This is a genomic window from Streptomyces sp. NPDC088794, assembly GCF_044750545.1.
Lineage (GTDB): Bacteria > Actinomycetota > Actinomycetes > Streptomycetales > Streptomycetaceae > Streptomyces.
This window is the reverse complement of record NZ_JBIVKB010000019.1, coordinates 55,161-168,727: the sequence shown is the minus strand read 5'-3', so window position 1 is coordinate 168,727 and position 113,567 is coordinate 55,161. Positions and strand designations below refer to the sequence as shown.

The 113,567-nt window shown below is 70.5% G+C and carries 102 protein-coding genes, 1 tRNA gene and 1 pseudogene (2 of these 104 cut by a window edge); 40 read left to right on the top strand and 64 right to left on the bottom strand.

Features of this window, described 5'->3' with window-relative positions:
- The 7 genes from ACIP6U_RS40820 to ACIP6U_RS40790 form a co-directional block, all read right to left on the bottom strand.
- Positions 1–43 carry the start of a hypothetical protein gene (locus ACIP6U_RS40820; RefSeq protein ID WP_401727861.1) on the bottom strand. Its footprint begins 872 nt before the window's first position, so 43 of the gene's 915 nt are visible here — the first part of the coding sequence; its start codon is at positions 41–43; the stop codon falls past the left edge of the window.
- 25 nt (positions 44–68) lie between these two features.
- The gene (locus ACIP6U_RS40815; protein ID WP_401727818.1) at positions 69–803 is read right to left on the bottom strand and encodes a class I SAM-dependent methyltransferase; all 735 of its coding nucleotides are present in this window, start codon (positions 801–803) and stop codon (positions 69–71) included.
- A complete protein-coding gene (locus ACIP6U_RS40810; protein WP_401727817.1) occupies positions 800–2,233 on the bottom strand; it encodes a condensation protein in 1,434 nt (477 codons plus the stop codon). The genes ACIP6U_RS40815 and ACIP6U_RS40810 overlap by 4 nt, the downstream gene beginning before the upstream one ends.
- Complete coding sequence (locus tag ACIP6U_RS40805) at positions 2,230–6,969, bottom strand: alpha-(1->3)-arabinofuranosyltransferase family protein (RefSeq protein ID WP_401727816.1); 4,740 nt, start codon at positions 6,967–6,969, stop codon at positions 2,230–2,232. The genes ACIP6U_RS40810 and ACIP6U_RS40805 overlap by 4 nt, the downstream gene beginning before the upstream one ends.
- Complete coding sequence (locus tag ACIP6U_RS40800; protein WP_401727815.1) at positions 6,966–7,766, bottom strand: class I SAM-dependent methyltransferase; 801 nt, start codon at positions 7,764–7,766, stop codon at positions 6,966–6,968. The genes ACIP6U_RS40805 and ACIP6U_RS40800 overlap by 4 nt, the downstream gene beginning before the upstream one ends.
- Positions 7,766–8,926: a glycosyltransferase family 4 protein gene (locus ACIP6U_RS40795; RefSeq protein WP_401727814.1), complete on the bottom strand. Its 1,161-nt coding sequence runs from the start codon at positions 8,924–8,926 to the stop codon at positions 7,766–7,768. Before ACIP6U_RS40795 ends, ACIP6U_RS40800 begins: the two co-directional genes overlap by 1 nt.
- Before the next feature lie 196 nt (positions 8,927–9,122).
- Positions 9,123–10,100: a DUF3068 domain-containing protein gene (locus ACIP6U_RS40790; protein WP_401727813.1), complete on the bottom strand. Its 978-nt coding sequence runs from the start codon at positions 10,098–10,100 to the stop codon at positions 9,123–9,125.
- Positions 10,101–10,264: 164 nt separating this feature from the next.
- On the opposite strand from ACIP6U_RS40790, the gene ACIP6U_RS40785 reads away from it, so the two are divergent.
- Together ACIP6U_RS40785 and ACIP6U_RS40780 are read left to right on the top strand one after the other, a co-directional pair.
- Positions 10,265–10,417, top strand: coding sequence for a hypothetical protein (locus ACIP6U_RS40785; protein ID WP_165951142.1), 153 nt, complete (start codon positions 10,265–10,267; stop codon positions 10,415–10,417).
- A gap of 3 nt (positions 10,418–10,420) precedes the next feature.
- Positions 10,421–11,668 carry a PucR family transcriptional regulator gene (locus tag ACIP6U_RS40780; RefSeq protein WP_401727812.1) on the top strand — a complete coding sequence of 416 codons (1,248 nt, stop codon included), beginning with the start codon at positions 10,421–10,423 and terminating at the stop codon, positions 11,666–11,668.
- Here ACIP6U_RS40780 and ACIP6U_RS40775 read toward each other — a convergent pair.
- Complete coding sequence (locus ACIP6U_RS40775) at positions 11,665–12,723, bottom strand: NAD-dependent epimerase/dehydratase family protein (protein WP_401727811.1); 1,059 nt, start codon at positions 12,721–12,723, stop codon at positions 11,665–11,667. The genes ACIP6U_RS40780 and ACIP6U_RS40775 overlap by 4 nt on opposite strands.
- A 95-nt stretch (positions 12,724–12,818) precedes the next feature.
- Positions 12,819–14,885: a TerD family protein gene (locus ACIP6U_RS40770; protein WP_401727810.1), complete on the bottom strand. Its 2,067-nt coding sequence runs from the start codon at positions 14,883–14,885 to the stop codon at positions 12,819–12,821.
- A 262-nt stretch (positions 14,886–15,147) separates the two neighbouring features.
- Here ACIP6U_RS40770 and ACIP6U_RS40765 point away from each other — a divergent pair, with 262 nt between their 5' ends.
- Positions 15,148–15,921 carry an IclR family transcriptional regulator gene (locus tag ACIP6U_RS40765; RefSeq protein ID WP_401727809.1) on the top strand — a complete coding sequence of 258 codons (774 nt, stop codon included), beginning with the start codon at positions 15,148–15,150 and terminating at the stop codon, positions 15,919–15,921.
- A complete protein-coding gene (locus ACIP6U_RS40760; RefSeq protein WP_401727808.1) occupies positions 15,918–16,790 on the top strand; it encodes an SMP-30/gluconolactonase/LRE family protein in 873 nt (290 codons plus the stop codon). Before ACIP6U_RS40765 ends, ACIP6U_RS40760 begins: the two co-directional genes overlap by 4 nt.
- Positions 16,791–16,830: 40 nt before the next feature.
- Here ACIP6U_RS40760 and ACIP6U_RS40755 read toward each other — a convergent pair whose 3' ends face one another.
- From ACIP6U_RS40755 to ACIP6U_RS40730, 6 genes are all read right to left on the bottom strand, one after another.
- The gene (locus ACIP6U_RS40755; RefSeq protein ID WP_401727807.1) at positions 16,831–18,333 is read right to left on the bottom strand and encodes a pyridine nucleotide-disulfide oxidoreductase; all 1,503 of its coding nucleotides are present in this window, start codon (positions 18,331–18,333) and stop codon (positions 16,831–16,833) included.
- Positions 18,334–18,389: 56 nt separating this feature from the next.
- On the bottom strand, positions 18,390–19,565 hold the full coding sequence (locus ACIP6U_RS40750; RefSeq protein ID WP_401727806.1) for an MAB_1171c family putative transporter: 1,176 nt from the start codon (positions 19,563–19,565) through the stop codon (positions 18,390–18,392).
- Complete coding sequence (locus ACIP6U_RS40745; RefSeq protein ID WP_401727805.1) at positions 19,562–21,394, bottom strand: MAB_1171c family putative transporter; 1,833 nt, start codon at positions 21,392–21,394, stop codon at positions 19,562–19,564. Before ACIP6U_RS40745 ends, ACIP6U_RS40750 begins: the two co-directional genes overlap by 4 nt.
- Positions 21,391–21,855, bottom strand: a complete 465-nt coding sequence (locus ACIP6U_RS40740) for a toxin (protein WP_401727860.1) — start codon at positions 21,853–21,855, stop codon at positions 21,391–21,393. Before ACIP6U_RS40740 ends, ACIP6U_RS40745 begins: the two co-directional genes overlap by 4 nt.
- A 102-nt stretch (positions 21,856–21,957) precedes the next feature.
- Positions 21,958–23,220: a DUF6545 domain-containing protein gene (locus ACIP6U_RS40735; RefSeq protein WP_401727804.1), complete on the bottom strand. Its 1,263-nt coding sequence runs from the start codon at positions 23,218–23,220 to the stop codon at positions 21,958–21,960.
- Positions 23,217–23,882, bottom strand: coding sequence for a toxin-antitoxin system, toxin component family protein (locus tag ACIP6U_RS40730; protein WP_401727803.1), 666 nt, complete (start codon positions 23,880–23,882; stop codon positions 23,217–23,219). The genes ACIP6U_RS40735 and ACIP6U_RS40730 overlap by 4 nt, the downstream gene beginning before the upstream one ends.
- A 246-nt stretch (positions 23,883–24,128) precedes the next feature.
- On the opposite strand from ACIP6U_RS40730, the gene ACIP6U_RS40725 reads away from it, so the two are divergent.
- Complete coding sequence (locus tag ACIP6U_RS40725) at positions 24,129–25,649, top strand: alpha-N-arabinofuranosidase (protein ID WP_401727802.1); 1,521 nt, start codon at positions 24,129–24,131, stop codon at positions 25,647–25,649.
- Here the strand turns inward: ACIP6U_RS40725 and ACIP6U_RS40720 are convergent.
- Complete coding sequence (locus ACIP6U_RS40720) at positions 25,646–26,764, bottom strand: hypothetical protein (protein ID WP_401727801.1); 1,119 nt, start codon at positions 26,762–26,764, stop codon at positions 25,646–25,648. The genes ACIP6U_RS40725 and ACIP6U_RS40720 overlap by 4 nt on opposite strands.
- A 135-nt stretch (positions 26,765–26,899) precedes the next feature.
- Positions 26,900–29,836: a beta-galactosidase gene (locus tag ACIP6U_RS40715; protein ID WP_401727800.1), complete on the bottom strand. Its 2,937-nt coding sequence runs from the start codon at positions 29,834–29,836 to the stop codon at positions 26,900–26,902.
- Positions 29,837–29,914: 78 nt separating this feature from the next.
- Here ACIP6U_RS40715 and ACIP6U_RS40710 point away from each other — a divergent pair, with 78 nt between their 5' ends.
- Entirely contained in the window at positions 29,915–30,373 is a 459-nt protein-coding gene (locus tag ACIP6U_RS40710; protein ID WP_401727799.1) for an RrF2 family transcriptional regulator, read from the top strand.
- A gap of 194 nt (positions 30,374–30,567) precedes the next feature.
- On the opposite strand, the gene ACIP6U_RS40705 is transcribed toward ACIP6U_RS40710, so the two are convergent.
- Entirely contained in the window at positions 30,568–31,413 is an 846-nt protein-coding gene (locus ACIP6U_RS40705) for an intradiol ring-cleavage dioxygenase (protein WP_401727798.1), read from the bottom strand.
- A gap of 264 nt (positions 31,414–31,677) precedes the next feature.
- Here ACIP6U_RS40705 and ACIP6U_RS40700 point away from each other — a divergent pair, with 264 nt between their 5' ends.
- Positions 31,678–32,328 carry a DUF4360 domain-containing protein gene (locus ACIP6U_RS40700; RefSeq protein ID WP_401727797.1) on the top strand — a complete coding sequence of 217 codons (651 nt, stop codon included), beginning with the start codon at positions 31,678–31,680 and terminating at the stop codon, positions 32,326–32,328.
- Between the two features lie 45 nt (positions 32,329–32,373).
- Here ACIP6U_RS40700 and ACIP6U_RS40695 read toward each other — a convergent pair whose 3' ends face one another.
- From ACIP6U_RS40695 to ACIP6U_RS40685, 3 genes are all read right to left on the bottom strand, one after another.
- Complete coding sequence (locus ACIP6U_RS40695; RefSeq protein ID WP_401727796.1) at positions 32,374–33,141, bottom strand: intradiol ring-cleavage dioxygenase; 768 nt, start codon at positions 33,139–33,141, stop codon at positions 32,374–32,376.
- 181 nt (positions 33,142–33,322) lie between these two features.
- On the bottom strand, positions 33,323–33,733 hold the full coding sequence (locus tag ACIP6U_RS40690) for a RidA family protein (protein WP_401727795.1): 411 nt from the start codon (positions 33,731–33,733) through the stop codon (positions 33,323–33,325).
- 54 nt (positions 33,734–33,787) lie between these two features.
- The gene (locus ACIP6U_RS40685) at positions 33,788–34,108 is read right to left on the bottom strand and encodes a DUF6191 domain-containing protein (RefSeq protein ID WP_401727794.1); all 321 of its coding nucleotides are present in this window, start codon (positions 34,106–34,108) and stop codon (positions 33,788–33,790) included.
- Between the two features lie 104 nt (positions 34,109–34,212).
- Here ACIP6U_RS40685 and ACIP6U_RS40680 point away from each other — a divergent pair, with 104 nt between their 5' ends.
- Positions 34,213–37,437 carry an NACHT domain-containing protein gene (locus tag ACIP6U_RS40680; protein ID WP_401727793.1) on the top strand — a complete coding sequence of 1,075 codons (3,225 nt, stop codon included), beginning with the start codon at positions 34,213–34,215 and terminating at the stop codon, positions 37,435–37,437.
- Here ACIP6U_RS40680 and ACIP6U_RS40675 read toward each other — a convergent pair.
- Positions 37,431–37,682 (bottom strand): DUF397 domain-containing protein, encoded by a 252-nt coding sequence (locus ACIP6U_RS40675; protein WP_401727792.1) that lies wholly within the window; start codon positions 37,680–37,682, stop codon positions 37,431–37,433. The two genes, ACIP6U_RS40680 and ACIP6U_RS40675, sit on opposite strands and share 7 nt — an antisense overlap.
- A complete protein-coding gene (locus tag ACIP6U_RS40670) occupies positions 37,679–38,494 on the bottom strand; it encodes a helix-turn-helix domain-containing protein (protein ID WP_401727791.1) in 816 nt (271 codons plus the stop codon). The genes ACIP6U_RS40675 and ACIP6U_RS40670 overlap by 4 nt, the downstream gene beginning before the upstream one ends.
- Before the next feature lie 130 nt (positions 38,495–38,624).
- Here ACIP6U_RS40670 and ACIP6U_RS40665 point away from each other — a divergent pair, with 130 nt between their 5' ends.
- From ACIP6U_RS40665 to ACIP6U_RS40645, 5 genes are all read left to right on the top strand, one after another.
- Complete coding sequence (locus ACIP6U_RS40665; protein WP_401727789.1) at positions 38,625–39,092, top strand: ATP-binding protein; 468 nt, start codon at positions 38,625–38,627, stop codon at positions 39,090–39,092.
- 86 nt (positions 39,093–39,178) lie between these two features.
- Complete coding sequence (locus ACIP6U_RS40660) at positions 39,179–40,654, top strand: amidase (RefSeq protein WP_401727788.1); 1,476 nt, start codon at positions 39,179–39,181, stop codon at positions 40,652–40,654.
- 84 nt (positions 40,655–40,738) lie between these two features.
- A complete protein-coding gene (locus ACIP6U_RS40655) occupies positions 40,739–42,121 on the top strand; it encodes a DUF3500 domain-containing protein (RefSeq protein ID WP_401727787.1) in 1,383 nt (460 codons plus the stop codon).
- Positions 42,122–42,231: 110 nt separating this feature from the next.
- Entirely contained in the window at positions 42,232–43,407 is a 1,176-nt protein-coding gene (locus ACIP6U_RS40650; protein ID WP_401727786.1) for a 4-hydroxybenzoate 3-monooxygenase, read from the top strand.
- A gap of 19 nt (positions 43,408–43,426) precedes the next feature.
- Positions 43,427–44,023, top strand: coding sequence for a hypothetical protein (locus ACIP6U_RS40645; protein ID WP_401727785.1), 597 nt, complete (start codon positions 43,427–43,429; stop codon positions 44,021–44,023).
- Between the two features lie 63 nt (positions 44,024–44,086).
- Here the strand turns inward: ACIP6U_RS40645 and ACIP6U_RS40640 are convergent, their stop codons facing one another.
- The 8 genes from ACIP6U_RS40640 to ACIP6U_RS40605 form a co-directional block, all read right to left on the bottom strand.
- Positions 44,087–45,715, bottom strand: a complete 1,629-nt coding sequence (locus tag ACIP6U_RS40640) for a pyridoxal phosphate-dependent aminotransferase (RefSeq protein ID WP_401727784.1) — start codon at positions 45,713–45,715, stop codon at positions 44,087–44,089.
- 193 nt (positions 45,716–45,908) lie between these two features.
- On the bottom strand, positions 45,909–47,060 hold the full coding sequence (locus ACIP6U_RS40635) for an aldose epimerase family protein (RefSeq protein ID WP_401727783.1): 1,152 nt from the start codon (positions 47,058–47,060) through the stop codon (positions 45,909–45,911).
- A 61-nt stretch (positions 47,061–47,121) separates the two neighbouring features.
- Complete coding sequence (gene mmsB, locus ACIP6U_RS40630; protein WP_401727782.1) at positions 47,122–48,369, bottom strand: multiple monosaccharide ABC transporter permease; 1,248 nt, start codon at positions 48,367–48,369, stop codon at positions 47,122–47,124.
- On the bottom strand, positions 48,366–49,916 hold the full coding sequence (mmsA, locus tag ACIP6U_RS40625) for a multiple monosaccharide ABC transporter ATP-binding protein (protein ID WP_401727781.1): 1,551 nt from the start codon (positions 49,914–49,916) through the stop codon (positions 48,366–48,368). The genes mmsB and mmsA overlap by 4 nt, the downstream gene beginning before the upstream one ends.
- A gap of 77 nt (positions 49,917–49,993) precedes the next feature.
- Entirely contained in the window at positions 49,994–51,100 is a 1,107-nt protein-coding gene (gene chvE, locus ACIP6U_RS40620) for a multiple monosaccharide ABC transporter substrate-binding protein (protein ID WP_401727780.1), read from the bottom strand.
- A gap of 65 nt (positions 51,101–51,165) precedes the next feature.
- Complete coding sequence (locus ACIP6U_RS40615; RefSeq protein WP_401727779.1) at positions 51,166–52,131, bottom strand: hypothetical protein; 966 nt, start codon at positions 52,129–52,131, stop codon at positions 51,166–51,168.
- Between the two features lie 112 nt (positions 52,132–52,243).
- On the bottom strand, positions 52,244–53,248 hold the full coding sequence (locus ACIP6U_RS40610; protein ID WP_401727778.1) for a zinc-binding dehydrogenase: 1,005 nt from the start codon (positions 53,246–53,248) through the stop codon (positions 52,244–52,246).
- Positions 53,245–54,405 carry a mandelate racemase/muconate lactonizing enzyme family protein gene (locus ACIP6U_RS40605; RefSeq protein WP_401727777.1) on the bottom strand — a complete coding sequence of 387 codons (1,161 nt, stop codon included), beginning with the start codon at positions 54,403–54,405 and terminating at the stop codon, positions 53,245–53,247. Before ACIP6U_RS40605 ends, ACIP6U_RS40610 begins: the two co-directional genes overlap by 4 nt.
- Positions 54,406–54,631: 226 nt before the next feature.
- Between ACIP6U_RS40605 and ACIP6U_RS40600 the strand changes: the two genes are divergently transcribed.
- Positions 54,632–55,444: a hypothetical protein gene (locus ACIP6U_RS40600; RefSeq protein ID WP_401727776.1), complete on the top strand. Its 813-nt coding sequence runs from the start codon at positions 54,632–54,634 to the stop codon at positions 55,442–55,444.
- 22 nt (positions 55,445–55,466) lie between these two features.
- Here ACIP6U_RS40600 and ACIP6U_RS40595 read toward each other — a convergent pair whose 3' ends face one another.
- Positions 55,467–55,904 (bottom strand): MarR family winged helix-turn-helix transcriptional regulator, encoded by a 438-nt coding sequence (locus tag ACIP6U_RS40595; protein WP_401727775.1) that lies wholly within the window; start codon positions 55,902–55,904, stop codon positions 55,467–55,469.
- 101 nt (positions 55,905–56,005) lie between these two features.
- Here ACIP6U_RS40595 and ACIP6U_RS40590 point away from each other — a divergent pair, with 101 nt between their 5' ends.
- Positions 56,006–57,004 (top strand): NADP-dependent oxidoreductase, encoded by a 999-nt coding sequence (locus ACIP6U_RS40590; RefSeq protein WP_401727774.1) that lies wholly within the window; start codon positions 56,006–56,008, stop codon positions 57,002–57,004.
- A gap of 90 nt (positions 57,005–57,094) precedes the next feature.
- On the opposite strand, the gene ACIP6U_RS40585 is transcribed toward ACIP6U_RS40590, so the two are convergent.
- Together ACIP6U_RS40585 and ACIP6U_RS40580 are read right to left on the bottom strand one after the other, a co-directional pair.
- Positions 57,095–58,255, bottom strand: coding sequence for a serine hydrolase domain-containing protein (locus tag ACIP6U_RS40585; protein WP_401727773.1), 1,161 nt, complete (start codon positions 58,253–58,255; stop codon positions 57,095–57,097).
- A gap of 15 nt (positions 58,256–58,270) precedes the next feature.
- Positions 58,271–60,844, bottom strand: a complete 2,574-nt coding sequence (locus tag ACIP6U_RS40580) for a M14 family zinc carboxypeptidase (protein WP_401727772.1) — start codon at positions 60,842–60,844, stop codon at positions 58,271–58,273.
- A gap of 181 nt (positions 60,845–61,025) precedes the next feature.
- Between ACIP6U_RS40580 and ACIP6U_RS40575 the strand changes: the two genes are divergently transcribed.
- The 3 genes from ACIP6U_RS40575 (at position 61,026) to ACIP6U_RS40565 (ending at position 62,946) form a co-directional block, all read left to right on the top strand.
- The gene (locus ACIP6U_RS40575) at positions 61,026–61,886 is read left to right on the top strand and encodes a hypothetical protein (RefSeq protein WP_401727771.1); all 861 of its coding nucleotides are present in this window, start codon (positions 61,026–61,028) and stop codon (positions 61,884–61,886) included.
- 61 nt (positions 61,887–61,947) lie between these two features.
- Positions 61,948–62,487 (top strand): DUF1707 domain-containing protein, encoded by a 540-nt coding sequence (locus ACIP6U_RS40570; protein ID WP_401727770.1) that lies wholly within the window; start codon positions 61,948–61,950, stop codon positions 62,485–62,487.
- Between the two features lie 30 nt (positions 62,488–62,517).
- Positions 62,518–62,946, top strand: coding sequence for a VOC family protein (locus ACIP6U_RS40565; protein WP_401727769.1), 429 nt, complete (start codon positions 62,518–62,520; stop codon positions 62,944–62,946).
- Positions 62,947–62,981: 35 nt separating this feature from the next.
- Here ACIP6U_RS40565 and ACIP6U_RS40560 read toward each other — a convergent pair whose 3' ends face one another.
- The gene (locus ACIP6U_RS40560) at positions 62,982–63,614 is read right to left on the bottom strand and encodes a DUF6000 family protein (protein WP_401727768.1); all 633 of its coding nucleotides are present in this window, start codon (positions 63,612–63,614) and stop codon (positions 62,982–62,984) included.
- 107 nt (positions 63,615–63,721) lie between these two features.
- Between ACIP6U_RS40560 and ACIP6U_RS40555 the strand changes: the two genes are divergently transcribed.
- A complete protein-coding gene (locus ACIP6U_RS40555; RefSeq protein ID WP_401727767.1) occupies positions 63,722–64,519 on the top strand; it encodes an EI24 domain-containing protein in 798 nt (265 codons plus the stop codon).
- 3 nt (positions 64,520–64,522) lie between these two features.
- Here ACIP6U_RS40555 and ACIP6U_RS40550 read toward each other — a convergent pair whose 3' ends face one another.
- The 5 genes from ACIP6U_RS40550 to ACIP6U_RS40530 form a co-directional block, all read right to left on the bottom strand.
- On the bottom strand, positions 64,523–65,812 hold the full coding sequence (locus tag ACIP6U_RS40550; protein WP_401727766.1) for a pyroglutamyl peptidase: 1,290 nt from the start codon (positions 65,810–65,812) through the stop codon (positions 64,523–64,525).
- Between the two features lie 128 nt (positions 65,813–65,940).
- Positions 65,941–66,201, bottom strand: a complete 261-nt coding sequence (locus tag ACIP6U_RS40545) for a hypothetical protein (RefSeq protein ID WP_401727765.1) — start codon at positions 66,199–66,201, stop codon at positions 65,941–65,943.
- An 84-nt stretch (positions 66,202–66,285) separates the two neighbouring features.
- Positions 66,286–66,942, bottom strand: coding sequence for a hypothetical protein (locus tag ACIP6U_RS40540; RefSeq protein WP_401727764.1), 657 nt, complete (start codon positions 66,940–66,942; stop codon positions 66,286–66,288).
- Positions 66,939–67,826 (bottom strand): ABC transporter ATP-binding protein, encoded by an 888-nt coding sequence (locus ACIP6U_RS40535; protein ID WP_401727763.1) that lies wholly within the window; start codon positions 67,824–67,826, stop codon positions 66,939–66,941. The genes ACIP6U_RS40540 and ACIP6U_RS40535 overlap by 4 nt, the downstream gene beginning before the upstream one ends.
- A 32-nt stretch (positions 67,827–67,858) precedes the next feature.
- On the bottom strand, positions 67,859–68,827 hold the full coding sequence (locus tag ACIP6U_RS40530; RefSeq protein WP_401727762.1) for a LysR family transcriptional regulator: 969 nt from the start codon (positions 68,825–68,827) through the stop codon (positions 67,859–67,861).
- Between the two features lie 50 nt (positions 68,828–68,877).
- On the opposite strand from ACIP6U_RS40530, the gene ACIP6U_RS40525 reads away from it, so the two are divergent.
- A complete protein-coding gene (locus tag ACIP6U_RS40525) occupies positions 68,878–69,267 on the top strand; it encodes a RidA family protein (protein WP_401727761.1) in 390 nt (129 codons plus the stop codon).
- A gap of 16 nt (positions 69,268–69,283) precedes the next feature.
- Here the strand turns inward: ACIP6U_RS40525 and ACIP6U_RS40520 are convergent, their stop codons facing one another.
- On the bottom strand, positions 69,284–69,892 hold the full coding sequence (locus tag ACIP6U_RS40520; protein ID WP_401727760.1) for a TetR/AcrR family transcriptional regulator: 609 nt from the start codon (positions 69,890–69,892) through the stop codon (positions 69,284–69,286).
- 102 nt (positions 69,893–69,994) lie between these two features.
- On the opposite strand from ACIP6U_RS40520, the gene ACIP6U_RS40515 reads away from it, so the two are divergent.
- Positions 69,995–72,412 carry a beta-glucosidase gene (locus tag ACIP6U_RS40515; protein WP_401727759.1) on the top strand — a complete coding sequence of 806 codons (2,418 nt, stop codon included), beginning with the start codon at positions 69,995–69,997 and terminating at the stop codon, positions 72,410–72,412.
- A 94-nt stretch (positions 72,413–72,506) separates the two neighbouring features.
- On the opposite strand, the gene ACIP6U_RS40510 is transcribed toward ACIP6U_RS40515, so the two are convergent.
- On the bottom strand, positions 72,507–73,490 hold the full coding sequence (locus ACIP6U_RS40510; protein WP_401727758.1) for an aldose epimerase family protein: 984 nt from the start codon (positions 73,488–73,490) through the stop codon (positions 72,507–72,509).
- A gap of 15 nt (positions 73,491–73,505) precedes the next feature.
- Positions 73,506–74,399, bottom strand: coding sequence for an SGNH/GDSL hydrolase family protein (locus ACIP6U_RS40505; RefSeq protein WP_401727757.1), 894 nt, complete (start codon positions 74,397–74,399; stop codon positions 73,506–73,508).
- Between the two features lie 269 nt (positions 74,400–74,668).
- Between ACIP6U_RS40505 and ACIP6U_RS40500 the strand changes: the two genes are divergently transcribed.
- Positions 74,669–75,163 carry a DUF3145 domain-containing protein gene (locus tag ACIP6U_RS40500; RefSeq protein ID WP_401727756.1) on the top strand — a complete coding sequence of 165 codons (495 nt, stop codon included), beginning with the start codon at positions 74,669–74,671 and terminating at the stop codon, positions 75,161–75,163.
- Between the two features lie 94 nt (positions 75,164–75,257).
- Here the strand turns inward: ACIP6U_RS40500 and ACIP6U_RS40495 are convergent, their stop codons facing one another.
- From ACIP6U_RS40495 to fasR, 5 genes are all read right to left on the bottom strand, one after another.
- Complete coding sequence (locus ACIP6U_RS40495; RefSeq protein WP_401727755.1) at positions 75,258–76,553, bottom strand: beta-ketoacyl-[acyl-carrier-protein] synthase family protein; 1,296 nt, start codon at positions 76,551–76,553, stop codon at positions 75,258–75,260.
- A gap of 84 nt (positions 76,554–76,637) precedes the next feature.
- Positions 76,638–76,886, bottom strand: a complete 249-nt coding sequence (locus ACIP6U_RS40490; RefSeq protein ID WP_004001566.1) for an acyl carrier protein — start codon at positions 76,884–76,886, stop codon at positions 76,638–76,640.
- A gap of 82 nt (positions 76,887–76,968) precedes the next feature.
- Complete coding sequence (locus ACIP6U_RS40485; protein WP_401727754.1) at positions 76,969–77,970, bottom strand: ketoacyl-ACP synthase III; 1,002 nt, start codon at positions 77,968–77,970, stop codon at positions 76,969–76,971.
- A gap of 16 nt (positions 77,971–77,986) precedes the next feature.
- Complete coding sequence (locus ACIP6U_RS40480; RefSeq protein ID WP_401727753.1) at positions 77,987–78,901, bottom strand: ACP S-malonyltransferase; 915 nt, start codon at positions 78,899–78,901, stop codon at positions 77,987–77,989.
- Between the two features lie 89 nt (positions 78,902–78,990).
- A complete protein-coding gene (fasR, locus tag ACIP6U_RS40475; RefSeq protein WP_123999600.1) occupies positions 78,991–80,193 on the bottom strand; it encodes a fatty acid biosynthesis transcriptional regulator FasR in 1,203 nt (400 codons plus the stop codon).
- A gap of 61 nt (positions 80,194–80,254) precedes the next feature.
- Between fasR and ACIP6U_RS40470 the strand changes: the two genes are divergently transcribed.
- Positions 80,255–80,920, top strand: coding sequence for a pirin family protein (locus tag ACIP6U_RS40470; protein WP_401727859.1), 666 nt, complete (start codon positions 80,255–80,257; stop codon positions 80,918–80,920).
- 26 nt (positions 80,921–80,946) lie between these two features.
- Here ACIP6U_RS40470 and ACIP6U_RS40465 read toward each other — a convergent pair whose 3' ends face one another.
- Positions 80,947–81,765, bottom strand: coding sequence for a serine hydrolase domain-containing protein (locus tag ACIP6U_RS40465; protein WP_401727752.1), 819 nt, complete (start codon positions 81,763–81,765; stop codon positions 80,947–80,949).
- Between the two features lie 18 nt (positions 81,766–81,783).
- A complete protein-coding gene (locus tag ACIP6U_RS40460) occupies positions 81,784–82,254 on the bottom strand; it encodes a GNAT family N-acetyltransferase (RefSeq protein WP_401727751.1) in 471 nt (156 codons plus the stop codon).
- 96 nt (positions 82,255–82,350) lie between these two features.
- Between ACIP6U_RS40460 and ACIP6U_RS40455 the strand changes: the two genes are divergently transcribed.
- Positions 82,351–82,821 carry a MerR family transcriptional regulator gene (locus tag ACIP6U_RS40455; protein WP_185146173.1) on the top strand — a complete coding sequence of 157 codons (471 nt, stop codon included), beginning with the start codon at positions 82,351–82,353 and terminating at the stop codon, positions 82,819–82,821.
- Complete coding sequence (locus ACIP6U_RS40450) at positions 82,818–83,834, top strand: aldo/keto reductase (RefSeq protein ID WP_401727750.1); 1,017 nt, start codon at positions 82,818–82,820, stop codon at positions 83,832–83,834. Before ACIP6U_RS40455 ends, ACIP6U_RS40450 begins: the two co-directional genes overlap by 4 nt.
- A gap of 64 nt (positions 83,835–83,898) precedes the next feature.
- Here ACIP6U_RS40450 and ACIP6U_RS40445 read toward each other — a convergent pair whose 3' ends face one another.
- The 3 genes from ACIP6U_RS40445 to ACIP6U_RS40435 all read right to left on the bottom strand — a co-directional run bounded on the left by ACIP6U_RS40445 (position 83,899) and on the right by ACIP6U_RS40435 (position 86,763).
- Complete coding sequence (locus tag ACIP6U_RS40445) at positions 83,899–84,759, bottom strand: DUF4429 domain-containing protein (protein WP_401727749.1); 861 nt, start codon at positions 84,757–84,759, stop codon at positions 83,899–83,901.
- 57 nt (positions 84,760–84,816) lie between these two features.
- Positions 84,817–86,034, bottom strand: a complete 1,218-nt coding sequence (locus ACIP6U_RS40440) for an alpha/beta hydrolase (protein ID WP_401727748.1) — start codon at positions 86,032–86,034, stop codon at positions 84,817–84,819.
- 102 nt (positions 86,035–86,136) lie between these two features.
- Positions 86,137–86,763, bottom strand: coding sequence for a TetR family transcriptional regulator (locus ACIP6U_RS40435; RefSeq protein WP_401727747.1), 627 nt, complete (start codon positions 86,761–86,763; stop codon positions 86,137–86,139).
- A gap of 197 nt (positions 86,764–86,960) precedes the next feature.
- On the opposite strand from ACIP6U_RS40435, the gene ACIP6U_RS40430 reads away from it, so the two are divergent.
- Complete coding sequence (locus tag ACIP6U_RS40430) at positions 86,961–88,448, top strand: MFS transporter (RefSeq protein ID WP_401727858.1); 1,488 nt, start codon at positions 86,961–86,963, stop codon at positions 88,446–88,448.
- 263 nt (positions 88,449–88,711) lie between these two features.
- Positions 88,712–88,993, top strand: coding sequence for a small hydrophobic protein (locus ACIP6U_RS40425; protein WP_401727746.1), 282 nt, complete (start codon positions 88,712–88,714; stop codon positions 88,991–88,993).
- 33 nt (positions 88,994–89,026) lie between these two features.
- On the opposite strand, the gene ACIP6U_RS40420 is transcribed toward ACIP6U_RS40425, so the two are convergent.
- Together ACIP6U_RS40420 and aceE are read right to left on the bottom strand one after the other, a co-directional pair.
- Complete coding sequence (locus ACIP6U_RS40420; protein WP_401727745.1) at positions 89,027–89,785, bottom strand: potassium channel family protein; 759 nt, start codon at positions 89,783–89,785, stop codon at positions 89,027–89,029.
- A gap of 68 nt (positions 89,786–89,853) precedes the next feature.
- Positions 89,854–92,601 carry a pyruvate dehydrogenase (acetyl-transferring), homodimeric type gene (gene aceE, locus ACIP6U_RS40415; RefSeq protein WP_401727744.1) on the bottom strand — a complete coding sequence of 916 codons (2,748 nt, stop codon included), beginning with the start codon at positions 92,599–92,601 and terminating at the stop codon, positions 89,854–89,856.
- A gap of 354 nt (positions 92,602–92,955) precedes the next feature.
- On the opposite strand from aceE, the gene ACIP6U_RS40410 reads away from it, so the two are divergent.
- The 6 genes from ACIP6U_RS40410 to ACIP6U_RS40385 all read left to right on the top strand — a co-directional run bounded on the left by ACIP6U_RS40410 (position 92,956) and on the right by ACIP6U_RS40385 (position 97,511).
- On the top strand, positions 92,956–93,387 hold the full coding sequence (locus ACIP6U_RS40410; RefSeq protein ID WP_123999590.1) for a DUF3052 domain-containing protein: 432 nt from the start codon (positions 92,956–92,958) through the stop codon (positions 93,385–93,387).
- A 110-nt stretch (positions 93,388–93,497) separates the two neighbouring features.
- Positions 93,498–93,956 (top strand): peroxiredoxin, encoded by a 459-nt coding sequence (locus tag ACIP6U_RS40405; protein ID WP_401727743.1) that lies wholly within the window; start codon positions 93,498–93,500, stop codon positions 93,954–93,956.
- A gap of 112 nt (positions 93,957–94,068) precedes the next feature.
- Complete coding sequence (locus ACIP6U_RS40400; protein ID WP_019060360.1) at positions 94,069–94,644, top strand: TerD family protein; 576 nt, start codon at positions 94,069–94,071, stop codon at positions 94,642–94,644.
- 118 nt (positions 94,645–94,762) lie between these two features.
- Positions 94,763–95,338 carry a TerD family protein gene (locus ACIP6U_RS40395; RefSeq protein ID WP_123999588.1) on the top strand — a complete coding sequence of 192 codons (576 nt, stop codon included), beginning with the start codon at positions 94,763–94,765 and terminating at the stop codon, positions 95,336–95,338.
- Positions 95,339–95,512: 174 nt separating this feature from the next.
- The gene (locus ACIP6U_RS40390) at positions 95,513–96,661 is read left to right on the top strand and encodes a DUF475 domain-containing protein (protein WP_401727742.1); all 1,149 of its coding nucleotides are present in this window, start codon (positions 95,513–95,515) and stop codon (positions 96,659–96,661) included.
- 112 nt (positions 96,662–96,773) lie between these two features.
- Positions 96,774–97,511, top strand: coding sequence for a Tellurium resistance (locus ACIP6U_RS40385; protein WP_401727741.1), 738 nt, complete (start codon positions 96,774–96,776; stop codon positions 97,509–97,511).
- Positions 97,512–97,561: 50 nt separating this feature from the next.
- On the opposite strand, the gene ACIP6U_RS40380 is transcribed toward ACIP6U_RS40385, so the two are convergent.
- Positions 97,562–98,389: a TerD family protein gene (locus tag ACIP6U_RS40380; RefSeq protein WP_401727740.1), complete on the bottom strand. Its 828-nt coding sequence runs from the start codon at positions 98,387–98,389 to the stop codon at positions 97,562–97,564.
- A gap of 186 nt (positions 98,390–98,575) precedes the next feature.
- Here ACIP6U_RS40380 and ACIP6U_RS40375 point away from each other — a divergent pair, with 186 nt between their 5' ends.
- The 3 genes from ACIP6U_RS40375 to ACIP6U_RS40365 are packed head-to-tail and all read left to right on the top strand — an operon-like array spanning position 98,576 to position 103,241.
- Positions 98,576–99,742 carry an HpcH/HpaI aldolase/citrate lyase family protein gene (locus ACIP6U_RS40375; protein ID WP_401727739.1) on the top strand — a complete coding sequence of 389 codons (1,167 nt, stop codon included), beginning with the start codon at positions 98,576–98,578 and terminating at the stop codon, positions 99,740–99,742.
- A 53-nt stretch (positions 99,743–99,795) separates the two neighbouring features.
- Positions 99,796–102,429, top strand: coding sequence for a phosphoribosyltransferase (locus tag ACIP6U_RS40370; RefSeq protein WP_401727738.1), 2,634 nt, complete (start codon positions 99,796–99,798; stop codon positions 102,427–102,429).
- The gene (locus ACIP6U_RS40365) at positions 102,429–103,241 is read left to right on the top strand and encodes an HAD family hydrolase (protein WP_401727737.1); all 813 of its coding nucleotides are present in this window, start codon (positions 102,429–102,431) and stop codon (positions 103,239–103,241) included. The genes ACIP6U_RS40370 and ACIP6U_RS40365 overlap by 1 nt, the downstream gene beginning before the upstream one ends.
- Positions 103,242–103,268: 27 nt before the next feature.
- On the opposite strand, the gene ACIP6U_RS40360 is transcribed toward ACIP6U_RS40365, so the two are convergent.
- The 3 genes from ACIP6U_RS40360 to ACIP6U_RS40350 all read right to left on the bottom strand — a co-directional run bounded on the left by ACIP6U_RS40360 (position 103,269) and on the right by ACIP6U_RS40350 (position 105,811).
- Positions 103,269–103,490: a zinc ribbon domain-containing protein gene (locus tag ACIP6U_RS40360; protein ID WP_401727736.1), complete on the bottom strand. Its 222-nt coding sequence runs from the start codon at positions 103,488–103,490 to the stop codon at positions 103,269–103,271.
- 112 nt (positions 103,491–103,602) lie between these two features.
- Entirely contained in the window at positions 103,603–104,952 is a 1,350-nt protein-coding gene (locus tag ACIP6U_RS40355) for a hypothetical protein (protein WP_401727735.1), read from the bottom strand.
- Positions 104,953–105,040: 88 nt separating this feature from the next.
- A complete protein-coding gene (locus tag ACIP6U_RS40350; RefSeq protein WP_401727734.1) occupies positions 105,041–105,811 on the bottom strand; it encodes a DUF4097 family beta strand repeat-containing protein in 771 nt (256 codons plus the stop codon).
- Positions 105,812–105,980: 169 nt separating this feature from the next.
- Here ACIP6U_RS40350 and ACIP6U_RS40345 point away from each other — a divergent pair, with 169 nt between their 5' ends.
- Both ACIP6U_RS40345 and ACIP6U_RS40340 read left to right on the top strand, forming a co-directional pair.
- Positions 105,981–107,651, top strand: coding sequence for an IS200/IS605 family accessory protein TnpB-related protein (locus ACIP6U_RS40345; RefSeq protein ID WP_401727733.1), 1,671 nt, complete (start codon positions 105,981–105,983; stop codon positions 107,649–107,651).
- 51 nt (positions 107,652–107,702) lie between these two features.
- Positions 107,703–107,774: transfer RNA gene (locus ACIP6U_RS40340), tRNA-Val, on the top strand.
- Positions 107,775–107,856: 82 nt separating this feature from the next.
- Here ACIP6U_RS40340 and ACIP6U_RS40335 read toward each other — a convergent pair.
- Positions 107,857–108,210 (bottom strand): hypothetical protein, encoded by a 354-nt coding sequence (locus ACIP6U_RS40335; protein ID WP_401727732.1) that lies wholly within the window; start codon positions 108,208–108,210, stop codon positions 107,857–107,859.
- A gap of 213 nt (positions 108,211–108,423) precedes the next feature.
- On the opposite strand from ACIP6U_RS40335, the gene ACIP6U_RS40330 reads away from it, so the two are divergent.
- Positions 108,424–108,915, top strand: coding sequence for a hypothetical protein (locus ACIP6U_RS40330; protein ID WP_401727731.1), 492 nt, complete (start codon positions 108,424–108,426; stop codon positions 108,913–108,915).
- Between the two features lie 65 nt (positions 108,916–108,980).
- Here ACIP6U_RS40330 and ACIP6U_RS40325 read toward each other — a convergent pair whose 3' ends face one another.
- Positions 108,981–109,865, bottom strand: a complete 885-nt coding sequence (locus ACIP6U_RS40325) for an alpha/beta hydrolase (protein WP_401727730.1) — start codon at positions 109,863–109,865, stop codon at positions 108,981–108,983.
- Positions 109,866–109,990: 125 nt separating this feature from the next.
- On the opposite strand from ACIP6U_RS40325, the gene ACIP6U_RS40320 reads away from it, so the two are divergent.
- Positions 109,991–110,599 (top strand): TetR/AcrR family transcriptional regulator, encoded by a 609-nt coding sequence (locus ACIP6U_RS40320; RefSeq protein ID WP_401727729.1) that lies wholly within the window; start codon positions 109,991–109,993, stop codon positions 110,597–110,599.
- A 526-nt stretch (positions 110,600–111,125) separates the two neighbouring features.
- On the opposite strand, the gene ACIP6U_RS40315 is transcribed toward ACIP6U_RS40320, so the two are convergent.
- The 3 genes and pseudogenes from ACIP6U_RS40315 to ACIP6U_RS40305 all read right to left on the bottom strand — a co-directional run.
- Positions 111,126–111,890 carry an SDR family NAD(P)-dependent oxidoreductase gene (locus ACIP6U_RS40315; protein WP_401727728.1) on the bottom strand — a complete coding sequence of 255 codons (765 nt, stop codon included), beginning with the start codon at positions 111,888–111,890 and terminating at the stop codon, positions 111,126–111,128.
- 96 nt (positions 111,891–111,986) lie between these two features.
- Positions 111,987–113,243: pseudogene (locus ACIP6U_RS40310) on the bottom strand (MFS transporter).
- A gap of 188 nt (positions 113,244–113,431) precedes the next feature.
- Positions 113,432–113,567: the 3' portion of a TetR/AcrR family transcriptional regulator gene (locus tag ACIP6U_RS40305; RefSeq protein ID WP_401727727.1), read on the bottom strand. Its footprint extends 515 nt past the window's final position; only the last 136 of its 651 coding nucleotides appear in the window; the start codon falls outside the window, past its right edge — the gene reads right to left on this strand; the stop codon is at positions 113,432–113,434.

The following is a 113,567-nucleotide window of genomic DNA, read 5'->3' as shown; positions in this document are numbered from 1 at the left end:
ATCCGAGACTGTAGAGAAGGTTCGCCAGCAGGGCCGCGGCCACTCCCACCCACATCGGCCACGCCCCCTTACGTCTTGCGCGCGTGCAGCAGAAGGATCGAGGCGAGGGACGGTCTGGCGCAGGCGAGCCGGTCGAGCGGACGCAGCGCACGCGGTACGCCGTGGAAGGGGGCGCCCTTCACCGCCACGACCGTGAAGCCGGACGCGGCGACGAACTCGCTGAGCGCACGGGCGGTGTAGAGCCGCAGATGCCCGACCACCTCCGACCCGGGCCGCCCGTGGATCGCCCGCAGACTGACCTCGGAGAAGACCGGCTGCACCCCCGCCAGCAGCAGACCGCGGTTGTACCAGGCGGCCAGGTTCGGCGTGGACAGCATCAGATGACCCCCGGGGCGCAGTACGCGGCGGATCTCGTCGAGGGCCGCGTCCGGGTCGACGAGATGCTCGACGACCTCGCTGAACAGCACGGCGTCGGCGGCTCCGGCCCCGAACGGCAGCCCGCCGCCGGTGAGTTCACCGCGCACGGCGTCCGGCAGCCGGGTGCGGGCCCGCCGCAGCGCGTCCTGCGACCAGTCCACGCCGATCAGCCGGTGCCCGGCGAGCAGCGGGGCTGCGGTGGCCGCGGCGGTGCCGTCGCCGCAGCCGATGTCGAGGACGGTGCACGGGCCGTGGCCCGCCGGGCCGAGCGCGGCGGCCAGCATGCGGGCCTGGCGCAGACTGCGCGAGGTGCCGGAGGCGACGGGCACGGACGGGTTCTCGTAGAAGTCCCGGAGCTCGCGCGGGAGCGCCGCGGTGGTGGTCATGGGCCCGTCTCCGTCCCTGTCTCCGGCTGTGTCCCTGTCTCCGTCGTGTGCAGGTAGTGCTCGAACAGGTCTCTGACGTGGGCGCCGTCGCCGTGCCCGAGCAGCGCCCGGGACCAGCGCAGGGCGAGGTGCAGCCGGCCCGCCGTGGAGGCGGTGGTCACGGTGAGACCGCGCGGCATCCGGGCCGGGGCGGAGAACCACACCGCGTGCGCCCGGCCCGCCTCCTCGCCGAAGTCCAACGCGTACGGGATGCGCCCGATGTTGCTGAGCAGGGTCGTCGAGGTCCAGCTCGCGGCGGCCCGCCGCAGCCCGCGGGTGACGCCGGCCCGCCAGGTCACCGGGGTGACCGGTGCGGTCAAGAGGGCTGCTCCGCGGCCGAGTTGGGGCCGGGGGAGGGCTTTCAGGGCACGGGTGCGGGCCGCCGTGTGGCGCAGCAGGGCGGGCATGTCGACGGAGTCCCCTTGGCGGCCGTGTGCGTCCAACTCCTCTATGGAGAACGGGACTTCGACCAGCCGGGTGCCGTTGCCGATGGGCATGGTGGAGTCCCGGGGGCGGTCGTCCACGGGCATGGTGATGCGAAGCGGCCGGGGCCGGGCTCCGTGTTCCCGGTTCCAGTGAGTGATCGTCAGGGCCGTGGTGACCATCAGCTGGTCGTTCACGGTGTACGGGGAGCCCTTGGGGCGGTGCGGCAGCGGGAGTTCGGTGACGAGCAGGCCGTTGCCGGGGGAGGGCTCCGGGGTGCCGGGGGCGACCCGGGCGGGCGGGGACCAGTTGGAGGGGGTGTCGGTGAGCGGCTGCGGCGGTTCGGGCGGGCGGACCGGGGGTGCGGCGGGGGAGTTGTCCCGGCCGCCGTACAACTCCGCTGCCGTGGCGAGGACTCGGAGGCAGGCGGGTCCGTCGAGGGCGGTGTGGTTGATGGTGAGGAAGAGAACGGTGCCTTTGGCTCCGCCGGTTCGCGGGGTGCGGGCCCGCCGGTGTGCCGCCAGCCCGACCGCGTCCGTCGCCTCGCTCCCCTCGGCCCGCCCCGCGTCCGCCACCACCTCCAGCCGGACCGGCGGCGACAGCGACAACGGCGGAGCCGACGTCAAGGCACGCGTCCTGGCGTCCCGCAACGCGTTCGGCCCGGCCGGCGGGAAGCTCACCACCTCCACGTCCGGCTCCGCCGTCAACTCCCATTCGTAGCGCCGCCGGTACCAGGGACCGGGCGCCTCACGCATGAGCACCCGAGGATGCCGGCGCAACGCCTCCCCGAAGGCCGCGGTCAGCCGGTCCCGGTCGAGCGGCCCCGGCAGATGCACCTCGATGTGCACCGTCTCCGGCTCCTCCTCCTGCACACAGTGCCGGGAGACCTCGTCGACGAGCGGGAAGGGGATGCGGGCGGACGGCTGCGCCGGGCCGTCGGCGCGGGCCGGGTGCTCGAGTGCGGTCATGTGCCTTCACCCTTTCCCCTACGGTCCTCCGGCGCACGGTCGGTCGGTGCGGCGGGGGCGTCGTCGGTCCGCCGGGGGTCCGGGGGGTCTGCGGCGTCTCCGGTGTGTCCGGTCGCTCTCGGTTCTCCGGTCTCCTCGGGCGGAGTGGGCCGGGGCCCGGGTTTGCCGAGCGGGATCCGCGCGGTCGGCGGGTCGGGGTCGGGCCCGCCGGGACCGCGCGCGCTGATGGGCCGTCCGGCGTCGGGGCGGGGGACGGGAACGGGTGCCGCGGGCTTGCCCTCGGCCGACGGCTCGCGCTCGGCCGCTCGCTCGCCTTCGGCCGCCTGCCCGCCTTCGGCCGCCCGCCCGCCTTCGGGCGTCGGCTCGCCCCTGGTTGCCGGGTCACCCGCGGCCGCCGTTCCCCTCTCGGTCGCCGTCCTGCTTCTGCCCGCCGTTCCGTTCCTGGTCGGCGGCCCGCTCTCGCCCGGGTGCCGCTGCGGCAGCGGTCGGGTCGGAGGTGTCTCGAAGCCCGGCGGCGGCCCGCTCGCGGGAGTCGGCGGCAGCACCGCCGTATCACCGGACCTGGACCCGGACCCGGATCCGGATCCGTAGGGACGGCCCCTCGCGGGGTCACCCGCGTAGCCGCCGTACGGCTCCCGCACGCTCACCAGCCCCGCGAACAACCCGATCAACGCCAGCAGTTGAGCCGTGTGCCCGAACGCCCCCTCGCCCGCGCCCACCGGCTCCCCGGCCCCCGTGGCGGCGGCGATGCCCGCTCCCGCCAGGGCCGCGAAGGCGATCGGTACGAGGAGCTGGTGGCGTCGGTACGCGAGCAGCGCCAGCGCCGGGACCAGCAGGGCGAACCAGCCGGCGATCACGATGCAGACCACCGTGAGCGCCACCGTGCCGAGCCACAACCCGGGGTTCGGCGGGGTCGGTTGGGGCTCGTCGGGGTTCGGGACGCGGCGGCGCCAGACGACCAGGCCGATCAGGATCGCGAGCCCGACCGCACCGCCGATCAGCCCGCCCTCGTACGTCGTTGCGGGCTCGTACGACAGCTTCACCGTGCCGCCGGCCCCGGCCGGGACCCGCCAGCCCTGCTGCCACCCGTCGAGCCGGACCGGGGTCAGCTCCTTGCCGCCGAGTGTGGCCTTCCAGCCGTCGTTGAAGTTCTCGTACGTCGTCAGATAGGTGGCCGCGCCCGAGCCGACCGTCACCTCGCGGCGGTCGCCCAGCCAGTCCCGGATCGTCAACTCCCGCGCCTCGGCGGTGGGTTCGGTGACCGTCCCACGGGTGAGGGTCACGTCGGTCAGGGCGAGGGGGCCGCCGTCGCCTCCCTCGACGCGGTGCGAGCCGGAGGGCAGCTCCAACTCGCCGTTCTCACGTCCTTCCTGGCACAGCGTCACCTCGACCTGCCGGCGTTCGGTCAGGTCCCGCACGGTGCCCTGCAAGGCGGTCTGGTACAGCTCGCCGTCCACCGACACCACCGGACCCTGACCGCACGGCAGCTCGAACGACCGGGCGGGGCTGGGCTGTTTGGTGCGGTACTGGTCGAGGGCCGGGATGTACGCCTCGGTCAGGCCCACCGGCAGCCTCAAGTCCTCGTCGGCGACCGGGTTGTGGAGGGTCAGCGGGGCGGTCTGGGTGATCGTGATGTCGAGCCGGTCGGTGGTGATCGGGTCGAATCGGGCCACGCCGTTCTCGTCGACACCGGCGATCGTGGAACCGTCAGGGGAGCTGATGTCCACCTGCGTGGCGCGGGTGGACAGCCCGCCGGCGGGCGCCAGCACGACCTCCCCCACCGCCTGTTTGCCGCTCCAGCTCAGGTGGATCGTCGGCCGGTCGCCCGCGATCCACGCCGTCGTCAGGTCACCGTCGGTGAGGTTGCGCGCCGACAGACCCGCGCCGAGGTCCGCCGTGGAGTCGGCGGTGGCGACGATCCGGTTCTGCTGGTCGGGCGCGACCTGGTACAGCAGCTTGTCGAGCGCCTCGCCGCTCACCGGCACCGCGCCCGCCTTCACCTCGTACGTCCCCGCCGAGCCGGTCGAGAAGGTCCGGTGCAGGCCGGCCTCGGTGCCGGTGGCGGAGAGGCCGGTGGGGTCGGGCGTGCGGTGCAGGGAGATCAGCGAGGCGGCGGCGTCGGAGGAGTCCGCGTCGGTCGGCAGCCGCAGCAGCCGGGTCACCTGGACGTCCGGCAGGGCGATCTCCGAGAACCCGGCGCCGGTCAGACCGGTGTGCCGCGCCACCGAGTCGACGATCGTCAGCTTCATCCAACTCGTCCCGCCCGCGGGCGCCTTGATGCTCTGCGTGGTGCCGTTCGGCTTGAGGAAGCTGGTCCTCGACCCCTTCTCCGTCTCCACCCGCACCTTCGTCGCCGCCGAGCGCACGCTCTCCTGCGGCAACGGCGTGACCTTGAAGGAGGACGGCATGTCGTACGAGCCGGTGAAGCCGATCCGCAGCCACTGCCCGTCCGCCGAGCCGGGCGCGCCCTCGGCCCACGCAGTGTCCGGGTTGCCGTCGAAGGCGTTCACCGGGTCGTACTGCGGCAGCGAGAACAGCCAGTTGCCGTAGGAGGACGCCGACACCGAGCGGGCGCCGCGCAGTTGGGCCACGGTCTGGTGGTCGAGGCCCTTGGTCGGCAGGATCTGGTGCGGCTTCTCGCCCGCGTCCTGCACGGCGTCCGACGGGTTCCGCTCCGAACTCGTGTACGTGTAGGAGGTGTTGGCGCTGACCAGGCCGAACCGGGTGTCCGCGCGGCGCAGTCCGTCGCCGGTCACCTGGAGCGCGGGGGTGCCGAGACCGGGGTGGTTGTCGCCGGTCAGGACCGTGGCTCGGCCGCGGAGGTCGGATGCCAGCGGCAGCAGGGACTCGGGGCCACCGGAGACGACGGCGGTGTCGGCGACCGGGAGGAGGTGCGCCTGCCCGGGCCTGGGCACGTCCTGGTCGGCGGGCTCGTAGATCTCCACCGCCCGTTGCCGCGGGTACAGCCCCTCCACCTGGAGCGGGGAGTCGTGGGCGATGGTCCCGCCCGTCATGACCGGCCCGAACCCGGTCACCCGCTGGTAGCCGGACTGCTCCAGGGTGCGTTTGACGGTGGTGGTCGGCACCGAGCCGACCTGGTTCTGGTCGAGGTCGTTGCGGACGACGACGTAGAAGATCCCGGCCCGGCTCAAGTAGTCGGCCAGGCCCGGTACTTCACTCCCGGAGGTCAGTGCGTTCTCGACGGCGTCCATCGCGCGCCGGTTGCCCGGGGTGCCGAAGGGGACGTAATCGCGTTGTGCCCAGCGGGACTTGGCGAGGACGTCGAGGGGCTGGTCGATGGGGGAGCCCCAGGTGTAGAGGCCGTGCGCGGTGGCGGGGACGACCAGGGCGCGGGAGTCGGGGGAGTACTTCTCCAGCCAGTCGGCCGTGGTCGACCAGTACTTGGGCAGCTCCTGGAAGGAACCGGGGTTGAGGATCGACCCGTTGAGGTACGGCCACATCAGCCCCGGCAGGATCAGCACAGCGGCGATCAGCGGCGCGAACCGGCGCCCGCGCACCGGCCGTGCTCCACGCGGCTCGGCGGCCACGCCCACCAGATGGGCGATTCCGAGCACCAGCGCCAGCGCAAGGCCCGTCTGGAACTTGTAGATGTTGCGGAACGGCACCAGCCACCCGTTCAGCCAGTCCTGCACCACCCCGTGGAAGGGCGCTCCGAACGCACCGCCGTACCCGGCGAGCAGCAGCAGCGAGACCGTCACCACGGTCAGCACCAGCCACCGCCGCTCCGGCATGTCCCGTCTGGCCAGTCCGGCGAGCCCCAGTCCCGCCGCGAGCGCGGAGCAGACGATCACGATCACCGAGGACGCCACGACCCACCCGGCCGGCAGCCACGCCTCCCCGAAGTGCAGATAGGCGACCCAGTCACCGCCCCCGCGAAGCGCCTCGGTCGCCGACATGGTGGCCGTCGTGGTCTGCGAAGTCTCCACGTACGGAAGGAAGTTCTCGCCGTAGACGCCGAGCATGAGCAGCGGGATCCACCACCAGGCGGTCGCCACGATCACGCCCGGCACCCACCACGCGATCAGCTTGCGCTGCCGTGGTCCGGGTGGCCGGGACAGCAGATACAGCCCGACCGGCAGCAACGAGGCCAGCGTGGAAGCACCGTTGACCCCGCCCATGAACGGCACGATCAACGCCGAGCGCAGGGCCGCGATCCGGGCGGTGTACCGCTCGTCGGTCAACGGCAGCAGCACCCACGGCAGAAACGCGCCGGGCAGCGCGGCAGCCGACGTGGAACCGACCACGATCGTGAACACGGGCCACAGCGCGTACGCCACCCCCGCCAGCAGCCGCGATCCGCCGGTCCCGATCCGCAGCCGCTCGGCCAGCCGCAGCGCACCCCAGAAGGCGACGGACACGATCAACGACAGCCACAGCCGCTCGGCCAGCCACACCGGCAACTGCACGGCATGGGCCAGCCAGTAGAACGGCAGCATCGGCCACAGGTACCCGGCGTACTGGTCCTGGATCCCGCCGAACGACCCCTGGTCGTGCCACAACTGCCCGAGATCGGAGAAGAACGCACCGGGATCGACCGTCACACCCAGCTTGGTGTCGAAGGTCTGCCGCCCCGGATGCGCCACCAGGAACAGCAGGAACGCCACGGCCCAGAACCCGACCAGCAAGCGCCGCGACCGCGGCCCCTCCGGCGGACCCGAAGTGGCCCGCGCGGTGGGGACGGTTGCCGGAGGAGGAGCCTGGACCGTGGTCGTCATGGGGGACACCGCCGGAGTATGAGGAGGAGGTTCCAGGTGGCCAACTCCCTTATGCCGGGCGCCTTCACGACGGTCTCGGCGAGGAACGGCCAGTAGCGGGAGCGCGCCGAGACGACCGTGACGTCGTCACGCGCGCGCACCTGCCGCAGGGTGGCGCCGATGTGCACGGCGAACAGGTTCTCGCCGAGGGTGTGCTTGGCCGGCTTTCCGGTACGCCGCCGGTAGCGCGCGCGGGCCCGTTCGGCACCGAAGTAGTGCCACGGCGCCCACTCGTGACCGCCCCACGGGGACAGCCAGTTGGTGAACGACACATAGATCAGCCCACCGGGCCGCGTCACCCGGGCCAGCTCACTCAGAAACGTCTGCGGATCGGCCACGTGCTCCAACACGTTGGACGAGAAGGTCACGTCGGCGACCCCGTCGGACAACGGCAGCAGATACCCGTCCGCGATGACGGAGGAGTCGGGGGGCTTCCCGCCCAACTCCGTCACGTCCGGTTCGAAGAGATACGCGTGCGCTCCGCGTCGCCGGAACTCCGAGGTGAAGTACCCGCTGCCACCGCCGACGTCGACGACGGTCCGTCCGGCGAGGTCCCCGCCGTAGGCCTCGACCTGATCGACCGCGTCCCGGGCGAGCAGCGAGTAGCAGGCTTCGGGGTCGTCCTGCTCATGCAGAAAGACCCGGAAGAGGGCGAGGGAGCGCCGAAACGACGGATCCTTGAAACGCCGGTTACGGGTGGCGCCCCTCAAGGGGCGCGGGGAACTGCGCGACCAGCCACGACGCACCCCAGGCCGCATCACGACCCCCAGCCCGCCACCGCCTCCGCGGCAACCGCCCGAAACTGTCTGACGGTCCGATCCCACCGAAAACGAGCAGCCCGCTCCCGAGCGACCTTCCCCATCAACTCCCGCCGCTCGCCCGAGAGGGCAAGCGTGCACCAGGCCGCGGCGAACGAGGACTCCCCGTGCGCGAGCACACCGGTCTCCCCGTCCACGACGGAATCCCGCAAGCCAGGCACGTCGAACGCGACCGTCGGCGTCTCCCGGGCGGCGGCCTCCGTGACGACCAGCCCCCACCCCTCCACGGCGGACGGATGCAACAACAACCAGGCCGCGCACAACAGCCGATGCTTCTCCGCCTCGGAGACATGCCCGGCGAACTCCACACCAGGACCGGCGAGTCGCTCAAGCTGCTCCCGCTCGGGCCCGTCCCCGACGATCACCAGCCGCCCGCCGGTCACGGGCCGCACCCGTTCCCACAGCCGCAGCAGCAGATCGATCCGCTTGTACTCGACCAGCCGGCCCACGGCGACGAACAACGGCTCGGTGGACCGATCGCCGCGCGGCCCCGGCTCCTCGACTCCGTTGTGCACGACTCTGATCCTGTCCCGTGGGACCCCGATCGCGCGGAGCGCGTGCGCCGTCGAGGGCGAGACCGCGACCAGCAGACCTCCCCGCGCACCGGCGGAGCCAGTGAGCGCCCACTGCTCAAGTCTTCGCCCGAGCCGCGCGGCCGGCGTCAACGGCCCGCCGAACCGCATCGCCCACAGGTCGGAGTGGACGTGGTTGACCAGGCACAGTGTGGGCCCGCGGTGCCAGACCGGCGCGAAGTACGGCATGCCGTTGCACACCTCGACCAGCAGGTCGCAGTCGCCGATCCGGCGGGCGAAGGCGGAGCGGGCGCGCAGGTAGTGGTCGAACGAACCGCCCGCCGACACGACGCGGTAGTCCCGGAAGGCCGCGGGTCCGCCGCACAGCAGCGTCACCTGATGGCCGAGTCCGGTCAGTCCGTCGGCGAGCCGGTCGACCAGCAGCTCGGAGCCGCCGGCCGCCGGGTTGTCCAGATCCCGGTGGGCGAGGAAAACGATTCGGCGCGGTTGTGGGGGAGGCGCCGAAGGGTGCCGCGGCGCCGCCCGGGGTGGCACGGCACGCAGCGAGGAAGGCACGTGCTGGGGCATGGGTGCTCCAACTCGTCTCAGGGTGCGGGAACTCAGTGGCTACTTCTGTGCTGTCGCTGTGGGGGAACTGAGCCCTTGGTAGGAGGGGGGTGTGGACAGGTTGTGCCGGGGTGGGGTTCGACAGTTTTCGCCCCGCCGTCCGCCACGGCTACTCACCGAGATGACAATTTCGGGCTTTATTAGAACTGACGTCATGTCACATCGTGAGCCCAGTCCCGGACGAATCGGGGGATCCAGGGCGCCTTCGCCCTCGTACCACCAAAACGCCCCCTACTACGGCCAGGACGAACCCGGCCACAGCGGCTCCTATCGGCAACGTCTGCCCCACCATGCGCAGTTGACCACTCTCCTTTTTGGCCAACTTCACCTGGGACTTCTGCGTGGCGGTCGTGAAGACGAGTTTCTCGGCGTCCAGGAGAAGCACCGCGTCGTACGAGTGCCCCGGCGCGCGCAATGTACGTCGCGGGCCGACCTGGGCGTAGATCACGCGGCCGGTGCGCTGGTCGACGACGAGCCGGACGCCGTGGTTGGAGTACCACTCCTCGGCCAGCACCTGAGGCTGGTTCGGTTGGTCGACGAGGCTGCCCGGCACCAGCCGGGTGCCGATCTTCGTCGGCGGGACCGTGCCGGTGAAGGCGAGGCCGGTGTAGCCCTGGACCTTCTGCTTGCCGGCGTAGTGCAGCGTGATCACGTCGCCGAGCGAGTTGTCCCACCACTGGTAGGAGCGTTTGTGCACGTCGAAGGGGAACTTGAGGTAGGCGTCGCCCTCGAAGTACGGGTTCTCCTCGCAGCAGTGCACCGGCTTGTTGGTCTTGCGGTCGGTGACCCAGCGGTTGAGGAAGAACTCCAGCGCGTCGTGCGGATCGGCGGCCGGCAGCGACTTGTCCGTGTCGACCGTGGTCGTCACGTCCCACACCGCGTCGCCGCTCTTCTCGCTGTCCTCGACGTTGCCGCGGACCTGCTGGGTGACGGTGATGCGCTTGTCGGTGACGGTCTTCAGCTCGTCGGTGTCGAAGTAGGCACCGGTGCCCTGGTAGACGGCGGTGGTGTCGATGTCGATCGGGTTCACGGCGGCCCGCGGCTGCACGTACCACGCCAGCATCGGCGCCAGGACCAGCAGAAACACGCCGAGACCGAGGAGTATCAAGGAGGTTGGTGAGGCTGTACGGCGCATCCGGGCACTCCAGGGGGGAGGGATGACGGAGTCGGGCCGTTCCATGGGCCCGGGACCGTAGGCGCCTCTTGACGGGGTGTCAATGCTTGTCGACACTGGGCCGACGGGCAGGGGTGGGGACAGCGGGGTGGGGACGACCTCCCGACAGAGAGGCTGACCCTGCGATGTCCAGACTGCTCGCCGCCGCACTCACCGTCGTGGCCGCCGCCGTTCTCGCGGTGGGCGCCGCGCTCGGTATCGTCGCGCTGCTCGACGCGACCCCGGACCAGCCCAACACGCCGTTGATCACGTACGAGCAAGCCGGACAGGGGAGTTGACGGGTGACGCCGGCTCGATCACCCGCCACCGCCACGCTCTCGGCCTGGCACGACGTGCCCCGCCTCCAGGTCCGCGAGTTCGCCGCGCTGGCCATGGCGGAGGCGCCCGCGCTCGCCGAGGAGATCCTGCGGGAGATCCGCCGCGAGTACCCCCATCTCCCGGTCGTCCTCGACGAGTCGGGCGAGCCGATGGCCATGGTCGGCATCCGCCGCGCCATCGAGGTCTTCGTCCAGCATCTGGAGACCTCCGAGGGCCGCCCGACCGTACCGCCGGGCGTCTTCCAGGAGTTCGGCCGCGGCGAGGGCCTGCACGGCCGCTCCCTCGACTCCCTCCAGGCGATCTACCGCATGGGCGTACGGCTCGCCTGGCGCCGTTTCGCCGAGATCGGCCAGCGTGTGGAGATCCCGCCGCCGGCGATGTACGAACTCGTCGACGCGGGCTACGAGTACCTGGACGGCCTGGTCGACCAGTCGGTACGCGGCTACGCGGAGGCGGCGGCACGCCAGGCCGGCGAACGCCTGCGCCTCCAACGCCGCCTGATGGAACTGCTGTTGGCCGAGCACCACCGGGGCGGCGACCCGGCCGAGGCGCTCACCGAACGGGCCGCGCGGGTCGGCTGGCCGCTGCCGAGGAAGGTCGCGGTGGGTGTACTGCTGCGTCCGGCAAGGGAGGCAGTGGCCCCGGCCGTGAGCGAGGGGGTCCTCCTGGACATGGAGTACGAGCAACCCCGCATGGTCGTCCCCGAACCGGACGCCGCCGGCCGCCCCGAACTCCTCCACCGCGCCCTCACCGGCTGGTCGGGCGCGATCGGCCCACCGGTCCCGCTCGCCGACGCGGCGAAGTCGCTGCACTGGGCGGAGGCGGCGGTACGACTGGTGGAGCGGGGCCTGCTGCCCGCCGGAGACGTCCTGCACTGCACCGAGCACACCGAGGCGCTGATCCTCCTCCAACCCGAGGAACTGATAGACGACTTGGCCTTGCGCTGCCTGGCCCCCCTCGCCCACAGCGGCCCGACCCACGGCCGCCGCCTGGCGGAGACGCTCCTTGCCTGGCTGGAGACACGAGGCGGCGCCCCGGAGGTCGCCGCCCGCCTCGGCGTCCACCCCCAGACCGTCCGCTACCGCCTCCGCCAGATCCGCGAACTCTGGGGCGACGAGATAGACGACCCGGACCGCCGCTTCGAACTCGAACTGGTGCTACGAGCACAGAGATTGAGGGGAACGCTGGGGGAGGCGAGGAGGGCGCCCTAGCGAGCCCGCTGCCGTCGCCAGGCCTCGTAATGATCGAGCACGGTCTCCTCGATGGGGCGATAGCTGATGCCCAACTCCCGTACCCCACGCCTGTTGTCGACCTCGAACCGTATGCCGAGATGCTTGCGGATGTAGTCCTGGGTCAGGCCGAAGGCGGGGCCGAGGACGCGAACGGGCCAGTGGGGCAGTCGGGTTCGGGGCAGCCGCAGATTCTTCGGATACCGCCCTCGTAGCACCCGGGCCATGTCGTGGAAGGAGGCCATCCGTTCGGCGGCGACGACATAGCGACCGTGCGCGTCCGCGTTCTCGGCGGCGGCGATGTGCGCGTCGGCGACGTCACGGACGTCGACGGTCGTGAAGCTGAAGTCGGGGGCGCCGTAGAAGAAATAGCCCTTGAAGAGCTCGTCGAGCAGGAAGAGGCTGCCGGACTCGGAGGCGGGGGTGAGGGACGGCCCGAGCACGAGCCCCAGGTTGACGGACACCAGCCGCCACCGCGTCTGCCCCTCCGCGGCCTCCCAAGCGGCCTGCTCGGCAACGGTCTTGGCGTAGTGATACGGGTTGTTCTCCACGGTGCTGGTGGTGTTGAAGTACTTCTCGCTGAGCACGCCCCCGTCCATCTCCAGCACGTCGACGTAGTCCCCGAAGACGGCCCCCACGGTGGAGGTGAACACCACCTTCCGCACACTCGCCGTCCGCTCCACACTCCCGAGCACGTTCCGCGTCCCGACGAGCGCGGGCTCCACGACATCCCGCCGCCCGTCCTTGATCTTCTCCGGCATGAGAAAGGGCGAGGCCACATGAAACACGACCCCGCACCCTTCCATCGCCGCATCGAAGTCCCCGTCACCGAGCAAGTCGGCCTCGAACAGCTCCAGTTGCCCGGGATGCGGCTCCTGCATCGCGCGGAGGGGAGCCACCTTCGCGGAATTCCCCGTACTCCGCACGGTGGCTCGGACCCGATACCCACGCTCGAGCAATCGCGCGACCAGATGACTCCCGACGAACCCACTGCCACCGGTCACCAGGACGGGTTCCGCACCCGAGCCCTCGCTCATGCCGCTCCTCGCGCGTCGATCTCGTCCGATCGGTCAGGGGGACGGTATCGCTCGACGCTCGGATCGGCAGCGGATCGGCAGTGGATCGGAGTGGATCAGCCCGTTCCGCTCCGTTCCTTCGCCCCCGCCCGCCGCGGTGTCGCCCCCTCCACCTGGACCACCACCGTCGTGTAGAAGCGGTTGACCGCGTCGTTGACGCTGCGGATGAAGCCTGTTTCGGCGTTGCCGCGGCCGTTGCCCATGTTCTTGATGAGGGAGAGGCGGAAGCCGGTGATGCGGGTGGTGGGGTTCTTGGGGAGGACGTCGGCCGGTTCGGGACGGAGGCGTTCCAGGGTGCCTCGGGGGCCTCCCGTCTCGCCTTCGACCAGGGTCTCGACGTGGAGGTCGGCCGGTGCCTCGTCCAGGCGGCGGATCAGGCGTTTGGCCCAGGTCAGGGGGTATCCCTGGTCCGGTGCCGGGAGGTCGAGGGAGGTGCGCAGCCGGCCGGTCCGCAGGTCGGCGGTGAGAGCGAGCACGCCGGGGGTGCCCTCGATGCGGACCTCCGCCTGGAGCCGCCCGTCGGTGCACAGTTGGTCGGCGAGGCGGGCCCGACGGGTGCCCGGGTCCGCGCCGCGCCTGGTGCGCTGGACGGGGAGCGCCTTCTGGCCGAGTTCGCCGCCGAGGCCGAGGCAGACCTGGCGGATGAGCCGCTCCCAGTTCTCGACGACCTCCAGCGCCCGCGGGTCGCCCTGGCACAGGGTCTCGTCGTCGATGCCGTTGCGCACCGGCACCCAGGCCGCACCCATGTTCTGGAAGCCGTGGCAGCCGGAGTTCTCGTGCTGGAGGTAGTGCAGCAACTCCTGGAGCAGCCAGGCGTGGGCCGCGTTGCCGACCCCCTCGTGCCGGATCAACAGCTGGGCCTGGTGCGCGACTTCGGCCCAGGACAGATGCCAGAGCGCCACCTTGTGCTTGCGCCGGCCGTCGATCCTGACGTCGACGAGCGGACTGCCCTCCAGGGCCACGTCGTTGGAGAGCGTGATCACCGCCTCGTAGCCGCGGCGGGCGGCGATGTCCATGTACGCCTGCACCTGTTCGGCCTTGAGGGCGTTGCCGTTGGTCTTGGTCTCGACGAGCGCCGTCCACAGTTTTCCGGCCCGTTCGATCCGGATCACCCCGTCGGGCCGCCGGGGCGTGTCGCCGTGCGGCAGGGCCACCTCGGTGAACGTCTCCATACGCCCGGCCGGCGCCCCGAACGCCGCCGTGAGCCTGCGGCCGAACTCCGGTACCTGCGCCATCACCGACAACAGCACGGACGTGGCCCGCGTCTCGCGGTCGCGGTCGCTCTTGAGCACCGAGACCGGGAAGAGCCGGGCCTCGCGCCACGTCTCGTTGTCCGCAAGGGACTTCCTGGTCACCTTGGGCAAGGTGACCTTCTTCTTCGCCGTACGAGGTCGCGCACCCTGTTTCCGCGGGCCGATCTCGGCGTCGTCGCCGGGCTGCCGGGGAGCGGGCAGGGCCTCCAGGTTCGGCCGCGGATCCTGCTGGGGATCCTGCTGCGGATCGGGCCGCGCCGGTTGGACGGCCCCCGCAGGTTCGACCCCCGCCCCGGCGCCGGCCATGTCGGTCTCGACCCCCGCCTCGGCCGGTTCGTCATCGATGTCGACGCCGAAGTCCGTTGCCAGACCGGCCAGTCCGGTCTCGTACCCCTGCCCCACCGCCCGGAACTTCCACTCCGTCCCGCGCCGGTACAGCTCGCCGAAGATGAACGCGCTCACCGAACCGGCGTCGTCGATCGAGAACCGCAGCAGATGCTCGCCCGCCGCGTCGGCCAGCGTCACCCGTAAGCCCTCCAACTCCCCGAACCGGGCGCCCTCGTACCGGCTCGCGGCCACGACGATCCGCTCGACGTCCGGCGGAACGGCGGTCAGGTCGAAGCCGATCCGGTCCTCGTTGCCGTCCTCGGTGGGCGTCTTGCCCAGCAGTTGCACACTGCCGTCGGCGGCCACCGGGTTGTTGTAGAAGTAGAAGTCGCCATCGCTGCGCACCTTGCCGTTCGGGCCGACGAGGAGGACGGAGACGTCCGCGTCGCCCTCGCCGCTCGGGCTGGTCCAGCCCAGACCGACGATCACCGAATCGACGTTCTCGCTCAGGGCCGTAAGGGATACGTTCGAACCCTTGGCCATTTCATGCGTCTCTTGCACGGAACCCCCCAATCACACCTTCCGGACGCCGAGGGCCCCTCCCGCCCTCGCCCGCCCACCGCACGACATGATGTGACGTGTCGCACATGGGAGACAGTAGTACTCACCCGGCCCGCGAGGTGGTGCCCGCAGGACCATTGCCCGGGCAAACGCACTATGGCTAGCCTGTCCTCGTTCGTCATTCCGATCGTCTGTTGAAATCTCGAACGCAGACGCTACAGACAACCAAGGGAGGGGGCCGGTCGTGGGACGCCTCGTACCTGCCGTGACTCGGGCTCTCGACATTCTTGAGCTCTTCCTCGACGGGGACGGGACGCTCTCCGCCCCCGACATAGTGCGCAAGCTCCAGCTGCCGCGTACCACCGTGCACGAGTTGGTGACCACGCTGGCCGCCCGTTCGTACATCGTGCAGGTGCCCGGGCAGCCGGGACGCTACCGGCTCGGGGTGCGGCCGTACCAGCTCGGCAGCAGGTACGCCGAGCAGCTGGACCTCGCCGCCGAGGGGCAGCAGGTGGCCCGGTCCGTCGCCGAGACCTGCGACGAGACCGTGCACGTGGCCATCCTCGAAGGCACCGACGTCATCTACATCGCCAAGGTGGACTCCACCCACGCGGTGCGCATGGTGTCGGCCGCCGGCCGCCGGCTGCCCGCCCACTGCACGTCCGTCGGCAAGATGCTGCTGGCCGCCCTCCCGCAGCCCGAGCTCGACTCGCGCATCCCGGACGACGCCGACCTCGTCGCGATGACGCCCAACAGCATCACCGAGCCGACCGCCCTGCGCGAGGCCCTCGCGGAGATCCGGCTGCGGGGCATCGCCGTGGAGAGCCGTGAGTCCAACCCGGACGTCAGCTGCGTCGCCGCGCCGGTGCGCGACCGCACGGGGCAGGTCGTCGCCGCGCTCTCCATCTCCGTACCCATGATCCGCTGGAGCGACGAGCGCCGGGTCGAGCTGGAGCAGCTCGCCGCCAAGGGTGCCGTGGAGCTCTCCGAGCGCCTCGGCCACCGGAGCGTCGCATGACGGCGTACGCGTACGAGGTGGCCGTGCTCGCCGAGGCCGCCCTCGGCGAAGGGCCCACCTGGGACGCCGACGCGGCGCGGCTCATCTGGGTCGACATCCTCGGCAGCCGCGTCCACACCTACGACCCCGCCACCGGACACCGCACCCTGCGCACCACCGAACAGCACGTCGGCGCCGCCAAGCCGCGCGCGGGTGGTGGTCTGGTGCTGAATCTGCGGGACGGCGTCGGGCTCGTCGACCCCGACGACTCGTTCCGCTGGCTGCACCGCGAACCCGTTCCCGGCCGCCGCGCCAACGACGCCGCCGTCGCCCCCGACGGCTCCCTCTGGGCCGGCACCATGCGCTACGACGAGGCCCCCGGCGGCGGCACGCTCTCCCGCGTCACCGGCGACGGGACGGTCGAACCCGTCCTCGACGACGTGGCGGTCAGCAACGGCACCGGCTGGAGCCCCGACGGGCGCCTCATGTACTACATCGACTCCCCGACCCGTCGTATCGACGTCTTCGACTACGAAGGAGACCAGGGATACGAGGGTGTGGCGCGGGTCGGCAACCGGCGGCCCCTCGCCGAGATCGAGGACGGCGCCGGGTTCCCCGACGGGCTCACCGTCGACGCCGACGGGTGCGTGTGGGTGGCCCTGTGGGACGGCTCGGCCGTACGCCGCTACACGCCCGCCGGTGCGCTGGACCGGGTGATCGAGCTGCCCGTGCCCAGGCCCACCGCCTGTGCCTTCGGTGGCGCCGACCGCACCGACCTGTACATCACCACGGCCCGTACGGGTCTCACCGCACCCCTCCCGGCCGCCGGCTCACTGCTGGTGGTGCCCGGCGCGGGGAAGGGGCTGGCGCAACCGGCGTTCGCGGGCTGAGAGCCCTGGGGCTGGGCCGCTCCTCAGCCCGGCCCCCTAACTACCCGGCCCGACCCGTCCGGTCCAACGACCGCAGGATCTTCCGCTCGGACTCGGTCAACGGCGGCTCCGTCAACGGCGGCAGCAAGGGGCCGTTGAGGGTGGCGAGGAGGGTCCGGGGGCGCAGCACCCGGGTCGGGCCCGTGGTCAGGCTGGACAGGTCCCACACGGCGGCCGCCGCCTGGTAGGAACCGGTGGCCGTACGGGTCAGGCGGCGGGAGTACGCGGCGACCAGCCGGTCGGCGGTGCCCGGCTGCCCGCCCCGCGTGCCCGGGTACCAGACGTCCTGGCCGACGGCAACCGCCCAGGCCGCGTCCACGGACCGTGCCGCCGCGCGCTGCACCCGGCGGGACAGGCCCGGCGCGGTCGGCCCGCCGCGGGCCAACTCCCGTGCGAAGGCCTGGACTCCGAGCGCGGCCACCGACATGCCCTGTCCGTAGGTCGGGTTGAACGTGGCGAGGGCGTCGCCGAGCACGACGAGGCCGTCGGGCCAGTCGCGCGCCTTCTCCACGTAGTGCCGCACGTTGGCGGTGCCGCGGCCGACGTGGATGTCGGTGAGCGGTTCGGCGCCGGAGATCAGCCGGCCCACGACGGGGTCGGGCAACTCCAGGGCGTGGCGCAGGAATTCGTCGGGGTCGGCCGAGGGTTCGCCGCCACGGGATCCGGCGAGGCTGACCATCCAGCGGTCGCCCTCGATGGGCATCATCATCCCGCTGCGGCCCGGCCGCCCGGAGTACGGGTCGGCGTGCACGACGGTCAGCGGGAAGCCCTCGGCGCCGGCCGGAGTGCGGTAGATCCGGGTGGCGTTGACGAGACCGGCGTCGACGGTCTTCTCCCGGACCTCCGAATTCCCCAGTGCCGTGAGCCATTTGAGGATCCGCGAGCCACGCCCGCTCGCGTCCACGACGAGGTCGGCGTCGAGGTCGGCGTCGGAGTCGTGGTCGTGGTCGTGGTCGTGGTCGTGCAGAGCGTCGCCCTCGATGCCCGGTTCCGCGTCAACTTCCCGGCCCCTGGCGGCGGTTGACACCCGTACCCCTCGCACGCGACCCGCGTCGCCCAGCAACTCCACCGCCCGGGCCCGCCGAACCTCCACCCGGGCCCGCCCGACCTCCTCCCCGCCCAGGCCCAGCACGGCGTCCCGTACCGCCCAGTCGACCAGCGCCCGGCTGCAACTGATCATCCGGGGCCCCTCGGGCCGCCATCGCCGCAGCCAGCCCTCCGGGGTGCGGGCGAGCATGCCCGAGCTGAAGGAGATCTCGTGGGCGCCCTTGGCCAGCAGCCGGAGGCGGATGTCCATGCCCGGCAGGAGGTCGTCCATCGCGGTCAGGCCACCGGCCATGAGGAGGTGGGCGTGCCGGCCCTGCGGCAGGCCCCTGCGGTGCTCCGGTCCGGTGGGCAGGTCGTCGCGTTCGAGGACGATCACCTCGTCCACGGCGGTGGACAGGGCCGCCGCGGCCAGCATGCCGGCCAGGCCGGCACCGATGACGACAGCTCTACTCGGCATGGGGCTCCTCGCACTCGGCCACGGGGTCGGCCACGGGGCGGGAGCCACGGGCGCACTCAGCCATGGGAAGCCTTCACAGTACCTTCACGCAGCGTGTCGCAGGCGGGGGTCTCCGCCAGGGCCTGGGCGAGCTCGACCAGGCCGCCCGGACCGGCCACCTCGGTCGCGTGCAGGCGGTACGTGCTCGGCGGGTCGAGGGGCCGGGCCCGTGCGGCGGCCCGGCGGGCGGCGTCGGCGAGCATGGCGGCCTCCGCCGCGACCCGCGCCTGATGCGTGTCCCGGCCCGAACTCAGCGCCGCCCGCCGGGCCTTCTCGCGTACGCCGTCGTCGAAGTACGGCGCCAGTGCCAACAGCGCGTCGTGGATGGAGACTTCACGCCAGCGCAGCCGGGCGAGCGGTAACTGCCACCAGGCGGAGGGCTGTTTGGGCGCGGTCGACACGAACCGCACCCGTGCCCACAGCGGACCGAGACGCCGGTACTCGCCCAGGCTGCGGCAGTGCGCGGCGACCGGCGGCAGCAGCCGCGGCAGCACGAAGCCGGCCGAGCAGAACAGCGCGCCGAGCGAGGCGAGCGGCGGCGCCACCGACGTCGAGAGGAAGTCGAGGTCGTGGCCGTACCAACGCGCCACCACCGCCGTGTACTTGGCCGGCTGGAAGCCCAGCACGTCCAGCATCGCGCCGGTCAGGATCAGCCGCAGTCCGGTCCTGAGCAGGCCGGTCACCTCGCGGCCCCACTTGAGGCACACGGCGCACATGACGACCATGGCCGCGGTGTGCGCGAGCAGGTAGCACAGGATCATCTCGCGCATGTACGGCGTGTTCGCGTAGTACGTGTCCAGGTCCCGCAACCGCTCCACGGGTGCGTCCGCGAGCGCGAACAGCACGACGATCGCGACGACCAGCAGCCCGTACGCGGTCACGCAGGCCAGCACCGCCCGCCGGACCCGCGCGGGGGGCCCGCCCCGCCAGTGGATCAGCAGCACGATCAGGGAGCAGCTGTACGCGGTGAGCATGCCGTAGGTCAGCGGGGCACCGAAGTTGGGGATGCCGGTGAGGTCGTTGACGGCGGCCAGCGTCAGCGGCGCGGAGCAGGCGAAGACGAGCGAGCCGAGCACGATCGCCACGCAGGTCGACAGGGTCAGCGGATCCCGCGCGACGGTACGCGGCCGACGGAACAGCAGGCCCGAGGAGAGCGCGAGCGCGCACGCGGCCACATAGACGACGAGACTCACGCGGCTCCCGTCGGCACCCGGACCCCCGCGACGACGGTCCCCTCGGCCAGCACGTCGGCGATCCGCACCAACACCTCCACTTCCGGCACCAGCCCGAGCGCCCCCGCTCCCGCAGGCACATCGGACACGGCGCCCCGCCCCGGGGGACCACCCGCCGTCCCGACCCCGGTCATCCGCGCGAACCCGTCATCCGACGCACCCGGCAACACGCGCCGGGGCGACCCCGCTCCCGTACCCGAGCCGGACGCGCCGGTTTGCCCCGAGAAGTTGCCGACCGTCCCGGCCACGGTCCGCCGCACGAGCCCGTCGTCCCGCACGCCCGGCGACACCTGCCCGGGTGACCCCGCTCCCGCACCCGAGCCGGACGTTCCGGCTTGCCCCGAGGAGTTGCCGATCGTCCCGGCCACGGTCCGCCGCGCGAGCCCGTCATCCGACGCGCCCGGCAACACGCGCCGGGGCGACCCTGCTCCCGCACCCGAGCCAGGCGCGCCGGCTTGCCCCGAGGCGTTGCCGACCGTCCCGGCCACGGTCCGCCCCGCGAGCCCGTCGTCCCGCACGCCCGGCGACACCTGCCCGGGCGACCCCGCTCCCGCACCCGAGCCGGACGCGCCGGCTGGTCCCGGAGGGCCACCCGCTGCTCCGGCCGCTGTCCTGCCCGCCACCTCGGCCTCGACCCGCCCGCCGAGCCCGCCGTCCCTCGTCCTCGGCAACATCCGCTCCACAAGCTCGCCTTCGTCCCCGAGTACGACTCCACGCCCGAGTCCGACCGGCGCCGTCCACGCCCCCGCCGTCCCGGCGTCCACCCGCTCCGGTTCCTCCGCGATCGCCGCCACGATGACCGTCGCCCACGCCGTGGCCTCGGCCCGGTCGGCGTCGGCGGTCGTGCGCAGGACCTCCTCCCGCGTGCGCTCGTACAGCGCGTGGTCGAAGTACGCGTCGAGGTGGCTGAGGCCGTTGTGGATGCTGGTCTGGCGCCAGACCAGCCGGGTCGTGGGGGAGGACCAGCGAGGGCGCGGCAGGCGCAGCGCGCGCCGGGTCAGGATGTCGTCCAACTCCCGTTCCAGCGGGGCGAGTCGGACGTACGTCCGCCGGGACCGGCGCCACGCGCTCAGCCGGGGTCCGATCAGCGGGAGGAGCACGCCGACGACCGTCAGGACCGCGCCGAGCCCGGCCGCGGCCGGCGGGACCTGGGAGCCGAGCAGGGGCCAGTCCGTCCCGCACCAGCGGGCGATCACGGCGACCAGCTTGCTCACGCTGTACCCGGCGTTGCACAGCGTGCCGATGCCCAGCGTCAGCAGGCTCGCGCGCAGCCAGCCGCCGACCTGGCGGGCCCAGCGCAGCGACGACACCGTGGTGACGGTGGTCGCGGCGAGGTGTCCGACCAGGTAGAGGACGATCATCTCGGCGATGAAGGGGGTGGTCGCGTAGTAGGTGTCCAGGTCCGTGCGGCGTTCCACGGGCGCGTCCCCGAGCGCGAACATCGTCGCGATGCCGAGCACGATCAGCGCGTACGCCACGACCCAGCGGCGCGCGACGCGGTGCACGTGCGGCCCGCCCCGCCAGTACACGATCAGGACCTGCGCGGCGGCGCTGTACACGGTGATCGACGCGTACGTCAGCGGCGCGGCCAGGTTGGGGACTCCGCTGACGCCGTTGACGTACGCCACCGTCGGCGGTGCGCCGAGGAAGAAGCACAGGCCGGCCAGGCCCAGCACCACGCAGATCGCCCGGAGATAGGGGTCGTGGCGGTGGCGGCGCAGGTCGGGGGATTTGACGAGCAGGCCGAGCCAGAGGATCCCGCAGCTGACGTAGTTGATGAGACCGCTCATCTCTGTGTCCCACGGTGGTTGAGCGCGGCGCCTATGCGGCCGGCGAGGTCGGGGGAGTCGTTGCCGGCGGACGCGAACACGGAGTCCGTGGACGCCTCCAGCCAGGTGCGCAGCCGGCCGCCCATCAGCATCCCGAACCGGTCGGCCTCCTGCTCCTCGGCGAGGCTGAAGTCGGTACGGGCACCGCCGGTGCCGCCCTGACGCATGTGCCACACCTCGTGGCAGAAGATGACGAGTTGGTGCCAGGGCGCGGCCCGCCGGTCGACGACGACGTCGTCGTGGGCCTCGCCCTCCAGCCACAGTCCGCTGGCCGTGTGCGGCGGGAACACCGCGCGGTGGACCAGGACTTCACGGCCGCGCCAGGCGCTGACGGAGTCGACCAGCGCCTCGAACAGGAGCTCCGGGTCGGCCGGGATCGGCACGCGGATGGGGTCGACGAGGACGTCGGCGAGACGACGCATGTCCCTGTTGGTCCCCACCGCGCATCTCCCTGTCGGCTCGCACCGCGCTCCCCGGGGCTGCTCGGGTGTTCGACGGCCGTGTGTGCAACAGCCGACATGCTCTCAGACCGCGTGATCCTCCGCCGGAGGATGCGAGGGATGCGTCGCGGACGGCGACCGAACCGTCACCTCCGCCTCGGCACGTGCCCTCGCCCCCACCTGCCCCCGCACCGCCGCCAGTTCCTCCGGCCGACGCAGCGCACGCGACACCGCGCCGATCTCCCGCAGCAGATCCGTCGTGTCGCCGTCGTGGTCGCCCGCCCCGTCCGCCGCGTGGTGCCGAGCGGCGACGGCGTCCTGGATGCTCACGGCGGAGGCGAGCGCCTTGGCCCGGCCGGCCTCGAAACCGAGGGCGAGCGCGGCGTCGTAGGCGGAGCGGCGGCGGTCCTCGTCGATGTGCCGGGCCAGCGGCAGCAGCACGTCCCGGATGAACGTCTCCCGGCGGATCAGCCGGAGTTCGGGCGTGGCCCGCAGCAGGAACGGCGTGCCGCCGCCGTTGACCGTGCGCAACAGCAGGTACAGCGGCCGCAGTTCGCGGTGTGCGAACCGGACCCGCCAGCGGTCGTGCAGGTACTGGCCGGCGTGCGGCAGGATGAAGCCGATCGCGATCAGGATGGCCGACAGACAGGCGATCGGCGGCGCCACCCCCGTACTGAGCCAGTCCAGGTTCCGCCCGGCCCAACGGGCCGCGACCGCCGTGAGCTTGGCCGCGTCGAAGGCCAACTGGATCGCGTAGCCGACTCCGAGGAACTTCAGCCCCCAGCGCAGCCACGCGTCGAGGCCGTCCGCGCGCACCCAGTTCCAGATCAGCCACGAGGTGATCAGCGTGGCCACGGTGTGGGCGAGGAGATAGAGCAGGATCATCTCGCGCAGGTACGCGGTATTGGCGTAATACGTGTCCAGGTCCCGCAGCCGCTCCACGGGCGCGTCGCCGAGCGCGAACAGCACCCACAGCGCGACGATCACGCCCGAGTAGGTGGCGACGACCCAGCGCATCGCGCGGACGGTCTGCGCGGAGCGGTCCGCGAGGCCGTTGCGCCAGGCGATGATCAGCAGCAGGCAGGAGCCGCAGAACGCGGTGAGCAGTGAATACACCCAGGGCGCCGAGATGTTGGTGACGCCGGTGACCCGGTTGACCCAGGCGATCGTGGCGGGCGCGACGAACACGAACACCGCGCAGGCGAGCAGCAGTAGTCCGCCGACGGCCCGCAGCAGCGGGTCGCTCCACAGCCGGATGATGGTGGGCAGTTTGATGGCCAGCGCGGCGGTCAGCACCCCGGCCGGGATCCACCAGAAGGACGGGTAGAACTCGTTGACGAAGCTCACCGCGGCGGCCCGCCGCGCCCGCGGTAGCCCAGGGACCGCTGGAAGGGGTCGAGGTCCCCGCCGGGGGTCCGCCCGTCGAGCATTGGCCGGAACGCGGCGGCGAGCCGGTGCCCGAAGTCGTCGGCCTCGGCCTCGTCGCTCTGCCGCGAGCCGTTGCGCGCGGCCACCGTCAGCGCCGCGTCGGTCCACTCGCGCCGGTCGGCCAGGGCGTGCGCGGCGACGGGACCTGCCACGTGGTGATGGCCGTGCGCGGCGTGCAGATGCCACAACTCATGGCCCAGGATGACCAGTTGCTGCACCGCCTCGGCCCGCTCCTCGACGATGACCAGGTCGAAGTCCTGGAACTCCACCCACAGTCCGGTGACCTCGATCTCGTCGGGGAACCGCTCGAAGCGCAGATCGAGGGGCCGTCCGCCGCGCAGCGCGCTCATCTCCTCGCACAGCGCCCGGCACAGCTCGCGCACCCCGGTCGGCGGGTCCGGTCTGGCCGCCACCGCGGCCCCGAGGCGGGCCGTCAGCTCCCGCATCCCCGAGCGCGTGCCGGCGCGCGTCCCGAAGTACGCGCCGAAGCGGGTGCCGAAGCGCGGCCCGGCGGCTCTTCGCGAGCGCATGAGAGCAGCGGCGATCCCGGCCGCCTTCCTCCGCGCGCCCGCGATGTCCATCGTGCCCCTTCCCGCCCGGCCGCCGGGCGGCAGGGCGGTTCGAGCGTACGCGGCAGGTCCGGTCCACGTCATGTGATCCGGTGCGAGTGGTTCAGTGCGGAACTACCCCTCTGGCTGGAAAGTTCCGCCCGGACCATTGACCGAGAAAGCGCTTCCTCCTTACGGTCCTGTTCGAGGATGCGAGCGAGAGTCGATATCCCGGACGGTCGCCAGCCCCGTTCCAGCCCCCGTTTCCGAAGGGTCCCCATGAGCACCACCACCGCCCGTTTCACGCTCGACCCCGCCTTCACGGTCGGCGAGGTGAACCCCCGACTCTTCGGATCCTTCGTCGAACACCTCGGCCGCTGCGTCTACACCGGCATCTTCGAACCGGACCACCCCACCGCCGACGAGGCCGGAATCCGCACCGACGTCCTCGACCTGGTCCGCGAACTCGGCGTGACCGCCATCCGCTACCCCGGCGGCAACTTCGTCTCCGGCTACAAGTGGGAGGACTCCGTCGGCCCCGCCGAGGACCGCCCCCGCCGCCTCGACCTCGCCTGGCGCTCGACGGAGACGAACCGGTTCGGTCTCTCCGAGTACATCGCGTTCCTGAAGAAGGTCGGTCCCCAGGCGGAGCCGATGATGGCGATCAACCTGGGCACCCGAGGCGTCGCCGAGGCCCTGGAACTCCAGGAGTACGCCAACCACCCCGCCGGCACCGCCCTCGCCGAGCAGCGGATCGCGCACGGCGACAAGGACCCCTTCGGCATCAAGGTCTGGTGTCTCGGCAACGAGATGGACGGCCCCTGGCAGACCGGCCACAAGACGGCCGAGGAGTACGGCAGGGTCGCCGCCGAGACGGCCCGCGCGATGCGCCAGATCGACTCCGGCGTCGAACTCGTCGCCTGCGGCTCCTCGTCCCAGGCGATGCCGACCTTCGCCGCGTGGGAGGCGACCGTCCTCCAGGAGACGTACGGCCTGGTCGACTACATCTCGCTGCACGCCTACTACCAGCCGCACGACGGCGATCTCGACTCCTTCCTCGCCTCCGCCGTCGACATGGAGTCCTTCATCGAGAACGTGGTCGCGACCGCCGACCACGTGGGCGCCCGCCTCAAGTCGAAGAAGAAGATCAACCTCTCCTTCGACGAGTGGAACGTCTGGTACACGTCGGACTGGGAGGAGCAGACGAAGAACGCGGACCCGGCGGACTGGCCGGAGGCGCCGCGCCTGCTGGAGGACAACTACAGCGTGCTGGACGCCGTCGTCTTCGGCTCGCTGCTCATCGCCCTGCTCCGGCACGCGGACCGCGTCACGGTCGCCTGCCTCGCCCAGCTCGTCAACGTCATCGCCCCGATCATGACCGAACCGGGCGGCCCGGCCTGGCGCCAGACGACCTTCTTCCCCTTCGCCCAGGCCTCCCGCTTCGGCCGCGGCCAGGTCCTCGACGTCCGCGTCGACTCGCCGACCCACGAGACCAAGGTGTACGGCGAGACCGACCTGCTGCACGCCACCGCGGTCCGCGCCGACGACGGCACTGTCACCGTCTTCGCCGTCAACCGCAGCCGCACCGAGCCGCTGCCCCTCGAAGTCGCCCTGTCCGGCCTGGACCTGACCTCCGTCGCCGAACACACGGCCCTCGCGGACGCCGACCCGGACGCCCGCAACACCCTCGCCGACCCCGACCGCGTGACCCCGCACCCGGTCGAGGGCACCACCCTCACGGACGGCACCCTCACCGCCGTACTGGAACCGCTGTCGTGGAACGTGATCCGGCTGGCCTAGGTCTCGATGTGCACCTGTGCGGGCGGATACGGGTACGAGGACGTCGTGCCGACGGACCAGTAGCCGCCCGTGCCGGGGACCGCCGCGAGGGCGAGGGGGAGCACCGGAGTGGTCGCGGTCGGGCCGCGCTCGCTCACCCAACTCCCGTTCTCCCAGCGGAGGTGGTGCGCGCGGGTCTGGTCCCAGAAGTCCCAGCCGGCGATGCGGTCGGGGCCGCCCTGGCCGTCGTCGACGATCCCGGACAGCATGCCGACCGTGAACGGGGTGGTGACGTAGGTCCAGGAGTCGCCGTCGCCGTGCATCAGCGTGACGCTCGGCGGTTTGCCGGGCGGGCCGCCGACCCCGTAGGAGTAGCCGGTGAGCCAGATGTCGTCGTCGGCGACCGGGAGGAGGCCGGTGACGGAGGCGCGGATGCCGGGTGGCGTGGGCAGTTCGGTCCACGCCGTGCCGTCCCAGCGGGCGATGAGGGCGCTGTCGTAGACCCAGACGTCACCGGAGGGCAGGACGCGCAGGCCCGACGGGGTGGCGGTGGTGCCGCTCGGGGGCGCCGGCTCCCAGGTCCAGTCGGCGCCCTGGCCGTGCAGCAGGAGCAGGCCGTCGCTGGAGCGCCCGGAGATCCAGGTGTCGCCGTCGGGGCCGAGCGCGACGTCCGTGAGGTCGGTGCCGGAGGTTCCGCGGCCGGGGAAGTCGGCGTCCTGCCAGGTCACGCCGTCCCAGGCGAGCAGCCGGTACCCGCCCGTCGTGCCGTGGCCGAGCGCCCAGGCGCGGTCGGCGGTGCCGGCGACCGCGTGCAGGTATCCGCTGAAGCCGAGGTGGGAGAGGTCGACGCGGCTCCAGACCGAGCCGTCCCAGACGAGGGCCAACGGGGTCCCGCGTGTGCCGCCGTTGCGGCCCTCCTCGCCGACCGCCCAGGCCAGACCGGGTCCGGCGGCGGCCACGTCCAGCAGCTGGGCGGCCGGGGCGCAGTCCGGAGCCGGGACGGCGGTCCAGTCGTGGGGCACACCGGCGCTCGCCGACCTCGCCGCGCCCGCACGGGCCGCTCCCGTGCTCGCCGAGACCAGACCGAGTCCGGCCCCGACTCCCACCACGCCACTGATGAATCGCCGTCTTCGCACGGGAGTTCCCCCTCATCACCGTTCGCGGCCCATGGGCCCACACGGTGAACCAGCCTGCCGAAGAAGGCAATGCGGGCGTACGTCCCTTTCAGGTCACGCCCGCACCCGGCTCCCGGCGCCGCTCACCCGCGCCCCTCACACCGCCGTCACCGGCACCCCTCCCGCCGCCGAACCCAGCAGCGTCAGGCCCACCTCCGCCGGACCCGAGGCCGTGGTGCCGTCCGAAAGGACCGCCAGGGCAAGGGTGTTGGTGCCGCGCGTGCGAAGGATCCCGTTCGGCAGGACGAAGGTGTGCTGCGGGCCGACGTCGTTGATGTACTGGCCCATGTTCCAGCCGTTGAGGAAGATCTGGACGCGATAGGCGCGGGCCACGTCGTCGTTGAGGACCAGCCCGATCGACGCGTCGATGCCGGCGTCGACGGCGAGCTTGAAGCTGCGCCGGTACCAGGTCACGCCCTGCCGCTTCTCGGCGTTCACCAATTCGCCCAGGGCCCATTCACCGTCACCGAACTCCGGCAGATGCCAGCCGTTGCGCTCCCCGTACAGCCCGCCGTTGTTCTGCGGCCCGCGCACCGGATCGGCCGCCGCCTCGCCCTGGATCCGCCAACTCACCTTCGGGGCAGCCCCCTTGAAGGTCACCGCTGTCAGTCCGCGGGCCACCTTGTGGGTGTCCGTCGACTTGCCGTCCATGTCGTGCTGCATCCGCCGCACCAGCACGGACAGCACGTGCGCGCCCGAGGTGCGCAGCGCCTGCGGCACCGCGAACTCGGCCGTGGCCGTCCAACTCCCCTGCCGGACCGAGGTCTTGTCCGGCACCGGCATCCGGTGCGCGCCCAGCGGCTGCCCGTCCAGCCAGGCGAGCAGCAGCCCCTGCGTGCCCGTGCTGTAGGCGAGGGACACGGACTGCGCACCGGTCGCGTCGGCGAAGTGGCCGCGGTACCAGACGTCGCCGTAGTGGAAGCCGTAGTCGTCGGCGAAGAGCACCGGCTGTCCGGCGGGGACCGGTGTGGTGCTGAACGAGGTCGTGCGGTCGGCGGTCTTCCAGGCGGAGTCGTCGAAGGCGAGGGCGGCCTCCGGGTTCTCGGCCCTCTTGCGCCAGCCGTCGGCCAGCGACGGCAGGGCGACCGTGCCGACGCCCGGCAGCGGCTGCGCGGCCCGCAGGCTTCCGGAGGGCGTGGCGGAGGTCGTCAAGTCGTTGTCGTTCCAGGTGACTTCGAGGATTCCGCGCGGCCCCCACACCTCCAGTTCGGCTTCCGTGACGGTGTCGCCCGTGAGCGCGACCGTCACCCCGGTGACCGTCACCGTCCGCACCAGGGCGGGCCCGTAGACGAGGACCGCCCCCGACGGGGTGTCGTAGGGCCACAGCCGCAGGGAGGTCTCGTCGTCGGCGAGCAGCAGGAGCAGCGGGGTCGCGGTCCCGCAACCGGACACCAACACCCGGGTGAGCCCGCCCAGTTCGGCCTCGATCCGCAGCAGCCCGTCGGTGTACGTGGAGGTGGCGTCCCCGTCCAGCACGGCCACCGTCGGCTGGACCTCGCACTCGATCGCGGTCACCGTCGGCTCGCCCGTCGGCCCGGTGAGCACGGCGATCTCCTGCCGTCCGGCGGTGAGCGCCAGCATGGGCTGGGCGGTGGAGTACCGCACCTTCCGCCGCCCGAGCTGGATCCCGGCGGCCAGCAGTCGCGCGTCCTTCGCCGGCACGGTGACCGGCGCGTCGATGCCGGGCACGGTCGAAGTGACCGCCTTCGTACCGTCGTTGCGCAGGACGTAGACCTGGGCGCCGGTGTCGGGGTTGGCCAGGTGGTACGCCTTCAGGCCGGTCACCGTGACGTCCGCCGCGCGGTCCAGCTTGGCGAGGTCGGGCACGTGCTGGACCAGATGCCCGAGCTGGTGCATGGGGACCAGCTTCGCCGTGGGCTGCCGAGCCTCGTCGATGGCGGCCCCGTAGTCGTACGAGGTGTACACGCAGGGAGCGGGCAGCCAGCCCCAACTGGTGCCGCCGTAGGTCATGTAGACGTTGTGCAGGGTGATGCCGTTGGCGAGGTTGGTGAGGTAGAAGCGCCGCTCGTACGCCGCGTCCCGGGTGCGCCGGGACTCCGCGTACCCCTTCCCCTTGAACTCGACCCCGCCCCACGGATCGAACCAGCCGCCCCCGAACTCCGGCACGAACCCGGGAGTGTCGGGGCTGGCCGTGGCCCCGCCCTTCGCGCCGCCGATCCCGAAGTGCCCCCAGTCCGGGGCGGGTTGGCTGGGCGAGGGGTAGCCGTCGAAGCCGTACAGCCAACGCCCCTCCTCCCCGCCCATGTCGAAGCTCCCGGGGGTCCAGTAGCCGTTGCGGCCGTTGTCGTTGTGGAAGAGGGGCACGTCGATGCCGTCGGCGCGCACCTTCGCGTACAGGTGGGCCATGTAGTCGCGGCCGGCCGGCTGGTCGACGTACGCGTTGTACTCGTTCTCGATCTGGTAGAGCAGGACCGTGCCCGCGCCGTCGGTGTACAGGTGGCGGGCGACGATCGCGTTCACCCGGGTGAGGAACTCGTCGACGTGTCCGAGATACGTGGGGTCGGAGGTGCGGGCCGTGCCCTTGGTGACGGTCAGCCAGCCGGGGTAGCCGCCCGCGTCGATCTCGGCGTTGATGTACGGGCCGGGGCGCAGGATCACGTACAGGCCGGTCTCGGCGGCCATGGTCAGGAACAGGTCCAGGTCGCGGACGCCGGTGAAGTCGTAGCTGCCGGGCGCGGGGGAGTGGTAGTTCCAGGAGACGTAGATGCTGACCGCGTTGTAGCCGTGCGCGCGCATCTTCTGCAGGACGTCCCGCCACAGGGAGGGGCTCGGCAGCCGGAAGGGGTGCAGCTCGCCCGACCAGACGACCAGGCGGCTGCCGTCGACGAGCAGCGAGTAGCGGTCGAATTCGATCGTGTGCCGGCGGCCGTCCGCGCCGGGCGGCGCGGGCGAGGGGCCGGTGGGCGCGCTCGGCGCGGCGTAGGCGCAGCTCGCCGCCCCGCTGCCGCCGAGCGCCAGGCCGAGCGCGGCCGATCCGGCGAGTGCGCTGAAGGTACGTCTGCTGAGCCCCAAGGAAGCCTCCGTCGTGCGGGTCCGTCGGCGGGCGAATTCGGGGTCATTGTGTACGGAGGGACACCCCACAATGGTCGTATGAGGATCTCGGCACGGGCGGATTACGCGGTACGGGCGGTTCTTGAGCTCGCCGTTCGGCAGGACGGCGCAGCGGTGAAGGCGGAGGCCATCGCCGCCGAGCAGGGCATCCCGCACAAGTTCCTGGAAGGGATCCTCGGCGATCTGCGGCGCGCCGGGGTCGTGGACAGCCGGCGCGGCGGGGGCGGCGGCTACCGGCTGGCCCGGGAGGCCGCGAAGATCACGGTCGCGGATGTCATACGGGCGGTGGACGGCCCGATCGTGTCCGTACGCGGCGAGCGGCCCACCGGCCTGGAGTACACCGGGTCGGCCCAGCCGCTGCTGCCGCTGTGGATCGCGCTGCGGGCCAATGTGCGCAAGATCCTGGAGGGCGTCACGATCGCCGACATCGCGGCGGACGCCCTGCCGGAGCCCGTGCGGGAGCTGGCGGCGGAACCGGCGGCGTGGGAGAACCCGTAAAGGATCGAGCGAGGTCGTACGGGGTCGGGCGAGGCTGGTGGGCTGCCGCCCCGGCGTCCCGGTCCGCGCCCCTCGCCGCACCGGGAGAGGGCGAGCGGGACGGGGACCGGGTCCGAGTCCGCCGAGGGGCGGCAGCCGGTCGGGGTGTGATCAGCGGTGGCGGGTCGGCCGGTGGCCGTTCACCCGGTGGCTGATCAACTGGTGCTGACGCCCACGGTCAGGGTGGCCGCGTAGCCGTCGGAGACGCCGGAGCCGAGGGCGGTCAGGGTCAGCAGGCCGGAGGCGGCGCCGCCGTCGTCGTAGACGGAGTCGTCGGCGAGGGCCGTCTCGGCGGTGGTGTTGTCCGAGTACGGCGAACTGGCCTGCACCTCCTCGTTGATGTCGGTGTCGAAGAAGAGCTGGCCGGTGTGGACGAGTGTGCCGCCGGTGTACGTGCCGTCGGCGAGGGTCACGTCCGTGTGCACCCGCATATGGACGTGGACGGCGCGCGAGACGTAGTGCCCCGGCCAGATGGACGTGATGGTCGCCCGGCCGTCGGAATCGGTCAGCTGCCCGCCGCGCAGGAAGGTGCCGTCGTCGTCCTCCGTGTGGCCGTTCTTGCCGACGAAGCCGGAGTACTCGCCGAGCGCGTCGCAGTGCCAGAGTTCGACGAGGGCGTCGGCGAGCGGAGCGCAGTCGTTGTCCTGGTCGACGACGGTGAAGGTGTACTGGACCTCGACGCCTTCCTTGTCCTCCCTGATGTCCTCGCGGATCAGGGCGCCGTCGAGCGAGTACGGGCCTTCGGTGACCTCGGAGGTGAGGGTGCAGACGCCGCTCGTCGCCGAGTCGGTGGCAGCCGCCTCGGTGGAGACGGTGGTCGACCCGCTCCCTGTGGCGGGCGTGTCGGCCGAGGCGAGACCGGCGGCCACGAGACCGCCCGCCAGGGCCGCGGTACCGCCGCCGATCAGGACGCGGCGACGCTGGAGGCCCTTGTCCCGGCGGTGCCGGGCGGGCTGTTGGCTGTGCTGATTGTGGTGCTCCGTGTTTCCCGTCATGGCCATGAAGCTAGGGGCGCACCTGAAGGATTCCTTGATGTGCGGCTGTGAAGGCGCTAGGGATGGATCGGTCAACGCCCCCTTATTTCAACAGAGTTCACATGCTGTGGAAACAGTGTGAATAGCGCGTCTGTGAATGGCTTGAGTTCGCCCTGACCGTCGTCGGTGTGCGTTCCTACGATGCGATCGCCCCCGGCCTTCACAGAATCCCCATAGATTCCGCACAGGGCCGAGGGCGTGCCACCCCCCACTCACAGAACCGGAGACACCATGTCTGGTGGACTTCTGCTGGGCGGCGCCATCGCCGCTCTGCTCACCACCGCGCTTCCCGCGCACAATCCGTCGGGCGGGTTCGAGGACCCGCCCCCGGACAAGATCATCATCAAGGTCGCCACGGTGAACGGCTCCGGCTGCCCGCAGGGCACCACCGCGGTCGCCGTGTCCGAGGACAACACCGCGTTCACGGTCACCTACAGCGACTACCTCGCCCAGGCGGGCGGCACCTCCGACCCGACGGCGTTCCGCAGGAACTGCCAGCTCAACCTGGTCGTCCACGTCCCTTCGGGCTTCACGTACGCCATCGCCAGCGCCGACTACCGGGGCTTCGCCGCGCTTCAGGGCGGCGCGAACGGCACGCAGCGGGCCTCGTACTACTTCCAGGGCTCTCCGCAGACCGTGGCCAAGACCCACCCCTTGAACGGCCCCTACAACGACAACTGGCAGGCCACCGACGAGACCGACTGGGCCCAACTGGTCTGGGCGCCCTGCGGAGTTCAGCGCAACTTCAACATCAACACCGAGCTGAGGGTGACCGCGGGGTCGGCGAACCCCGGCAAGGTCAGCTTCATGACGATGGACTCGACGGACGGGGACATCAGCACGATCTACCACATGGCGTGGCAGCAGTGCCCGTCGTCCTGACCGGGGTGTGAGGGGGTGGCCCGCGGTGTGCGGGCCACCCCTGCGTCAGCTCCGCTCGACGCCGAGCGTCAGCGTGCCGGTGTAGCCGGCCGAGGTCGAACTGCCCAGCGCGGTCAGCGTCATGAGGCCGGACGCGGCGCCTCCGTCGTCGTAGATCGAGTCCTGGGCGAGGGTGGTGCGGGTGACCGTGTTGGTCGAGTACGGCGAGACCACGGCGACCTTGGTGGTGATCGACTCGTCGATGAAGAGCTGCCCGGTGTGCAGTTCCGTGCCGCCGGTGAACGAGCCGTCGGCGGTGAGGGTGACGCCGGTGTGCACCTTGACGTGGATGTGCACGCAGCGCCCGCGGTACCAGCCGGGGTAGATCGTGGTGATGCTCGCGAGGCCGGCGCTGTTGGTCAGCACGCCGCCGCGCAGGAAGGTGCCGTCGTCGGGCTCGGTGTGGCCGTTGTTGCCGACGAAGCCGGAGTACTCGCCGAGGGCGTCGCAGTGCCAGATCTCGACCAGGGCGTTGGGGATGGTGGCGCAGGTGTCGTCGTCCACGACGGTGAGCGCGAGCTTGAGCGGGACACCGGCCTTGCCTTCGGTGACGTCGGCACGGACGTACTGTCCGTCGAGGTAGTAGGGGCCTTCGGTCATCTCCTTGGTGAGGGTGCAGACGGCTGCCGCGGCGGCGGGGATCGCGTCCGTGGGGGCTTCGGGTGCGGCTGCGCCGACGGCGCCTACGGCGAGCGTGGCTGCGGTGGCGCCGGTGGCGATCAGCACGGTTCGGCGGCCGACTGGGGTGGGGGTTGCTTCCGAAGTGTCTGTCATGGACACGGCAGATTAAGGAGCGACTCTGTCGAAGGGCTGTGGGTTAGGCAAAGTGACGGGGCGTCAAGTTACTTGTCGGACACGTGGGTTGCCACGCAGGTACCGGGACTCGCGGCGGAAGCTCGGAAGGCGTGCTCCGGATCGAGCCCGTGCAGGGACGCCTGCCCGTCTCCGGGAAAGCTCAGTCAGGCAGTGCCACGGTGAGGTCCACCTCGATGAGCTGTCCGGTGAAGCCCAGTTGGGCGACGCCGAGGAGCGTGCTGGCCGTGGTGAACGCCGGGCCCAGGGCCGAGGTGGTGAGCCGGTGCCACGCGGCTCCGAGGGCAGCTTGCTCGTCGCTGCGTACGTAGATCACCGACCGCACCACGTGGTGTGGCTCGGCATTCACCGCTGCCAGGGCGGTGAGCGCGTTCGCGACGACCTGGTCGACCTGGGATTCGAGGGAACCGGGGCCGACGAGGTCACCGTTCCCGTCCAGCGGGCACTGTCCCGCCAGGTGGGCCGTACGGCCTGCCTCGACCACGGTGATGTGGTGGTAGCCGGGTGTTTGGTGGAGCTGCTCAGGGTTGATGCGGGTGATCTTCTCGGTCATGTCCGCGAGTCTGACCGGCGTGGTGCCCGGGCGCATCGCAATTTGCCCCTGGTTCTATCGGGGTCCCTGCCGTAGGCGGACGACCGCCGTCCCTCCGTCGAGGTTCACCGTCGTGCGGTTCGGTGGGGCGCCGTCCTCCTCGTCGTCCCGCATGACCAAGGACGACTGGCGTTCCTTGAGTTCGTTCTGCTTGCCCGGCGAGAAGCTGGCGTGGAGTTGTTCGAAGCCGGTCGCCGATATCTGGCCCTGGCGGGCGCTGTTGCGCCAGGGGAGCAGGCCGGCTCGGCCGGCGCGGAGGAGGAGTTGGTCGGCGAAGGCGACGACAGTGAGCGCGATGACCAGTCCGGGGAGGGTCATGAAGACGGCGAATCCCATGGTGCTCAGTATCGGGGGGACTTGGGGGGAATCGGTGGCGGTGGGTGGGACGGGGTCTCTAGTTTTGGCCGCAGCGTGGCCGACGACGGGGGTGGGGGCGGGCTGTGAGTGGGGGGAAGGCGCTGGGGCGGGTTGTGGTGGTGCAGGCCGATCACGGGCAGGGGAGCGGGGTGCTGCTCGACGAGCGCACTGTACTTACGGCGTTGCATGTGGTGGCCGACGCCGTCTCCGTCATCGTGATCCATCCTTCGTCGGGCAACTCGTTGCCCTGCCGCCTCGGTTGGGCCGACACGGCACTTGATGTGGCCGTGCTGATCACGTCCGAGGACGTGATCAGCGCCGACCTCGCCGCCCCCATGGGTCGGCTCCGACTGGGCAGGGTCGCCACCGACGCCCCGTTGCTGCATTGCGAGGTGGTCGGGTTCCCACAGGTCATGCGCTACGGGAAGCGTGGCGAGGATCTCGACTACGACCAGTACCGGGTGAGCGTGCTGCCGATGGCCGGACGCGCCAAGGGCATCCTTACCTGCGAACTCGACCGTCCGGCCGCCGCCGATTGGGATCGCGGCGGATCCCCGCTCGCCGGGCTGTCCGGCGCTCCGGTCTTCGCCGGCCCGGTGCTGCTCGGTGTGGTGACCCAGGTTCCCCAGAGCCGTCAGCACTTCAGGATCGAAGGCACACCGATCACAGACATCCTTGAGCAGGGTGCCGCGTTGGTCCGCGGTGCATGGCTGGAGGAAATCGTCGAAGTCCACCCCCACGACGAGCACTTCGAGGCCCGATACGCGAAGGATCTGAGTTCCCAGTACCGCAGGACGGAGATCTTCGGCATCGAGGAACTCGGCCGGAGCGAGTCCCGCTGGGACCTCGACACCGCGTATCTGAGCCTGCGGGCCGAGGGCCTCGCGCACTCGTACAGGCCAGTGGGATCCACGCGGATTCGTACGACATGGAGCGGCGCCCAGCGCATCGATTCCCTGTTGATCGACCGTCCCCGTGCCCTGCTGCGCGGTGAAGCGGGCGCAGGCAAGACCACCCTCGTCTGGTGGCTGGCGGCCCACGCCGCGAACGGAACCTTGAGCGGTGAGCTGGCCCAGCTCAACGGCCTCGTCCCCTTTGTCGTCCCGTTGCGTGAAGTGCATGCAGAAGGTGGAGGGTTCCCTGCCGTGTCGGAACTTCTGTCCGCCGGGCCGACGGCCACGGACGGACAGCCCGATGGCTGGGCCGGCCGGGTGCTCGAAGCACGTCGTGGCCTCCTGCTGGTCGACGGTCTGGACGAGGTCCCGGAGGCGGAACGGGAGGGGGCCCGCCGCTGGCTGGTGGCGCTCCTCGACCGCTATCCCCGCACACGATGTCTCGCGACCGTGCGCCCGAACGCGGTCGACAAGCACTGGCTCGACGCGGACGGCTTTGCCGAGCTGACCCTCCTGCCCATGAGCGACGACGACATCCGTGCTTTTGTGCATGCCTGGCACAACGCCGCCCGCCTGGAGTGCGACAGCCTCTACGACGGCCGACGCGGCAGCGAGGAGCGTGAACTCCTCTCCTCTCTGGAGCAGGATCTGGTGCACCAGTTGGAGCGGAACGCGGCCCTGACGGGCCTCGCCCGCACCCCGCTGCTGTGCGCCGTGATCTGCGCCCTGCACCGGCGCCGCCGCGGTCTGCTGCCCACCACACGCTGGCAGTTGTACCGGGCCGCCCTCGCCATGCTGCTGGGCGGGCGTGACGCCGGGCGCGGTGTGCTGCACGCCGGTCAGGTCAAGCTGGACTCCGACGAACAGCACGCGCTGCTCCAGCGGCTGGCCATCTGGCTGGTACGCACCGGGAAGCAGCAGATGACGCACGGCGAGGCGGTGCATCAACTGGGCCTCGCGATAAGGGACATGCCGCCCGTCCAGGAGCAGGGTTCGCCTGAGCACGTCCTGCGCTTTCTGCTCGACCGCAGCGGTCTGCTCCAGGAACGAGCCGATGACGCGGTCCAGTTCATCCACCGGACGTTCCAGGACTTCCTGGCAGCCAAGGAGTTCCACGAGAGCGGCTATCTGTTGGAACTCGTGGAGCACGCCGGCAGCGAAGCCTGGCAGGACGTGATCGTGCTGTCGGTCGGACACGCCGCACGTCCGGAAGTGGGCCGCCTCATCGAGACCCTGCTCGACTACGGGGATTCGACCACGGAGCGCTGGGGCCGTTTCCGTCTCCACGTACTGGCCGCGCGGTGCGCGATCAACGCCCCGGTGTTGAGTCAGTCGGTGATGAATGTGGTGCGGGCACGGGTGGGTGACCTCATGCCACCGCGCGATCCCAAGGAAGTAGAGGAACTCGCGGGTCTGGGCGACTGGGTAGTGGGCGTGCTCCCCGACGGGGAACGGCTGCAAGAGCGCGCAGCCCTGAACACGGTGCGGCTCCTGACCCGGGTACGCAGCGCGAAGTCCCGGCAGAAGCTGCGGCATTGCGCGTTCCATCCGGACCCGGAGATTCGCAGCGAGGTGGCCAGAGGCTGGGATCTGCACCCGTTGGAGGAGTACGTCAGCGAGGTGCTCGACGGAGCCCAACTCCCCGATCTGCACGTCGACAAGCGCGAGCAAATAGTACGAATACCCCGTTTCGGGTCCGTCACCAAGCTCACCGTGCACGGCTCGTACGACCCGCTGGAACTGGACGCCAACCTGCCGGTGCGGCAACTCGAATCCCTCGCGATCTGGCGGAACGAGGCCGTCACAAACCTCGACTTCTTAGGCAGCCGTGAGGACTTGAGAAGCTTCGAAGTGCGGGATTGTCGGTCCCTGGTGGATCTCTCCGCACTGGCCAGCCTCGACCTGATGGTGCTACGGGTAACCGGAGGAGGCGGGCAAGATCTCGAACCACTCCCGGGCGTACACCACCTGGAGGTGGGGGTCGAAGCCATCAGACGGCTCGATGCCATGGAGGCATGGACCGAGCTGAGGTCACTGACGGTCGAGGGGCTCAGCCACTCTCCTGCCTGGCACATCCGTGCCGCGCTCCACGCACCCCAGCTCACCCGGATCGCCCTGGCGGTCGACTCCCTCCAGGAACTGAGGCAACTGGATCCGGTGCCGCGAATCGAGCGACTGATGATCACCGGCCTGGAGGACCATGCCGACATGGAGGAGTTGAGCCGCGTCTTTCCCAACTTGCGCAAGTTGGGCATGGGGTTGGTGAAGGGAGGCACGCTCGACCTGCAGCCGCTTCACGAATTACCCGACCTGAGGCTGGACCTCTGGAGTACGGCCTCGGCGCACCTCGACGTCTTGGGCGAGGAAGCGTTCGGCGAGCGCCTGCGGTTCCATTCAGGCGACTTGGCCTACTGAGCACTCCCACACGCGTGAGCCAGGAAGTCGGCCCAGGTACCAGGCGACACAGCGAGCTGAGGCCCGTGGCGGTCCTTGGAGTCACGGACGTGGACGGTCCCCGGACAGGCGGCGACCTCGACGCAGTCCCCGTCGCCGCTGCTGCTGTAGCTGGACTTGGACCAGGAGAGAGCGATCTCAACGCAGTCATCACCGGAGCCGCTGCTGTAGCTCGACTTGAACCAGACCAGTTCCGTGGTGCTCATATGTCTCCTCGAATCCGCTGCAACAGGCTCAACGAGTCGTGGAGGGTAAGAGCCTGTGAGCGCATCCTGGCATACCGCATCTGGAGGATGCTGACCACTTTTGGATCAGCGATGAACTGGCCGCTCTCCTGTCCCTCGCAGTAGGCGAAGCGCTGGTTCTCCGAGGTCTCCAACAGCCGCATGGGGCCGCCGAGTCCGGCGTGTGCTTCCTGTGCCATCGGCATGATCTGGATCTCGACGTTGCGCTGTTCGGCGACCTCCAGTACGTGATCGATGAGTTCCCGCGTGACCTCGACCCCACCCGTGCGCCGCCGGAACAGGTGCTCCTCCAGAATGAACCCGAACGCCGTGTTCGGCCGCTCCCGCAACAGCAGTTGCCGCTCCGCCCGCGCCACCCACTGCGCCTCGATCTGTTCGTCGTCCAGCGGCGGGAGTTGGTTGGCGAACAGCGTCCGCGCATACGCCTCCGTCTGCAACAGCCCTGGAATCAACCGGCATTCATACGTGTAGAGCGTGATCGCCTCCCCCTCCAACCGCGCCCACCGCCGAAACCACGCCGCCAACCCCGGCTGACGAGCCAGCGTCGGAAACGCCCGGCGCAACGCACCCGCGTTGCCCAGGGCCTCCTCCGCCCGCTCCATCAGCGCCCGATCCGGCATCCGCCGCCCCAACTCGATCGACGCCACCGTATGTTTGGAGTACCCCACCAGCGCGCCGAACTCCTCCCGCCCAAGTCCCGCATGCTCGCGCAGCGCCTGAAGCACCGCCCCGAACGTCCGCAAGCTGTCCGACGCCTCCGGCTCATCGACCACAGTCGGTCACCTCCCGCACCCATGGTCACGTTCCGTCACTCGTACTGTCCAGTCCGTAACCGCGTACGCTGCCGCGCTGTACGCGGTGCTCACCTGGATAACAGCCGTTCCGGCCCGCCAGATTGGGCGCATGACAGCGCTCCCCACCCCACAACAACCGGTCACCGTACGTGCGTTCGCGCAGCGACTGAGCGCAACCCCTCGCGCCGCCCGCCTCGCCCGGCACCTCGCCGTGGCCCAGCTCCACACCTGGGGCATCCCGCCCGGTTGCGACGCCTCCGACGCCGTCGCCCTGGTCGTCGCCGAGCTGGCCGCGAACGCGGTGACGCACGGCCGGGTGCCGGGGCGGGACTTCGAGCTGCGGCTGTCCCTCGTCACGGGCAGCGTCCGGATCGAGGTGACGGACACGGTCGGCGACAGACGCCCGCCGGCACCCGGCGAGGTGGCCGCGCCCGCCGACCCGCTCGACGAGTCCGGCCGCGGACTGCTCCTCGTGGACGCGGTCGCGGACCGGTGGGAGGTGCTGGAGCGGGAGCCGCCCGGGAAGACGGTCCGCGCCGAGATCGATCTGCCGGGCTGGGCGGTGCTGTGGCGGTGACCGCGAGGTCGGCCGGTCGGGACATCAATTCCGTTGCGATAAAAGGTATTTCGTGGCTTGAGCCGGCGGCCGTTACGGTCGAAATCATGGACTGGAGCTATCACTCGGCCGAAGAACTCACCGCCGCCCTGCGTGCCGGCGAGGTGACCTCGGTGGAACTGACCGACGAGGCGATCGCCCGCATCGAGCGGGACGACAAGGCGATCAACGCGATCTGCGTACCGGACTTCGACCGTGCGCGGGACGCCGCGCGCGACGCCGACCGGGCGCGGGACCGTGGTGAGGACCGGCCGCTGCTCGGCATCCCGGTGACGGTCAAGGAGTCCTACAACATCGCCGGACTGCCCACGACCTGGGGCATGCCGCAGCACCGGGACTTCCTGCCCGCCGAGGACGCGGTGCAGGTCTCCCGGCTCAAGGACGCCGGCGCGGTGGTGCTCGGCAAGACCAACGTGCCCCTGGGACTCCAGGACGTGCAGAGCTTCAACGAGATCTACGGCACCACCAACAACCCCTGGGATCACGGCCGTACACCGGGTGGCTCCTCCGGCGGATCGTCGGCGGCCCTGGCGGCCGGGTTCGGCGCGCTGTCCATCGGCTCCGACATCGGCGGTTCGCTGCGCACCCCCGCACACTTCTGCGGGATCTACGCGCACAAGCCGACGGTCGAACTGGTCCCCACCCGCGGCTCGGTCCCGCCCGCCGTGCCGGCCTGGCCGGTCGCCTCGGACCTCGCCGTCGTCGGTCCGATGGCGCGCACCGCCCGCGACCTCACGCTCCTGCTCGACGTCATGGCCGGACCGGATCCGCTGACGCACGGTGTTGCGTACGAACTGGCGCTGCCGCCCGCGCGGCACGAGCGGCTCGGCGACTTCCGGGTCCTGGTCCTCGACGAGCATCCGTTCATCCCGACCGGGACCGCCGTGCGGGCGGGTGTGCAACGCGTGGCCGACGCGCTGGCCGACGGCGGCGCGCACGTGGAACGGCACAGCGCGCTGCTGCCCAGCCTCGCCGAGTCGGCGTTGATCTACACGCAGTTGTGGTTCGCGGGAGTCGGTGCACGCTTTCCCGCCGAGACGTACGAGCAACTGCGCGGCCTCGCCGCCGGATTGGGCGCGGACGATCAGGGTCTGGACGCGGCGCGGTTGCGGGGACTCGTGTCGAGTCACCGCGACTGGGCCGACGCGAACAACCGTCGCGAGCTGCACCGGCAGGGCTGGCGTCGGTTCTTCGCCGAGTTCGACGCCGTGGTGTGCCCGATCACGCCCACTCCGGCGTTCCCGCACGACCACGAACCGGATTCGATGAAACGCCGGCTCGACATCGACGGCGTCGCGTACCCGTACCTCGACCAGCTCGTCTGGGCCGGTCTGGCCACCATGCCCGGCCTGCCCGCCACCGCCGTACCGACGGGCCTGTCCCCCGAGGGGCTGCCGGTCGGAGTGCAGCTCATCGGCCCGATGTACGAGGACCGCACCCCGCTGCGGCTGGCCGAACTGCTGGAGCAAGAGATCGGCGGCTTCCAGGCACCGAAGCGGGAGGCCGACAACGGCGGCAGCTGAACCGGGTCCGCGGCCCTCGCCCCCGACCCGGGCTCACAGGCTTCGCCCAGGGATGCTTCAGGTTGGGCCGGGACGCTGACCCCCATGCATGGACACCGACCCCACACCCCCGCCTCCGAGCGCAGCCGCCGCTGGTTCATGAACAAGGCGCTGCTCGCCGGCGGTGTCGCCGCCGTGGCGACCATGACCGGCTGCTCCAACGACTCGTCGGACACCGCGAGTTCGTCCACCGCCTCCCCGTCCGCCGGTGCCCCGAGCGGTATGCCGTCGGGCGGGCCCGGCGCGGGAGGCGGTGGCGGGGGCGGCATGGGCCCCGGGGCCTCCCAGGTCAAGTACAAGGACCTCAAGGGCGTCACCACCGACGGCACGGTCGTCGACGACCTGTTCACCGTCCACTCGACCGGCGTCTCCACGGACGGACTGGTCAAGGCCGCGCAGGCGTTCCTCGACGGGCTCTCCGCGAAGGAGCGCAAGTCCTGCACCTTCGCCGTCGACGCCGACGAATGGACGGCCTGGAGCAACGTCGACGGCTACGACCGCAAGGGCGTCCGCATGGGCGACCTCACCGACAAGAAGCGTGACCTCGGCTACTCCCTGCTCGGCGTCGCGCTGTCCGCCGACGGCCTCACCCAGACCCGCAACATCATGAAGCTCAACCAGTTCCTCGGCGACTCCAACGGCGGCAACCAGAAGACCCTGACCGAGGGCCACTACTTCTTCACCTTCATGGGCACCCCGTCGACCACGAAGCCGTGGGGCTTCCAGTACGAGGGTCACCACGTCGCCATCAACTACTTCGTGCTCGGTGACCAGGTCGTCATGACGCCCACCTTCATGGGCTCCGAGCCGACCACGGCCACGTACAAGGGCGAGAGGATCAGCCTGTTCCGGCCGGAGACCAAGGCCGGTCTGGCGATGATCCGTTCCCTCACCAAGGCACAGCTCGCCAAGGCGGTCTCCTCGCAGGACAACGGCAACGAGGACATGAAGGCCGGCGCCGGCTCGGACAACCTCAAGCTCGCCTACGCGGGCCTGCGCGGCTCCGAACTCACCTCCGCCCAGCGGGAGAAGCTCCTGGCCGTGGCCCGCGTCTACATCGGCTACATCAACGAGGGACACGCCGAGGTCAAGATGACCGAGGTCGAGAAGCACCTCGACGACACGTACTTCTACTGGATGGGCGGGACGAAGGACGACTCCGCCTTCTACTACCGCATCCACAGCCCCGTAGTGCTCATCGAGTACGACGCCCAGGCCCCGCTCTTCTACCACGAGGCGTCCTCGGAGAGCCCGAGCGCGAGCGCCAGTGCGAGCGCGAGCGCCAACGCCGGCGGTCCCCCTGGTGGCGGTATGGGCATGGGCGGCGGCACCCCCTCCCAGGAACACATCCACACCATCATCCGCACCCCCAACGGCGGCGACTACGGCGTGGACCTGCTGAAGCTGCATTTGGACAACGACCACTGACATATGCCAAGTTGGTCCCTTATGGGCTAATAGGCGATCTTCGATTGCTCATCTCCCTGATCTGGCTGATATGAAACCACTTGGCCGAAAAAGCAAGATCAGGGGTGGATGTGGCGAAACGATTCGACTCCGGAGCACGGACCGGGGTGGTGATCGTCGGGGCGGGCCCGGCGGGGCTGGTCCTGGGGAACCTGCTCCTGGCCCAGGGCATCGACTGCGTGATCCTGGAACGGCGGGACCGCGAGGCCGTGGAGGGGCGGGCCAGGGCGGGCTTCCTGGCCGCCCACTCCGTACGCGTCCTGACCGAACACGGCCTGGCCGCCGGGCTGTTGGCCCGCGGCCGGCCGCACGGGACCTGCCTCTTCCGCAGTGAGCAGGGCGAATTCACCCTGGACTACGGGAAGTTGGGTCAGGGCGAGGTCCACACCGTCTACCCCCAGCAGGAGTTGGTCCGGGACCTGCTCGCCGAGTACCTGCGGCGCGGCGGCGAGGTCCGCTTCGGCGCCGAGGTCGAGGAGATCGCCGAGGGCCGGGTACGGGTCCGGGGAGCGGAGGACGTGACCGGACGCTATGTCGCCGGCTGCGACGGCCACCGGGGTGTCGGCCGCCGGGCCCTCACCGCGCACGGCATCGGTACGGCCCGCTGGGACCACGGCGTGACCTGGCTGGCGGTATTGGTCGAGGCTCCACCCAGCCTGGCGGCCGTCGGATACGCCCTGCACGACCGCGGATTCGCCGGCCACATGGCCCGCACGGAGACGGTGACCCGCTACTACCTCCAGTGCCCGCGAGGCACCGATCCGGCGAACTGGGACGAGGACCGCGTCTGGGCCGAACTGGCGCAGCGGCTCCGCACGGACGAGTTCGGCCCCTTGAAGCGCGGGCCGGTCCTGGAGAAGACGGTCGTCGACCTGCGCTCGGACGTCCTGGACTCCCCGGGCACCGGCCGCCTCTGGCTGGCGGGCGACGCCGCCGGACTCATCAGTCCCTCCGCGGCCAAGGGCGCCAACCTCGCCGTACTCCAGGCCGAACGCCTCGCGGAAGCCTTCGTGGCAGCCCTCACGCGCGGCGACGAGACGGACTTCGCCCGCTATGCCTCGTACTGCCTGCCCCGGGTCTGGCGGGCCCACGAGTTCTCGCACTGGATGAGCGGCCTGCTGCACGGCCCGTCCGCCGACGACCCCGAGGCCCGGTACGGCCGCGCCCTCCAGTACGCCCGCCTGGACAGCCTGCGCACCTCCCGCGCCCACCAGGACTTCTTCGCCGAGAACTACACCGGCATCTGACCCGAGGAACCCTCCCCACATGAGCCTCACCGAGCCCGACGTACTCCGCATCAAGCGAGCCGCCGCCTACGTCGAGACCCACGACACGGACCAGGTCCTGACGGAACTGTTTCCCGACCTGGCCCCGGCCGAACGGGCCGACATCTCAAGCCACTTGGTCTTCGACCACACCGCGGTACTGGTCTTCCCCGACACCCTCGAAGACCTGCGCGAGGAACTCGACCGACTGGGCTTCGAACCGGGCGCGGTCAACCCGAGCGTGGTCGTCCGAGGCCGCCTCGCACGCCGCTACGGCGCGACGGTCGCCGAAACGCCGGTCGCCATCGTGCACGTCGGCGTAGCAGGACGAAGCGTCGAGATCTTCGCCCTGCCCGTACCGCAGGACTCCCCGTTGGAGGCGGTGGCCGCCGACGAACGCGAATCCGAGCACGAGTCCCACCACGCCTTCGCGGCGACACAGACGCCCGCCGGGTTCGAGGAACGCACCGGCGTGCTACCGGACGGAGGCGGTTACAACGCCCACGAGGACGTCACGGTTCGGTACTTCCGAACCAAATCCAAGGCCCGCTTGGAAATTCGCGTCAAGGGCAACGCCGTTAGGGGCGCGGGGCTGTGACATTTTGCGGCTCCGCCGCGTGGGCGCGACCAGCCACAGCGCACCCGCACCCGGCAACGAGCCCTAACCCGCCTGCCCCATCCCCGCCGCGTTGGGCCAACTCTGCGCATTGGGCCACCCCGTGGCGGGTGCGGGCGCAAGCCCGGGACCGGTGGTTCCCCGAACCTGCGCGGCGGTGAGCCCACCCCGCGCAGGAACCCCGGGCGGCGTGGCGGCCGCCGCAGGCATGGGCGCCTGCATCTGCGGCTGCGACGGCGCACTCATCGCCGGCGCGTACTGCGGCTGAGGCTGAGGAATCTGCGGCTGGGGAAACTGCGGCTGAAGAACCTGCGGCTGCGGAATCTGCGGCTGAGGCGGCGCCGCCATCGGCATCTGCGCCACCGCCGGCATCGGCATCCCCACCCCGCCAGTTTGCGCAGCGGCCGGCATCGGCATCTGCATGGGCATACCGCCCCCGATGGCCTGCGCGACCAGCGGAATACCCGCCCCGTTCGTCTCGCTGACCAGCCGGTCCACGGCCGCCGTACCCGAGCTGTAGTTGGTCCCGGTACCCAGCTCGGGCACGGCGGCTCCCCTCCTGGTCCCGTAGAGCACCTGTTCCAGGCCGGACACCAGGCGACGCACGTCCACCTGGGGGCGCACCACGAGCCTCAGGAAGCGGCTGGACGAACCGATCTTGTTGCCGCATTCGCGGACCAGGATCCGGTGCTCGGTGAGCATCCGGTCGCGGACCACCGTGCCTTCGGCGCCCACGGGCAGGCGTACGAAGAGGAAGTTGCCCTGCGAGGGGTAGACCGTCAGACCGGGGAGCGCCGAGAGCTGGCTCGACATGTCCAGACGGTCCCGATACACCTGGTGCAGGCTCTGCGCGTACTCGGCGCCGTGCTCCTTGAGCATGAACACCACGTACTCGGCGAAGGCGTTGAGGTTCCACTTCGGCAGCATCGAGCGGACCCGGCCGGCCAGCGAGGGGTTCGCGACCATGTAGCCGAACCGTATGCCGTGCAGGCCGAAGTTCTTGCCCAGGCTGCGCAGCACGACGACGTTCGGGCGCAGCATCGCCTCCTGGACGACGCTGGGTTCGGCCTCGGCGTCGGCGAACTCCAGGAACGACTCGTCGATGACGATCAGATCGAGGTCGGCCATCGCGTCCATGAACTGCACCAGCGACTGCTTGTGGAGGTAGCCGCCGTCGGGGTTGTTGGGGTTGCAGATGACGGCGACCCGGGTCCCGCGGGCGCGGATGAACTCGGCGTACTGGCCGAGGTCCAGGGCGAAGCCGCTGGACTCCTGGAGCGGGAACATGTCGACCCGCTTGCCGGTCTCCATCGGCTGGTCGGTCCAGCGGCCGAAGGTGGGGACGGGGATGGCGAGGGACTCGCGGACCAGCAAGTGGTCGATCCAGGTGATGAGTTCGGTGGAACCGTTGCCCATCGCGACCGCCTGCGGCGGGAGTTGGAGCAGGTTGCACAGCTCGGCGGTGATCGTGTCCGCGCTGCTCGGGTAGTACGTGATGATGTCGCGCAGTCTCGCCGACATCGTGTCGAACATGGCCGGTGTGGGGAAGTACGGGTTGCACGGAATGCAGAAGTCCACCGGGCCGGCTCCCTCGCCGCCCTCCCGCGTCAGCGCCGCCATCGACGGGCTGTGCGCCGCCGTGCTGCGGAACAACGAGGTGACGTTGTCGGCCATGGAACCTCCGTATGGGGCGGACCCGTCGGGGACGGCCGGGTCCGTCGTCTTGGGTGGCCCGCGCGGGGGAGCACGGGCCGCTCTTACATACGGAGTCTGGGGTGGCGTTGTTCAACGCGTGTGAAAGTGGTGTGAGTGTGGGAACCACCAGGCCGCCGGACGCATCCGGCGGCCTGTGACACGGTTCACCAGATCACGCGCTGAACGTGTGCACCGTCCTCGTCCGGTACGTCTGCCCAGGTCGCAGCGTCGTCGTCGGGAACGACGGCTGGTTGGGCGAGTCCGGGAAGTGCTGCGTCTCCAGGCACAGCGCGTCGCCCTGCCGGTAGACGCTGCCACCGGTGCCGGTGAGGGTTCCGTCGAGGAAGTTGCCCGAGTAGAACTGCAGCCCCGGCTGGTCGGTGGCGATCTTCAGGGTGCGGCCCGAGCGCGGCTCGCGCAGGGTGGCGACATGCTCCGGTTTGGCCGTGATGCCCTTGTCCAGAACCCAGTTGTGGTCGAAGCCCTTCGCCTGCACCTGCTGGACGTGGCCGGCCCGGATGTCGCGGCCGATCGTCTTCGTCTTACGGAAGTCGAAGGGGGTGCCGGAGACCTTCGCCAGTTCGCCGGTCGGGATCAGCCCCGTGTCGGTGGGCGTGTAGCGGTCGGCGGCGATCTGGAGCTCGTGGTCCTCGATCGTGCCGCTGCCCTCGCCGGCCAGGTTCCAGTAGACGTGACTGGTGAGGTTGACGACGGTGGCCTTGTCGGTGGTGGCCTCGTAGTCGATGGTCCAGTCGCCGTGCTTGTTCAGCGTGTACGTGACCTTCACCTTCAGCGTGCCGGGGTAGCCCATCTCCCCGTCGATGCTGGTGTAGTGGAGATGCAGGCCGACGTCGGAGCCCTTGGTGAACGGCTCGACGTCCCACACGTGCTTGTCGAAGCCCTGGGTGCCGCCGTGCAGGCTGTTCACGCCGTCGTTGACGGAGAGCTGGTAGCTCTTGCCGTCCAGCGTGAACTGCCCCTTGCCTATGCGGTTTCCGTAGCGGCCGATCAGCGCGCCGAAGTACGGGGTCTTGGCGACGTAGTCCTCGATGTTGTCGAAGCCGAGGGAGACGTTCGCCAAGTGGCCGTGCCGGTCGGGGATCTCCAGCGACTGCACCACGCCGCCCCAGGACAGGACCTTCAGTTTCGTGCCGCCGTTGGCCAGCGACCAGATCCAGACCTTCGTGCCGTCCGCGAGCTTGCCGAAGAGTTTCTTCGAGGGTGCCTTGCCGCCGGAGGCCTCGGCGGTACCCGTACCGAGGGTGGTCGCGGCGAGTCCCGCCGCCGCCGCACCCGCGATGACCGTGCGTCTGTTCAGTTCCATCTAGCGGCTCCTGTAAAGGAATTGGGCCCCGTGGATCTCTCCGGCGGGGCCCTTAGCTGATTTACGAACCGGACTTGCGCTTGTTCCACACATCGAAGCCGACCGCGGCCAGCAGGGCGAGCCCCTTGATGACCTGTTGCCAGTCGGTGCCGACACTGAGGAGGTTCATGCCGTTGTTCAGCACACCGAGGACGAGACCACCGATGATCGCGCCGAGGACGGTACCCACACCGCCGCTCATGGACGCGCCACCGATGAACGCCGAGGCGATGGCCTCGAGTTCGAAGTTCAGGCCCGCCTTCGGCGAGGCCGCGTTCAGACGGGCGGCGACCACCAGTCCCGCCAGGGCCGCGAGCACGCCCATGTTCAGGAAGACCAGGAAGGTGACCTTCTTGTCCTTCACCCCGGACAGCTTCGCCGCCGGCAGGTTGCCGCCGATGGCGTAGATGTGCCGCCCGAAGACCGCGTTGCGCATGACGTAGCCGTAGCCGACCACCAGCACACCGAGCACGATCAGGATGATCGGCGCACCCTGATAGCTGGCCAGCAGCATGGTGACCGCGAGGATCGCGGCGGCGATGGCGACGAGCTTCAGCAGGAAGGCGTTGCGCGGCAGCACCTCGAGCGAGAACTCCTGCTGGCGGCCCCGGTCGCGGACCTCCTGGAAGATCACGAAGGCCAGCAGCGCGAAGCCCAACAGCAGCGTGAGGTTGTGGTAGTTGGTGTCCGGGCCGACCTCCGGCAGGAAGCCGTTGCCGAGCTTCTGCAGACCGTCCGGGAACGGGCCGAGGGTCTGGCCCTCCAGGAAGATCTCCGTCAGACCGCGGAAGAGCAGCATGCCGGCGAGGGTGACGATGAACGACGGTATGCCGAGATACGCGATCAGGAAGCCCTGTACCGAGCCGGCCAGCGCGCCCACCACCAGGCACAGCACCAGCGCGACCGGCCAGGCCACCCCGTGCTGCACCGTGAGCACGGCCGCGAACGCGCCCACGAACGCGGTCAACGAGCCGACCGACAGGTCGATATGGCCCGCGATGATCACCAGCATCATGCCGATCGCGAGGATCAGGATGTAGCTGTTCTGCAGCACCAGGTTGGAGACGTTGCGCGGCAGCAGCAGGTCGCCGCCGGTCCACACCTGGAACAGCACCACGATCAGGCCGAGCGCGATCAGCATGCCGTACTGGCGCATGTTGCGGCGCAGGCCGCCCAGCATCAGCTGCAACAGGCCGCCGCCGGAGGCGGACCCGCCGCCCTTGCCGGGCGGCGCGGCGGCCGGGACCTTGTCCGTCACATCGGTGCTCATCGGGATACCTCTTTGTCCTTCGTCATCTGGCGCATCAGCACTTCCTGCGTGGCCTCGGCCCGCGGGACCTCGCCGGTCAGCCGCCCGGCGGCCATGGTGTAGATGCGGTCGCACATGCCGAGCAGCTCGGGCAGCTCGGAGGAGATGAAGACGACCGCCTTGCCCTCGGCGGCGAGTTGGTCGATGACCGTGTAGATCTCGTACTTGGCGCCCACGTCGATCCCGCGGGTCGGCTCGTCCAGGATCAGCACCTCGGGACCCGCGAAGATCCACTTGCTGAGGACGACCTTCTGCTGGTTGCCGCCGGACAGCCGGCCGACCGTCTCGAACACGGTCGGCGCCTTGATGTTCATCGACTTCCGGAAGCCCTCGGAGACCTGCCGCTCCTCGTGCTCGTCGACCACACCGCGCCTGGCGACCTTGTCCAGGGCGGTCAGCGAGATGTTCCGGTTGATGTTGTCGATGAGGTTGAGCCCGTAGTGCTTACGGTCCTCGGTGACGTACGCGATGCCGTGCCCGACCGCCTCCGCGACGGTCTTCGTACGGATCTCCGTGCCGTCCTTGAGGACCGTGCCGCCCGCGTACCGGCCGTAGGCGCGCCCGAACACGCTCATCGCCAGCTCGGTGCGGCCCGCGCCCATCAGGCCCGCGATGCCGACGATCTCCCCGCGCCGTACGGTGATCGACACGTCGTCGACCACCTTGCGCTGCTGGTCGATCGGGTGGTGCACGGTCCAGCCGCGGATCTCCAGGGCCGGCGCCGCGTCCACCTCGCCCTCGTACGGCGTGCGTTCGGGGAAGCGGTGGTCGAGGTCGCGGCCGACCATGCCGGAGATGATCCGGTCCTCGGTGGTCTCCGCCGCCTTCACGTCGAGGGTCTCGATGGACCGCCCGTCGCGCAGGATCGTCACTGAGTCGGCGACCCGCCGGATCTCGTTCAGCTTGTGCGAGATGATGATCGCGGTGATGCCCTGCTTCTTCAACTCCAGGATGAGATCCAGGAGTTTGCCGCTGTCCTCGTCGTTCAGAGCCGCCGTCGGCTCGTCCAGGATGAGCAGCTTCACCTTCTTCGACAGCGCCTTGGCGATCTCCACCAACTGCTGCTTGCCCACGCCGATGTCGGCGATCCGGGTCTCCGGGTGGTCGGTCAGACCGACCCGGCGCAGCAGCTCGGTGGCGTGCTTGAGCGTCTCGTTCCAGTTGATGAACCCGCCCGAGGCGTGTTCGTTGCCGAGGAAGATGTTCTCCGCGATCGACAGGAACGGCACCAGGGCCAGCTCCTGATGGATGATCACGATGCCGTGGTGCTCGCTGGCCCGGATGTCCTTGAACGAGCACTCCTCTCCCTCGAAGAGGATCTCGCCCTCGTACGTGCCGTGCGGATGGACGCCGGAGAGCACCTTCATCAAGGTGGACTTCCCGGCGCCGTTCTCACCGCAGATGGCATGGACCTCGCCCTGACGGACCGTCAACGTGACGTCCGACAGCGCCTTTACGCCGGGAAAGGTCTTGACGATCGAGCGCATTTCCAGGACGGGTCCCGCCATGGTCGTGCCCTTCCAATCCGTGGGAATTGATCGATCCGTGCGAATGACCGAATGACCGAATGGCTGCTACGGGCCGGCTACTGGAGTTCGCTCGCCTTGTAGTAGCCGGTGTCGACCAGTTCCTTGCTGTAGTTGGTCTTGTCGACGCTCACCGGCTGGAGCAGGTACGCGGGCACGACCTTGGTGCCGTTGTCGTACGTCTTGGTGTCGTTGACCTCGGGCTTCTTGCCGTTGAGGACGTCGTCGACCATGGTCGCGGCGACCTTGGCGAGCTGCCGGGTGTCCTTGTAGACGGTCTGCGTCTGCTCACCGGCGATGATCGACTTCACCGAGGCCAGCTCGGCGTCCTGGCCGGTGATGACCGGCAGCGGCTTGCTGGCGGAGCCGTAGCCGTCGGACTTCAGCGCGGAGAGGATGCCGATGGAGATGCCGTCGTAGGGCGAGAGCACCGCGTCGACGCGGCCGGTCTTGTAGGAGGAGGTCAGGACGTCCTCCATGCGCTTCTGCGCGGTGGTGCCGTCCCAGCGCAGGGTGGTGACCTGGGTGAGCCCGGTCTGCTTGGACTTGACGACGAGCTTCTTGCTGTCGATGTACGGCTGGAGCACGCTCATCGCGCCGTTGAAGAAGTACTTGGTGTTGTTGTCGTCGTTGGAACCGGCGAACAGCTCGATGTTGAACGGGCCCTTGCCGCTCGCCAGGCCCAGCTTCTCGACGATGTAGTTGGCCTGGAGCTCACCGACCTTGGTGTTGTCGAAGGACGCGTAGTAGTCGACGTTCTTCGTGCCCAGGATCAGGCGGTCGTAGGAGATCACCGGGATCTTGGCGTCCGCGGCCTGCTGGAGCACGTTGTTGAGCGACTTGTTGTCGATCGCCGCGATGATCAGGCCCTTGACGCCCTGCGTGATCAGGTTCTCGATCTGCGAGACCTGCTGGTCGGGGTCGTCCTCGCCGTAGACCAGCTTGGTCTTGTAGCCCTTGGACTCCAGGTTGGTGACGACGTTCTTGCCGTCGGCGATCCAGCGCTCCGAGGACTTGGTCGGCATCGCGATGCCGATGGTGCCGCCCTTGGCATCGCTCGAACTCGCCTTGCTGCCCCCTTCGCTGTCCTGCCCGCAGGCGGACAGGGTGAGAGCGAGCGAGGCGGCGCCGGCTATGAGGGTGAGGGCGCTTCTACGAGTGCGCATGGTGATCGTCCCTGTTCTTTCTCGTCGTTGAGATGTGCTGGGCCCTGGCAGGGGTGTGGGGGATGTCAGTTGGCCGGGAAGCGGTTGAGCGTTCCGGGCAGTCGGGAGCCGAGCGGAGCCATGTCCCCACCCGCGCCGTGCCGTTCGAGCAGGTCGAGGGCGAGCCGGCCGCGCCGTACCCGCTCCCGCGCGGTGTCCAGCGTCACGTCCCGCAGGTGCGTGCCCCACGGGTAGATCCCGGGAGCCCTGGACAGACCGAACTTCAGGTACAGCGGCGCGCCGCGCCGGATCAGCTCGGCGACCTCGTACATCCGGATGTAGCCGCCGAGGTCGTCCGGAGCCTCGATGTACATGTCCATCGGCGCGGCGGACACCCGCCGGATCTCGGTGAGATGAGCGAGCGTCAGATCGCTGGGCACGTTCAGCGAGTCGGCGCCCAGGTGCTCGAAGACGGCGTACGACGCCGGGTTGACCGGGCCGATCAGCGCCGACACCTTCAGCGTGGTGTCGGCCGGGATGATCCCGGCGACCCGCGCCCGGTGCAGCGTCCACAGCACGCCCTCGTCGGCGACGAGCAGGCACTTGACGCCCAACTCCGTCGCCCGCACGGCGTCTTCGACACAGCCGGCGACCGCGTCGTGACCCCGGGCCCGCAGGCCGCCGCCGCGCGAGTCGGACCGCACCGAGCCGCCGATGTCCCAGGTGCCGCGCGGGCCCGTGAACAGACACAGCTCGATGTCGCGCGCGGCGGTCGCCTCGACCATCTCGGTGATCTCGGAGTCGGTCAGCATCCACACCCCGCTGCCCTGGCTGATCCGGTGGATCGGCACGTCGAGGCGGGAGGACTCCTTGAGGACGACGGCCAGCGCCTCGGGACCCTCGCACGAGGGGATCTCGGTGCGCCAGCGGCCACCGCCGGGGAAGGTGTGCGGCGAGGCGTCGGCGGGGTCGAGGGCGGGCGCACCCAGGCCGAGCGCGGTGAGCACCTGCTCACCGGGGCGGCGGGCCGCCGGAGCGGAGACGTCGTTCACAAGCTGTCCTTCGCGTTCGGTATTTCGGACGAGGTTCGCGGCTCTGGGTACGGAAAGGCTGGGTGGTACGCCGGTACGGGGACCGTCAGGTCGCCCCCGTACCGGCGTACGTCTAAGGGCGAAGGAGCACCTTGCCGACCTTCGGATCGCCGGACCCGACCAGCTCGATGGCGTGCGGGAACTCGTCCAGCGGCAGCTCGTGGGTGACCAGCGGCAGCGGGTCGAGCAGCCCCGCGCCGAAGACCCGTACCGTGTGCGCCCAGGCGTCCGGCGGAGCCCCGAAGACGGTGTGCACCTCCAGCTGCCGCACGACCAGGTCGGTCGGGTCGAGTCCCTCGGCGCCCGGCGCCGGGATCCCCGTGAGCACCAGCCGGCCGCCCCGCCGGAGCAGACCGGCGGCGGTACGGGCCGCGTCCGCGGAGCCCGCGGTCTCGATCACCACGTCGAAGTCGTCGGGCAGCTCCTCGTCCTTGGTACGGAAGTCGGTGGCGCCGAACGTCCGCGAAAGCTCCGCGCGGTCGGCGCGCGTGCCCACCACGAGCAGCTCCGCGGGCGAACCCGCCTTGAGGAACTGGATCGCGAACATGCCGAGCGTTCCCGTGCCGACGACGGCGACCCGCTCACCGGGCCGGGCGTTCGCCTTGAGCGCCGCCGCCGCGATGCAGGCCGCGGGCTCGAGCAGCGCCGCGGCCGTCAAGTCGGCCTCGTCCGGCAGGACATGGAGCAGCCGGGCGGGCAGGGTCAGCGTCGGGGCCATCGCACCCGGCTGGGTGAACCCGGTCTCCTCGTACCCGGCCGTGCACAGCGTGGTCTCGCCCGCGTGACAGCGGTCGCACACCTGGCAGTTGCGGAACCCCTCGCCGACGACCTTGCGCCCCACGAGACCTGACGGCACCCCGGCGCCGACCGCCGTCACCGTCCCGGACCACTCGTGCCCGGGCGTCAGCGGGTAACGGACGTACCCCTCGGGCCGGTTGCCCTGGTACACCTCGCGGTCGCTGCCGCAGATGCCGACCGCGTGGACGCTCACCAGCGCCTCGCCGGCCTCCGGACGCCGGGGCTCGTGCGCGGCCAGCCGGTGCTCGCCCGGCGCGTCGATGACGACGGCGCCACTCACTGCTCGGTGCCCTTCGGCCTGCGCTGCTCCCAGCCCTCGGCCCACAGGTCGAACCGGGCCTGCTGCTGCGGGAATTCGGCCGCCGCGTCGGCATCGAACTCGACGCCGAGGCCGGGCTTGTCGGAGAGGTGGAAGTAGCCGTCCACGACCTCCGGCGCGCCCTTGACGATCTTCTTGATCTCCGCGTCCGCGAAGTCGTTGAAGTGCTCCAGGATCTTGAAGTTGGGGGTGCTGAAGCCGACCTGGAGCGAGGCGGCGGTCAGTACGGAACCGCCGACGTTGTGCGGCGCGACGAGCACGTAGTGCGTCTCGGCCGTCGCGGCGAGCTTGCGGGTCTCCCAGATGCCACCGATATGGCCGACGTCCGGCTGGATGATGTCGACGGCCTGGCTCTCGAACAGCTCGCGGAACTCGATCCGGTCGTGGATGCGTTCACCGGTGGCGACCGGGATGTCGACCTTGGCCGCGACCTTCTCCAGCGCCTTCAGGTTCTCCGGCGGGCACGGCTCCTCCAGCCAGGCCGGCTTGAAGGGCGCCAGCTCGTGGGCGAGGCGGACGGCGGTGGCGGGGGAGAAGCGGCCGTGCATCTCCAGCATCAGCTCGGCGTCCGGGCCGATCGCGTCCCGCACGGCCTCGATCAGCGAGACGGCGTACAGGGTCTGCTCGTGGTCCAGCTCGAAGTGCCCGGTGCCGAAGGGGTCGATCTTCAGCGCCCTGTACCCGCGCTCGATCACGCCCTGCGCGGCCTTGTGGTACGCCTCGGGCGTGCGCTCGGTGGTGTACCAGCCGTTGGCGTACGCCTTGACCCTGTCGGTCACCTTGCCGCCGAGCAGCTGCCAGACGGGCACCCCGAGGGCCTTGCCCTTGATGTCCCAGCAGGCCATCTCGATGACGGCGATGCCGGACATGACGATCTCGCCGGCCCGGCCGTAGTCGCCGTACTTCATGCGTCGTACGAGGTCTTCCACCGCGAACGGGTCGGAACCCAGAATGTGATTGGCCTCCGCCTCCCGCAGATAGCCGATCAGCGCGTCGGTGTGCCCCAGCATCCGGGTCTCGCCGACTCCGGTGACCCCTTCGTCGGTGTGCACCTGGACGTAGGTCAGGTTGCGCCAGGGCGTCCCGACCACGTGTGTGCTGATTCCGGTGATGCGCACGGCAGTTGCCCCTCAGCTGTTCGAGATTCGCTGTTCGAGATTTCGTCACACGTTCGAAATGCTGGCGTGACAGTAAGGACGGGGCATGAGAAGTGTCAATGGGTCGAACGGGTAACGGTTTCGACAAGCATTCGGGGGACCTTTCGGTCACCAGTGCCGTCTCCCACAGAACCTTCACAGACGCGCCTAGGAACCTGACCGTCCGGGAACTTAGTCTTCCCGCGTCATGGACTACTGCCTCCCCTGCCGCCGGCACCTCAACGGCGCCCTCGCCTGCCCGGGGTGCGGTGCACCCGTAGAAGAACTCCGCGCGCAAGCGGGGCAGCAGCCCAACGAGGAGCGCCCGCAGGCGAGTTCGTACGACGGTGAGGGCACCGCACGGGTCGACGCCGGCGCGGACGAGGCCGAGGAGACCGGGGAGACCGGGGAGAACCACGACGACGAGGACGCGCCGGCCGGGCGGGCCGCACGGCGTGCGCAGGACCGGGGACGCGGGCGCGGCCGAGGCCGTGGCGCGGACGCCGAAGGGCCCGGCGGTGGCGCCAGTCGCCGCGATCGCAAAGCCGCGGCACACCGACGTCGCAGACGCAGAACCCTGCTGATAACCGCCGGCTTCGTCCTGGCCGCCGCGGGTCTGAGCCTCGCGGAACTCGGCGTGGACGCCCCCTTCTCCACCCCCAAGCCGGCCGCGGCGGGCGACGCCTCGGCGGAGGGCGGTTCCGGCGAGGAGGCCGGCGGGACGGCCAAGCCGCTGGACGACAGGTCGGACAAGGGGAGCGGGTCGGACTCCCCGTCACCGGACGACTCCGCCTCGCCCTCGGCCTCCGAGTCCGAGAAGGACAAGGACAAGAAGGGCGAGGACGACACCAACTCACCGTCGCCCACGCGGACTTCACAACCGGGCGTCACCTCGTCGGCGCCGGCCGAGAGCGCGCCGGCCTCGACGCCCACACCCACCTCGGACCCCACGACGTCCGACCCCAGCCCGGACCCCTCGCCGTCGGAGACGTGCGACCGGTTCCTGTGGTGGTGCGCGTAGTCCGCCAAGCGGGCGTACCCGCCTAGGCGTTGAGCATCCTCTGCAGCAAATCCCGCAAAGACAGCCGCTCTTCGTCCGACAGGCCGGCCAGCGGTGCGCGGGCGAAGCGCAGGTCCTCGCGCAGTTCCCGGGCGACCCGGAGTCCCTCGTCCGTCGCCGCCGCCAGCTTCACCCTGCGGTCCGCCGGATCGGTCCGCCGCTCCACCAGGCCGCGTGACTCCAGCCGGTCCACTATCCCCGTCACGTTCGACGGCTCGCACTTCAGCTTCCGCGCCAGCTTGCGCATCGGCAGCGGCTCCAGCGACAGCAGGCTCAGCAGCCGGGCCTGCGCCCCGGTCAGGGCGTGCTCGCCGGCCGCGTCCTCGTAGTCCTCGTAGAACCGGGCCACGACATCGCCGATCAGCTCGACGACCTCCATGGTCAGCGGGTCGGGGCGGCGGGTCCTCTGCGGTGTGGCCATGCCTTCAGGATACCCCGTTACTTGACATCATGAAATGTTAGCTGCATGGTTATTTCAGGTACTGAAGCATTTCTGCAGTGGCAAGCGTGAAAGGTTCCGTCATGATCAACCGCGAATGGCACCTCCTCAGCCGTCCCGTCGGCTGGCCGAAGTCCGAGGACTTCGCCCTGGTCGAGGCGGAGATCCCGACGCCCCGCGAGGGTCAGGTGCTGGTGCGGAACAAGTACCTCTCCGTCGACCCCTACATGCGCGGCCGCATGAGCGCCGCCAAGTCGTACGTCGCCCCCTTCGAGCTGGGCAAGGTCATGCAGGGCGGCGCGGTCGGCGAGGTCGTCGAGTCCAAGGCCGAGGGCATCGCCGTCGGCGACCACGTCCTGCACTTCCTCGGCTGGCGCGAGTACGCGGCCACCGACGCGAAGAACGTCGTCAAGGTCGACCCCGACACCGCGCCCCTGTCCACCTACCTCGGCGTCCTCGGCATGACCGGCCTCACCGCCTACGCCGGCCTGCTGCGCACCGCCTCCTTCAAGGAGGGCGACTCCGTCTTCGTCTCCGGCGCCGCCGGTGCCGTCGGCAGCCAGGTCGGCCAGATCGCCAAGCTCAAGGGCGCCTCGCGGGTCATCGGCTCGGCCGGCTCCGACGAGAAGGTCAAGCTGCTGGTCGAGGAGTACGGCTTCGACGCCGCGTTCAACTACAAGAACGGGCCGGTGAGCGAGCAGCTGCGCGCCGCCGCACCCGACGGCGTCGACGTCTACTTCGACAACGTCGGCGGCGACCACCTGGAGGCGGCCATCGGCTCGCTGAACCAGGGCGGCCGGATCGCGATCTGCGGCATGATCTCCGTCTACAACAGCACCGAGCCGGTCCCCGGCCCGAAGAACCTCGGCCGCCTGATCCAGACCCGCGGCCGCATCGAGGGCTTCCTGGTCGGCGACCACTACGACCTCCAGCCGGAGTTCGTGGCCGAGGTCGGACCCTGGGTCGCCTCGGGCGCCCTGAAGTACCGCGAGACCGTGGTCGAGGGCATCGAGAACAACCTGGAGGCGTTCCTCGGCCAGCTCCGCGGGGACAACACCGGGAAGATGATCGTCAAGCTGTAGGACGTACGGCCCTCTCGGCCGTCGGACTACTGGAGGCCGCACCCCTGGACGTGGGGTGCGGCCTCCGCCCGCTGGATAAGCCGCCGCTGCTCACCCCGCCGCCCGACCCGCGAGAGCGGCCGCGTGTACGGCCATGACCAGCCGGTTGTTCTCCGGTGCCGCCCCGCCGGGGAAGGCGAAGCGGCGGCGGGTGTAGCCGTAGGCCAGGCCCGAGCGGGGATCGGCGAAGGCCTGGGAGCCCGCCGCTCCGCTGTGCCCGAAGGCGCCCGCGCCCAGGAACGCGTGCCAGGTGTCCGCCGTGGCCTGGAAGCCCAGGCCGTACGAGCGGTGGGTGCGGGTGACCAGGTCGTAGCCGGCCGAGTGGATCTGGCCGACCTCGGCGATGGTGTCCGGCTTGAGCAGCGGCGGCCGCCCGTCCACCTCGCTGACCGTCGCCGCGTACATCCCGGCGAGCCCGCGCGCGGCGGCGACACCGCCCGCGGACGCCGGTCCCTTGGCGCGTACGGCACGGGAGTTGATGTAGTCCACGAGACCCACGGCGTCCGGCGCGTGCTCGTTGAACGCGATCGAGGCCAGGGTATGCGGCCCGGTCGGCACCGAGTCCAGCACCGCCTGCTCCGGCGCGGTGGGGATCATCGGCTGCGCGGGACGGAAGCGGGGTTCGAGGGCCGCGGGCAGACCCAGGTGGAGGGCCAACTCGTACGGGACGCGCACGCGTTCCTCGAAGACGTCCTGGAGGGTACGGCCGGTGGCGCGGCGGACGACCTCGCCGGTGAGGGCGCCGATGACCAGCGCGTGGTAGCCGAAGGCCGTCCCCGGGCGCCAGAACGGGCGCTGGTCGGCGAGGCGTTCGGCGATCTGCCGGTCGTCGGCGAGCTCGGCGGGGGTGAAGCCGGTGTCCGTGCCGACGACACCCGCCTGGTGAGACATCAGCTCGCGCAGCGTGAGGGCGCCCTTGCCCTCGGCCGCGAACTCCGGCCAGTAGTAGGTCACCTTGCGGTCCAGCTCCAGCGTGCCCTCCTGGACGAGGAGCGCCACCACCAGATGCGCGGCGCCCTTCGTGGACGAGAACACCCCGAACAGCGCGTCGGGACCGCCGTCGCCCGCCCACAGGTCGACAACCCGCCGGCCGTGCACGTACGCGCACAACTGGCCCTCGTAGTCCGCCCGTTCCGTGGCCACGAACGCGGTGAACTCCTCGCGTACCGCCTCGTACCCGTCCGCGACGGTGCCGTGGATCTCCTGAGTCATCCGCTCTCCTCGATCTCAGCCGCTGCTCGCGTGCGCCATGCTGAACAACGCCCGTCCGACCTGCGGGAGTTCCCCCTTCGGGTGATCCCGGAAGAGAGGCTCCGTGCCGAACAGGACGACCTGTGGGCCGCTGACGACGGACGCCTGTCCGCCCGCCGCGGCGGGACCCCCCGAGCCGTCGGCGAGCGGCCGCCAGTGCCCGGAGAGAAGAGGATCGCCGGTCGCGTACGACTGCTCCACCCGCACGTCCGGGCCGAGCTCCGTGAACCACACCGGCGCGTAGACGAAGCCGTGGTCGGGGGCGCCGGCGGTGACCGGGCCCGAATTCACCACGCGCACCACGCCGTTGGCGTCCCCGTTGCCCTCCACGGCCCGCGCCTTCAGCAGCCCCGCCGCCGAACTCAGCTCCGCGCCGGTCGCCCCCCGCCCCACCAGTCCGTGACCGGCGAGGAAGGCGTCCAGGGCGGCCCGTGCGGTGTCCGTGAGACCGTCCCGGTCCAGCCCGGCGGAGACGAACAGCACGTCCGTAGCCGACCAGTCGAAGCCGGCGTTGAGGACACCGGTCGAGACCGGGGTGACGTCGAAGTCCATCTCGCGCAGCGCGAACAGCTCGCCCGCGGTGACGGCGGCGGCGACCCGGACGCGGTGGAGGGGAGTGGTCGGACCGGCCTGCCTCGTCGCGTCGAAGGCGACGTCGTACGCACGGGCCGCGGCCTCCACCTTCGCGCGCACCGAGGCGGACACCGGCTCCGGGACGAGCGCGCTGCCGTCGGCGGCCCGCCGTACCGGAACGCCGTGCCGGAGCAGGGAGTTGAGCGCCGCGAGTTCGGCCGGATCGGTGAGCTTCAGGCGGAGGGCGCCGCGCGGGGCGACGTACCCGACGCGCGCCGCGGCCGAGACGGGGCGCAGCGGCAGACCGGCGAGGCGTCCGTCCGGCACGGGCCGCACGGTCGCACCCCACAGCCGCCCCAGACTCCAGCCGGAGATGTCGTACATCACCGACACCTTGTCGCTGATGTCCCGCCCGTCCGCGAGGAGCACGTTCGCGAGCCCCCGCTTGGGCTGGCGCATGTCGACGACGTACGAGCCCTTGGCGTACGTCCGTCCGCCGAGCCGGATCGCCCTGCTCGCGCGGGTGACGCGGACGTCGTTGGCGAGGAGGTGGTCGACGAGCCGGGCGGCGGCCGTGGTGGCGGGGCTGGGGATGACGTAGGCGCGCGGGAAGTCGGTCGTGTAGACGTCCTCCGGGCCGATGCCCGGCACGCCCGGGACGGTCCGCTCCGACACCGGCACCTGGGCGGCGCCGGTGGCTCCGCGGCGGAAGACCTCGATCTGGTCGGCGATCAGGGGGGTGCGGCGGGCGCCGACGAAGTCGAGGGTGGCACGCAGGGCGGCGCCCGCCACGTCCACGTTGATCGCGGCCCGGCGGCGGAGTTCGGTGACCGGCAGGTTGTCGTAGGCCGCGTTGTTGACCTGGAGCGGGATCTCCACCGTGTGCGCGGCGACCGTGCCGTGGAAGGCCGCGTACTGCGGGGTGAAGATCGGCGGCCAGTCGTCCCAGCCCTCCTCCTGGTCGCGGAAGGGGATCTGGGCCGGCTCGACGCCGTCCGCCGCCGGGGTGTAGCCGAGGCCGTTGACGGCGGCCTCCATGCCGAGGGCGTTGGCGTAGGTGTTCTTCAGGAAGAGGTCGTACTCGTAGTTCTCGCCGTGCGGGGGAGTGGTCGGCTCGATCAGGGTGCCGTTGACGTACCCGTGCAGATCCAGCATCACGGCCGGCTGCTTGTCGATCTCGGTCTGCCGCATGGCCCGCACCTCGGGCTGCGAGGCGGTCACGAAGTCCCGGTTCAGATCGAAGCCGTTGGCGTTCGTGCGGGTGCCGGCGATACGGCCGTCCGGGTTCGCGGTGACGTTGAAGTAGAGGCGGGTGTGCGCGAGCAGGTCCTTCGTCCTCGTGTCCTTGGCGGTGGCGAGTCGCTCGATGAGCGCGAGCGAGGCGTCGGTGCCCTCCCACTCGTTGCCGTGGATGTTGTTGTTGAAGAACACGGGCGCCTTGTAACGCGCCTTGATCTCCGGGGACTTGGCGGCCGTGGCGGGCGCGTTCTCGATCAGCTCGCGCATCCGCTCCTGGGCCGAGGCCTCGCGGGCGGTCTCCGGGGCGGTGACGGTGACCAGAAACAGCCGATGCCCACCGGCCGACCGCCCGGTCACCTCGACACTCACCCGATCACCGAGCCGCTGCAGGGAGTTCAGCTTCGGGGCGATGGCGTGGTACGGGGTGAGGCCGAGCTTGAGGGACTTGTCGGCGGGGTTCTCGGGGTCGGAGGAGAGGACTTGGCGTCGGGGATAGCCGAGGGGAGTACTGGTGCCGGTGCTGGTATCGGCACCGCTGGCCGCCGGATCGGCGAGGGCGCGCAGGGCGGCGCTTGCCGGAGTCCGGGCCGCCGTACCGCTGTCGAGGGCCGCGCCCTCCCGGACGGGTGGCTTCGGGTCGGCGCCGGCGGTGTGGGGGGTGAGCAGGAGTGAGCCTGCCGTGGTGAGCGCGAGGGCGGTGAGCAGGGGTCTCGCAGGGACGGTTCGCGTGATGCGCACGTGTACCTCCTCCGGGGCTTCCTGAGATCGGTACGGCGAGATGTACCTGTTCGACTCAACCGCAACAAGAGGGAGTTCCCGGCACCGATGCCCCGGATGGCGCATCCCGATGGGTGCGATCGGGGCATGCTGAGAGCGGCGGCGACCACCGGCGGCGGTGCGCGAGGCGAGGAGAGACCCCTTGGCAACGATCCCTTCGCTCCCCAGCAGGGACGACGTACTGCGCATGGCACGCAGCACGACCGACATCACCGGCCAGCTCCTGGACACGGCCGGCAACATCACCAGGATCGCGATCAACACCTTCGATCCGAGGGACGGTTCGGGCGCGGAGGCACTGCGCGTACTGCGCGAGACGACGGCGGAGCTGGCCGAGGCGAGCGCGTCCCCGCAGGCCCAGGAGGCCTTCTACCGGATCGTCGACACCCTGACCCGCCTCGGTACCACCGGCGCACCGCTGGCCGTGCACCCGGTCAGCGAGCCCGCCCAGGTCCTCCTCGCGGCGCTCGGCGACAGCCTGTTGCCGGTGCTGGACGCGGTGGAGCCGGCGGTGGAGGAGTTCGCGACGGGGCTCGGAGACCTGCTGGAGGCGAGCTCTCCGCTGCTGCCGGCCGTGGCCGGGGTGATAGCGGGCGTACTCCTCGCGGCGACCCCGGTGATCCGCTCGACGGCGGAGGTGCTGCGTGACGCGTCCCCCGAACTCCGCCGTATGGCCGACGCGTTGACGTCGGCGCTGGCGCCCCTGCTGCCCCTCCAGGTGGCGTTGGCGGAACGAGCGGCCACGGCCGGAGCGGGCGTGGCCCGAGCGACCCTGTCCCCCCTGGCGGACCTCACGGAGGCGGCAGCGGCGACGACCCAGACGGTCCGGCCGGTACTGGTCGCGGGAGAGGAGCTGTTGGTGTCGACCCTCGAACAACTCCAGCCGCTCCTCATGACGGTGGCATCGAGGACGGGACGATTGGCGCGTTCGGCGGCGGTACGGGTGAGTGCGGCGGTGGCGCCGGCGGGGGAGCGGGGGGTTGTGGTGGCGGTGCCGGCTTGAGGCGCGGCGCGGGAGACGCATCGCCTGGTGGCCACGGCACGGCCCCGCTAACGTGACTGCCATGCCGAATGACCTCCCCGACCTCCGGGCATCGCACGAGGACCGCGACCGGGTCGTGGACGTCCTGCGGATCGCCGCGGGCGACGGCCGACTCGACGCCGAGGAACTCGACATCAGGCTGGAAAGCGCGCTGACGGCCCGGACGTTGGGCGAGCTGGCGGAGCTGACCGCGGACCTGCCGAGCGCGCCGGCAACCAAAGCCAAAGACGTCCTGGTGGTGGAGCAACACGGCGGCAAGTACATCCGTGAGGGCCGCTGGACGGTACCCGCCCGCATCGAACTCCGCACCCAACTCTGCCGAGTCACCTTCGACTTCACCCACGCGGAGATCACCTCGGACGTCCTGCGCATCGAGACGGACATGGTGCACGGCAAGCTGTTCTTCGTCGGCGCGCGGGACATCACGATCGACACGGACGAACTCAACCTCACGTACTCCAAGCTGAAGCTCCGCCGCAAGATCTCCACCGAGGCCCCCCGCCTCCGCGTCGAACTCACCGGAAGGCTCCTGCACGCGAAGGTGATCGAACGCCGATCGTGAGGGTGCTGAGCCCCTTGCTAGGGTGCGCCGATGTCATCGATCAAGCAGTTCCAGGTCACCTTCGACTGCGCGGAACCCGAGCGTCTGGCTCGCTTCTGGTGCGAGGTGCTGGGATACGTCGTACCGCCGCCCCCGGAGGCTTTCGCCACCTGGGACGACTACAAGAACGCGCAGCCCCCTGAGGAGCGGGACGCGTGGTTCGCGTGCGTCGACCCCTCGGGCGTGGGCCCGCGCCTGTACTTCCAACGCGTCCCCGAAGGAAAGGCCGTCAAGAACCGCGTACACCTCGACGTACGGGTCGGCACCGGCCTGGTGGGCCCGGAACGCCTCGCCGCACTGGAGGCCGAGTGCGCCCGCCTGCTCCCACTGGGCGCGGTCCACGTACAAACGCTGTACGACGGCACCGACGCCTGCATCCCGATGCAGGACATCGAGGGCAACGAGTTCTGCATCGACTGAGGGTCCTCGGAAGGATGCCTACCGTCGGCGAGGGGTCACATCACGTCGTGCCTGCGCGTCGGACAGTGCTTGGCACTCTCGTCAGCGAAAACGCAGAGCTTACCGATGAACTCCCGGTACTCGGCGGGGTAATCGAGATCCCTCGCGGGCGGCCCGGCGATCCACCGCTGCCAGAGGCCGTCCGGGGCGAGGAACCGGGCCGCGTGGTCGGTGCCGAGTTTGGCGTCGAGAAGGAGGAGCGAGCCTAGGGCGCCGGTCTGGTCGTAGTCGAGGTCGGGGCGACGCAGGTAGTGGTCGAGGTAGGCCACCAAGAGGTCGGCGTCGGCGGCGGTACCGAAGGTGGCCAGCGCGACACAGTACGCCTGGCCCGCATAAGGACCCTTGCTGGCGAGCAGGACTTCGCCGAGACGTTCCCGGAACTCGGTTCTGCCGGCGACAGCGATCAGCCAGGCCGCCGTCCCGCTCTCACGCCATCCCCCGTCGAGCAACAGCCTCAGTTCTCGAGGGGTGATCTTCCCGGCGTCCTTGCCCAGCTTCCGCGTGAACTTGGCTCGGTCGCGCCTGCTCAGATAGAGAAGAGCGCCGCCCAGTTTGAGGTACCGGCGTCCGGGAGTGACATAGCGGCGGATCAATCTGAACAGCTCAGCTTCTTCAGCGGTTTGACGCATGGCGGCATCCTCGTACGCACACAGCCGTCTTCGGACCGCGGCCCCCCCAAAGGCCCCTCACAGACACCGGCCCCCACCCCGAACCCGCCCGCCGATAGGCTTCCCGTATGCGAGATCTAGGGGCCGGCTTCACGTACCTTCTGAAGGGCCATCAGTGGGCGGCCCGGCACGGCAGGCAGTATGGGTTCGGGCTGTTGCCGGGGCTTATCACGCTGGTGCTCTACCTCGCGGCGCTGATCGCGCTGGCCCTCTGGGGTGAGGACTTCGTCACCTGGGCCACGCCGTTCGCCGACGACTGGTCGAGTCCGTGGCTCGGTCTGTTTCGGGGGTTCCTGACCGCCGTGCTGTTCGCGCTCGCCCTGCTCCTCTCCGTGCTGACCTTCACCGCGATGACTCTCCTGATAGGGCAGCCCTTCTACGAGAACCTCTCCGAGAAGGTCGACCGGGATCTGTCCCCGGACGGCACCGCGCCCGAGTCCGGGCTGCCGCTGTGGCGGGAGTTGTGGATCTCGGCCCGTGACAGTCTGCGGATCCTCGTCCGTGCTGCCGTCTGGGGCATCCTGCTCTTCGGCCTCGGCTTCCTGCCCTTCGTCGGGCAGACGGCGATCCCGGTGATCGGGTTCTTCGTCACCGGGTTCTTCCTCACCGAGGAACTCACCGCTGTCGCGCTTCAGCGCCGAGGCGTCGACCTGCGCGCCCGCCTCACCCTCCTGCGCTCCCGCAAGACCCTGGTCTGGGGCTTCGGCACCCCGCTGGCCGTGGCCTTCCTGGTCCCGTTCGTGGCCGTCTTCCTGATGCCGGGCGCGGTCGCGGGCGCCACCATGATGGCCCGCGACCTGTTGGACGAGGGAACGGCGGAACCTGATCCCGAGCCCGAGCCCGACAACAAGCGACTCACCTTCTGAACGTCACTTCCCGAACGTCACGTCCGCCGCCACCGTCACGATCGCCCGCACCTGATCGATGATGTCCAACCGGTTCTGTACGAACTGCGGATCCGTCACCGCCCCCGTCGCCGGATCCGTGTTCCCCGCCCCGAACTGCAGTACCGGCGTGTGCACATGCCCACCCGGCAGCGTGTCGTGCAGACCGAGCCGGTCGCGCAGCAGCGTCGCGCGGTACGCGATCTCGTTGGAGAGATAGTCCCCACCGCCCCCGGCCCGCGCGGTCGACCCCGCCGTCGGCCCGTCCTCCCGCACGACCGGAACCGTGCCGCCCGCCGGTATCTCGGTGACCGCCGTGTGGTCGTACACCGGGAACCGCCCCGTCTGAGCGGCCACGATCGCGGCATACGGCAAGGTCGTGGTCGTCCACTGCGGCTGCGAGGCCGGGTCCGTGACCGGCACGGTCTCCGTCCTGCTGACGTTGTCGTTGTCCGGGAACCCGCCCCGCCAGGCCCCGTTGGTCCGCTCCACGTCGATCCGGCCGACCCGCCCCTGACTCACGGTCGTGAACAGGTCCACCTGCTTCAGATACGGCCGCAACGTCCGCTCCACCGTCCCGTCCGCGAAGTCCTGCCACCGCACCGGGAAGACGACCGTCTCGATCCGCGCCGGCCCCTCCGCCGTCCTGATCACCGTGCCGTCGAGCGCGAGCGCGGTCGCCCCGGAGGGATTGGAGATCCGGATGTCCCGGTCCAGCGTGAACGGGTCGAAGCCAGTCACGAGGATCCGCTTGACGCCTTTCCCGTGCGATGAGTTGACGCCCTTGCCCGACGACGGCTTGCGCGGGTAGCGGATGTCCTCCTGCCCCCTGGACGTCCGCTCCAACGCGCCGATCAGCGCCGCGCGTCGAGTGTCACTCAGCCCGAACCCCGGCTCCCAGGTGCGTACTTCCTTCGTCAACCCGAGCCGCGCCCAGTACAGCGGCCGGTCGTCGTCCCGGCTCAGATCCCCGCCCGCCGGCCCGCGCCCCTGCGCCCGGTCCACGGCCCGCCGCCACAACGCCGACCCCTCGCGTACGACGATCCGCCGCGCCTCCGCATAGGAACGGGCCCGCTCCAGCGCCCGCGCGAACCCCGGTGCCACGTCGTCGAATCCGGACCGCTGAAGGATCTCCTGCGGTACGGCCCTGTCGAGCCGCTGTTCCTCGACGGTGGGCGAGGGAACCGTCTCGGCGGCGGTCGCCGCAGTGGGGGTGGCCAGGCCGGCCATCAGGGCCAGGCCGAGTACGCCGATCCGAACACGTAGAGAACTCAAGGGAGTCGGGTCCTTCCGTCGCCGTGGGGTGCGTGGTACCGGACGGCCGCAGTATCGCCCGAGGGAAGTGGTCCACGCCATGGGGCAGGTGAGACAGCCGGATCGGGCAGGTCAGGCGGTCGGACGGATCACGTGGGCATCATCAGCAGCACGAGGACGAGCAACGGCACCGTCTGGAACACCGCCGCCCCGCGCAGCCGCCCCACCCACAGCGCCACCCCGACGGCCACCACCACCCCGCAGGCCACGCCCAGTTCGGCCAACGGCGGCTCGTACGCCTCCTCGTCCCAACTCGCCGCCCACCCGGTCATCCCGGCCGCCAGCCACCCGTATCCCACGAGAAGGGCATTGAGAGGCAGAAGCGCGAGCGCCGCCACGAAGTTCCGCATGGGGACCATCGTCGCGACGGGGGAGGGGCAGCGCCTGAGTAGCCGTACCTAAAGACTGTCCCGCTCTCACCGACTCGCGGCGGCTCAGCTTCTTCTGACGCTGATCGCCTGCGTGGTCGCCACCGCGACCGTCAGGACTCCCGTGGAGATCGTGAGCAGGACGGCGGTGGAGCCGAGGAGATGCGTGGCGGCGGAGGCGTTCTGGAGGTCGGCGAGCAGGGCGTTGACCGGGGAGACTCCCTTGGCCAGCAGCGCGGCCAGCAGCAGGATCAGGGCCAGCAGGAGCGCGTAGCCCTGGCGGCGGAAGATCAGTCGGGAGCAGACCACGCCGATCGCTATCCCCGTGACGGCGCAGGTGAGTTGGGCCTCGGTGCCCAGGACCGCGTCGGCGAAGGTGAAGGTGTGCGAGCCGAACGCCAGCGGCAGGACGAGGCCGGCCGCCGTCAGGGGCAGGCACCACAGGACGGCCGTGCCGACCGAAGCGAGCAGCACCCGCAGGTGGCTGCCCGCCGTGACCACGACGACCGAGCGGTGCGTCCGGTCCTCCAGCCCGATCAGCGCCATGGTGAGCCAGACGGAGCAGACCAGCATGGCGCCGGCCGCCGAGCCGTAGGTCGCGGCGAGCGGACCCGAGTCACTGCTGGTCAGCACCGCGAGCAAGCCGACGAACAGCAGGAGCGGCGCGAGATAGCGCTGCGAGAGCAGCATCATCGTGAACATGTAGCGCACGAGGGCGATCACCGGGCAGACCTCCTCGCGCCCGCGCGGGAGGCATGGTCGACCCCAGGCGCAGGCTCGGTGAGACTCTCCACCGACCAGCGATGTCGCAGCACCGTCAGGAGCACGGCGTCCGAGTGCTCCCGCCCGACGCGCAGGACGATCACGCCGTCCCGGCGCGCGACCTCCGTCACGCCGGGCAGGGTGGACCAGTTCACCTCGCGGGGCGGGGCGCCGGTGAGCGGCGCGGTCAACGTCAGTTCGACCTTCGTGCTCCGCTTGGCCGAGTGCTCTGCGCCGCGCGCACTCACGCGCCCGCCGGTGAGGGCGTGGACGCCGGTCGCATGTGTCTCGGTGATCGCCTCGCGGTGGTCCGTGAAGACCACCGCCCCGCCGCCGGCGGCGACTTCCTCGATGAACTCCGCCAACACCCCGTGTGCCGACGCGTCCAGGCCCGACCACGGCTCGTCGAGGACCAGCAGATCGGGCTCGACGAGCAGTGCCTGGGCGAGCGCAACTTTCTGGGCGTTGCCCTTGGACAGGGTGCGCAGCGACGCGTCCCGGCCGCCCACCAGGGCCAGTCGGTCGAGCAGCCGGTCCGCCCGGCTCCGGGCCGCCGCGCCGGACAGGCCCCGGATGCGTCCCATGTGCGTGAGGTAGGAGAGCGCGGAGACCCGCTCGTGGGCGGTGAAGCGGTCCGGTACGTAGCCGATGTGCCGAGGCCGGCCCGTCACCTGTCCGGACGTGGGCCGGGACAGTCCCACGAGGATTCTCAACAGGGTCGACTTTCCTGAGCCGTTGCCGCCCACGATTGCGAGGACGTCACCGCCCGAGACCTCCATGTCCACGTCCTGGAGGATCCAACTCCCTCTGCCGTAGCGCTTGCTGACGGATTCGCAACGTAACAAGTCGACTCCTCGGTGCGATCTGCGCGTTCACGCTACGACACCCACCCCGGCACCCGCCCCGCCCCCTCCCGCAGCACCCCCACGAACGCCTCCACCGCCGCCGCCGGTGTCCGTCCCCGTGCCGTCGCCGCGTAGACCGCCCGCGCCGGGGCGCCCTCGTCGAGCACCCGTAGCAGCGTGATGTCCGGGCGTACGGACCCGGCGGCGAGGGCCGGGACCAGGGCGACGCCGAGGCCGGCGGCGACGTAGCCCTGTTTGGCGGTCCACTCGGCTACGACGTGCGCCACGCGGGGGCGGAAGTCCTGGCGCAGGGCCGCGTCCAGGAGGGTGCCCTCGGGGCGGGGGCTGCCGGAGATCCAGTCGGCGTCGGCGAAGCGGCCGAGGGGGATCGGGGAGGTGGAGTTCGACAGGGGGTGGTCGGCGGGGACGGCTACGTACAGGGACTCGTCGAGGAGGTGGTGCAGTTCGTACGGGTCCAGCGGGGCGCCGGCCGTCGTCGAGACGACCGCCAGGTCGAGGTGGCCGGTGGTCAGGCGGTCCAGGAGCCTGGGGGTGAGGCCCTCCTCGCGGGAGACGTGCACGCCGGGGTGCCGGGCGCGGAACGCGGCCAGGGCGTGCGGCACCAGCTCCGCGTCCGCCGTCGGGAACGCCCCGAACCGCAGCCGCCCGCCCGCCACTTCGCGCAGGTCGGTCAACTCGCGGGCCACGCCGTACAGGATCTCCGCGACGGACTCCGCGTGCGGCACGAGGACCCGGCCGGCCTCCGTGAGCCGCACCCCGCGCGGCAGCCGGTCGAAGAGCGGTGCGCCGCCCAACGCCCCTTCCAGCGCGGAGATTTGGCGGGACACGGCCGACTGGGTCCAGCCGAGCGCCCGCGCGGCCACCGTGAACGAACCGTGCCGGGCGACTTCCAGGAAGACGCGCAGCCAGACCGTCGAGACGTCCGGTGCGGTCGGGGCCTTCCGCGAAGTCGCGCGATGCTGATTCGGCATGCCAGGCATGCTAGACACTCGCTTGTCGCATCGTGACGGCCGCGCCTAGCGTCGACGGCATGCGTATCACTCTGGACAGTCCGCCCACCGCGCCCCAGCCCGCGAGCCCCTACTACTCCCAGGTCGCCCGCGTCGAACACCCCGACGGCAGCGCCCTGTTGTTCGTCTCGGGGCAGATCGCCGAGGGGCACACCATGGCCGAGCAGACGCGCGGGATCTTCGAGGCGCTGGAGGCTCTGCTGCGGGCCCACGGAGCGACCCTGGACCACGTCATCAACATCCGCTCGTACCTGACCGACATCGACAAGCTGCCCGAATACGGCGCCGTGCGACGGGAGTTCCTCACCGGGACTCCGCCGACGAGCATGACCTTCGAGGCCTCGCGGCTGTTCCGGCCGGAGGCGCTGATCGAGATCGAGGTCGTGGCGGCGGTGCCCGCGCCGCACTGATCACGGTCCGGCCGGCTCAGGCCTCCCTGCGCCTTTCCCCGCCTGATTCCTCGCCTGTTTCCTCGCCCAGCAGCGCGAGAAAGTCCCGGAAGGCTCCGGGCATGTCCACCGACTCCGGGTCCAGCAGCCACTGGTACTGGAGCCCGTCCATCACCGCGACCAGCAGCGGAGCGCCCCGCTCGGGCGTGAGGCCGTTCGGGAGACGGTCGCCGTACTCGGCGCGCAGCACCGCCGCCATGTTCGCCCGCACCCGCGTGTACCGCTCGGTGAAGTACTCCCGCGCCGGATGCCCCTCCGTCACGCTCTCGCCGAGCAGCGCCGAGAAGGTCTGGATGATCGCCGGGCGCATGGCGTTGTACTCGACGAGGGCGGCGAGCAGATCCACCCGCCAGGCGGTGTCCGGCATCGCGTCCCACCGGTCCCGTTCCTTCAGGACGGCCACCAGCAGCGCCTCCTTCGTCGGGAAGTGGTGCAGCAGCCCCTGCTGGGTCAGCCCGACCCGCTCGGCCACCGCCGCGAGGCTCGCCCCCCGATAGCCGCGCTCGGCGATCACCTCAAGGGCGGCCCGGACGATCTCCGCCCGCCGCTCCTCGCTCCTGGCCCTCATGCCGTCACGGTACGGCACGCGGCCCACAAAAAATAACTGGCAGGTAACGAAACCTACCGCTCTACAGGCAATCGAGGCAGGATGAGGAGAACCGAAGGCACTCAATGAGGAGGCACTCCCATGGGGGGAACGGAATCAGCCGTCGAGGCCGCGCTCGGCAAGCTGGACCTGGACGCCAAGGCCCATCTCCTGGCCGGCCAGGACACCTGGTCCCTGCCCGCGCTGCCGGAGATCGGCCTGCGGTCCCTCGTCATGTCCGACGGCCCGATCGGCGTCCGGGGTGTGCGCTGGAGCGCCGACGACCCGTCCGTCGCCCTGCCCTCCCCGACCGCCCTCGCGGCCACCTGGGACCCGGAGCTGGCCCGCCGGGCCGGCACGCTGCTCGCCCAGGAGGCCCGCCGAAAGGGCGTCCACGTGCTCCTCGCGCCCACGGTCAACCTGCACCGGTCCCCGCTCGGCGGACGGCACTTCGAGGCGTACAGCGAGGACCCGTACCTGACGGGGCGGATCGGCGCCGCGTACGTCGGCGGCGTACAGGCGGGCGGTGTCGGCACCACCGTCAAGCACTTCGTCGCCAACGACGCCGAGACCGACCGCTTCACCGTCGACAACCTCGTCTCCGAACGCGCCCTGCGCGAGCTGTACTTGGCCCCCTTCGAGCACATCGTCGAGAACGCCCACCCGTGGGGCATCATGACCGCCTACAACACGGTCAACGGCACGACGATGACCGAGCACCGGTATCTGGTGAACGAAGTCCTGCGCGGCGAATGGGGCTTCGACGGCTACAACGTCTCCGACTGGAGCGCCGCCCGCCACACGGTCGCGGCCGTCGAGGGCGGTCTGGACGTCGCCATGCCGGGCCCGCGGACCGTGTACGGCGAGGCTCTGGCGAAGGCCGTGCGGAACGGCGAGGTCGAGGAGGCCACCGTCGACGAGGCCGTGCGCCGCGTCCTGCGGCTCGCCGCCCGCGTCGGCATTCTGGAGGGCGCCGAGCCCGCCGTCACCGACCTGCCCGAGACCGTCGACGGCGAGGCGCTGGCCCGCGAGATCGCCCGCCGCTCCTTCGTCCTCGTCCGCAACGAGCGGGGCGCCCTCCCGCTGCGGGCGAACGGCACGGTCGCCCTCATCGGCGCCGCCGCCCGCGACGCCCGCGTCCTCGGCGGCGGCTCCGCCACCGTCTTCCCCTCGCACGTCGTCTCCCCTCTCGACGGCCTCACCGCGGCCCTCGCCGACGGCACCCTCACCTACTCCGTCGGCGCCGACCCCGCCACCGAACTCGCCGTCGCCGACAAGGGGTTCGAGCTGACCACGATCTGCCGCGACGCGGCCGGCGAGGTCATCGGCACCCGTTCCGTGCCCAACGGGCACATCCAGTGGATGGGTTCGGACCTCCCGGTGGGCGTCACCCACGAGAACCTCCGCACCGTCGAGTTGACCGGCACCTTCACCCCGCGCGACAGCGGCCCGCACACCTTCGGCATCAAGGGCATGGGCCCCTTCACCCTCACCGTCGCCGGCACCACGTACTACGACGACGTCCAGCGCCCCGCCGACGACTCCGACCCCTTCGAGGCCATCTTCGGCGCCCCGGTGCCCCGCGCCCAGGCCGAACTCGTCGCCGGCGAACCGGTGGAGATCTCCCTCACCCACGTCTTCTCGCTCCCCGAGGGCGTCCCCTTCAAGGTCGTCGCCTTCGCCCTCGCCCACCAGGAACCGCAGCGCGACGAGGACGAACTGATCGCCGAGGCCGTCGAGTCGGCCCGCGCCGCCGACACCGCGGTCGTCGTGGTCGCCACCACCGAGCGCGTCGAGTCGGAGGGCTTCGACCGCAAGGACCTCCGACTCCCCGGCCGCCAGGACGACTTGGTCCGCGCCGTCGCCGCCGTCAACCCGAACACGGTCGTGGTCGTCAACTCCGGCTCCCCGGTCGAACTGCCCTGGCGCGAGGACGTGTCCGCCGTCCTGCTCAGCTGGTTCCCCGGCCAGGAGGGCGGCGCGGCCCTCGCCGACGTCCTCACCGGCGCGCACGAGCCGGGCGGCCGGCTGCCCACCACCTGGGGCGCCCTGGCCGACGCCCCGGTCACCCAGGTGACCCCCGTCGACGGTGAACTCCCGTACACCGAGGGCGTCTTCATCGGCTACCGCGCCTGGGAGAAGGAGGGCCGCACCCCCTCGTACCCCTTCGGTCACGGCCTCGGCTACACCGACTGGACCTATCAGTCCGTCGACGTGGACGGCACGACCGCCAGGATCCGCGTCCGCAACTCCGGCGCGCGCCCCGGCCGCGAGATCGTCCAGCTCTACCTCGCCCCCGCCCGGCCCACCGCCGACCGCCCCGGCCGCTGGCTGGCCGGATTCGCGAGCGTGGAGGCCGGTCCGGGCGAGACCGCCGAGGCCGTCATCGAACTCCCGCGCCGCGCCTTCGAGATCTGGGACGAGACGGCCAACGGCTGGTCGTTTGTGAAGGGTTCGTACGAGATCCAGGTCGGCCGCTCGATCACCGACCGCAGGATCACCGCGACGATTAACGTCTGAGGCGGGACGAGCCTCCCCACGAACTGCCCCGGTCCGGGACCTGACCCCTGGACCGGGGCGAAGTGGTGTTCGGGCACGTGGTGTTCGGGCACCGTCAGCGGGTCGCGAACCCGTACACCGTCTCCGACCGGTACACCTCGCCCGGCCGCAGCACCGTGCTCGGGAAGTCGGGCCGGTTGGGGGAGTCGGGGAAGTGCTGGGTCTCCAGGGCGACGGCGTCGCCGGGAGAGAAGGGCTCGGGCAGGTGCTCCCCGGTGTACAGCTGGAGACCGGGTTCGGTGGTCGAGACGGTCAGCACGCGCCCGGACGCCGGGTCGTACAGCTCACCGACCTCGCGAGGAGCGGACGTCACCCCGCCGTCCAGCACGAAGTTGTGGTCGTAGCCCGCCCCGACCTTCCGCGTCTCCCGGAAGTCGAACCGCGTGCCCGCGACCCCCTCCAGCACGCCGGTCGGGATCAGATCGGCGTCGACGGGGGTGTACTGGGAGGCGGCGAGCCGCAGTTCGTGACCGCCCGCGTTGCCGCCACCGGCCAGGTTCCAGTACGAGTGGTTCGTCAGGTTCACCACGGTCGGCGCGTCCGTGACCGCCTCGTACGCGATGCGCAGCGCGCCGGAGTCGTCGAGCGTGCAGGTCGCCGAGACCTCCAGCCGGCCCGGAAACCCCTCCTCACCGTGCGGACTGACGCGGCTCAGCCGCACCCCGTGCCCCTCGTCCGCGGCCACCGGCGTCATCTCCCACACGCGCTTGTCGAAGCCGCGCTCGCCGCCGTGCAGGGAGTTGGGCGAGGTGTTCTGCGCGAGCGCGTACGTCACGCCGTCCAACGGGAAGCGGCCGCCCGCGATCCGGTTGGCGTACCGGCCGACCAGGGCGCCGAGATACGGGTCCGGATGCGTGAGATAGCCGTCCAGGTCGGCGAACCCGAGCACCACGTTCCCGGTCCGCCCCTCCCGGTCCGGGATCTCGACGGACTGCACGATCCCGCCGTACGAGAGGATCCGCACCCGGACGCCGGACCGCTCCAGGGTCCAGCGGTGCACCGGGGTGCCGTCGAAAAGTGTGCCGAACTGTTCGCTCATGGGCGGAACCCTAAGTCACGCCCCTTTGGCGACGACGGCACGGTAGGCCATCTCCGCCAGTCGGGCCTGCCCGTTCACACTCGGGTGGAACCAGTCCCAGTGGCTCAACTGGTCGGTGCCGAACCGGTAGTCGTAGACCGCGCCGCCGTCGAACCGGCACCGCTCGTCCTTGGCGCAGACCTCCTTGAGGACCTTGTTGTAGTCCTCGACCCGCTGCTGCACGGTGTCCCGGCGCAGGGTCGCCGCCGAGTCCAGCGCGTCCGCGTCGGCCAGCATCGAGGGGCAGATGCCGAGCTTCCACACCTGCTTGCCCATGGCGTTGGTGCGCCCCTGGGACCACAGCCGCTTCAGGTTCGGCACGCTCGCCACATACACCTGTGTCCTCGGCAGTCGCGTGCGCAGGGTGCCGAGGGCGTCCTCGAACTCGGTGCGGAAGTCGGCCACCGAGGTCATCGCCGAGGTCGAGGCGCGGCAGGCGTCGTTCGCGCCCGCCATCACCGTCACCAACTGCGGCTTCTTCACGGCCGCCTGCGTGATCTGCGCGGACAGGTCGGCCATCCGGGCCCCGGTCACCGCGTAGTTCCAACTGTGCTCGGCGGCCCTCGCCCGCCCCAGCAGCCGTACGGCGAGACTGTCCACCTGCTCGCTGTCGCCCGTCGCCCACGACACCTCCGGGCAGTCCGCCAGCACCGAACAGGCGTCGAAGCCACGTGTGATGGAGTCGCCCACGGCGGCGACGGAGCCCGGACTCACGTCCCAGGCCGAGGTCGGCGACGGCTTCGCCTTCTGCGCCTCGGTGCCGTCCGGCGCCGGGGAATTGCCACCGGCGGCGTCGCAGCCCGCGACCCCCAGGACGGTCGCCGTCACGGCGGCCAGCACGGTCCGGGAGCGGTGGCCGGTCTTCCGCATCGGCGATGATCCCCTCGGTCGGCGCACACCGGCAGACATCAACCGGTCTCCGTACATAACAACGCGCGAGAGTTCCCGATCCACGCGGCGTGCAACGGTTCACGCCGTACAGGCGTCCTGCCGGGTGAATGGCAGGCGTTTGTGGGCATCAGGACGGACGGTACGTCACACTCCTTGCGCCGCCGCACGGTAGCCTCGCCATCAACGTGGCCCGCCCGCCACAACCGCCCGCCAGTCAGCAAGATGTCCCGCTCAGCCCGGAGGTCCCGGTGACGACACGTGGAGTTCTGTACGTGCACTCCGCGCCGCGCGCGCTGTGCCCACACGTCGAATGGGCCGTAGCCGGCGTGCTCGGCACCCGAGTCAACCTCGACTGGATCCGGCAACCGGCCGCACCCGGCACCTGGCGCTCGGAGTTCTCCTGGCAGGGCCAGCCCGGCACCGCGTCCAAACTCGCCTCGGCGCTGCGCGGCTGGCACCTGCTGCGCTTCGAGGTCACCGCCGAGCCCACCGCCACCGCCGAGGGCGAGCGCTACAGCTGCACCCCCGAACTCGGCATCTTCCACGCCGTCACCGGCATCCACGGCGACATCCTCATCCCGGAGGACCGCCTGCGCGCGGCCCTGATCCGCTCCCAACAGGGCGAGACGGACCTGGAGGCGGAGATCGCCAAACTCCTGGGCAAGCCGTGGGACGACGAGCTGGAGCCCTTCAGGTATGCCGGTGAGGGCGCGCCGGTGCGCTGGCTGCACCAGGTGGTGTGAGTTCGGCGGACGCCGATTCCTCCCGCACGCCGAAGGGCCCCCACCGACCGGTGGGGGCCCTTCAGTTACGTACGAGAGTGCGTACGGGCGATTCTCAGACCGTCCGGAACGCCAGCACCACGTTGTGCCCACCGAACCCGAACGAGTCGTTCAGGGCAGCGATACGGCCTTCGACCGGCAGCTTGCGAGCCTCCCCGCGGACGACGTCCGCGTTGGCCTCCGCCTCCGGGTCGAGGTTGTCGACGTTGATCGTCGGCGGCGCGAGCCGGTTGTACAGCGCCAGCACGGTCGCGACCGTCTCGACACCGCCGGCCCCGCCGAGCAGGTGACCGGTCATCGACTTGGTCGCGGAGACCGCCATGTGGTCCGCGTCGTCGCCGAACACCTTGCGCAGCGCCTTCAGTTCGGCCACGTCACCGGCCGGCGTCGAGGTCGCGTGCGCGTTCACGTGCACGATCTCCGCCGGGTCCAGGTCGGTGTTGTCGAGCAGGTTCTGCAGGGCGTGCGAGATGCCACGCCCCTCCGGCTCGGGCTGCACGATGTCGTGGCCGTCGGCGGAGATGCCCTGCCCGACCGCCTCGGCGTACACGCGGGCCCCACGCTTGGCGGCGTGCTCGGCGGACTCCAGGACGATCACGCCGGCGCCCTCGCCGAGGACGAAGCCGTCCCGGGCGGTGTCGTAGGGACGCGAGGCGCCCTGCGGGTCGTCGTTGTTCTTGGACATCGCCATCATGTTGCCGAACGCGGCGATGGGCAGCGGGTGGATGGCCGCCTCCGTGCCACCCGCGACGACGACGTCGGCGCGGCCGGTGCGGATCATCTCGATGCCGTAGCCGATGGCCTCGGCGCCCGAGGCGCACGCGGAGACCGGCGTGTGCACGCCCGCGCGGGCGCCCACGAGCAGACCCACGTTGGCGGACGGGCCGTTCGGCATCAGCATGGGAACGGTGTGCGGGGAGACGCGGCGGACGCCCTTCTCCTTCAGCACGTCGTACTGGTCGAGCAGGGTGGTCACACCGCCGATCCCGGAGGCGATGACGGTGCCGAGACGGTCGGGGTCGACCGCGGCGCCCGACGCGGAAGCGTCTGATGTCTCAGTACCGGCCTTGTCGGTGAAACCGGCGTCGGCCCACGCCTCCTTGGCCGCGATCAGCGCGAACTGTGCCGAGCGGTCCAGTCGGCGGGCCTGCGGACGCGGGATGACCTCGGAGGGGTCCACGGCGGCCGGCGCGGCGATACGGACCGCCTGTTCGGCGGCCCACTCCTGCTCCAGGGGCTTCACGCCGGAACGTCCGGCGACCAGTCCCTCCCAGGTCGAGGCTGCGTCGCCACCCAGCGGTGTGGTTGCGCCGATACCGGTGACGACCACGGTGCGATTGGTCGGGCTCACGGGAATTCTTTCTCCAACGATTACGAGGATTCAGCGGCGCCACCGCCGGGTGGCGGGGCCATGCAGTCGGGGCTAGGAGGTGACTCAGCCCTGGTGCTTGAGGATGTAGTCGGTCGCGTCGCCGACCGTCTTGAGGTTCTTGACGTCCTCGTCCGGGATCTTGACGTCGAAGCGCTCTTCGGCGGCGACGACGACCTCGACCATGGACAGCGAGTCGACGTCCAGGTCGTCGGTGAAGGACTTGTCCAGCTGGACGTCCTCAACCGGGATGCCGGCGATCTCGTTCACGATGTCGGCGAGACCGGCGACGATCTCTTCTTGAGTGGCGGCCATGTCAGGCGCTCCTTCTTTGTGATCCAGAGGGTTTGGCGGTGGTGCCGTGCCGGAACCTTGGTGAAGATCCGGCACGCAGTGCCTAGGGGAGGGTAACGACCGTCGCGGCGTACACGAGACCCGCCCCGAAGCCGATGACGAGCGCGGTGTCGCCGCTCTTCGCCTCACCGGTCGCCAGAAGCCGCTCCATCGCGAGCGGAATCGAGGCGGCCGAGGTGTTGCCGGTGGTGCGTACGTCACGCGCGACCGTGACGTGCTCCGGCAGTTTCAGTGTCTTCACCATCGAGTCGATGATCCGCTCGTTGGCCTGGTGGGGAATGAAGACGTCCAGGTCGTCCGCGGTGATTCCGGCCGCGTCCAGCGCCTGCTGGGCGACCTTCGCCATCTCGAACACGGCCCAGCGGAACACCGCCTGGCCCTCCTGCGTGATCGCAGGGAACTTGTCGACCGTGCCGTCGCGGTAGTCCGTCCACGGCACCGTCTGCTTGATGGTCTCGGACTTGTCGCCCTCCGAGCCCCACACGGTCGGACCGATGTGCGGTTCCTTGGCAGGGCCGACCACGACCGCGCCCGCGCCGTCACCGAACAGGAAGGCCGTCGCGCGGTCCGCCAGGTCGGTCAGGTCGGACAGCCGCTCGACACCGATGACGAGCACGTACTCCGCGCTGCCCTCGACGACCATGCCCTTGGCGAGCGTGAGGCCGTAGCCGAAGCCGGCGCAGCCCGCCGAGATGTCGAACGCGGCGGCCTTGTTCGTGCCCAGCTTGTCGGCGATCTCCGTCGCCACGGCCGGGGTCTGCTTGAAGTGCGAGACCGTCGACACGATCACGCCACCGATCTGCTCGGCGGTGATCCCCGCGTCGGCGATCGCCTTGCCGGACGCCTCGATGGACATCGCGGCGACGGTCTCCTCGGCGTTCGCCCAGTGCCTGGTCTCGATGCCCGAGCGCGAACGGATCCACTCGTCGGAGGAGTCGATCGTCTCCAGGATCACCTCGTTCGGCACGACCCGGGTCGGCCGGTAGCCGCCGACGCCCAGGATGCGCGCGTACGGGGCGCCCTTGCTGGGCTTGATCTTCGACATTGCTCCGGGCTCCTTTTCAGGCGCTGTGCTCGGCGATGAGCTCGCGAGCAGCGTCGAGGTCGTCGGGGGTCTTGAGGGCCAGCGTCTTCACGCCGGGCAGCGCGCGCTTGGCGAGGCCGGTCAGGGTGCCGCCGGGGCACACCTCGACCAGGGCCGTTACGCCGAGCTCCTTGAAGGTCTCCATGCACAGGTCCCAGCGGACCGGGTTGGCGACCTGGCCGACCAGCCGCTGAAGGATCTCGGCGCCGGTGGCGACCGTACGACCGTCCTTGTTGGAGACGTACGGGAGCTTCGGGTCGCCCGGCGCGAGGTCGGCGGCGGCCTTGGCCAGCGCGTCGACGGCCGGGGCCATGTGGTGGGTGTGGAAGGCGCCGGCGACCTTGAGCGGGACGACCTTGCGGACGCCCTCGGGCTTGTCCTCGGCCAGCGCGGCGAGCTGCTCCAGCGTGCCGGCCGCGACGATCTGGCCCGCGCCGTTCACGTTCGCCGGGGTCAGACCCAGCTTCTCCAGGTGCGCGACGGAGACGTCGGGGTCGCCGCCGAGCAGCGCCGACATACCGGTCTCGGTGATCGCGGCGGCCTCGGCCATGGCCAGGCCCCGCTTGCGTACGAGGGTGAGGGCGGCCGAGTCGTCCAGGACGCCCGCGAAGGCGGCCGCGGTGATCTCGCCGACGGAGTGGCCCGCGACCGCGCCCGGGGTGATGTCGCCCAGGGCGGTGGCGGACAGCAGCCCGGCGGCGACCAGCAGCGGCTGGGCGACGGCGGTGTCACGGATCGCGTCCGCGTCGGCCTGCGTGCCGTAGTGGGCGAGGTCCAGGCCGATGGCGTCCGACCACGCGGCGACGCGGTCGGCGGCACCGGGGAGGTCGAGCCAGGGAGTCAGGAAGCCGGGCGTCTGAGCGCCCTGGCCGGGAGCGACGAGTACGAGCACTCTCACACTCTCTCTTGTGGACGGCCACGACCGCCCGTGGGGACAGGGACGAAGAACACGAGGCGGTTTTGTGGAGCCCCGACAAAAGGCTAGGTCTGGGGATCTCCATCGGCCAGACGCCCCAGGATCAGCGCGATCCGCAGCGTGAACGCCGACCGTACATCCGATGGCGACCAGCCGGTGACGTCAGTCACACGTCGAAGCCGGTAGCGCACGGTGTTCGGGTGCACGAAGAGCATCCGGGCGGCGCCTTCGAGACTGCTCGCCTGTTCGAGATAGACGGAGAGCGTCTCCAGCAGCGCCGACCCGGCTTCCTCCAGCGGTCTGTAGATCTCCTCCACCAACTGCTCCCGCGCGCCGGGATCACCGGCCATCGCGCGTTCCGGCAGCAGATCGTCCGCGAGCACCGGCCGCGGGGCGTCCTGCCAGGCGGAACACGCCTTGAGTCCGGCGGCGGCGGCCTGCGCGGACCGGGTCCCGGCGAGCAGGTCGGGCACGACGGGCCCGGCCACCACGGGACCCGCGGCGAAGGGCCCGATCAGCGACTTGGCGACGGCGATCGGGTTGTCGCTGCCGCCGGCGATCACCACGAGCCGGTCGCCGAGCACGCCGGTGAGCACCTGGAGCTTGGCGTGGCGGGCGGCCCGCCGGATGGCCTCGACGGTCAGCTCGGAGTCCCCGTCGGGCGCGGTCCCGAGGACGACGCAGACATGTTCGGGCGCGTTCCACCCGAGGGCGGCGGCGCGGCTGACGGCGCCCTCGTCGGCCTCCCCGCTCAGCACCGCGTTGACCACGAGCGACTCCAGGCGCGCGTCCCAGGCACCGCGTGCCTCGGCGGCCTGGGCGTACACCTGGGCGGTGGCGAAGGCGATCTCCCGGGCGTACACCAGCAGCGCCTCGCGCAGCACGCTCTCGTCGCCGGGGGCCGCGACCTCGTCGATCGCGGACTCCATGACCTCGATGGTGGTCCGCACCATCTCGACCGTCTGCCGCAGCGTGATCGCCCGGGTCAGCTCACGGGGCGCGGTGCCGAACACGTCGGTGGAGATCGCCTGCGGGGCGTCGGGGCGCCGGAACCACTCGGTGAACGCGGCGATACCCGCCTGGGCGACCAGACCGATCCAGGAACGGTTCTCCGGGGGCATCGCCCGGTACCACGGCAGCGTCTCGTCCATCCGCGCGATGGCCTGCGCGGCGAGACTTCCGGACGACTTCTCCAGTCGCCTCAGGGTCGCGGAGTGCGAATGGACGGGCACCGGGGCGCCGGGCTTGCTGGCTTCGGGTTCGGGCACGGGGACAAGACTGCCTTATCGGGACGGGGGTGTGGGGGGTCGGGGCTACCGTGGGGGTGTGATGGATGTGCGGCGCGCTGCTGAGCGCTATCCAGGCGGGGAGCCGGCGGCCGGCATCGAGTCCTGGCACGCGTTCTCCTTCGGGCCGCACTACGAGCCCGACAACCTTCGGTTCGGGGCCGTGATCGCCTGCAACGAGGAGCGGCTCGCTCCCGGTGCCGGGTTCGACGAGCACCCGCACAGCCATACCGAGATCGTGACGTGGGTGGTGGAGGGGGAACTCACCCATCGGGACTCCGCCGGGCACGAGACCGTCGTCAGGGCCGGGGACGTGCAGCGGCTCAGCTCCGGGGCGGGGGTACGGCATGTCGAGCGCAATGTCGGGCCCATGCCTCTTGTCTTCGTCCAGATGTGGCTCGCCCCGCTGGAGCCCGGTGGCGAACCCGCCTACGAGATCGTCCACGGCATCGCCGACTCCACGCCGTACGCCGTTCCGGAGGCGGGCGCGATGCTGCATGTGCGGCGACTGGGCGCGGGGGAGCGGACGGCCGTGCCGGACGGGGCGTACGTGTACGTGCATGTCGTGCGCGGTGAAGTCCGGCTGGACGGCGAGGAGTTGGCGGCGGGTGACGCGGCCCGCATCACCGACGCCAAGGGGGTCGAGGCGGTGGGGGTGACGCCCGTCGAGCTGCTGGTGTGGGAGATGGCGGGCCGGGATCAGAACTAGGGCCGACGTCGGAATCGAGCCCAGGGCTAAGGGAGTTCCGCCAGCACCGCGTCCGTGAACGCCGGCCACACCTCGACCGCCCACGGTCCGAACGCCCGGTCCGTCAGGGCCACGCAGGCCGCGCCCGCGTCCGGGTCGAGCCACAGGAACGTACCCGCCTGGCCGAAGTGGCCGAAGGTGCGCGGGGAGGACGAACCGCCCGTCCAGTGCGGGGACTTGGAGTCGCGGATCTCGAAGCCGAGGCCCCAGTCGTTGGGGTTCTGGTGGCCGTAGCCCGGCAGGACGCCCTTGGTGCCCGGGTACTGGACCGTCATCGCCTCGGCGACCGTGCGCGGGTCGAGCAGGCGCGGTGCCTGGACCTCGGCGGCGAACCGGAGCAGGTCGTCCACCGTCGAGACGCCGTCCTTCGCGGGGGAGCCGTCGAGGGAGGTGGCGGTCATGCCGAGCGGTTCGAGGACCGCCTGGTGCAGGTAGTCGGCGAAGGGGATCTCCGTCGCCGTGGCGATGTGCTCGCCGAGCTGCTCGAAACCGGCGTTGGAGTACAGCCGCCGCTCACCGGGCGGAGCCGTCACGCGGTGCTCGTCGAAGGCGAGGCCCGAGGTGTGCGCGAGCAGATGCCGCACCGTCGACCCGGGCGGCCCGGCCGGCTCGTCGAGGTCGATCGCCCCCTCCTCGTACGCGACGAGGGCGGCGTACGCCGCGAGCGGCTTGGTGACCGAGGCCAGCGGGAAGCGGTGGTCCGCCGGGCCGTGCGTGCCCAGGAGCGTGCCGTCCGCGCGCACGGCGCCCGCCGCGGCGGTGGGCACCGGCCAGTTCTCGATCAGCGCGAGGCTCTTCAGCGACATGCCGTCGAGCCTATGCGCTCACAGGTGCAGCTCCAGCAAGGGGTCCGGCTTGGGGCGGAAGCCCAGGGAGACGTACAGCGGCTCGGCCTGCGGCGACGCGGTCAGATGGACCCGGGCGGCGCCCCGCTCGCGGAACCAGGACAGCAGCTCCGCCATGCAGGCGCGCGCGTACCCCCGGCGCCGGGCGTCGGGATCGGTCGCCACGCTGAAGACGAAACCGACCGCCCCGCGCGGATCCCCGGACTTCCCGATCCGGTAGTCGACGGTGCCGACCACCAGCGCGGCCAGCCCCTCGGGCCGCTCGGGGTGATCCACGACGAACGCGGCGAAGTCCCCGTCCCGCTCACCCAGCTTCTTCCGCAGGGTCGGCAGCGACTCCGCATGCCACTCCGTGGACCCGTCCGACCCCGGCAGGGCGTCGATCATCACCTGGCGCAGACGCAGCACTTCCGGCGCATCCTCGGGCACCGCACGACGTACGAGACTCATGCCCGTACGCTAGCGAGCGCCCCGCCACCACGTCCTGCCGATTTATTACCTGTTCCGCTTGCTTGGAGTGCACTCCAAGGCCATAGCGTTGAGCGCATGACGGTGATGGAGACCACCCCCACCAGGACCGACCTCTGCGGCGCCCCGCCCCACCCGCACCGGCGCCCCGAGGGCGAGGACAGCTACACGATCAGCGAGGTCGTCGCGTTCACCGGCCTCACCGCGCACACCCTGCGCTGGTACGAGCGCATCGGGCTCATGCCGCACGTCGACCGCTCCCACACCGGCCAGCGCCGCTACAGCAACCGCGACCTCGACTGGCTCGACCTCGTCGGAAAGCTGCGGCTCACCGGCATGCCGGTCGCCGACATGGTCCGGTACGCGGAACTCGTGCGCGAGGGCGACCACACGTTCGGCGACCGTTTCGAGCTGCTCGAAGCGACCCGCCGGGACGTCGTGGCCCGGATCGCCGAGCTCCAGGACACGCTCGCGGTGCTCGACCGGAAGATCAGTTTCTACGCGGACGCCGACGGCGCCCGTGCCTACGAGGCGGAGAAAGTGCGATGACGAACGGCAGGATCCCGACCGTACGACTCGGCGCCACCGGTCCGGAGGTCGGCGTCCAGGGCCTGGGCTGCATGGGCATGAGCTTCGCCTACGGCCCCTCGGACGCGCAGGAGTCCCGCGCCACCCTGGAGCGCGCCCTCGAACTGGGGATCACGCTGTACGACACGGCGGACGCGTACGGCCAGGGCGAGAACGAGCGCTTCCTTTCCCCGTTCTTCAAGGCCAACCGCGACCAGGTCGTCATCGCGACCAAGTTCGCCCTGTCGATCCCGCCGGGCGAGCCCACGCGCCGGGTCATCCGCAACGACCCGCCCTACATCCGCCAGGCCGTCGAGGCGAGCCTGAAGCGTCTGGACGTCGACGAGATCGACCTCTACTACATGCACCGGCGCGATGTGAACGTACCGATCGAGGAGTCCGTCGGTGCCATGGCCGAGCTGGTCCGCCAGGGCAAGGTCAAGCACCTGGGCCTGAGCGAGGTCACGGCGGCGGAACTCCACGCGGCCCACGCGATCCACCCGATCGCGGCCGTCCAGTCCGAGTGGTCCCTGTTCAGCCGGGACATCGAGCCCAACGTGGTGCCGGCGGCGCGGGAACTGGGCGTGGCCCTCGTCCCCTACTCCCCGCTCGGCCGAGGTTTCCTCACCGGTTCCTTCACCCACGCCGACAAGGAACTCACCTCCGACGACTTCCGCCGCCAGCAGCCCCGCTACACGGGCGAGAACGCGGCGGCCAACGCGGCCCTCCTGGACCCCATCCGCACCGTCGCCGCGGCCCACGACGCCTCCCTCGGCCAGATCGCCCTGGCCTGGGCCCAGCAACAGACAACGGTCCACAACCTGCCGGTCGTCCCGATCCCGGGCACCCGCAAGCCGAGCAGGGTGGAGGAGAACGCCGGAGCCACGGCCATCGTCCTGACGGAGTCCGAGCTGGCAGCCCTGGAACCGATCGCGTCGAAGGTGGCGGGAGACCGCTACGCAGACATGCGGTTCTCATCAGCAGGCCGCGAGTAGAGGTACTTAGGGGCGCGGGGAACTGCGCGAGCAACCCACCACAACCCGCACCCGAAATCGCACCTCACAACTCCGCCAGCAACTCCGCCTTCTTGACGGAGAACTCCTCATCCGTGACGAGCCCCGCCTGGTGCAGCTCGCCCAGATGACGGATCCTCTCGGCGATGTCGGCCGGATCGCGCCTCGGCGCCCCGGCCGACACAGCCGCAACGGGCCCCCGATCCCGCACAGCCTCCAAAACCGCGGCAGCGAACGGCAACGACTCGTGCACGGGCCCGTACCCCAGCCCGAACACCACGGCCGCCGGATCCTGATCGGCCTGTGCCGGCTGCGCGCCCACATCCCGCCGCAGCAACCGCAGATGCCCTTCGAAGACCTCGGGCGACCGCCACTCGACACCACTCAGCTCGGTCACCGGGAAACTCTGGTCGCCGGCCTTCCACTTCGCCGACGACGCGCCCGTCCAGAACCACCGGAAGTGCACGGTCTTCCCGTCGAAGGACGCCTTCGCGTCGTACGCCTTGAACGCCCGCGGCGCCTCGGGCGCGGCCACCAGGAACCGCTCCGCGGGCTCGCCGTCCCCGCTCAGCCGCGCCCGCAGCTCGTCGGCGTAGTACTCGGCGAGCGTCTCGCGTTCGGCGGACAGCACCAGCCGATACGGATCGCACGCTTCCTTCAGCTGCCCCGCCGCCGCCTCGACCAGTGGATCCGCCCCGACCCGCGGAACGATCCGCAGGACCACCGTGCCGCGCTTGCCGGGCGTCAGCGTCACCCCGGCGATCGCGTCGAGCGGGACACGCCGTTCCCCCAGCGCCTGAAAGAGCTTGGGTGTCCGAATCCCGCGTTCGTAGCGGATGAGCACGGAGTCGGACTCGAACTCCCAGGCAGCGTGAAATCCGGCCAGTACGTCACCCATGCGGCTCATCGTATGCGCGGACCGCTTCTTCGTCGCCATCTCGCACAGACCGCAGTTCCTGCGCCTCTACGCGCGTCCGGTCGTCGCCGCGCCGGACAAACCGGCGAGACACGCGTCGTTGTCACGCGCGCACCGCACCGAGCCGTACGCGCCGACACCGATCTCGGCGAAGTTGAGGAGGCTCTCGGTGTCCGGCTCGAAATAGCCGCCGTGTCCCTTCGCGCCCTGTGCCGACAGCACCCGTGCCCCGAAGGCCGAGGAGACCGGGTCGGCGCCGTGGCCGAGCCCGCCGAGCTCCAGGTAGGGCACGTCCTGGATCCAGTCGGTGGCGTCCCGCATCGACCACACCTGTGCGGAGGTGTGCAGGTGGGAGGCCTTCTCGGTGCGCATGCCGGGGCTGCCGGCCACCGCTATGTCGGCCACCCGGCGCGGCAGCGTGTGCGCGGCGATCCCGCACACCACGGAGCCGTAGCTGTGGCAGAAGAGCGAGACCGGCGCCTTGCCGGGCAGGGCGCGCACCAGGGCGTTCAGCCGCACGGCGCCGTCCTTGGCGCGCATCGCGGTCGCCGAGTCGATGCCGAGTCCGGCGGGCGCGGTGTAGTCGGCCCAGGCGATCACGGCCGTACGCGTCGAGGGGTCGGCGGCCTGCTCCGCGGTGTAGAGCGACTTGGCCATGCCGACCGGTGCCGAGTAGGGCTTGTTGGTCTTCTGGAAGGTGAGCAGGTCGGTGTCGACGCCGGGGACGACGACCGAGACGCGCTCGGCGTGCTGGAGGTTGCCGAAGACCTCGGCGACCCGGCCGGTGCCCTCGGGGTCGAAGGCGAGGATGTGCCGGCCCTGGTGCATCAGCGCCTCGTAGCGGTGCATCCGGCGGCCTGCCTCGTGCTGCCCGGTGGGCGAGAGCCGGCTGTCGTGCATGCGCTTGGCCTCCACCCGGCGCTGCTTGGCGAGCGCGAGGTGGTTGGCGCGGTAGCGCAGGGCGACGGGGGCGCCGTTCATGTTGCCGACCGCGAGGGGATAGCGGTGGGCGAGGTCGGTGCGCTGCTGCACGGTGAGCGAGGCGAAGAACCGGGAGAGCACGGCGGGGGCCGCGTCCGGGTCCGGGAGCCGGTGTCCGTGCAGGCGGCCGTGTTCCCAGGAGGAGCGTGAAGCCTGGAGCGGGGTCTTGTCGTGGTGGCTGCGCAGGGCCGTCCAGCCCGTGGTCGCCAGCATCACGAAGACGACGGCCAGCGCGAGCAGTGCGCGCCAGACGTTCAGTTGCGGGGAGGTGTCGAAGGAAGTCACTGGGAGGACACACTAGGAGAACGGGACGGTCTCGCGTGAGCCGAGTGACCGAGATCACGTTTCGATAAACGTGGCGTTGACCTCAAAGGTTCCGAAGGTTCCTCAGTGTGTTCGCCAGCTGTCCGTGAGTGCGGGTCCCACCTGTTCGAGGTAGGTGTTCGTCAGCTCGCGCATCGCCGCCAGACCGAGGTCCTCGCGCCGGGTCCACTGCCGCTCCGCCACCCGCATCACCCCGCCGAAGACCGCCACGGCCAGCCGCGGCCGCGGATCGGCGTCCACGTCGAGGCCCTCGCGCTCGGCGAGCACGCGCGCGAGGGTCTCCTCGGTCTCCTCGCTGTGCCGCAGATGCGCGGCGAGCAGCACCGGCGTCGACTCGATCACCCGGTACATGCGGAGGAAGCGCTCCACGGGTACGACCGACTCGACGATCTCGTTCAGGGCGTCCCAGTTCCCGAGCACCGCCCGGCGCAGCGCCTCCAGCGGCGCCTCGTGGGCGGGGCGTTCGCGCACCGCCTCGACGAACCGGACGGTGACCAGGTCGTGCAGTGCGAGGGCGGCCTCGTCCTTGCCGGCGAAGTAGCGGAAGAAGGTGCGCTGCGAGACGTCGACGGCGGCGGCGATGTCGTCGACGGTGGTCCGCTCGTAGCCGCGGGAGGTGAACAACTCGACGGCGGCGCGCAGCAGCTCGTCCCGGGTGCGCTGTTTCTTGCGTTCGCGCAGTGTTTCCATATGCGTCAGTTACCGACTTGTGAATTGGTTTGTCAATTGTCAGCGGCTGTCATTAGCCTCGCGGTATGACTAGTCAGACCACCATCGAGACGGCGGGGTCGGGGGACAAGGCACCGACGCTCCCGTCGGACAAGGCGCCGTCCGCCGGGCTGCGCGGCCACCCCTGGTTCACCCTCATCACGGTCGCCGTCGGCGTCATGATGGTGGCCCTGGACGGCACCATCGTGGCCATCGCCAACCCGGCCATCCAGAAGGACCTGGGCGCGAGCTTCGCCGACGTCCAGTGGATCACCAACGGCTACTTCCTGGCCCTCGCGGTCTCCCTGATCACCGCGGGCAAGCTCGGCGACCGCTTCGGGCACCGCCAGACCTTCCTGATCGGCGTCACCGGCTTCGCCGCCGCGTCCGGTGCCATCGGCCTGTCCAGCAGCATCGCCGCGGTCGTCACCTTCCGCGTGCTCCAGGGCCTGTTCGGCGCGCTGCTGATGCCGGCCGCGCTCGGCCTGCTGCGCGCCACCTTCCCGGCCGAGAAGCTCAACATGGCGATCGGCATCTGGGGCATGGTCATCGGCGCCTCCACCGCCGGCGGCCCGATCCTCGGCGGTGTCCTCGTCGAGCACGTCAACTGGCAGTCGGTGTTCTTCATCAACGTGCCGGTCGGCATCATCGCCCTGGTCCTCGGCCTGGTGATCCTGCTGGACCACCGCGCCGAGAACGCGCCGCGCTCCTTCGACCTCCCGGGCATCGCCCTGCTGTCCGGCGCGATGTTCTGCCTGGTCTGGGCCCTCATCAAGGCCCCGGCGTGGGGCTGGGGCGACGGCAAGACCTGGGCGTTCCTGGCCGCGGCCGTCCTGGGCTTCGCCCTCTTCGCCTTCTGGGAGACGAAGGTCAAGGAGCCGCTGATCCCGCTGGGCCTGTTCCGCTCGGTGGCGCTGTCCGCGGGTGTCGTGCTGATGGTCCTGATGGCCATCGCCTTCATGGGCGGCCTGTTCTTCGTGACGTTCTACCTCCAGAACGTGCACGGCATGAGCCCGATCGACGCGGGCCTGCACCTGCTTCCCCTCACCGGCATGATGATCGTCGGCTCCCCGCTCGCGGGCGCCCTGATCACCAAGCTCGGCCCGCGCATCCCGCTGGCCGGCGGCATGGCGTCCGTCGCGATCGCCATGTACGGCATGTCGACGCTGGAGACGGACACCAGCAGCGCCGTGATGTCCATCTGGTTCGCCCTGCTCGGCCTCGGCCTCGCGCCGGTCATGGTCGGCGCCACCGAGGTCATCGTCGGCAACGCGCCGATGGAGCTCTCCGGCGTCGCCGGCGGGCTCCAGCAGGCCGCGATGCAGATCGGCGGCAGCCTCGGCACCGCGGTCCTCGGCGGCGTGATGGCGTCCAAGGTGGACAGCGACCTGGCGGCCAACTGGAAGGGCGCCGGGCTCCCCGAGCTCACCCCGAGCCAGCTGGACCAGGCCTCCGAGGCCGTCCAGGTCGGCGTGGCACCGGTCGCCAAGGGCACGCCCGAGGCGATCGCCGCGAAGATCGCCGACGTCGCGCACGACACGTTCATCTCCGGCATGAGCCTCGCCTCCCTCGTCGCGTGCGGGGTGGCGGTCGTGGCGGTCTTCGTCGCCTTCCTCACCAAGCGCGGTGCGAACGCGGACGCCGGCGCGGGCGTGGGCCACATCTGACGGGACGGGGTCCGGGGACGGCCCGCCGGGCTCGCCTGACGGGTTTTCAACGGACTTCGCCTATCAGGGTGAAGACGCTAAAGATTCCTTCAGTTCGGCACGCGCCGCAGGTCACAGTGGGTCAAGCCCTCCGCAGGGGGTGACTCGGACCGCGGCGCGCTGCCGGAGGGGGACAGCGCGCCGCAGGCCCGGGGCGATGAGCGGCCGCATCGGGGGTACCCGAACTTCCGAGCCCCGAACAGACTCCGGGGCAGAGGGAGTTGATGATGGCGGGCTTCGGAAGCAGAACGCGCAGGCACCCCCGCTCGCGTGGCCGCACGAGGTCACGGACCGGGCCGGACCGCGCGACGCTGGGAATCGTCGGAGTCGTCTGCGCGATCGCCGGATTCTTCGTACTGGGCCTCATCCTCGGCCCGGTGGCGATCGTCTGCGGCTGGCTCGCCATGGGCCGCACCTGGGGCAGGACCCGTCCGGTCCCCGCCCTCGTGGCCCTGGTGCTGGGCGCGCTCGACACGCTCCTGGCGATCTACTGGCTGTTCCTCTGACCGAGCCCGCCACATCCTCCGGCGCACCACCGATCACGACTTGGCCGACGGTTCCCGCAACGGCGCGGACGGCTCGCGCAGCGCCGCGACCTCGGCGCGCAGCGCCCGCACCTCCGCGGTCAGCGCCTCGATGGCCTCGGTCTGCCGCCGCTCCTCCACGTCGTCCTTCTCGAACCGCGCGAGGAACCATGTGGCGATGTTCGCGGTGACCACACCGAGCAGCGCGATGCCGGACAGCATCAGCCCGACGGCGACCATCCGGCCCAGACCGGTGGTCGGCGCGTGGTCCCCGTACCCCACGGTCGTCATCGTCGTGAACGACCACCACAGGGCGTCACCCAACGTGCGGATGTTCCCGTCCGGCGAGCCCCGCTCGACCGACAGCACGGCCAGCGATCCGAACATCAGCAGCCCGACGACGGCCCCCACGACATACGTCGTCAGCTGGATCTGCGAGGCCATCCGCGCCCGCCGCCCCACCAGCATCAAGGTGGACACCATGCGCAGCAGCCGCAACGGCTGGAGCAGCGGCAGCAGTACGGCACACAGGTCCAGCCAGTGCGTCCGTACGAACTGCTTGCGCTGGTCGCTCATCGCCAGCCGCACCAGGTAGTCCCCGGCGAACGCGCCCCACACCACCCACTCGACCGCCGTGCACACCGTCGTCAGCGAGTGCCCGGCGGTCTTGTCCACGATCGGCACGGCGTAGGCAACGGCGAACCCCACCGCGAGCGCCAGCAGCGGCCGTTGGGTGCGCTGCTCCCAACGGGCTTGTGCCGACAGTTCCTTCATGCCCGCATCGTAAAGAAACACCGAAGGGTGGTGAGGCCATCGGCCGCACCACCCCTCAGTCGTTCCACCTACGCGTCGCCGCCGGCGGCTCCAGGATCCGCAGCCGCGACATCCAGCAACTGGTACCGGTCGATGGCCTGCTTCAGCGCCGACCGGTCGACCTTCCCTTCCCGGGCCAGCTCCGTCAGCACGGCCACCACGATCGACTGCGCGTCGATGTGGAAGAACCGCCGCGCCGCCCCCCGGGTGTCCGCGAACCCGAACCCGTCCGCCCCCAGGGACTGATACGTCCCCGGCACCCAGCGCGCGATCTGGTCCGGAACCGACCGCATCCAGTCGGACACGGCCACGAACGGACCCTGCGCGTTGCCCAACTTCCGCGTCACGTACGGAACGAGCTGCTCCTCCTCCGGGTGCAGCAGGTTGTGCCGCTCCACGTCGACCGCCTCGCGCCGCAGCTCGTTCCAGGAGGTCGCCGACCAGACATCGGCCCGCACGTTCCAGTCCTCCGCGAGGATCCGCTGCGCCTCGACCGCCCACGGCACGGCCACGCCCGAGGCGATGATCTGCGCCGGGATGGAGCCCGAGGTGCCCTCGCCGATGCGGTGGATGCCCTTGACGATGCCGTCGACGTCCACGTTCTCCGGCTCGGCCGGGTGCAGGATCGGCTCGTTGTAGACGGTCAGGTAGTAGAAGACGTCCTCGCCCGGCTTGCCGTCCGCGGTCGGCCCGTACATCCGCCGCAGCCCGTCCTGCACGATGTGCGCGATCTCGTACGAGTACGCCGGGTCGTACGCGACACAGCCCGGGTTGGTCGAGGCGAGCAGCTGCGAGTGGCCGTCGGCGTGCTGGAGCCCCTCACCGGTCAGCGTCGTCCGTCCGGCGGTCGCGCCCAGGACGAAACCGCGCGCCAACTGGTCAGCCATCTGCCAGAACTGGTCGCCGGTGCGCTGGAAACCGAACATCGAGTAGAAGACGTAGACCGGGATGAGCGGTTCGCCGTGGGTGGCGTACGCCGAGCCCGCCGCGATCAGGGACGCCGTGCAGCCGGCCTCCGAGATGCCGTCGTGCAGCATCTGGCCGGTCGGCGACTCCTTGTAGGCGAGCAGCAGATCACGGTCGACCGACTCGTACTGTTGGCCCAGCGGGTTGTAGATCTTCGCGCTCGGGAAGAAGGAGTCCATGCCGAAGGTGCGGTACTCGTCCGGCGCGATCAGCACGAAGCGCTTACCGAGCTCCTTGTCCCGCATGAGGTCCTTGAGGAGCCGGACGAAGGCCATGGTCGTCGCGATGGACTGGTGGCCCGAGCCTTTCTTCACACTCGCGTACACCTTGTCGTCCGGCAGCGCGAGCGGCTTGGCGCGCACGACGCGGGTGGGGACGTACCCGCCCAGCGACTTGCGCCGGTCGTGCATGTACTGGATCTCCTCCGAGTCGCGACCCGGGTGGTAGTACGGCGGCGGGCCGGACTCCAGCTCCTTGTCGGAGATCGGCAGGTGCAGCCGGTCCCGGAAGCCCTTGAGGTCGGCGACCGTCAGCTTCTTCATCTGGTGCGTGGCGTTGCGGCCCTCGAAGTTGGGGCCCAGCGTCCAGCCCTTGATGGTCTTGGCGAGGATGACCGTCGGCTGGCCCCGGTGCTCGTTGGCCGCCTTGAACGCCGCGTAGACCTTGCGGTGGTCGTGACCGCCGCGGCCCAGGTGCAGGATCTGCTCGTCGGACATGCCCTCGACCATCGCGCGCAGCCGCTGGTCGTCCCCGAAGAAGTGCTCGCGGATGTAGGAGCCGGACTCGGTCGCGTACGTCTGGTACTGGCCGTCCGGCGTCGTGTTCATCCGGTTGACCAGCACGCCGTCGCGGTCCTGGGCGAGCAGCGGGTCCCAGGAGCGGTCCCAGACCAGCTTGATGACGTTCCAGCCGGCGCCCCGGAAGACCGACTCCAGCTCCTGGATCACCTTGCCGTTGCCGCGCACCGGACCGTCGAGGCGCTGGAGGTTGCAGTTGACGACGAAGGTCAGGTTGTCCAGGTTCTCGCGCGCGGCGATGGTCAGCTGGCCCAGCGACTCCGGCTCGTCCATCTCGCCGTCGCCGAGGAAGGCCCACACGTGCGACTTCGACGTGTCGGCGATCCCGCGCGCGTGCATGTAGCGGTTCATCCGCGCCTGGTAGATCGCGCCGATCGGGCCGAGGCCCATCGACACGGTCGGGAACTCCCAGAAGTCCGGCATCAGCCGCGGGTGCGGATACGAGGACAGCCCGTTGGGCGCCTTGGACTTCTCCTGGCGGAAGCCGTCCATGTTCTGCTCGCTGAGGCGGTCCAGCAGGAACGCGCGCGCGTAGATGCCGGGGGAGGCGTGGCCCTGGAAGAAGACCTGGTCACCGCCGTCGCCCTCGTCCTTGCCGCGGAAGAAGTGGTTGAAGCCCACGTCGTAGAGGGACGCGGAGGAGGCGAAGGTGGCGATGTGGCCGCCGACCCCGATGCCGGGCCGCTGCGCGCGCGAGACCATCACCGCCGCGTTCCAGCGGGTCGCGTTCAGGACCTTGCGCTCGATCTCCTCGTTGCCGGGGAAGAACGGCTCGTCCTTGGTCGCGATGGTGTTCACGTAGTCCGTGCTGCGCATCTCGGGCACGGCCACGCGCCGCTCGCGGGCCCGCTCGATCAGCCGGAGCATCAGGTAGCGGGCCCGCTCACGGCCGCGCTCGTCGACGGCGGCGTCGAGGGAGTCGAGCCACTCCTGCGTTTCCTCGGGGTCGAAGTCAGGAACCTGACTCGGAAGGCCGCCAATGATGATCGGGTTGCGATCGGATCCGGAAGCCACGCTGTTCCTTACCTGTCAGAGGGCTGCTGTGAGGCTGCTTTTCGGTCTGTCTGCACCGTTCCCCATCGTGTACCTCGGGAAAGCAAACGTCATCTCTACTGAGAGGTAACCGAGACCTACGTGAGCTCCGGCTGGTTCTCAATGCCACAAAGGGGGCAGAAAGGTGTGGTGTGGGTCACTTATGGCCGTGTCGGCGTGCCTGGAGTTGGGGTGACACGGCCAGGAACGTCACCGTTTCGGCGGTCTGAACGGCCGGGTACTTGCGCGATCCGCCCCGCCCGTGTGGACTACGGCCAATGCTTCGCGCGTGCGCGACGCTGAGACACTCATCAAGACATGATCAGGAGGCAACCCGTGAGCGCGACCGCGGACCACGCGGAGACGAGCCCTGCCGTGAGGCTGGGGTTCCAGCCCGAGCAGGTGGTCCAGGAGATCGGCTACGACGACGACGTAGACCAGGAGCTCCGCGAGGCCATTGAGGAAGTCATCGGCAGCGACCTTGTGGACGAGGACTATGACGACGTCGCCGATGCCGTGGTGCTCTGGTTCCGCGACGAGGACGGCGACCTGACCGATGTGCTGGTGGACGCCACCACGTACATCGAGGAAGGCGGCTCGATCCTGCTCCTCACGCCGAAGACCGGCCGTGACGGATACGTCGAGCCCAGCGACATCTCCGAAGCCGCGACGACGGCGGGGCTGTCGGCCTCCAAGAGCGTCAGCGTGGGGAAGGACTGGAGCGGCAGCCGGCTGGTGACGCCCAAGGCGGCCAAGTCCAAGAAGTGACCCATTGACCCCGGACGGGCCGGTTCGCCCGGCCCGTCCGCCGGTTCCCGGTGATCGCTGCGTAGGGTGGGAGGCCACCCGAACAGCCCACCGAAGGGACAACCGCGACAATGGCGATCCAGGTCGGCGACAAGGCCCCTGACTTCGAGCTCAAGGACAACCACGGCGCCACCGTGAAGCTCTCCGACTTCCGTGGCGCGAAGAACGTGGTGCTGCTCTTCTACCCCTTCGCCTTCACCGGTGTGTGCACCGGCGAGCTGTGCGAGGTGCGGGACAACCTGCCGAAGTTCGCCGACCGCGACACCCAGGTGCTCGCGGTCTCCAACGACTCCATCCACACCCTGCGGGTCTTCGCCGAGCAGGAGGGCCTGGACTACCCGCTGCTCAGCGACTTCTGGCCGCACGGCGAGGTATCCCGCGCCTACGGCGTCTTCGCCGAGGACAAGGGCTGCGCGGTGCGCGGCACCTTCGTCATCGACAAGGAGGGCGTGGTCCGCTGGACCGTCGTCAACGCCCTGCCGGACGCCCGCGACCTGAACTCGTACGTCAAGGCGCTCGACACCCTGTGATTGTTCGGTTCCAGGGCCTGCGGGGTACGGGAACCCGTCACTAGGATCGAGACGTTGATCCGATAGCAACGCACGTCGGGGCTCCCCGCCCCCACAAACCAATGGAGGACTCGTGGGAGTCAGCCTCAGCAAGGGCGGCAACGTTTCACTGACCAAGGAGGCCCCGGGCCTGACCGCGGTCATCGTCGGTCTGGGGTGGGACGTCCGCACCACGACCGGTACGGACTTCGACCTGGACGCCAGCGCCCTGCTCCTGAACAGCGCGGGCAAGGTCGCCAGTGACGCGAACTTCGTCTTCTTCAACAACCTCAAGAGCCCGGACGGCTCCGTCGAGCACACCGGTGACAACACCACCGGTGAGGGCGAGGGCGACGACGAGGCGATCAAGGTGAACCTGGCGGCGGTCCCGGCCGACGTCGACAAGATCACCTTCCCGGTCTCGATCTACGACGCCGAGAACCGCCAGCAGTCCTTCGGCCAGGTCCGCAACGCGTTCATCCGCGTGGTGAACCAGGCCGGCGGCGCCGAGATCGCCCGCTACGACCTCTCCGAGGACGCCTCCACGGAGACGGCCATGGTCTTCGGCGAGCTGTACCGCAACGGCGCGGAGTGGAAGTTCCGCGCCATCGGCCAGGGCTACGCCTCGGGCCTGCGCGGTATCGCCCAGGACTTCGGCGTCAACGTCTGAGGCGCTGCCCCGGCAACGGGGACGCCCTCAGGGCAATCGTCCGGCGCCGCACCGTTTGGGTGCGGCGCCGGAGGCGCAGGACAACCAAAGAAGCATCACCTCGGGGAGGACCAGCACTATGGGCGTCACGCTCGCCAAGGGGGGCAACGTCTCCCTGTCCAAGGCCGCACCCAACCTCACGCAGGTGTTGGTCGGGCTCGGCTGGGACGCACGTTCCACCACCGGAGCCGACTTCGACCTGGACGCCAGTGCGCTGCTGTGCACCGGCGGCCGGGTGATGGGGGACGAGTGGTTCATCTTCTACAACCAGCTCAAGAGCCCGGACGGCTCCGTCGAGCACACCGGCGACAACCTCACCGGTGAGGGCGAGGGCGACGACGAGTCGATCATCGTCGACCTGCCGAAGGTGCCGGCCACCTGCGACAAGATCATCTTCCCGGTCTCCATCCACGACGCCGACAACCGCGGCCAGACCTTCGGCCAGGTCAGCAACGCCTTCATCCGCGTCGTCAACCAGGCGGACGGCCAGGAACTCGCCCGCTACGACCTCAGCGAGGACGCCTCCACCGAGACGGCCATGATCTTCGGCGAGCTCTACCGCTACCAGGGCGAGTGGAAGTTCCGCGCCGTGGGCCAGGGGTACGCCTCCGGGCTGCGCGGCATCGCCCTCGACTTCGGGGTCAACGTTTCGTAAGGTCCGCCGGGACCACGCCCCGATCCCCTACGACGACCCCTCCGACCTGCGCCTTCATCGGCGGAACGCCCCTACTGTTCCGGCTGGAGAGCGAAGCCCTAGACTTCGTGGTCAACAGTGAGTAAAGCCGAGTACGGCGCGGGGGAGACCCGTACATACAGGATTGGGTAGCCAGTGCTTCTGAAAACCTTCGGCTGGTCGTTCGCGATTACCGCGATCGGCCTGGTCGCGGCGGTCCTCTACGGGGGGTGGGAGGCCTTCGGCATCGTCGCGATCCTCTCCATCCTCGAGATCTCGCTGTCGTTCGACAACGCGGTGGTCAATGCCGGAATCCTGAAGAAGATGTCCGCCTTCTGGCAGAAGATCTTCCTCACGATCGGTGTCCTCATCGCGGTCTTCGGCATGCGGCTGGTCTTCCCGGTCGTGATCGTCGCCGTCACCGCCAAGATCGGCCCGATCGACGCGGTCGACCTCGCACTCAACAACAAGGACCACTACCAGGAACTGGTCACCGACGCGCACCCGGCGATCGCCGCGTTCGGTGGCATGTTCCTGCTGATGATCTTCCTCGACTTCATCTTCGAGGACCGGGACATCCAGTGGCTGCGCTGGATCGAGCGCCCGCTCGCCAAGCTCGGCAAGGTCGACATGCTGTCGGTCTGCATCGCCCTGATCGTCCTGCTGATCACCGCGTTCACCTTCGCGACCCACGCCCACCAGCACGGCGGCGGCCACGCCGACAAGGCGCAGACGGTGCTGATCTCCGGCATCGCGGGTCTGATCACGTACATGGTCGTCGGTGGTCTCTCCGGCTTCTTCGAGGACCGCCTCGAAGAAGCGGAGGAACGCGAGCACGAGGAGGAGGAAGAGGCGGAACGTACCGGCAAGAAGCGCCCGCCGATCGTCCTGGCCGGCCAGGCAGCCTTCTTCATGTTCCTGTACCTCGAGGTCCTGGACGCCTCGTTCTCCTTCGACGGCGTGATCGGCGCCTTCGCCATCACGAACGACATCGTCCTGATGGCGCTGGGCCTGGGCATCGGCGCGATGTACGTCCGTTCGCTCACCGTCTACCTGGTCCGCCAGGGCACGCTCGACGACTACGTCTACCTGGAGCACGGCGCGCACTACGCGATCGGCGCCCTGGCCGTGATCCTCATGGTCACCATCCAGTACCAGATCAACGAGGTCATCACCGGCCTCGTCGGCGTCATCCTGATCGGCTGGTCCTTCTGGTCCTCCGTCCGCCGCAACCGGGCCCTGGCAGCGGCAGAGGGAAAAGCGACGGGCACGGACGAGAAGACTGAGGTCTCGTCCGGGGTGTAACACCCCTCAGGGGGCGGGAACGCTCTCAGCGGGGCGGCCGGAAGCCTCCGGCCGCCCCGCCGGTTTTTCCAAGTGGGCGCCGTGAAGACGGTGGACGTAGGGGCGGGCGGGAATGGGCTTCTTTGACGGACTCATGGGTGGCCGGAAGGGCGAGTTCGACTCCGGCAGCGCGGCCACGAACGCCATCGAGCTGACCAAACGGCACCATCAGGTCTCCCTCACCAAGCAGGGAGCGGCCACCGGACACCTGCGCGTCAACCTGAACTGGCGGATGCGGACCTCCGACATAGGCGGCTCGCCCCGCGAGTCCCTGCTGCGGCACCCCTTCAAGGCACTGAAGCCGCCGGAGGTCATGGGCCACAGCCAGAGCATGGTCAACGTCGACCTCGACCTCGGCTGCCTCTACGAACTGATGGACGGCTCCAAGGGCGTCGTACAACCCCTCGGCGGCTATCTCGGGGACACCAACGGACCGCCGTACGTCAAGCTCAGCGGTGACGACCGGTTCGGTTCGGCGTCCGGCGAGACGATCTACATCAACCTCGACCACCGGGACGAGATCAAGCGCCTGCTGGTCTTCGTCTACATCTACGACCAGACCCCTGCCTTCGACCGCACCCACGCGAGCGTCACGCTCTACCCGAGCAACGGCCCCCGCATCGAGATCCACCTCGACGAACGCCACCCCCAGGCCCGCTCCTGCGCGGTCGTGATGATCGAGAACATCAAGGGCGAACTGATCGTGCGCCGCGAGGTGAAGTTCGTCTACGGCTTCCAGGCCGAACTGGACCGGCTGTACGGCTGGGGACTGCAGTGGGGCCGGGGCTACAAGGCGAAGGCGGACCGCTAGCGGCCGCACCGCCCGGGCCCGCCCTCGCTGCTACTGCCCCGCCACTGTCCTCAGGGCCGGATGAACTGCGGCCCCTGGGGAGGCAGCCGGACGTCCGGGGCGGGCGCCGTCGTCACCGGCGGCGGGTAGCCGTAGCCGCCGTAGGCCGGCTGGCTGGTGGGCTGCGGATAGCCGTACGCGGGCTGGGTGGCGGGCGGCTGCTGCGGATAGCCGTAGTCCGGCTGGGCCGGGACCGTGACCGGCGGCTGCTCCGGGGGCAGCGGCTGGGCGGGGGCCTCCGGCTGGAGCGGGGACGACGCGTCCGGCGCCTGCGGGAACGGCTCCTGGACCGTCTCCGACTCGTCCACCGTGATGCCGTAGACGGTCGCGAGCCCCCGCAGACCGTTCGAGTAGCCCTCGCCCAGGGCGCGGAACTTCCAGCCGTCCCCGCGGCGGTAGAGCTCGCCACAGATCAGTGCCGTCTCTTTGCCGGTCTCCGGCTTGATGTCGAACTGGAGCAGCGGCTCGCGGTCCGCGACCGACGCGTCGTACAGCAGGATGCGTAGCCCCTGTACCCGGTCGAAGGTGACGTCCTCCGCCGAAGCGACCAGCAGAATCTGACGGATGGCGGGCTCGACACCGGCCAGATCTGTCTGGATCGTGTCGGTGGGGCCATCGGCGGCACGCTTCTTGCCGAGCCACCAGACCTTCCCGGAAGGGTGCCGGGGCTGGTTGTAGAAGACGAAGTCCTCGTCGGAGCGCACGCGACTGTCGGGGCCGAGGAGCAGCGCGGAGGCGTCGACGTCCGGAGCCCCCTGCCCGGGCGTCCAGCGCAGCACGGCGCGTACCGTGGTGGCTTCCAGTGGGACGTTCGATCCCTTCAGCATCGCGTGCGTCATGCGGTCATCCTGCCCTCTCGGTCCTGGTCACGACAATGCGGGGGGCCTGTGGCCCACCACCGTTGTGCCCGTCGGCGTTACCGGAAATTCATGACCGACGGGAACTCTTGACATAGGTCCATACGTACTATTACCGGCCACCTGTTCTCAGAATCCACAGGCCCACCTTGCGCCACGGGGAGCTTTATGCGTCATTTCGGGCACATCGCCCCTGAGGTGCGACAGCGTCTCTTCCATCAGGAGCCGTGCGAATTCTCCGCCGACTCCCCGGCCCGGCTGCTCTCCGCGGCCCTGGGCGCCACGCTCTACAGCCCCGCCACCAGGCCGCGACTCGCCGACGACATCGTCAAGCAGGCGGCACTCGGCGTGGTCTCGATGGTGCTGTGCCTGGAGGACTCGATCGACGACGCGGACGTCGCCGCGGGCGAGGAGAACCTCGTCCGGCAGTTCGCCGACCTCGACGCGCGCGCGGACACGGGCGTCCCGCTGCTGTTCATCAGGGTGCGCACGCCCGAGCAGATCCCCGACCTCGTCCGGCGCCTGGGCGAGACCGTCCGGCTGCTGTCCGGATTCGTCTTCCCGAAGTTCACCGAGGAACGCGGCATCCCGTTCCTGGAGGCCCTGGCGAGCGCCGAGACCGCGAGCGGCCGCCGGCTCTTCGCCATGCCCGTCCTGGAGTCGCCCGAGCTGCTCTACCGCGAGTCCCGGGTGGAGACCCTGGAGGGCATCTTCCGCGCCGTCGACAAGTACCGCGACCGGGTCCTCGCGCTGCGCCTCGGCGTCACCGACTTCTGCTCCTCCTACGGCCTGCGCCGCGCCCCCGACATGACGGCGTACGACGTCCACGTCATCGCCTCCGTGATCTCGGACGTGGTGAACATGCTGGGCCGCGCCGACGGCACCGGATTCACCGTGACCGGACCGGTATGGGAGTACTTCCGCGTCCCCGAGCGCATGTTCAAGCCGATGCTGCGCACCAGCCCCTTCCTGGAGGGACAGGCGGTGGAGCTGCGGATCAAACTGATCGAGCACGCCATGGACGGGCTGCTGCGGGAGATCTCCCTGGACCAGGCCAACGGCCTGATGGGCAAGACCTGCATCCACCCCTCCCACGTCCTGCCCGTGCACGCGCTGTCCGTGGTCAGCCACGAGGAGTTCAGCGACGCCGCGGACATCGTGCGCCCCGGCCGGGACGGCGGAGGCGTGCTGCGATCGGCGTACACGAACAAGATGAACGAGGTGAAGCCGCACCGCGCCTGGGCCGAGCGGACCATGCTGCGGGCCGAGATCTTCGGCGTCGCCCACGAGGACGTCAGCTTCGTGGACCTGCTCGCCGCGGGCATCCCCGGCTGAGCGTCGCCGACCGGGACCGTCTTGGGACTATCTAGGGAATCGTCATCAACGCAGTGAACAACGGGGTCTGGTCCGGGACCTGGGTCGCCGAGCGACTCGGGCTCGAACTCGTGGGCGACACCAAACTCACCGACCTGCTGGGCCTCGCCCTGCGCCGCAACCCCAAGCGCGCGCATCTCCTGGTCTCCAACGTGCTCGGCAAGCACGTACCGCAGGCGCCGTCCGTCGTCTACGGCTACGGGTTCGCCCTCGGTCGCCGGGTACGGGAGCTTCTGGGCACGGAAGAGGCCCGCGCGGCGGTCGTCCTCGGCTACGCGGAGACGGCGACGGGCCTCGGCCACTCGGTCGCCGACGGCATCGGTCTCGCCCCCTACCTCCACTCCACCCGCCGCCCCGTCGCGGGTGTCGCGGCGGCGGGCGGTTTCGAGGAGGCCCACTCCCACGCGACGTCGCACCTTCTGCTGCCGGAGGATCCCGAACTCCTCGTCGGCGACGGGCCGTTGGTGCTGGTGGACGACGAGTTCTCGACGGGGAACACGGTCCTCAACACGATCCGGGACCTGCACGAGCGGTATCCGCGACGTCGTTATGTCGTGGTGGCGCTGGTCGACATGAGGTCGGCGGCGGATTCGGGGAGGCTGGAGGATTTCGCGCGGGAGATCGGTGCGAGGGTCGATCTGGTGGCGGCGGCTTCGGGCACGGTAAGTCTCCCGGAGGGTGTCCTGGAAAAGGGACAGGCGTTGGTGGCGCAGTATGAGACGGCAGGTAGTCGGTTGTCTGCTGCGCCGTCTGGGCTGGTCGCGCCCCGCGGCGGAGCCGCATATCAACACAGCCCCGCGCCCCTAAAAGGCAGCGGCGTCGGCGCCGAAGCCGACTTGAACGTTGAAGCCAACTTGAGCCCCCACTCCCTAGGGGCGCGGGGAACTGCGCGACCAGCCCCCACCGGCCCGCACCCGACAACCGAACCTCTCCCCGGCCGCATAGACCGCGTCGAACTCTGCTGGCCCCGAGGCCTCCCCGACGGCGGCAGACACGGTTTCACCCCCGCCCACCGAGCCCGTCTCGAGAACGCCCTCCCCGCCATGGCCGCCCGCCTCGCAGAGGCAATCCCCGCCGAAGCCCGCCGCGTCCTGATACTCGGGTTCGAGGAGCTGATGTACGCGCCCCTCAGACTCGCCCGCGAACTCGAACAGGTCGCCGACGCCGAGGTCCGCTACTCCACCACCACCCGCTCACCCGTCCTCGCCGTCGACGACCCCGGCTACGCGATACGCAACCGCATAGTCTTCCCGGCCCACGACACCCCGGCCGACGGCCCCGGCGAGCGCTACGCCTACAACGTGGCCGCCAGCACGAGCACCCCCGGCTTCGACGCCGTCGTCGCCGTGGTCGACTCCACCGCCGACACCCCCGAACTGCACGCGCCGGACGGCCTGTTGGCCCAGCTCGCGGCACACGCCTCGCAGATCCTGCTCGCGGTCGTCCCCTCCTACGTACCCGAGCCCCTGTACGTCCCCGAAAGGCCCCCGATGCTGCCCGAGCCCCTCCGCGGCCCCGCGTTCTCCTCGTACCCGCCCGACGAGGTCGGCTGGCTGCTCCAGGACCTCTCGGACGTGACCCTGGAGGCACCGACCGAGGAGCGCGAAGAGGCCATCCAGAGCGGCGGCGCCCACTACGCGGAGTCGCTGCCGGTGGAGTACCAGCCCAGCGAGCAGTACCAGGAGCTCTTCCAGGCCGCGCTCAAGACGTCCGCCACCCGGATCGCCCAGGCGGTCGGCGCCGTCACCGAGATCGTGCTCGCCGAGCGCTCACCCCGCCCGGTCCTCGTCTCGCTGGCCCGCGCCGGCACCCCGGTCGGCGTCCTGATGCGCCGCTGGGCCCAGTTCCGGCACGGCGTCGACCTGCCGCACTACGCCGTCTCGATCGTGCGCGGCCGCGGTATCGACGTCAACGCGCTGCGCTGGCTGGCCGCCCACCACGACCCGGCCGACGTCGTGTTCGTCGACGGCTGGACCGGCAAGGGCGCGATCACCCGCGAACTCACCCAGGCGGTGCGGGAGTTCGAGGCCGCCGAGGGAGTCACCGGCTTCGACCCGGAGATCGCGGTCCTGGCCGACCCGGGCTCCTGCGTGCGCACCTACGGCACCCGCGCGGACTTCCTCATCCCCTCCGCCTGCCTCAACTCGACCGTCTCAGGCCTCATTTCACGCACCGTCCTGCGCTCCGACCTGGTCGGCCCGCACGACTTCCACGGCGCCAAGTTCTACCGCGAACTCGCCGGCGCCGACGTGTCGGTGGACTTCCTGGACGCCGTCGCCGCCCGCTTCCCCGAAGTCACGGACGCGGTCGACGCCCAGGCCAAGGAACTGCTCTCCGGCGACCGCACGCCGACCTGGGAGGGGTGGGCGGCAGTCGAGCGCATCAGCGAGGAGTACGGCATCCACGACGTGAACCTCGTCAAGCCCGGCGTCGGCGAGACCACCCGCGTGCTGCTGCGCCGGGTGCCCTGGAAGATCCTGGCCCGGGCGGGTGCCGGCGCCGACCTGGACCACGTACGCCTGCTGGCACAGCAGCGCGGCGTACCGGTCGAGGAGGTCGGCGAACTCCCGTACACCTGCGTGGGGTTGATCCACCCCCGCTTCACCCGCGGCGCGACCGGCGCCGACGGAAAGGCGGTGGCGGTCTGATGCCGGTACTGGTGGCGAGCGACCTCGACCGTACGCTCATCTACTCTGCGGCGGCCCTCGCGCTGACCATGCCCGACGCGCGGGCGCCCCGGCTGCTCTGCGTCGAGGTGCACGAGAGCAGGCCGTTGTCGTTCATGACGGAGACGGCGGCCGGGCTGCTCACCGAACTCGGCGACGCGGCGGTCTTCGTACCGACGACGACCCGCACCCGCAAGCAGTACCAGCGCATCAACCTGCCAGGCCCCGAACCGAAGTTCGCGATCTGCGCCAACGGCGGGCACCTGCTCGTCGACGGTGTCACCGACCCGGACTGGCACGCGCGCGTGACGGAGCGGCTGGCGGAGGAGTGCGCGCCGCTGGCGGAGGTGGAGGACTACCTCGCGTCCTCCGCCGACCCGCTGTGGCTGCGCAAGCAGCGCAACGCGGAGGACCTGTTCGCCTACCTCGTCGTCGAGCGCGAGCTGCTGCCCGAGGAGTGGGTGAAGGAACTGGCCGCCTGGGCCGAGAACCGCGGCTGGACGGTCTCCTTGCAGGGCCGCAAGATCTACGCCGTTCCCAAGCCGCTCACCAAGAGCGCCGCCATGCACGAGGTGGCCCGCCGCACCGGCGCCGAACTGACCCTGGCCGCCGGGGACTCGCTCCTCGACGCCGACCTGCTGCTGGCCGCGGATCGCGGATGGCGGCCGGGGCACGGGGAGTTGGCCGAGACGGAGTTCGCGGCTCCCGGCATCACCGCGCTGCCCGAGCGGGGCGTGCTGGCCGGCGAACGGATCCTCCGGGAGTTCCTGAAGGCGTCCGCCGCGCCCCGCTGACGCGGGTCAGGAGCAGCAGCCGGCAGGTCAGGAGCAGCAGCCCCCGCCGCAGCAACCGCCGCCGCCTCCGCCGCCCGCCCGGGGCGCGGGGGCGGACTTGCTGCCGCCTCCCACGGCCACCGTCGACAGCAGCTTGACCGTGTCGTCGTGGCCGGCCGGACAGTCGGCGGGCGCGCCGGACTCGGCCATCGGGCGGTTCAGTTCGAACGTGTCGCCGCAGGTCCGGCAGCGGTACTCGTAGCGAGGCATGGGCACAGGTTAACCGGCGGCGCGGGATCGACGTACAGACAAGGCGTACAGACAAGTCGTACAGGCAGGGCGTACAGACAAGGCGAACCGTCGTGCGACGGCCGTGCCACTCTCAGTGGACGCCCCCGCGCTCCTCCCGGATCTGCGCGACCACGCGCGCCACCGACTGCCGGACCGCTTCCGTCTCCGTCAGGAAGTGCCAGTAGTCGGGGTGCCGGCCCTCCAGACCGGTGATCGCCCGGTCCAGCCGGGCCACGGCCTCGTCCAGCGGGCGGGCCTGGCGGGGGTCGGGGGTGCTGCGGCCGGACATGGCCAGGCGCTGGGCGTCCCGGATGGCGAAGCGGGTGCGGTCGATCTCCTGCTGCGGGTCCTTCTGCACGGCGTTGAGCCGGCGCAGCCGGTCGCCGGCGGCCGAGACCGACTCGTCCGTCGTGTTCAGCAGCGCGCGGACCGTCGACAGCAGCGCGGTCGCGTCCGGCCAGCGCTGGGCGTCCCGCGCGGACTGCGCCTCCTTCAGCTTCAGCTCCGCCTGCCGTACGTTCTCCCCGGCCTGGTCGGGCACGTGCTGGAGGTCCTGCCAGCAGGCCGCGGTGAAGCGGCGGCGCAGCTCGCTCAGCACCGGATCGACCTGCCCGGCACGGGTGGTGAGCGCCTGCGCGCGCGTGCGCAGCGAGACCAGCCGGTGGTCGATCTCGGCGGCCTTCTCCGGCAGCCGCTCGGCCTCCACCCGGATCGTCTCGGCCTCCCGGGCCACCCGCTCGGCCCGCTCCAGGGTCTCCGGCACGCCGTGCTGCCCCGCGCCCTGGTTGAGCTTGGTCAGCTCGGGGGCGAGGGTGGCGAGCCGGGCGGCGAGGTCGTCGGCGCGCAGCCCCGACTCCCGTACCGCGTCCAGGGCGTTCGACGCGGCGAGCAGGCCCTGCCGGGCCCGTTCGACCGCCGGGGCGAGGCGGGCCAGCTGGGTCTCGGCCTTGCCGATCAGCGGGCCGAGGCTGTCGCCGAAGCGGTCCAGCTCGCGCTTGACGTTCGCCAGCTCGTCCTTGGCCTTGGTCAGTTCGGTGCGCGCGTGGGCCGCGACCGACGCCTCCAGCTCGTCCCGGTCCAGGTCGTGCGCGTCCACCGCCTCGATGTACTGCCGGCTGGCCTCGTCGATGCGACGGCCCAGCGCCTCGAAGTCGGCGACCACGCGCCGGGCGGCGGGCGAGTCGTCCACGGCCGTGATGGTCTCTATCGAGATCCGCAGATCCCGCTGGGCGGTGTCCAGCTCGTAGAACGCGGCCGCCGCGGCGTCCTTCGCGGCCTGCGCCTCGGCCCGCTGGCTCTCGGCCCGGCCGCCGAACCAGCGCCGGGTGCCGCCGCCGGCGAACGCGGCCGGCAGGGCGAGGGCGACGACCAGGGGCAGCGCGAGGAGGGTGAGGGTGTCCCGCACCGACGGCGAGTACGGCTTCCCAGGTGTCGCCGTCACGTGCCTCTCCCGAGCTGTCATCCGTCCTTACCCGTTACCGGTGTCTCGTTTCATTCTCCCACCGGTTAAGGACGAACACACGGGCCGGTTAGTTCGCGGTCTTCAAAGTGACTTTTCCGTCACCGGTGTGCGCGGTCACGACATGCGTGCTGCTGCTGTCGCGGGGCACGGAGACATCGCCCCCGCCGTCGCCGGTCTCGGTCGTGACCCGGTACGAGGCACGCGGCAGCGCGATGGTCACGGAGCCGTCGCCGGAGCGGGACTCCACCAGGTCCGGTACGGCGCCCAGTTCGAGGTGGACGGAACCGTCACCGGTCTGCGTACGCACCTGCCGCGAGGAGACGTCGGCGTGCACGGATCCGTCGCCGGTACGGACCTGGAGCCGCCCGCTGGAGTCGGTGACATGCACGGACCCGTCACCCGTACGGATGTTCAGCGCGTCCTTGAAACCACGGGCCCGCACGCTCCCGTCCCCGTCCACCACCTTCACGGCGACCCCGCGCGGCACCTCGATCCGGTGCTTGGCGGAGCAGTCGGCGACGACGCCGCTGCACTTCATCCTGAGCACCAGCCGGTCACCCTTCATGGACCAGGTCACCTTCGGGTCCGACCCGATGGCGACGCTCCCCTGGAACCACCGGGTCACCTCGATCCTCCCCGCCGCGTTCGAATCCGCCGCGACGATCTCCAACGCCGAGTCGTCGGAGTCGACGGTGAGCGTCTTCCCCTCCAACGCGAACGTCCGGTGATCAGGATCCTTGTCGTCCCCGGCGGACGCCCCACAGGCGCTGACACCCCCGACGAGCAGTGCGACGGCTCCGATGGCAAGGGCGGTACGGGCTGTGGTGGTGCGGTCCATGGCGATCTCCCCCTGAGGCGGTTGTGCAGGCTCTACGACCGTACGGAGCGGGGGACGGCGGGGGGATCCGGGCCGCTCCCGGATCTGGGGTGGGGATAACCCCCGGGTGACCTTGCCATGTGATGGTCGTTGGAAATGACGAACGGATCTTTGGCGTCGGCGGGGGAGTATGCGGGTGAGCGCGCTGCGGAAGTTGGCACCGGCATTCGTGGTGCCTGGTCCTGCTGCGGTGGCGATCCGGGCGCGGCTGCGGGTGTCGTCGGTGGACGTGACGGTGCTGACCGAGGTGGGTCAGTTCCTCGGTTCGCTGGCGTCCCGTGATCTCGCGGTGCGGTGCCGACAGGGGACGGCCCACGACGCCGGTTCGTGGGCGCGGCGGAAGCGGACGCTGACCGAGTCCTCGTCGGCACGATGGGCGGGCAGCATCACCAAGGCCACGCATGACCAGTGGGCACTGGCGAGGCGTGGCCAGGGCGCCGAGTTGACGTGGCTACGGAGACAGATCGCGCAGATCGAGGAGAGGCTGGCTCGGCCGCTACGGGCCAGGGCAGACCGGCGGGCCGGTCTCGTACGTGGCTATGGGAGCCGGTCCGAGTGGCACGCCAAGGCCCGCCGTCTGCACTCCTTGAGGGAGCGGCTGGCCGCGCGCGAAGCGGACTTGGCGGCGGGGCGGGTGCATGTCGTCCGTGGCGGCAAGAGGCTTTCCCACCTGCGCCACCATCTGGACCAGGCCGGGCTGAGCGAGGAGGCGTGGCAGGAGCGGTGGCAGGCTGCCCGGATGTTCCTGGCCGCGGACGGGGAGTCCGGCAAACGCTGCGGCAACGAGACCATCCGCGTCACCGACGGCGGAGAGCTCTCGATCAGGCTCCCCGCCGCCTTGGCTCACCTGGCCAATGCCCCGCACGGCCGGTATGTGCTGGAAGCGGCTGTGCGGTTCAGCCACCGGGCCGAGGAGTGGCGTGACCGGATCGCCGCGGACCGGGCCGTGGCCTACCGCATCCACTTCGACGTCGTACGCGACCGCTGGTACGTGACGGCTTCCTGGCAGCGCACCGCCGTCCCGCTGCTTCCTCTTCCGGCGGCCTTGGCCGGTGGCGTTGTAGCAGTGGACATGAACGACGACCACCTCGCCGCCTGGCACCTGGACAGGCACGGCAACCCGGTCGGTGAACCCCGGCGCTTCAGCTTCGACCTGTCGGGAAGCACGCGTCACCGGGACGCCCAGATCAGACACGCGCTGACCCGTCTGCTGCACCACACACGCCGCACCGGGGCCCGGGCGATCGCCGTCGAAGACCTTGACTTCGGCGACGGCGCAAGCCGCGAGAGGCACGGCCGTAACAAGACCTTCCGCCGCCTCGTCTCCCGCTTTCCCACTGCCAGGCTCAAGGCCCGGTTGGTGTCGATGGCCGCAGAGCAGAACATCGCCGTCGTGGCGGTGGATCCGGCGTACACCTCTCGGTGGGGCGCCCGGCACTGGCAGCGGCCGCTGTCGACCCCCACCCGTGAGATCACTCGCCACGACGCGGCCGCCGTGGCGATCGGAAGGCGCGCCCTCGGGCATCCGATCCGGCGTCGGACGGCACCGCCCCCACACGACCGGAGTGATCGTGCGGGGCATCGGACCGTCCAGGCCGGACCGGAGGCCTGGAGGCGCGAGGGACCCCGCCCCCGTGCTCCCGGACCACGGACACGATCCGTGCCGCCCGGACGCGGAGTGAAAGCGGACGACCAGCGTGCCTTGCACCGCACGGGGCACGCGGCCGAGCATGCGACCTGGCAACAAGACGTACTCCCGCTCGGTCTTGAGAGATGGCTACAAGTCCTGCCCGGCCCGTGAAACCGGATTGCAGGGCAGCACCCTGGGCAATGTAGGCTGTCGGCCTGTCCCGGGTGCGTAGCTCAGTGGTAGAGCGCCTGCCTTACAAGCAGGATGTCGGCGGTTCGAAACCGTCCGCGCCCACGTAGGAACGACATGGGAAGGCCCCGGCCGCATCGGCCGGGGCCTTCTGTGTTCCCGGGGCCTTCGGTGTTCGAGGAACGCGTCAGTCGTCCCCGTTCTCGTTCCTGTCCCCGTCCCCGTGTGCGTGCTTCAGCCGCATCCGTGCCTGGACGCGCTCCCCTTGTGTGACCTCCACCCAGAAGCGGTGGGTGGTGACGAAGACGGCCAGTTCGTGTTCGCGCTGGCGGAGCTTCTCCACCTCGGCCTGTTCGTCGGACGTCCAGCCGGGGGAGGCGGGGCGCTCCACCTTGCGCCAGCCTGCCTGATCGCTGAACCCGTCGAGGGGTACGACCGACCAGGGCAGCCGCTTGAGAAGGGCCGACAGCTCGGCCCGGACCTGATGCAGCTCCTCCTGACCGGCGAGGAGGTCACTCGGAAAGTCGTAGGTCGTAGCCACGGCGCAATGGTACGCCTGTTCGAATTTGGGATGCGAGTTCCTTCACGGGGTTCATGCGAACGGGTGCGGCCGGGCGCTTCGGTTGCCGGTCGTTCAAACCACGCTTTCAGTGTGTGGCGGCGGCCTGACGGCGAACGGCAACCTGGGGCTCGGAAGCGTCACCGAGACCTTCCGGACCAGTTCGGCAGAGCAAGGCAGAGCAAGGGGGAGAACATGGGACGAGGGTTGAGCAGAACGGCGACCGCCGCGGCGGGGGTTCTCGTACTCGCGGGGTCGTTGCTGGCCGGGACCGCCGGCGCGGCCGGCGCGGCTGACGCGGCGCGGAGTGCGGGACCCACCCTGGAGTGCTTCGGGGTGCCCGGCCTGGAGGATTCGACGACCGCCACCGGTGTCAGCACCGCCGTGCAGGGGCCCGCCACTTCGTCGGGCACCGCGCAGGTGCGGACCGGGTACGCGAACGGCGTGCAGTACGGCTGGGGTCGTGTGGTGGGAGGTTCGGGCGGCCGTTCGGTCGTCTTCGAGGTGGACATCGACGGCGACCGCGTCTGGGACTGCGCGGCATGGACCCACAGCACGGCCGCGACCATCTGGACGACCGGAACGCAGACGAGCTCGAGCTCCAGCCGAGCGTTCCGGGCCTGCGTCGTACCCAATTGGGAACTCTGCTCCAGCTCGGTCGCCGTCTCGATCACGCCCTGGTGGTGAGGGACAGCGCCGCGCACTTCCGAGGCCCCCGTTCCGCGTCGCGCGGGCGGGGGCTTCGGCCGCTTCTACGAAGGTGCTCCGGTCAAGCCCGCCGGCTGGTTGTGGTGGTCATCCGACCGCCACAGCCAGCGCAGGGCATCCGGGAGCAGGACGCCACCGTGGTTGGGGCTGTGGCCGCCGTCGCCCAGGACGAGGCGGAAGTCGTAGCCGGCCTCCGCGAGCGCTGCCGCGACGCGCAGGTTGGCGGCCAGCCAGTTCGCCTCGGGTTCGTTCCAGCGCAGGTCACGATGGCCGGCCTGGAGGAAGATCCGGAGCGGCTTGCGCGGAGCGCGGGGAATGGCTTCGGGGTACGGGTTGCCGTCCGGCATCTGCGCGAAGCTCGACAGGAACCCGATGACACGGCGGAACCTGTCCGGGCGCAGCCACGCCGCGGTGAAGGCGCAGTTGCCGCCGCTGCTGCCACCGCAGATGCCCCACCGATCGGGGTCCTCGGCGATCGACCAGTGCTTCCTGACCTCGGGGATGATCTCGTTCAGGAGGAAGCCGACGTACGAGTCGTCGTATGCGTCGTACTCGGTGTTGCGGTTCTTCGGATCCTCGGCGTCGGGAAAAACGCCAGGGTCGACGAACACGCCGATGGTGACCGGGATGTGCCCGCGGTGGACGAGGTTGTCCAGGACGGTCGCGCCGCGGACCTCCCCTTCGGGGTCCAGGTACCACCATCCGTCCTGGAACACCATCAGCGACGCCGGTACGGCGGGGTCGTACCGCGCGGGCACATGGACCCAGAACTTCCGTGCCGTTCCCGGGTAGATCGCGCTGTCGTTCCAGTCGAACTCGACCGTCTCCCCGACGGGCACGTCCGGCTGCGGAGCCGAGTCGGGGCCGTGGGCGTAGCGAACGTCCGTCTGGTCAACCGGAATGGGCCGGTAGGGCACTTCGATCGTCATCCGGGCCAACCTAGGAGGGATCACGGACCGCCTCAAAGGGGTTTTGGGGGCCCACCTCGGAATCAGGATCGGTTTGGAGACGGCACTACAATGGACTGAACAGTCCAGTTCCAGGGAGTCATGGCATGCGTGGTGAGTTGACCGCCAAGGGGAAGGCGACCCGGAGTCGGATCGTCGAGGGGGCCGCGGCGGTGTTGCGGGAGAAGGGGGTCGCCTCGGCGACGTTGGACGACGTCATGGCGCGGACCCGGACCAGCAAGAGCCAGCTGTTCCACTACTTCCCGGCGGGCAAGGACGAACTCCTCGTCGCGGTGGCCCAGTTCGAGGCGGATCAGGTGCTCGCGGACCAACAGCCGTATCTGGGGTGTCTCGACTCGTGGGAGGCCTGGGGGCGTTGGCGGGACGTCGTGGTCGAGCGCTACGAGGCGCAGGGGGAGCAGTGTCCGCTCGGGTCGCTGCTCTATCAGGTCGGGCGTTCGACTCCCGGGATGCGGGCGATCGTGATCGAGCTGACGCGCCAGTGGCAGGAGAACCTGGCCACGGGTATCAGGGCGTTGCAGGCGGCCGGCCTGGTTCCCGCCGACCTCGATGTCGACACCCGGGCCGCGGCGTTGCTCGCCGCGCTCCAAGGGGGCGTGGCGATCCTGCTGTCGACGGGGGAGTCCACCCACCTGCGTGCCGCGCTCGATCAGGGGATCGCCGACCTGCGGCACACCGGCAGTGTCCTGGCGTGACTCGGCCTCCGGCCTCCGGCCTCCGGCTCTCGGCCCCGGCTCCGGCTCGCGGCCCTGGCCCCGCCCTCGGTTCTGGCCCCGGCTCCGGCTCGCGGCCCTGGCCCCGCCCTCGGTTCTGGCCCCGGCTCCGGCTCGCGGCCCTGGCCCCGCCCTCGGTTCTGGCCCCGGCTCCGGCTCGCGGCCCTGGCCCCGCCCTCGGTTCTGGCCCCGGCCCCGGCTTCGGCCTCCGGCCCTCGGCTCTCGGCCCTGGCCCCGGCTCCGGCTCTCGGCCCTGGCTCCGGCCTTCGGCTCTCGACTCCGGCCCTGGCTCCGGCTCCGGCCTTCGGCTCTCGACTCCGGCCCTGGCTCCGGCTCCGGCCTTCGGCTCTCGACTCCGGCCCTGGCTCCGGCTCCGGCCTTCGGCTCTCGACTCCGGCCCTGGCCCCGGCTCCGGCCCTCGGCCCCGGCTCCGGCCCTCGGCCCTGGCCCCGGCCCCGGCCCTCGGACCTCAACCCCGGCCCCCCTGATCACCCACTCCCATCAGGTCTCAGCCCGCGATGACCGCAGCCGTCGTACGGCCGCCGTCCACGTCGAGCACGATGCCGTGTACGAATGAGGACTCGTCGGTGGCCAGGTACACGGCCGCGTTCGCGACGGCGTCCGGAGTGCCCATCGTGCCTGCCGGGGTGCCCTTCATCATGATCTCGGCCGGGTGGGACTCGCCCGGTACGGGCGTCTGCACCACGCCCGGGGAGATCGCGTTCACCCGTACCCCCTGCGGTCCGAACTCCGCCGCCCAGGCCCGGGTCAGGGTCTCCACGGCCCCCTTGGTGGAGCTGTAGAGCGCGGCGATCGGAAGGCCCAGGCGGGCGATCCAGGAGCCCAGGTTGATGATCGCCCCGCCGCCGGCCGCCACCATGGCGGGAGCGACGGCCGCGGTCAGGAAGAACGGGGCCTTCACGTTCACGGCGTAGACCTGGTCGAAGGTCTTCTCGTCGGTGGCCGCCGTGGTGTCGCCGGGGTAGATGCCGGCGTTGTTGACCAGGACGTCGATCCGGCCGCCCAGGACCCGCGTCGCCTCCCGGGCCAGCGTCTGCGAGGCCGCGGCGCTGCCGTCCAGGTCGGCCCGTACGAAGTCGGCGCGGCCGCCGCGGGCACGGATGCCGTCGACGACCTCCTGGCCCCGCTCGGCGCTGCGGCCGGACACGGCGACGTGCGCCCCCTGGGCGGCGAAGGCCTCCGCGATCGCCCGTCCGATATTGCTGGTCGCTCCGGTCACCAAGGCGGTCTTGCCCGCGAGCCGCATCGACATGTTCCACTCCGTTGCTCGGTTCTCCGGCGTCGGTTCGACGCGGGTGCCACTGTGCTTCGGAAAAAATGGACTGGCAAGTCCATAACGTGAGGGTGGTCAGGGGAGCGTCCGGCCCAGGCGGGCGAGTGGGGACAGTGCCATCAGCGCAGGGGAGAGCAGCATCCCTGCCGCTGTTGTCAGGAGGCCGGCCCGCAGGGTTCATTCCTGTGCGAGGAAGCCGCCCAGGAGGGAGCCGAGCGGAGTCGTTCCCATGCCGGCGAACGTGATCGTGGCGGCCGCGCGCGCCTGCATCCCGTCCGGCGTGACCGCCTGCCGTACGGCCATGACCGTGACGTTCACCAACTGGCCGCCGGTCCCGAACGCGAAGCCGACCGCGAGGAGCACCGGAACCGTGATCGCGGAGGAGCTGTGCAACGCGGGTACGCACAGGAACGCGCCGTCGCCGAGTACCGCCGCGGACACGAGCACCGGGCCGTGGCCGAACCGGCGCGGCAGGCGGGCCGCCAGCACCGAGCCCAGGAGCGCGCCCGGTCCCGTCGCCGCGAGTGCCAGCCCTACCGCCGTGCCCGAGAGGTGCAGTTCCCGGGGGAGGTAGAGCAGATAGACGGTCATCGTGGCGGCGAAGAAGAACTGGAAGGCGGCCGAGGCGAGGCAGACCGTCCGCAGTGAGGTGTCGCCGACGACGAAGCGGAGGCCTTCGTGGATCCGGCGCCCTATGTGCGGGGGGCGTTGCGTGCGCTCCGGCATCGATTCGCGGTGCCGGATCCGTCGTATCGAAAGGAACGACAGCGCGAAGAACAGGGCGCCGGAGGCGGCGGCGACCGGTGCCGACAGCAGGGTCACCAACGTGCCGCCGAGCGCGGGGCCGCCGATCTGGGCCACGGATCTGCTGCCTTCGAGTGCGCTGTTGCCTCGCACCAGCTGATCATGTGTCACCAGCCTTACGAGAGACGCCTGGTAGGCCACGTCGAAGAACACGGACAGGGCGCCGACGGCGAAGGTGACCGCGAACAGCGTGGGCAGGTCGAGCCGGCCGAGGAGAGCGGCCAGCGCGGCGACGCCCAGCGCCATGGTCCGGCCGACGTCCGCCAGCACCATCACCGTGCGGGTCCGCCAACGGTCCACCCACGCACCGACGAAGAGCGAGAGCAACAGGATCGGCGCCTGCCCCACCGCGCGGAGCGCGCCCAACTCGCCGGCACTGGCGTCGAGGGTCAGGACGGCGATGAGCGGCAGCACCAACAGGCTTGTGTGTTCGCCGAGTTGGGAGACGGTCTGGCCGACCCAGAGGCTACGGAAGTCGCGGTCCCGCCACAGGCTCGACGGAGTGGGGGAGGGAGAAGCGGACGGCACGGGAGTCCTCAGGTTGCCGACAACGACAGGGAAGAAGGCTCGCTGTGCCGCAACATCAAGGCAGCACGCGATTGACGGGCCGATCACGGCCTACGACGTCAACGCGCGCTCGGACGACCGGGCATGTCTCTTCGCTCCTCGTGGGTCGCTCGCAGGCTAGTCCCCGACTGGCCGGGTGGGAAAGGCGATTAATGCCGGGACTGGCCGCCGAGCGACTCGTACCGCTCGAACGTCACCGCCGGCGGCAGTGCGCTCTGGTGCGGGCAGGCCTCGAACGCCTGGATCACGAAGCCCGCGAAGCGCCGGGAGGCGTTGGCCTGGAGG

Coding starts and splice junctions, on each gene's coding strand:
- ACIP6U_RS40815 (WP_401727818.1), bottom strand. CDS start 803: ATGACCACCACCGCGGCGCTCCCGCGCGAGCTCCGGGACTTCTACGAG.
- ACIP6U_RS40810 (WP_401727817.1), bottom strand. CDS start 2,233: ATGACCGCACTCGAGCACCCGGCCCGCGCCGACGGCCCGGCGCAGCCG.
- ACIP6U_RS40805 (WP_401727816.1), bottom strand. CDS start 6,969: ATGACGACCACGGTCCAGGCTCCTCCTCCGGCAACCGTCCCCACCGCG.
- ACIP6U_RS40800 (WP_401727815.1), bottom strand. CDS start 7,766: ATGCGGCCTGGGGTGCGTCGTGGCTGGTCGCGCAGTTCCCCGCGCCCC.
- ACIP6U_RS40795 (WP_401727814.1), bottom strand. CDS start 8,926: ATGCCCCAGCACGTGCCTTCCTCGCTGCGTGCCGTGCCACCCCGGGCG.
- ACIP6U_RS40790 (WP_401727813.1), bottom strand. CDS start 10,100: ATGCGCCGTACAGCCTCACCAACCTCCTTGATACTCCTCGGTCTCGGC.
- ACIP6U_RS40785 (WP_165951142.1), top strand. CDS start 10,265: ATGTCCAGACTGCTCGCCGCCGCACTCACCGTCGTGGCCGCCGCCGTT.
- ACIP6U_RS40775 (WP_401727811.1), bottom strand. CDS start 12,723: ATGAGCGAGGGCTCGGGTGCGGAACCCGTCCTGGTGACCGGTGGCAGT.
- ACIP6U_RS40770 (WP_401727810.1), bottom strand. CDS start 14,885: ATGGCCAAGGGTTCGAACGTATCCCTTACGGCCCTGAGCGAGAACGTC.
- ACIP6U_RS40760 (WP_401727808.1), top strand. CDS start 15,918: ATGACGGCGTACGCGTACGAGGTGGCCGTGCTCGCCGAGGCCGCCCTC.
- ACIP6U_RS40755 (WP_401727807.1), bottom strand. CDS start 18,333: ATGCCGAGTAGAGCTGTCGTCATCGGTGCCGGCCTGGCCGGCATGCTG.
- ACIP6U_RS40745 (WP_401727805.1), bottom strand. CDS start 21,394: ATGAGCGGTCTCATCAACTACGTCAGCTGCGGGATCCTCTGGCTCGGC.
- ACIP6U_RS40740 (WP_401727860.1), bottom strand. CDS start 21,855: ATGCGTCGTCTCGCCGACGTCCTCGTCGACCCCATCCGCGTGCCGATC.
- ACIP6U_RS40730 (WP_401727803.1), bottom strand. CDS start 23,882: ATGGACATCGCGGGCGCGCGGAGGAAGGCGGCCGGGATCGCCGCTGCT.
- ACIP6U_RS40725 (WP_401727802.1), top strand. CDS start 24,129: ATGAGCACCACCACCGCCCGTTTCACGCTCGACCCCGCCTTCACGGTC.
- ACIP6U_RS40710 (WP_401727799.1), top strand. CDS start 29,915: ATGAGGATCTCGGCACGGGCGGATTACGCGGTACGGGCGGTTCTTGAG.
- ACIP6U_RS40705 (WP_401727798.1), bottom strand. CDS start 31,413: ATGGCCATGACGGGAAACACGGAGCACCACAATCAGCACAGCCAACAG.
- ACIP6U_RS40700 (WP_401727797.1), top strand. CDS start 31,678: ATGTCTGGTGGACTTCTGCTGGGCGGCGCCATCGCCGCTCTGCTCACC.
- ACIP6U_RS40695 (WP_401727796.1), bottom strand. CDS start 33,141: ATGACAGACACTTCGGAAGCAACCCCCACCCCAGTCGGCCGCCGAACC.
- ACIP6U_RS40690 (WP_401727795.1), bottom strand. CDS start 33,733: ATGACCGAGAAGATCACCCGCATCAACCCTGAGCAGCTCCACCAAACA.
- ACIP6U_RS40685 (WP_401727794.1), bottom strand. CDS start 34,108: ATGGGATTCGCCGTCTTCATGACCCTCCCCGGACTGGTCATCGCGCTC.
- ACIP6U_RS40675 (WP_401727792.1), bottom strand. CDS start 37,682: ATGAGCACCACGGAACTGGTCTGGTTCAAGTCGAGCTACAGCAGCGGC.
- ACIP6U_RS40665 (WP_401727789.1), top strand. CDS start 38,625: ATGACAGCGCTCCCCACCCCACAACAACCGGTCACCGTACGTGCGTTC.
- ACIP6U_RS40660 (WP_401727788.1), top strand. CDS start 39,179: ATGGACTGGAGCTATCACTCGGCCGAAGAACTCACCGCCGCCCTGCGT.
- ACIP6U_RS40655 (WP_401727787.1), top strand. CDS start 40,739: ATGCATGGACACCGACCCCACACCCCCGCCTCCGAGCGCAGCCGCCGC.
- ACIP6U_RS40645 (WP_401727785.1), top strand. CDS start 43,427: ATGAGCCTCACCGAGCCCGACGTACTCCGCATCAAGCGAGCCGCCGCC.
- ACIP6U_RS40640 (WP_401727784.1), bottom strand. CDS start 45,715: ATGGCCGACAACGTCACCTCGTTGTTCCGCAGCACGGCGGCGCACAGC.
- ACIP6U_RS40635 (WP_401727783.1), bottom strand. CDS start 47,060: ATGGAACTGAACAGACGCACGGTCATCGCGGGTGCGGCGGCGGCGGGA.
- mmsB (WP_401727782.1), bottom strand. CDS start 48,369: ATGAGCACCGATGTGACGGACAAGGTCCCGGCCGCCGCGCCGCCCGGC.
- mmsA (WP_401727781.1), bottom strand. CDS start 49,916: ATGGCGGGACCCGTCCTGGAAATGCGCTCGATCGTCAAGACCTTTCCC.
- chvE (WP_401727780.1), bottom strand. CDS start 51,100: ATGCGCACTCGTAGAAGCGCCCTCACCCTCATAGCCGGCGCCGCCTCG.
- ACIP6U_RS40600 (WP_401727776.1), top strand. CDS start 54,632: ATGGACTACTGCCTCCCCTGCCGCCGGCACCTCAACGGCGCCCTCGCC.
- ACIP6U_RS40595 (WP_401727775.1), bottom strand. CDS start 55,904: ATGGCCACACCGCAGAGGACCCGCCGCCCCGACCCGCTGACCATGGAG.
- ACIP6U_RS40590 (WP_401727774.1), top strand. CDS start 56,006: ATGATCAACCGCGAATGGCACCTCCTCAGCCGTCCCGTCGGCTGGCCG.
- ACIP6U_RS40585 (WP_401727773.1), bottom strand. CDS start 58,255: ATGACTCAGGAGATCCACGGCACCGTCGCGGACGGGTACGAGGCGGTA.
- ACIP6U_RS40570 (WP_401727770.1), top strand. CDS start 61,948: ATGCCGAATGACCTCCCCGACCTCCGGGCATCGCACGAGGACCGCGAC.
- ACIP6U_RS40565 (WP_401727769.1), top strand. CDS start 62,518: ATGTCATCGATCAAGCAGTTCCAGGTCACCTTCGACTGCGCGGAACCC.
- ACIP6U_RS40560 (WP_401727768.1), bottom strand. CDS start 63,614: ATGCGTCAAACCGCTGAAGAAGCTGAGCTGTTCAGATTGATCCGCCGC.
- ACIP6U_RS40555 (WP_401727767.1), top strand. CDS start 63,722: ATGCGAGATCTAGGGGCCGGCTTCACGTACCTTCTGAAGGGCCATCAG.
- ACIP6U_RS40545 (WP_401727765.1), bottom strand. CDS start 66,201: ATGCGGAACTTCGTGGCGGCGCTCGCGCTTCTGCCTCTCAATGCCCTT.
- ACIP6U_RS40530 (WP_401727762.1), bottom strand. CDS start 68,827: ATGCCTGGCATGCCGAATCAGCATCGCGCGACTTCGCGGAAGGCCCCG.
- ACIP6U_RS40525 (WP_401727761.1), top strand. CDS start 68,878: ATGCGTATCACTCTGGACAGTCCGCCCACCGCGCCCCAGCCCGCGAGC.
- ACIP6U_RS40515 (WP_401727759.1), top strand. CDS start 69,995: ATGGGGGGAACGGAATCAGCCGTCGAGGCCGCGCTCGGCAAGCTGGAC.
- ACIP6U_RS40510 (WP_401727758.1), bottom strand. CDS start 73,490: ATGAGCGAACAGTTCGGCACACTTTTCGACGGCACCCCGGTGCACCGC.
- ACIP6U_RS40505 (WP_401727757.1), bottom strand. CDS start 74,399: ATGCGGAAGACCGGCCACCGCTCCCGGACCGTGCTGGCCGCCGTGACG.
- ACIP6U_RS40490 (WP_004001566.1), bottom strand. CDS start 76,886: ATGGCCGCCACTCAAGAAGAGATCGTCGCCGGTCTCGCCGACATCGTG.
- ACIP6U_RS40485 (WP_401727754.1), bottom strand. CDS start 77,970: ATGTCGAAGATCAAGCCCAGCAAGGGCGCCCCGTACGCGCGCATCCTG.
- ACIP6U_RS40470 (WP_401727859.1), top strand. CDS start 80,255: ATGGATGTGCGGCGCGCTGCTGAGCGCTATCCAGGCGGGGAGCCGGCG.
- ACIP6U_RS40465 (WP_401727752.1), bottom strand. CDS start 81,765: ATGTCGCTGAAGAGCCTCGCGCTGATCGAGAACTGGCCGGTGCCCACC.
- ACIP6U_RS40460 (WP_401727751.1), bottom strand. CDS start 82,254: ATGAGTCTCGTACGTCGTGCGGTGCCCGAGGATGCGCCGGAAGTGCTG.
- ACIP6U_RS40455 (WP_185146173.1), top strand. CDS start 82,351: ATGACGGTGATGGAGACCACCCCCACCAGGACCGACCTCTGCGGCGCC.
- ACIP6U_RS40450 (WP_401727750.1), top strand. CDS start 82,818: ATGACGAACGGCAGGATCCCGACCGTACGACTCGGCGCCACCGGTCCG.
- ACIP6U_RS40445 (WP_401727749.1), bottom strand. CDS start 84,759: ATGAGCCGCATGGGTGACGTACTGGCCGGATTTCACGCTGCCTGGGAG.
- ACIP6U_RS40435 (WP_401727747.1), bottom strand. CDS start 86,763: ATGGAAACACTGCGCGAACGCAAGAAACAGCGCACCCGGGACGAGCTG.
- ACIP6U_RS40430 (WP_401727858.1), top strand. CDS start 86,961: ATGATGGTGGCCCTGGACGGCACCATCGTGGCCATCGCCAACCCGGCC.
- ACIP6U_RS40425 (WP_401727746.1), top strand. CDS start 88,712: ATGATGGCGGGCTTCGGAAGCAGAACGCGCAGGCACCCCCGCTCGCGT.
- ACIP6U_RS40420 (WP_401727745.1), bottom strand. CDS start 89,785: ATGAAGGAACTGTCGGCACAAGCCCGTTGGGAGCAGCGCACCCAACGG.
- ACIP6U_RS40405 (WP_401727743.1), top strand. CDS start 93,498: ATGGCGATCCAGGTCGGCGACAAGGCCCCTGACTTCGAGCTCAAGGAC.
- ACIP6U_RS40395 (WP_123999588.1), top strand. CDS start 94,763: ATGGGCGTCACGCTCGCCAAGGGGGGCAACGTCTCCCTGTCCAAGGCC.
- ACIP6U_RS40385 (WP_401727741.1), top strand. CDS start 96,774: ATGGGCTTCTTTGACGGACTCATGGGTGGCCGGAAGGGCGAGTTCGAC.
- ACIP6U_RS40380 (WP_401727740.1), bottom strand. CDS start 98,389: ATGACGCACGCGATGCTGAAGGGATCGAACGTCCCACTGGAAGCCACC.
- ACIP6U_RS40375 (WP_401727739.1), top strand. CDS start 98,576: ATGCGTCATTTCGGGCACATCGCCCCTGAGGTGCGACAGCGTCTCTTC.
- ACIP6U_RS40365 (WP_401727737.1), top strand. CDS start 102,429: ATGCCGGTACTGGTGGCGAGCGACCTCGACCGTACGCTCATCTACTCT.
- ACIP6U_RS40360 (WP_401727736.1), bottom strand. CDS start 103,490: ATGCCTCGCTACGAGTACCGCTGCCGGACCTGCGGCGACACGTTCGAA.
- ACIP6U_RS40350 (WP_401727734.1), bottom strand. CDS start 105,811: ATGGACCGCACCACCACAGCCCGTACCGCCCTTGCCATCGGAGCCGTC.
- ACIP6U_RS40345 (WP_401727733.1), top strand. CDS start 105,981: ATGCGGGTGAGCGCGCTGCGGAAGTTGGCACCGGCATTCGTGGTGCCT.
- ACIP6U_RS40330 (WP_401727731.1), top strand. CDS start 108,424: ATGGGACGAGGGTTGAGCAGAACGGCGACCGCCGCGGCGGGGGTTCTC.
- ACIP6U_RS40325 (WP_401727730.1), bottom strand. CDS start 109,865: ATGACGATCGAAGTGCCCTACCGGCCCATTCCGGTTGACCAGACGGAC.
- ACIP6U_RS40320 (WP_401727729.1), top strand. CDS start 109,991: ATGCGTGGTGAGTTGACCGCCAAGGGGAAGGCGACCCGGAGTCGGATC.
- ACIP6U_RS40315 (WP_401727728.1), bottom strand. CDS start 111,890: ATGTCGATGCGGCTCGCGGGCAAGACCGCCTTGGTGACCGGAGCGACC.